This window comes from Streptomyces sp. NPDC001513 (genome assembly GCF_042894695.1).
Classification (GTDB): domain Bacteria; phylum Actinomycetota; class Actinomycetes; order Streptomycetales; family Streptomycetaceae; genus Streptomyces.
In genome coordinates this window covers 455,529-568,676 of record NZ_JBIAVU010000002.1, presented here as the reverse complement: position 1 = coordinate 568,676, position 113,148 = coordinate 455,529, and the positions used below count along the sequence as shown (strand labels likewise).

102 protein-coding genes, 2 tRNA genes and 1 riboswitch (2 of these 105 running past the window's edge) are annotated in these 113,148 nt (G+C 72.6%); of the genes, 71 read left to right on the top strand and 33 right to left on the bottom strand.

Features of this window, described 5'->3' with window-relative positions; genetic code table 11:
* The 6 genes from ACFYZ4_RS06170 to ACFYZ4_RS06145 form a co-directional block, all read right to left on the bottom strand.
* Positions 1-138 carry the beginning of a hypothetical protein gene (locus ACFYZ4_RS06170; protein ID WP_390783196.1) on the bottom strand. The gene continues 483 nt to the left of window position 1, outside the view, so only the first 138 of its 621 coding nucleotides appear in the window; it begins with the start codon at positions 136-138; the stop codon falls past the left edge of the window.
* On the bottom strand, positions 135-1,268 hold the full coding sequence (locus ACFYZ4_RS06165) for a hypothetical protein (RefSeq protein WP_390783195.1): 1,134 nt from the start codon (positions 1,266-1,268) through the stop codon (positions 135-137). Before ACFYZ4_RS06165 ends, ACFYZ4_RS06170 begins: the two co-directional genes overlap by 4 nt.
* Positions 1,261-1,563 (bottom strand): hypothetical protein, encoded by a 303-nt coding sequence (locus ACFYZ4_RS06160; protein WP_351291902.1) that lies wholly within the window; start codon positions 1,561-1,563, stop codon positions 1,261-1,263. The genes ACFYZ4_RS06165 and ACFYZ4_RS06160 overlap by 8 nt, the downstream gene beginning before the upstream one ends.
* Before the next feature lie 72 nt (positions 1,564-1,635).
* Complete coding sequence (locus tag ACFYZ4_RS06155; protein ID WP_351291900.1) at positions 1,636-2,607, bottom strand: acyl-ACP desaturase; 972 nt, start codon at positions 2,605-2,607, stop codon at positions 1,636-1,638.
* A 302-nt stretch (positions 2,608-2,909) separates the two neighbouring features.
* On the bottom strand, positions 2,910-4,550 hold the full coding sequence (locus ACFYZ4_RS06150; RefSeq protein WP_390783194.1) for an ABC-F family ATP-binding cassette domain-containing protein: 1,641 nt from the start codon (positions 4,548-4,550) through the stop codon (positions 2,910-2,912).
* Between the two features lie 205 nt (positions 4,551-4,755).
* Positions 4,756-5,172 carry an SsgA family sporulation/cell division regulator gene (locus tag ACFYZ4_RS06145; RefSeq protein ID WP_351291896.1) on the bottom strand — a complete coding sequence of 139 codons (417 nt, stop codon included), beginning with the start codon at positions 5,170-5,172 and terminating at the stop codon, positions 4,756-4,758.
* 363 nt (positions 5,173-5,535) lie between these two features.
* Here ACFYZ4_RS06145 and ACFYZ4_RS06140 point away from each other — a divergent pair, with 363 nt between their 5' ends.
* Positions 5,536-6,669: a WD40/YVTN/BNR-like repeat-containing protein gene (locus tag ACFYZ4_RS06140; RefSeq protein ID WP_390783193.1), complete on the top strand. Its 1,134-nt coding sequence runs from the start codon at positions 5,536-5,538 to the stop codon at positions 6,667-6,669.
* Positions 6,670-6,715: 46 nt separating this feature from the next.
* Here the strand turns inward: ACFYZ4_RS06140 and ACFYZ4_RS06135 are convergent, their stop codons facing one another.
* Positions 6,716-7,015 carry a YciI family protein gene (locus tag ACFYZ4_RS06135; protein WP_390783192.1) on the bottom strand — a complete coding sequence of 100 codons (300 nt, stop codon included), beginning with the start codon at positions 7,013-7,015 and terminating at the stop codon, positions 6,716-6,718.
* A gap of 26 nt (positions 7,016-7,041) precedes the next feature.
* Between ACFYZ4_RS06135 and ACFYZ4_RS06130 the strand changes: the two genes are divergently transcribed.
* Positions 7,042-7,722 carry an endonuclease V gene (locus tag ACFYZ4_RS06130; RefSeq protein WP_351598805.1) on the top strand — a complete coding sequence of 227 codons (681 nt, stop codon included), beginning with the start codon at positions 7,042-7,044 and terminating at the stop codon, positions 7,720-7,722.
* 44 nt (positions 7,723-7,766) lie between these two features.
* Here the strand turns inward: ACFYZ4_RS06130 and ACFYZ4_RS06125 are convergent, their stop codons facing one another.
* Together ACFYZ4_RS06125 and ACFYZ4_RS06120 are read right to left on the bottom strand one after the other, a co-directional pair.
* Complete coding sequence (locus ACFYZ4_RS06125) at positions 7,767-8,966, bottom strand: saccharopine dehydrogenase family protein (protein WP_390783191.1); 1,200 nt, start codon at positions 8,964-8,966, stop codon at positions 7,767-7,769.
* A gap of 192 nt (positions 8,967-9,158) precedes the next feature.
* Entirely contained in the window at positions 9,159-10,772 is a 1,614-nt protein-coding gene (locus ACFYZ4_RS06120; protein ID WP_390783190.1) for a PKD domain-containing protein, read from the bottom strand.
* Between the two features lie 326 nt (positions 10,773-11,098).
* Between ACFYZ4_RS06120 and ACFYZ4_RS06115 the strand changes: the two genes are divergently transcribed.
* The 5 genes from ACFYZ4_RS06115 to ACFYZ4_RS06095 are packed head-to-tail and all read left to right on the top strand — an operon-like array spanning position 11,099 to position 17,926.
* Entirely contained in the window at positions 11,099-12,250 is a 1,152-nt protein-coding gene (locus ACFYZ4_RS06115; RefSeq protein WP_390783189.1) for a CaiB/BaiF CoA transferase family protein, read from the top strand.
* Entirely contained in the window at positions 12,250-13,275 is a 1,026-nt protein-coding gene (locus ACFYZ4_RS06110; protein ID WP_390783188.1) for an LLM class F420-dependent oxidoreductase, read from the top strand. Before ACFYZ4_RS06115 ends, ACFYZ4_RS06110 begins: the two co-directional genes overlap by 1 nt.
* 11 nt (positions 13,276-13,286) lie before the next feature.
* Entirely contained in the window at positions 13,287-14,429 is a 1,143-nt protein-coding gene (locus ACFYZ4_RS06105) for an acyl-CoA dehydrogenase family protein (RefSeq protein ID WP_351592745.1), read from the top strand.
* A 57-nt stretch (positions 14,430-14,486) separates the two neighbouring features.
* On the top strand, positions 14,487-15,701 hold the full coding sequence (locus ACFYZ4_RS06100; RefSeq protein ID WP_384341774.1) for an acetyl-CoA C-acetyltransferase: 1,215 nt from the start codon (positions 14,487-14,489) through the stop codon (positions 15,699-15,701).
* Positions 15,702-15,754: 53 nt separating this feature from the next.
* Positions 15,755-17,926 (top strand): 3-hydroxyacyl-CoA dehydrogenase NAD-binding domain-containing protein, encoded by a 2,172-nt coding sequence (locus tag ACFYZ4_RS06095; protein ID WP_390783187.1) that lies wholly within the window; start codon positions 15,755-15,757, stop codon positions 17,924-17,926.
* Positions 17,927-17,982: 56 nt separating this feature from the next.
* Here the strand turns inward: ACFYZ4_RS06095 and ACFYZ4_RS06090 are convergent, their stop codons facing one another.
* A complete protein-coding gene (locus ACFYZ4_RS06090; protein ID WP_390783186.1) occupies positions 17,983-18,564 on the bottom strand; it encodes a 1,4-alpha-glucan branching protein in 582 nt (193 codons plus the stop codon).
* Between the two features lie 59 nt (positions 18,565-18,623).
* The gene (locus ACFYZ4_RS06085; RefSeq protein ID WP_351592755.1) at positions 18,624-19,349 is read right to left on the bottom strand and encodes a MerR family transcriptional regulator; all 726 of its coding nucleotides are present in this window, start codon (positions 19,347-19,349) and stop codon (positions 18,624-18,626) included.
* A gap of 85 nt (positions 19,350-19,434) precedes the next feature.
* Here ACFYZ4_RS06085 and ACFYZ4_RS06080 point away from each other — a divergent pair, with 85 nt between their 5' ends.
* The gene (locus ACFYZ4_RS06080; protein WP_390783185.1) at positions 19,435-21,276 is read left to right on the top strand and encodes an AMP-dependent synthetase/ligase; all 1,842 of its coding nucleotides are present in this window, start codon (positions 19,435-19,437) and stop codon (positions 21,274-21,276) included.
* Between the two features lie 56 nt (positions 21,277-21,332).
* Here ACFYZ4_RS06080 and sph read toward each other — a convergent pair whose 3' ends face one another.
* Positions 21,333-22,322: a sphingomyelin phosphodiesterase gene (gene sph / locus ACFYZ4_RS06075; RefSeq protein ID WP_390783184.1), complete on the bottom strand. Its 990-nt coding sequence runs from the start codon at positions 22,320-22,322 to the stop codon at positions 21,333-21,335.
* Between the two features lie 128 nt (positions 22,323-22,450).
* Here sph and ACFYZ4_RS06070 point away from each other — a divergent pair, with 128 nt between their 5' ends.
* On the top strand, positions 22,451-23,347 hold the full coding sequence (locus ACFYZ4_RS06070) for an oxygenase MpaB family protein (protein ID WP_390783183.1): 897 nt from the start codon (positions 22,451-22,453) through the stop codon (positions 23,345-23,347).
* Between the two features lie 6 nt (positions 23,348-23,353).
* Here ACFYZ4_RS06070 and ACFYZ4_RS06065 read toward each other — a convergent pair whose 3' ends face one another.
* On the bottom strand, positions 23,354-24,886 hold the full coding sequence (locus ACFYZ4_RS06065) for a M1 family metallopeptidase (protein ID WP_390783182.1): 1,533 nt from the start codon (positions 24,884-24,886) through the stop codon (positions 23,354-23,356).
* 411 nt (positions 24,887-25,297) lie between these two features.
* Positions 25,298-26,332 carry a helix-turn-helix domain-containing protein gene (locus ACFYZ4_RS06060; RefSeq protein ID WP_351287183.1) on the bottom strand — a complete coding sequence of 345 codons (1,035 nt, stop codon included), beginning with the start codon at positions 26,330-26,332 and terminating at the stop codon, positions 25,298-25,300.
* Between the two features lie 108 nt (positions 26,333-26,440).
* On the opposite strand from ACFYZ4_RS06060, the gene ACFYZ4_RS06055 reads away from it, so the two are divergent.
* The 7 genes from ACFYZ4_RS06055 to ACFYZ4_RS06025 all read left to right on the top strand — a co-directional run bounded on the left by ACFYZ4_RS06055 (position 26,441) and on the right by ACFYZ4_RS06025 (position 34,900).
* Complete coding sequence (locus ACFYZ4_RS06055; protein ID WP_390783181.1) at positions 26,441-27,337, top strand: alpha/beta hydrolase; 897 nt, start codon at positions 26,441-26,443, stop codon at positions 27,335-27,337.
* Between the two features lie 167 nt (positions 27,338-27,504).
* Positions 27,505-28,632, top strand: coding sequence for a serine hydrolase domain-containing protein (locus ACFYZ4_RS06050; protein ID WP_351287337.1), 1,128 nt, complete (start codon positions 27,505-27,507; stop codon positions 28,630-28,632).
* Positions 28,633-28,692: 60 nt separating this feature from the next.
* Entirely contained in the window at positions 28,693-29,556 is an 864-nt protein-coding gene (locus ACFYZ4_RS06045) for a hypothetical protein (protein WP_351287187.1), read from the top strand.
* A gap of 84 nt (positions 29,557-29,640) precedes the next feature.
* Positions 29,641-32,148 carry a Tex family protein gene (locus ACFYZ4_RS06040; protein ID WP_351287189.1) on the top strand — a complete coding sequence of 836 codons (2,508 nt, stop codon included), beginning with the start codon at positions 29,641-29,643 and terminating at the stop codon, positions 32,146-32,148.
* A 272-nt stretch (positions 32,149-32,420) separates the two neighbouring features.
* Entirely contained in the window at positions 32,421-32,921 is a 501-nt protein-coding gene (locus ACFYZ4_RS06035) for an ImmA/IrrE family metallo-endopeptidase (RefSeq protein WP_351592781.1), read from the top strand.
* A complete protein-coding gene (locus ACFYZ4_RS06030) occupies positions 32,911-34,101 on the top strand; it encodes an MAB_1171c family putative transporter (RefSeq protein ID WP_390783180.1) in 1,191 nt (396 codons plus the stop codon). The genes ACFYZ4_RS06035 and ACFYZ4_RS06030 overlap by 11 nt, the downstream gene beginning before the upstream one ends.
* A 7-nt stretch (positions 34,102-34,108) precedes the next feature.
* Positions 34,109-34,900, top strand: coding sequence for an SDR family oxidoreductase (locus ACFYZ4_RS06025; RefSeq protein ID WP_351287194.1), 792 nt, complete (start codon positions 34,109-34,111; stop codon positions 34,898-34,900).
* Between the two features lie 37 nt (positions 34,901-34,937).
* Here ACFYZ4_RS06025 and ACFYZ4_RS06020 read toward each other — a convergent pair whose 3' ends face one another.
* Positions 34,938-36,575 carry an ABC-F family ATP-binding cassette domain-containing protein gene (locus ACFYZ4_RS06020; protein WP_351287196.1) on the bottom strand — a complete coding sequence of 546 codons (1,638 nt, stop codon included), beginning with the start codon at positions 36,573-36,575 and terminating at the stop codon, positions 34,938-34,940.
* A gap of 101 nt (positions 36,576-36,676) precedes the next feature.
* Here ACFYZ4_RS06020 and ACFYZ4_RS06015 point away from each other — a divergent pair, with 101 nt between their 5' ends.
* Together ACFYZ4_RS06015 and ACFYZ4_RS06010 are read left to right on the top strand one after the other, a co-directional pair.
* Positions 36,677-37,645: a GlxA family transcriptional regulator gene (locus tag ACFYZ4_RS06015; RefSeq protein WP_390783179.1), complete on the top strand. Its 969-nt coding sequence runs from the start codon at positions 36,677-36,679 to the stop codon at positions 37,643-37,645.
* Between the two features lie 52 nt (positions 37,646-37,697).
* Entirely contained in the window at positions 37,698-38,327 is a 630-nt protein-coding gene (locus ACFYZ4_RS06010; RefSeq protein ID WP_390783178.1) for a DJ-1/PfpI family protein, read from the top strand.
* Positions 38,328-38,345: 18 nt separating this feature from the next.
* On the opposite strand, the gene ACFYZ4_RS06005 is transcribed toward ACFYZ4_RS06010, so the two are convergent.
* The gene (locus ACFYZ4_RS06005; RefSeq protein WP_390783177.1) at positions 38,346-39,098 is read right to left on the bottom strand and encodes an enoyl-CoA hydratase/isomerase family protein; all 753 of its coding nucleotides are present in this window, start codon (positions 39,096-39,098) and stop codon (positions 38,346-38,348) included.
* Between the two features lie 76 nt (positions 39,099-39,174).
* Here ACFYZ4_RS06005 and ACFYZ4_RS06000 point away from each other — a divergent pair, with 76 nt between their 5' ends.
* Positions 39,175-39,885: an HdeD family acid-resistance protein gene (locus ACFYZ4_RS06000; RefSeq protein ID WP_351287203.1), complete on the top strand. Its 711-nt coding sequence runs from the start codon at positions 39,175-39,177 to the stop codon at positions 39,883-39,885.
* A gap of 130 nt (positions 39,886-40,015) precedes the next feature.
* The gene (locus ACFYZ4_RS05995; RefSeq protein WP_351287339.1) at positions 40,016-40,510 is read left to right on the top strand and encodes an ATP-binding protein; all 495 of its coding nucleotides are present in this window, start codon (positions 40,016-40,018) and stop codon (positions 40,508-40,510) included.
* A gap of 61 nt (positions 40,511-40,571) precedes the next feature.
* On the opposite strand, the gene idi is transcribed toward ACFYZ4_RS05995, so the two are convergent.
* From idi to ACFYZ4_RS05980, 3 genes are all read right to left on the bottom strand, one after another.
* Complete coding sequence (gene idi / locus ACFYZ4_RS05990; protein ID WP_030712872.1) at positions 40,572-41,171, bottom strand: isopentenyl-diphosphate Delta-isomerase; 600 nt, start codon at positions 41,169-41,171, stop codon at positions 40,572-40,574.
* Between the two features lie 154 nt (positions 41,172-41,325).
* Positions 41,326-42,612, bottom strand: coding sequence for a GNAT family N-acetyltransferase (locus tag ACFYZ4_RS05985; protein WP_390783248.1), 1,287 nt, complete (start codon positions 42,610-42,612; stop codon positions 41,326-41,328).
* Between the two features lie 477 nt (positions 42,613-43,089).
* On the bottom strand, positions 43,090-43,233 hold the full coding sequence (locus tag ACFYZ4_RS05980) for a hypothetical protein (protein WP_351287205.1): 144 nt from the start codon (positions 43,231-43,233) through the stop codon (positions 43,090-43,092).
* Here ACFYZ4_RS05980 and ACFYZ4_RS05975 point away from each other — a divergent pair.
* From ACFYZ4_RS05975 to ACFYZ4_RS05905, 15 genes are all read left to right on the top strand, one after another.
* Entirely contained in the window at positions 43,228-44,847 is a 1,620-nt protein-coding gene (locus ACFYZ4_RS05975) for a DUF5941 domain-containing protein (protein WP_390783176.1), read from the top strand. The genes ACFYZ4_RS05980 and ACFYZ4_RS05975 overlap by 6 nt on opposite strands.
* Entirely contained in the window at positions 44,844-45,596 is a 753-nt protein-coding gene (locus tag ACFYZ4_RS05970) for a sugar phosphate nucleotidyltransferase (protein WP_390783175.1), read from the top strand. The genes ACFYZ4_RS05975 and ACFYZ4_RS05970 overlap by 4 nt, the downstream gene beginning before the upstream one ends.
* Complete coding sequence (locus ACFYZ4_RS05965) at positions 45,584-46,645, top strand: iron-containing alcohol dehydrogenase family protein (protein WP_351287210.1); 1,062 nt, start codon at positions 45,584-45,586, stop codon at positions 46,643-46,645. The genes ACFYZ4_RS05970 and ACFYZ4_RS05965 overlap by 13 nt, the downstream gene beginning before the upstream one ends.
* Positions 46,623-47,402, top strand: a complete 780-nt coding sequence (locus tag ACFYZ4_RS05960) for a CDP-alcohol phosphatidyltransferase family protein (protein ID WP_351287212.1) — start codon at positions 46,623-46,625, stop codon at positions 47,400-47,402. The genes ACFYZ4_RS05965 and ACFYZ4_RS05960 overlap by 23 nt, the downstream gene beginning before the upstream one ends.
* An 8-nt stretch (positions 47,403-47,410) precedes the next feature.
* Entirely contained in the window at positions 47,411-48,283 is an 873-nt protein-coding gene (locus ACFYZ4_RS05955; protein ID WP_351287342.1) for a glycosyltransferase, read from the top strand.
* 94 nt (positions 48,284-48,377) lie between these two features.
* Positions 48,378-49,307: an ABC transporter permease gene (locus ACFYZ4_RS05950; protein ID WP_351287214.1), complete on the top strand. Its 930-nt coding sequence runs from the start codon at positions 48,378-48,380 to the stop codon at positions 49,305-49,307.
* A 7-nt stretch (positions 49,308-49,314) separates the two neighbouring features.
* Complete coding sequence (locus ACFYZ4_RS05945; protein WP_351287344.1) at positions 49,315-50,082, top strand: ABC transporter ATP-binding protein; 768 nt, start codon at positions 49,315-49,317, stop codon at positions 50,080-50,082.
* A 364-nt stretch (positions 50,083-50,446) separates the two neighbouring features.
* Positions 50,447-51,376, top strand: coding sequence for a squalene synthase HpnC (gene hpnC, locus ACFYZ4_RS05940; protein WP_390783174.1), 930 nt, complete (start codon positions 50,447-50,449; stop codon positions 51,374-51,376).
* 44 nt (positions 51,377-51,420) lie between these two features.
* Positions 51,421-52,341 (top strand): presqualene diphosphate synthase HpnD, encoded by a 921-nt coding sequence (gene hpnD / locus ACFYZ4_RS05935; RefSeq protein ID WP_351287218.1) that lies wholly within the window; start codon positions 51,421-51,423, stop codon positions 52,339-52,341.
* A gap of 346 nt (positions 52,342-52,687) precedes the next feature.
* Positions 52,688-54,067, top strand: a complete 1,380-nt coding sequence (gene hpnE / locus ACFYZ4_RS05930; RefSeq protein ID WP_390783173.1) for a hydroxysqualene dehydroxylase HpnE — start codon at positions 52,688-52,690, stop codon at positions 54,065-54,067.
* The gene (locus ACFYZ4_RS05925; protein ID WP_351287221.1) at positions 54,064-55,239 is read left to right on the top strand and encodes a polyprenyl synthetase family protein; all 1,176 of its coding nucleotides are present in this window, start codon (positions 54,064-54,066) and stop codon (positions 55,237-55,239) included. Before hpnE ends, ACFYZ4_RS05925 begins: the two co-directional genes overlap by 4 nt.
* A gap of 120 nt (positions 55,240-55,359) precedes the next feature.
* A complete protein-coding gene (shc, locus tag ACFYZ4_RS05920; RefSeq protein ID WP_390783172.1) occupies positions 55,360-57,702 on the top strand; it encodes a squalene--hopene cyclase in 2,343 nt (780 codons plus the stop codon).
* Positions 57,702-58,397 carry a 1-hydroxy-2-methyl-2-butenyl 4-diphosphate reductase gene (locus ACFYZ4_RS05915; protein WP_351287225.1) on the top strand — a complete coding sequence of 232 codons (696 nt, stop codon included), beginning with the start codon at positions 57,702-57,704 and terminating at the stop codon, positions 58,395-58,397. Before shc ends, ACFYZ4_RS05915 begins: the two co-directional genes overlap by 1 nt.
* Before the next feature lie 5 nt (positions 58,398-58,402).
* On the top strand, positions 58,403-59,434 hold the full coding sequence (gene hpnH / locus ACFYZ4_RS05910; RefSeq protein ID WP_327412467.1) for an adenosyl-hopene transferase HpnH: 1,032 nt from the start codon (positions 58,403-58,405) through the stop codon (positions 59,432-59,434).
* Entirely contained in the window at positions 59,431-60,846 is a 1,416-nt protein-coding gene (locus ACFYZ4_RS05905) for an aspartate aminotransferase family protein (RefSeq protein ID WP_390783171.1), read from the top strand. The genes hpnH and ACFYZ4_RS05905 overlap by 4 nt, the downstream gene beginning before the upstream one ends.
* A gap of 18 nt (positions 60,847-60,864) precedes the next feature.
* Here ACFYZ4_RS05905 and ACFYZ4_RS05900 read toward each other — a convergent pair whose 3' ends face one another.
* On the bottom strand, positions 60,865-61,656 hold the full coding sequence (locus tag ACFYZ4_RS05900) for a tyrosine-protein phosphatase (protein WP_384344256.1): 792 nt from the start codon (positions 61,654-61,656) through the stop codon (positions 60,865-60,867).
* 282 nt (positions 61,657-61,938) lie between these two features.
* Positions 61,939-62,158, top strand: a riboswitch (cyclic di-AMP (ydaO/yuaA leader).
* Between the two features lie 3 nt (positions 62,159-62,161).
* Between ACFYZ4_RS05900 and ACFYZ4_RS05895 the strand changes: the two genes are divergently transcribed.
* The 10 genes from ACFYZ4_RS05895 to ACFYZ4_RS05850 all read left to right on the top strand — a co-directional run bounded on the left by ACFYZ4_RS05895 (position 62,162) and on the right by ACFYZ4_RS05850 (position 70,272).
* Positions 62,162-63,127 (top strand): LysM peptidoglycan-binding domain-containing M23 family metallopeptidase, encoded by a 966-nt coding sequence (locus ACFYZ4_RS05895; protein WP_390783170.1) that lies wholly within the window; start codon positions 62,162-62,164, stop codon positions 63,125-63,127.
* A gap of 163 nt (positions 63,128-63,290) precedes the next feature.
* On the top strand, positions 63,291-64,076 hold the full coding sequence (locus ACFYZ4_RS05890) for an SGNH/GDSL hydrolase family protein (protein WP_030712829.1): 786 nt from the start codon (positions 63,291-63,293) through the stop codon (positions 64,074-64,076).
* Positions 64,077-64,190: 114 nt separating this feature from the next.
* A complete protein-coding gene (locus ACFYZ4_RS05885; RefSeq protein WP_351287233.1) occupies positions 64,191-65,396 on the top strand; it encodes an MBL fold metallo-hydrolase in 1,206 nt (401 codons plus the stop codon).
* A 245-nt stretch (positions 65,397-65,641) separates the two neighbouring features.
* Positions 65,642-67,543 carry an ATP-binding protein gene (locus ACFYZ4_RS05880; RefSeq protein ID WP_390783169.1) on the top strand — a complete coding sequence of 634 codons (1,902 nt, stop codon included), beginning with the start codon at positions 65,642-65,644 and terminating at the stop codon, positions 67,541-67,543.
* A 53-nt stretch (positions 67,544-67,596) separates the two neighbouring features.
* Positions 67,597-68,031 carry a roadblock/LC7 domain-containing protein gene (locus ACFYZ4_RS05875; protein WP_351287346.1) on the top strand — a complete coding sequence of 145 codons (435 nt, stop codon included), beginning with the start codon at positions 67,597-67,599 and terminating at the stop codon, positions 68,029-68,031.
* Positions 68,028-68,447, top strand: a complete 420-nt coding sequence (locus ACFYZ4_RS05870) for a DUF742 domain-containing protein (protein ID WP_051837095.1) — start codon at positions 68,028-68,030, stop codon at positions 68,445-68,447. Before ACFYZ4_RS05875 ends, ACFYZ4_RS05870 begins: the two co-directional genes overlap by 4 nt.
* Positions 68,425-69,069: an ATP/GTP-binding protein gene (locus tag ACFYZ4_RS05865; protein ID WP_351287237.1), complete on the top strand. Its 645-nt coding sequence runs from the start codon at positions 68,425-68,427 to the stop codon at positions 69,067-69,069. The genes ACFYZ4_RS05870 and ACFYZ4_RS05865 overlap by 23 nt, the downstream gene beginning before the upstream one ends.
* Entirely contained in the window at positions 69,066-69,635 is a 570-nt protein-coding gene (locus tag ACFYZ4_RS05860; protein ID WP_351287238.1) for a GAF domain-containing protein, read from the top strand. The genes ACFYZ4_RS05865 and ACFYZ4_RS05860 overlap by 4 nt, the downstream gene beginning before the upstream one ends.
* Before the next feature lie 72 nt (positions 69,636-69,707).
* Positions 69,708-70,070 (top strand): MmcQ/YjbR family DNA-binding protein, encoded by a 363-nt coding sequence (locus tag ACFYZ4_RS05855; RefSeq protein WP_351287240.1) that lies wholly within the window; start codon positions 69,708-69,710, stop codon positions 70,068-70,070.
* Between the two features lie 128 nt (positions 70,071-70,198).
* A tRNA-Pro gene (locus ACFYZ4_RS05850) sits at positions 70,199-70,272 on the top strand.
* A gap of 164 nt (positions 70,273-70,436) precedes the next feature.
* Here the strand turns inward: ACFYZ4_RS05850 and ACFYZ4_RS05845 are convergent.
* Entirely contained in the window at positions 70,437-71,210 is a 774-nt protein-coding gene (locus ACFYZ4_RS05845) for an IclR family transcriptional regulator (RefSeq protein WP_390783168.1), read from the bottom strand.
* A 400-nt stretch (positions 71,211-71,610) separates the two neighbouring features.
* Between ACFYZ4_RS05845 and ACFYZ4_RS05840 the strand changes: the two genes are divergently transcribed.
* From ACFYZ4_RS05840 to ACFYZ4_RS05825, 4 genes are all read left to right on the top strand, one after another.
* The gene (locus ACFYZ4_RS05840) at positions 71,611-73,020 is read left to right on the top strand and encodes a phenylacetate--CoA ligase family protein (protein WP_390783167.1); all 1,410 of its coding nucleotides are present in this window, start codon (positions 71,611-71,613) and stop codon (positions 73,018-73,020) included.
* Positions 73,017-73,931 (top strand): hypothetical protein, encoded by a 915-nt coding sequence (locus tag ACFYZ4_RS05835; protein ID WP_390783166.1) that lies wholly within the window; start codon positions 73,017-73,019, stop codon positions 73,929-73,931. Before ACFYZ4_RS05840 ends, ACFYZ4_RS05835 begins: the two co-directional genes overlap by 4 nt.
* A 162-nt stretch (positions 73,932-74,093) precedes the next feature.
* The gene (locus ACFYZ4_RS05830; RefSeq protein WP_390783165.1) at positions 74,094-75,719 is read left to right on the top strand and encodes a phospholipase D family protein; all 1,626 of its coding nucleotides are present in this window, start codon (positions 74,094-74,096) and stop codon (positions 75,717-75,719) included.
* A gap of 132 nt (positions 75,720-75,851) precedes the next feature.
* Positions 75,852-77,297 carry a glyceraldehyde-3-phosphate dehydrogenase gene (locus tag ACFYZ4_RS05825; protein WP_351287267.1) on the top strand — a complete coding sequence of 482 codons (1,446 nt, stop codon included), beginning with the start codon at positions 75,852-75,854 and terminating at the stop codon, positions 77,295-77,297.
* 60 nt (positions 77,298-77,357) lie between these two features.
* On the opposite strand, the gene ACFYZ4_RS05820 is transcribed toward ACFYZ4_RS05825, so the two are convergent.
* From ACFYZ4_RS05820 to ACFYZ4_RS05810, 3 genes are all read right to left on the bottom strand, one after another.
* The gene (locus ACFYZ4_RS05820; RefSeq protein WP_351287269.1) at positions 77,358-78,563 is read right to left on the bottom strand and encodes an MFS transporter; all 1,206 of its coding nucleotides are present in this window, start codon (positions 78,561-78,563) and stop codon (positions 77,358-77,360) included.
* Positions 78,564-78,618: 55 nt separating this feature from the next.
* Positions 78,619-79,653, bottom strand: coding sequence for an NUDIX domain-containing protein (locus tag ACFYZ4_RS05815; protein ID WP_390783164.1), 1,035 nt, complete (start codon positions 79,651-79,653; stop codon positions 78,619-78,621).
* A gap of 137 nt (positions 79,654-79,790) precedes the next feature.
* Positions 79,791-80,414: a LysE/ArgO family amino acid transporter gene (locus tag ACFYZ4_RS05810; protein ID WP_351589407.1), complete on the bottom strand. Its 624-nt coding sequence runs from the start codon at positions 80,412-80,414 to the stop codon at positions 79,791-79,793.
* A 69-nt stretch (positions 80,415-80,483) separates the two neighbouring features.
* Here ACFYZ4_RS05810 and ACFYZ4_RS05805 point away from each other — a divergent pair, with 69 nt between their 5' ends.
* From ACFYZ4_RS05805 to ACFYZ4_RS05775, 7 genes are all read left to right on the top strand, one after another.
* Positions 80,484-81,401 (top strand): LysR family transcriptional regulator ArgP, encoded by a 918-nt coding sequence (locus tag ACFYZ4_RS05805; RefSeq protein ID WP_390783247.1) that lies wholly within the window; start codon positions 80,484-80,486, stop codon positions 81,399-81,401.
* Positions 81,402-81,411: 10 nt separating this feature from the next.
* Positions 81,412-81,804 (top strand): TOBE domain-containing protein, encoded by a 393-nt coding sequence (locus tag ACFYZ4_RS05800; protein WP_351287273.1) that lies wholly within the window; start codon positions 81,412-81,414, stop codon positions 81,802-81,804.
* Between the two features lie 73 nt (positions 81,805-81,877).
* Positions 81,878-82,960 (top strand): magnesium/cobalt transporter CorA, encoded by a 1,083-nt coding sequence (gene corA / locus ACFYZ4_RS05795; RefSeq protein WP_351287275.1) that lies wholly within the window; start codon positions 81,878-81,880, stop codon positions 82,958-82,960.
* Between the two features lie 86 nt (positions 82,961-83,046).
* Positions 83,047-83,700 (top strand): GNAT family N-acetyltransferase, encoded by a 654-nt coding sequence (locus ACFYZ4_RS05790; protein WP_390783163.1) that lies wholly within the window; start codon positions 83,047-83,049, stop codon positions 83,698-83,700.
* A 129-nt stretch (positions 83,701-83,829) separates the two neighbouring features.
* Positions 83,830-84,654 carry a chitosanase gene (locus ACFYZ4_RS05785; protein ID WP_390783246.1) on the top strand — a complete coding sequence of 275 codons (825 nt, stop codon included), beginning with the start codon at positions 83,830-83,832 and terminating at the stop codon, positions 84,652-84,654.
* Between the two features lie 312 nt (positions 84,655-84,966).
* Positions 84,967-85,320: a DUF805 domain-containing protein gene (locus tag ACFYZ4_RS05780; protein WP_390783162.1), complete on the top strand. Its 354-nt coding sequence runs from the start codon at positions 84,967-84,969 to the stop codon at positions 85,318-85,320.
* A gap of 211 nt (positions 85,321-85,531) precedes the next feature.
* Complete coding sequence (locus ACFYZ4_RS05775) at positions 85,532-87,751, top strand: NADP-dependent isocitrate dehydrogenase (protein WP_351287280.1); 2,220 nt, start codon at positions 85,532-85,534, stop codon at positions 87,749-87,751.
* A 106-nt stretch (positions 87,752-87,857) separates the two neighbouring features.
* On the opposite strand, the gene ACFYZ4_RS05770 is transcribed toward ACFYZ4_RS05775, so the two are convergent.
* The 3 genes from ACFYZ4_RS05770 to ACFYZ4_RS05760 form a co-directional block, all read right to left on the bottom strand.
* Entirely contained in the window at positions 87,858-88,307 is a 450-nt protein-coding gene (locus ACFYZ4_RS05770) for a hypothetical protein (RefSeq protein WP_351287282.1), read from the bottom strand.
* A gap of 189 nt (positions 88,308-88,496) precedes the next feature.
* Complete coding sequence (locus tag ACFYZ4_RS05765; RefSeq protein WP_351287283.1) at positions 88,497-90,791, bottom strand: germacradienol/geosmin synthase; 2,295 nt, start codon at positions 90,789-90,791, stop codon at positions 88,497-88,499.
* Positions 90,792-90,802: 11 nt separating this feature from the next.
* The gene (locus ACFYZ4_RS05760) at positions 90,803-92,212 is read right to left on the bottom strand and encodes a family 2B encapsulin nanocompartment shell protein (RefSeq protein WP_351287285.1); all 1,410 of its coding nucleotides are present in this window, start codon (positions 92,210-92,212) and stop codon (positions 90,803-90,805) included.
* Positions 92,213-92,529: 317 nt separating this feature from the next.
* On the opposite strand from ACFYZ4_RS05760, the gene ACFYZ4_RS05755 reads away from it, so the two are divergent.
* Entirely contained in the window at positions 92,530-93,945 is a 1,416-nt protein-coding gene (locus ACFYZ4_RS05755; RefSeq protein WP_351287286.1) for a hypothetical protein, read from the top strand.
* A gap of 59 nt (positions 93,946-94,004) precedes the next feature.
* On the top strand, positions 94,005-94,559 hold the full coding sequence (locus ACFYZ4_RS05750) for a hypothetical protein (protein ID WP_351287288.1): 555 nt from the start codon (positions 94,005-94,007) through the stop codon (positions 94,557-94,559).
* Here the strand turns inward: ACFYZ4_RS05750 and ACFYZ4_RS05745 are convergent.
* The 3 genes from ACFYZ4_RS05745 to ACFYZ4_RS05735 form a co-directional block, all read right to left on the bottom strand.
* Entirely contained in the window at positions 94,543-95,037 is a 495-nt protein-coding gene (locus tag ACFYZ4_RS05745; RefSeq protein ID WP_351287290.1) for an NUDIX domain-containing protein, read from the bottom strand. The two genes, ACFYZ4_RS05750 and ACFYZ4_RS05745, sit on opposite strands and share 17 nt — an antisense overlap.
* 94 nt (positions 95,038-95,131) lie before the next feature.
* Entirely contained in the window at positions 95,132-95,497 is a 366-nt protein-coding gene (locus ACFYZ4_RS05740; RefSeq protein WP_351287291.1) for a darcynin family protein, read from the bottom strand.
* A 29-nt stretch (positions 95,498-95,526) separates the two neighbouring features.
* Complete coding sequence (locus ACFYZ4_RS05735; protein WP_390783161.1) at positions 95,527-96,420, bottom strand: NAD(P)H-binding protein; 894 nt, start codon at positions 96,418-96,420, stop codon at positions 95,527-95,529.
* A gap of 103 nt (positions 96,421-96,523) precedes the next feature.
* Here ACFYZ4_RS05735 and ACFYZ4_RS05730 point away from each other — a divergent pair, with 103 nt between their 5' ends.
* On the top strand, positions 96,524-97,477 hold the full coding sequence (locus ACFYZ4_RS05730; protein WP_390783160.1) for a LysR family transcriptional regulator: 954 nt from the start codon (positions 96,524-96,526) through the stop codon (positions 97,475-97,477).
* Between the two features lie 45 nt (positions 97,478-97,522).
* Here the strand turns inward: ACFYZ4_RS05730 and ACFYZ4_RS05725 are convergent, their stop codons facing one another.
* Positions 97,523-98,707 carry a family 2 encapsulin nanocompartment cargo protein terpene cyclase gene (locus ACFYZ4_RS05725; protein ID WP_390783159.1) on the bottom strand — a complete coding sequence of 395 codons (1,185 nt, stop codon included), beginning with the start codon at positions 98,705-98,707 and terminating at the stop codon, positions 97,523-97,525.
* 281 nt (positions 98,708-98,988) lie between these two features.
* Between ACFYZ4_RS05725 and ACFYZ4_RS05720 the strand changes: the two genes are divergently transcribed.
* The 3 genes from ACFYZ4_RS05720 to ACFYZ4_RS05710 all read left to right on the top strand — a co-directional run bounded on the left by ACFYZ4_RS05720 (position 98,989) and on the right by ACFYZ4_RS05710 (position 103,717).
* Positions 98,989-100,407: a family 2B encapsulin nanocompartment shell protein gene (locus ACFYZ4_RS05720; RefSeq protein WP_384344162.1), complete on the top strand. Its 1,419-nt coding sequence runs from the start codon at positions 98,989-98,991 to the stop codon at positions 100,405-100,407.
* 276 nt (positions 100,408-100,683) lie between these two features.
* Positions 100,684-102,357, top strand: coding sequence for a glycoside hydrolase family 71 protein (locus ACFYZ4_RS05715; RefSeq protein ID WP_390783158.1), 1,674 nt, complete (start codon positions 100,684-100,686; stop codon positions 102,355-102,357).
* A gap of 175 nt (positions 102,358-102,532) precedes the next feature.
* Entirely contained in the window at positions 102,533-103,717 is a 1,185-nt protein-coding gene (locus ACFYZ4_RS05710; RefSeq protein ID WP_390783157.1) for an aminotransferase class V-fold PLP-dependent enzyme, read from the top strand.
* On the opposite strand, the gene cobF is transcribed toward ACFYZ4_RS05710, so the two are convergent.
* On the bottom strand, positions 103,704-104,456 hold the full coding sequence (gene cobF, locus ACFYZ4_RS05705; protein ID WP_390783156.1) for a precorrin-6A synthase (deacetylating): 753 nt from the start codon (positions 104,454-104,456) through the stop codon (positions 103,704-103,706). The genes ACFYZ4_RS05710 and cobF overlap by 14 nt on opposite strands.
* Before the next feature lie 18 nt (positions 104,457-104,474).
* On the opposite strand from cobF, the gene ACFYZ4_RS05700 reads away from it, so the two are divergent.
* Genes ACFYZ4_RS05700 through ACFYZ4_RS05685 form a run of 4 tightly spaced genes read left to right on the top strand, consistent with a single transcriptional unit; the run spans position 104,475 to position 107,785 of the window.
* Positions 104,475-105,230, top strand: a complete 756-nt coding sequence (locus tag ACFYZ4_RS05700; protein WP_351287306.1) for a (Fe-S)-binding protein — start codon at positions 104,475-104,477, stop codon at positions 105,228-105,230.
* Positions 105,227-106,711, top strand: a complete 1,485-nt coding sequence (locus ACFYZ4_RS05695) for a lactate utilization protein B (RefSeq protein WP_390783155.1) — start codon at positions 105,227-105,229, stop codon at positions 106,709-106,711. Before ACFYZ4_RS05700 ends, ACFYZ4_RS05695 begins: the two co-directional genes overlap by 4 nt.
* Positions 106,708-107,385, top strand: a complete 678-nt coding sequence (locus ACFYZ4_RS05690) for a lactate utilization protein C (RefSeq protein WP_390783154.1) — start codon at positions 106,708-106,710, stop codon at positions 107,383-107,385. The genes ACFYZ4_RS05695 and ACFYZ4_RS05690 overlap by 4 nt, the downstream gene beginning before the upstream one ends.
* A 4-nt stretch (positions 107,386-107,389) precedes the next feature.
* Positions 107,390-107,785, top strand: coding sequence for a VOC family protein (locus ACFYZ4_RS05685; protein ID WP_351287312.1), 396 nt, complete (start codon positions 107,390-107,392; stop codon positions 107,783-107,785).
* On the opposite strand, the gene ACFYZ4_RS05680 is transcribed toward ACFYZ4_RS05685, so the two are convergent.
* A complete protein-coding gene (locus tag ACFYZ4_RS05680; RefSeq protein ID WP_351287314.1) occupies positions 107,762-108,247 on the bottom strand; it encodes a DUF309 domain-containing protein in 486 nt (161 codons plus the stop codon). The genes ACFYZ4_RS05685 and ACFYZ4_RS05680 overlap by 24 nt on opposite strands.
* Before the next feature lie 107 nt (positions 108,248-108,354).
* Between ACFYZ4_RS05680 and ACFYZ4_RS05675 the strand changes: the two genes are divergently transcribed.
* The 5 genes from ACFYZ4_RS05675 to ACFYZ4_RS05655 all read left to right on the top strand — a co-directional run.
* Positions 108,355-108,428, top strand: a tRNA-Pro gene (locus ACFYZ4_RS05675).
* Positions 108,429-108,847: 419 nt separating this feature from the next.
* Complete coding sequence (locus ACFYZ4_RS05670) at positions 108,848-110,113, top strand: NAD(P)/FAD-dependent oxidoreductase (protein WP_390783153.1); 1,266 nt, start codon at positions 108,848-108,850, stop codon at positions 110,111-110,113.
* Between the two features lie 74 nt (positions 110,114-110,187).
* Positions 110,188-110,958, top strand: a complete 771-nt coding sequence (locus ACFYZ4_RS05665; protein WP_351287353.1) for a DUF1365 domain-containing protein — start codon at positions 110,188-110,190, stop codon at positions 110,956-110,958.
* The gene (locus ACFYZ4_RS05660) at positions 110,955-112,331 is read left to right on the top strand and encodes a cyclopropane-fatty-acyl-phospholipid synthase family protein (protein ID WP_351287318.1); all 1,377 of its coding nucleotides are present in this window, start codon (positions 110,955-110,957) and stop codon (positions 112,329-112,331) included. Before ACFYZ4_RS05665 ends, ACFYZ4_RS05660 begins: the two co-directional genes overlap by 4 nt.
* On the top strand, positions 112,328-113,148 hold the 5' portion of the coding sequence (locus ACFYZ4_RS05655; RefSeq protein ID WP_351287319.1) for a DUF1295 domain-containing protein. The gene runs 4 nt beyond the window's last position; the window shows 821 of its 825 coding nt (coding positions 1-821); its start codon is at positions 112,328-112,330; its stop codon lies beyond the right edge, outside the window. The genes ACFYZ4_RS05660 and ACFYZ4_RS05655 overlap by 4 nt, the downstream gene beginning before the upstream one ends.

Sequence of the window (113,148 nt, the reverse complement as noted above, 5' to 3'; positions counted from 1 at the left end):
GGACAGCTCCTGATGTGCATCAGGACTGCCCAGGGCCTCGGCGACGGCGAGCAAGGAGGCCCTGTCGTCGGGGCCGATGTCGTGGAAGCCCGGAGGCAGGCGAAACCAGACCGGCGGCATGTTGCGCTGATGTGTCACGGCCTCAGCCCCGACCAGACGCGCCCCGATTTCCTGATGGCTGAAGGAGCGTCGTCCAGCGCCCCTCGGGCACCGTCCACCGCCGTCGAGCCGTGTTCAAGCGTTTCGTTGTCCGGCGCGTAATCGAGTCCGGCAGTCGCAGCACCGGTACCGGCCACGGCCACACCCACCCGGTCTCGGGTGCCCTGAGTCGCCGACCGCATGGCCCATCCGGTGAGGGGACTCTCCACCTGCCGCAGCTCCTCGGCACTGGTCCATGCGCTCTGCCGGAACGCGGTGGCTCCGGGAGACAGTCCCGCCAGAGCACTGCCCTCGGGCGCGGCCGCCATCGCTGCGCGGGCAGCCGCGGTGCCGGCCTTGGCGCCCGAGGCGACCGCCGCCACGCCCGGGACCGTGCCTGCGAGGTCGCCGACCAGGGTCACGCTGCTCTTCCAGAAATCCGCGTCGAACTCGCCCTTCATGACGCCGTCCCCGAGGGACTTCCGGAATTTCGGGTCAGAGGTGTGCACCGCCAGGGCCGCCAATGACAGGCCGCTCCCGACGAGCATGATCGCGAGCCCGGCAGGGGGACAGGCGAGTGACACCAGGGCGCCGGCGAAGCCCAGCAAGGCCGACGCGTTCGACAGCGCGTCGCCCGGGTCTTCCGTGATCTTGTGCCAGATCGAGGACAGCAGGCCCGGTTCCTTCGGGGCCAGTCGGTCCGTCGCCGCGTTCAGGGTGCGGGCGACGCGGCTCGCCGCCGCCGCGTGTTCGGTGGCGAGTTCGCGGGCCAGGCGGCGGGTGTCGGAGAGGGCCTGCTCCGTCTTGGCCGCGGCGGCCTGGGACTCGTACCGGGCGGCCAGCGCGCGGTGCGCGACCAGGGTGTCGTGCCAGCCGGTGAGCCGACGGGCGGCCTCCGCGAGGGAGGTGTGGGCCGCGCCCAGGTAACGGGGGAGCTCCTGCGAGAGGGAGGCGCGGAAGGCGGTCGCGGCCTCGCCCTGCCACTGCGAGCTGTGGGAGACGAGGTCCTTCACGACGCGCGCGGCCTCCCCGAGGGACTGCGCCGACGCGCCGAGCTTCTTCGTCAGGGCCAGGACCGCGGCCGGATCGCCGGGCGCCGGGTCGAAGCCCAGCGCCGCGTGGTCAGCCATGCGCGGCCGCCACCCGGGCGAAGGCCGCGCGGACGGCCTCCTCCAGCTCCGCGTACTCCGCGGCGCTGCGGTCCACGCCCTCCCGCACGGTCTTGACCCGTTTGGTCAGCTCCCGCGTGCCGTGGGCCCAGCGTTCCTGGAAGCCGTCGCACGCCGCGTCGAGGTCGGCCGTGCCCAGCTGGTCGGCCCGTACGTGGTCCAGCGCGGCCCGTGCCTCCCGCAGGGAGACCAGCGAGGAGTCCAGGGCGCGCGTGAGACGGGTCAGCTGGTCGATGTCCACCTGGAGCGAGGTCATGACGCGAAACCCTGGCAGAGCACGGCTCTGCCAGGGCAATCGGCATCACTCGCCCGAGCGAGCGGAAATCGGTCAGCCCTGGCGGGCCGCGATGCGCGCCGCGCGGGCGGCCAGGCGCTCGTCGAACTTCCGGGCCTCGCTGTCCAGGCCGTTCATGAAGAGGCCGAGCTCCTCCTGGGCCTTCTGGCCCTCGGGGCCGAGGCCGTCGATGTCCATGATCTTCAGGAAGCGGATCACGGGGCTCAGCACGTCGTCGTGGTGGATCCGCAGGTTGTAGACCCCGCCGATCGCCATCTGGGCGGCCATCCGCTCGAAGCCGGGCATGCCGTGTCCGGGCATCCGGAAGCCGACGACGACGTCCCGTACGGCCTGCATCGTCAGGTCCGGGGCGATCTCGAAGGCCGCGCCCAGCAGGTTGCGGTAGAAGATCATGTGCAGGTTCTCGTCCTGCGCGATGCGCGCCAGCATCCGGTCGCAGACCGGGTCACCGGACTGGTGACCGGTGTTGCGGTGCGAGATGCGGGTGGCGAGCTCCTGGAAGGCCACGTACGCCACCGAGTGCAGCATGGAGTGGCGGTTGTCGGACTCGAACCCCTCCGACATGTGCTGCATGCGGAACGCTTCCAGCTTGTCCGGGTCCACGGCGCGCGAGGCCAGCAGGTAGTCGCGCATCACGATGCCGTGGCGGCCCTCCTCGGCCGTCCAGCGGTGCACCCAGGTGCCCCAGGCGCCGTTGCGCCCGAAGAGGCTGGCGATCTCGTGGTGGTAGCTGGGGAGGTTGTCCTCGGTCAGCAGGTTCACGACCAGCGCGATCTTGCCGATGTCGGTGACCTTGGACTGCTGCGGGTCCCAGGCCTCGCCGTCCTCGAAGAAGCCCGGGAAGTTCCGGCCGTCGCTCCACGGGACGTACTCGTGGGGCATCCAGTCCTTGGTGACCTTCAGATGGCGGTTGAGCTCCTTCTCGACCACCTCTTCCAGCGCGAACAGCAGCTTGGCGTCGGTCCACGCCTCCGAGCTGCCGAGGTGGGGAGAGGTGATCGTCACGGGTACTCCTGGGTGCAAAGCGAATTACCTACGGTTCCGTAGCCTACGGAGTCGTAGGTTAAGCGCGACATCAAGGCCAGCCAACCCCCGGGCAGGTGTATGTCCGGTTACATCCAGTTATCTATGCAGTTTACGGCGGGTGTGAGAGGCCCCTGAGGGGGCAAAATCACGCCGTCAGGTGGATCGAAACTTTTACGCTTGACGCCCGGAACGGATTCCGCTTCGCCGCCGCCCGCGGCGTCGGGCGTCCGCGGGCGGCAGCGAAGCGGCTGGCGAAGCAGGCGGCGGCGGAGCCGGCCCGCTCACTCGTGCCAGAGGGTCTCCCGGACCTCCTCGGCCGTGGTCGGCCGCAGCTCCCCGTCCAGCAGCAGCCACCGCGTGATGCCGATCGACTCCAGGAACGGCACGTCGTGGCTCGCCACCACCAGGGCGCCCTCGTAGGACTCCAGCGCCCCGGTCAGCTGCCGCACGCTCGCCAGGTCGAGATTGTTCGTCGGCTCGTCGAGCATGAGCAGCTGCGGGGCGGGCTCCGCCAGCAGCAGCGCCGCCAGCGCCGCCCGGAACCGCTCGCCGCCCGACAGGGTGCCGGCCGGCCGGTCCGCCCGGGCGCCCCGGAAGAGGAAGTGCGCGAGCCGGGCCCGGACCACGTTGTTGGTGGCCTGCGGGGCGAACCGCGCCACGTTCTCCACGACCGTCCGGCTCTCGTCGAGCACGTCCAGCCGCTGCGGCAGGAACCGCGTGGTCACGTGCGTCTCCGTCGCCCCGGACTCCGGTGCGAGCTGCCCGGCGACCGTGCGCAGCAGCGTGGTCTTCCCCGAGCCGTTGCGGCCCACCAGGGCGATCCGCTCCGGCCCCCGAAGCTCCCACTCGCCCCGTACGCGGGCCCCGTGGACCAGGCGTAGATCGCTCAGGGTCAGTACGCGCCGCCCCGGCGGGACCTGCGTGGCGGGCAGCTTGATCCGGATCTCGTCGTCGTCGCGCACCGCCTCCACCGCCTGGTCCAGCCGCTCCTTCGCCTGTGCCAGCTTCTCGGTGTGCATGATCCGGTGCTTGCCGGCCGACTCCTGCGCGGCCCGTTTGCGCGCGCCCATCACGATCTTCGGCTCGCGCTTGTTCTCGAACATCTTCTGGCCGTACCGCTTGCGGCGGGCCAATTTGACCTGTGCGTCGGCCAGTTCGCGCTTCTGCCGCTGTACGTCGCCCTCCGCGACCCGGACCATCCGCTCGGCCGCGTCCTGTTCGGCGGCGAGCATCTCCTCGTAGGCCGTGAAGTTCCCTCCGTACCAGCGGACTTCGCCGTCGCGCAGATCGGCGATCTGATCGACCCGCTCCAGCAGCTCCCGGTCGTGGCTGACCACGAGCATCACCCCGGACCAGGACTCGACCGCCGCGTACAGCCGGCCCCGGGCGCGCAGGTCCAGGTTGTTGGTGGGCTCGTCCAGCAGCAGGACGTCGGGACGCGCGAGCAGCAGGGCGGCCAGCCGCAGCAGCACGGATTCGCCGCCCGAGAGCTCGCCGACGGTGCGGTCCAGGCCGATCCCGGCGAGACCGAGCTGGTCGAGCGCGGCCAGGGCCCGCTCCTCCACGTCCCAGTCGTCACCGACGGCCGTGAAGTTCGACTCGGTGGCCTCGCCCGCCTCGATGGCGTGGAGGGCGGTGCGGACGGTGCGGATGCCGAGCGCCTCGTCGACGCGCAGCGCGGTGTCGAGGGTGACCGTCTGGGGGAGGTATCCGACCGAGCCGGAGACGGACGACTGGCCGCCGGACGGGGTCAGTTGACCGGCGATCAGCTTCAGCAGGGTGGACTTCCCGCAGCCGTTCAGGCCGATCAGACCGGTGCGGCCGGGGCCGACGGCGAGGTGGAAACCGTCGAAGACGGGAGTGCCGTCGGGCCAGTCGAAGGACAGGGCGGAGCAGGTGATGAAAGCAGGGGCGTGGCTCATGGAGGCCTCCAGGTTGCGTGAGTGGTGCGTGCAACGCGGGGAGACAGCCGACGCTCAGCCGGTGACGACGGGGGTCACGGTGGTCGGTGGTCGGTGTCTCGAACCTCAGACGAGCAATGTCCTGCTCCGTTTCGACGGCAATGGGCCGTCAACGACGCTACGGGCGGCCGGAGCCGCCCGCAATCGAATAACCGACGGGCCGGGTTCAGCAGGTGTCGCGCATCAGCTCGGCCAGGCTGTGGTCCATGTCGAGGTACAGGTGCTCCAGGCCCGGCGGCACCACGGCCGCCGCCCGCTCCAGGAACCGGTGCAGCTCGGCCGTCAGCATCAGCACGATCGCGACGCCCTCCGCCGCGTGGAACTCGATCGTCGTCCGGTCACCGTCGTACGGGCGCACCCGTACGTCGCCACGGCCCGACGGGCGGTCCAGCCCGGACTCCAGCAGCTCGCGCGAGAAGGTCCACGACACCTCGATCCCCTCCAGCGTCGCCGGAGCGGGGAAGGCCATCCGCACGGCGAACGGATCCGCACGGTCGTAGCAGAGGGTGACGGGAACGGTCTCGACCTTCGGCGCGGTGGCGACCAGACGGGCCTGTGCGGCCTGCTCGATGACAGTGATCAAGGCTCACTCCCTTGCGGCGGATCTGCTGCCGGGCTTTGGGGGGTGGAGTCCGGCAACCCGATAGACGCCGGAATCGGCAAATCCGTGCATGGGCAGTTGCGTGAGCTGTGTCACCGATTGGCCGGAACCCATCTGTGCGATCGCACAGAGTGACCGTGGGAGGGAAGTCGCCCGAAGGAGGGCCACCGGTTCCCTCAGGCCCCCGAGCGGCCACAGAAGGGCTGGTAACCGCTCACTCCACAGGCCCAAAGCCCGCCCGGGTCCCGCCGCGCACCGTCCCGTCCGCCGCGGTCCCGCCGGCTCCCCGCGCATCCGGGAAGGTACTCTGGACGGCGAAACCGGGGTGCGTTAGCTTCCGGCGCCATGAGACTTCTGGAAGTGGGAGCGGGCCTGTGCGCGGCGGCCCTGGTGGTGGGGGCGCTGGCCGCCCCCGCCCAGGCCGGGACGGCCCCGGGGAGCCCGGCCGGGCAACCGTCCGAACCGACCGCCGAGGCCCTGGTGGCGCAGGACTTACGGGGCGCGGGCTGGGGGCTGAAGGACACCGGGAAGACCGCACGCTTCCGGGGGCTCGCGGCGGTCAGCCGCAGCACGGCCTGGGTGGCCGGTTCCCAGGGGACCGTGCTGCGCACGATGGACGGCGGCCGCAGCTGGCAGGACGTCTCGCCGCCCGGAGCGGTCGCGGAGGGGCTGGAGCTGCGCGACATCGAGGCCTTCGACGCCCGCCGCGCGGTGGCCCTGTCCATCGGGGAGGGCGAGGCCTCCAGGGTGCTGCGCACCGAGGACGGCGGCGCCACCTGGACCGAGACCTTCCGCAACCCCGACCCGCGCGCCTTCTACGACTGCCTGACCTTCTTCGACGCCCGGCACGGACTGGCGATGAGCGATCCGGTGGACGGCAGGTTCCGCATCCTGTCCACGGACGACGGCGGGCGGAACTGGCGGGTCCTGCCCGCCTCCGGCATGCCCGAGGCGCTGCCCGGCGAGGCGGGCTTCGCCGCGAGCGGCCAGTGCCTGGTCAGCGCGGGCCCGCGCGACGTCTGGCTGGCCACCGGCGGCGGGGCGAGCGCGCGGGTCCTGCACTCCGCTGACCGCGGTCTGACCTGGCGGGTCGCCGAATCCACCGTCCCGGCGGGCGACCCGGCGCGCGGGGTCTTCGCCCTCGCCTTCCGCGACCGTACGAGGGGACTCGCGGTCGGCGGCGACTACCGCACCGGGCAGGCCTCCCCGCAGGCCGCGGCCGTCTCCTCCGACGGGGGACGCAGCTGGCGGCAGGCGGCGGCCCCGCCGCCGGCGTACCGCTCGGGCGCGGCCTGGTTCCCGTACAGCCGGGGGACGGCCCTCGCGGTGGGCCCGACGGGCACGGACGTGACCACGGACGGCGGCCGCAGCTGGCGGCCGCTGGAGCCGGGCTCCTTCGACACGGTCGACTGCGCGGCGGACACCGGGTGCTGGGCGGCGGGGGAGAAGGGCCGGGTGGCACGGCTGGAGCGGCGCTGACCGGCCCCGCCGTCCGCGCCGGCAGACGAGCCGGCCCGGACAGGACCTAGACCACCGGGTTCTCGCGCACCGTGGCCAGGTCCGCCGAGGTCTTCGTGGCGATGAACTCGGTGATGCGGTAGGCGCAGACGCCCGCCACGGTGAAGGGGTCCTCGGTCGCGATCTTCTCGATCTCGGCCCGGGACACCCCTCCGGCGAGGATCACGCCTCCGTCGCGCGGGACCTTGCGGCCCGAGGCGAGGAAGACCCCCGCGGCGTAGTGGCCGTCCAGCCAGGCGATGTGCGCGTCCATCTCCTCCTCGACGGCCTCGACGGGGGCGGTGTAGGTGAGCTCCATGACGAACATGATCGTCAGGCTACTCTCGCTCCATCATGACGAGTGTGAAGACCCCGGCCGACGAGGCCGAAGCCCGCGCGATACAGGACGAACTGCGCCATCAGGTCGTGCTCACCGAGCCCGGTCCCCCGCCCGGCCTCGGGCTGGTCACGGGCGTGGACGTGGCCTACGACGACGAGCGCGACCTGGTCGCCGCCGCGGCCGTGGTGCTCGACGCCGCCACCCTGGAGGTCGTCGAGGAGGCCACCGCCGTCGGGCACGTCAGCTTTCCGTACGTGCCCGGGTTGCTCGCCTTCCGCGAGCTGCCGACCGTACTGGCCGCCCTCGACGCCCTGACCACCGGGCCCGGCCTCGTCGTCTGCGACGGCTACGGCCTCGCCCACCCGCGCGGCTTCGGCCTCGCCTGCCACCTCGGCGTGGTCACGGGTCTCCCGACGATCGGCGTCGCGAAGAACCCGTTCACCTTCACCCACGAGGAGCCGGGCGCCCGGCGGGGCGACGCCGCCGCGCTGCTCGCCGCCGACGGGGCCGAGGTCGGGCGGGCGCTGCGGACGCAGGACGGGATCAAGCCGGTCTACGTCTCCGTCGGGCACCGGGTCTCGCTGGACAACGCCTGCGCGCACGCCCTGGCCCTGAGCCCCCGCTTCCGGATCCCCGAGACCACCCGGCACGCCGACTCCCTGTGCCGCCGCGCCCTGCGCGAGGCCACCGCCTAGGCCGCTTCCCCCGAATTCGCCCGGCCCAACCGGCCCCGGCGGCGTCAGCGGGCGTCGGCCACCCGGAAGGTGATCCCCGCCTTCTGCAGGCGGTCGACGAGGGCGTCGCCCATCGCCACGGCCGTCGTCAGCTGTCCGGCGGCCTCCGGCAGGGCGTCGTGGGCGAGGCACAGCGCCGACTCCGCCAGCATCTTCGCGGTCTCCGTGTAGCCCGGGTCGCCGCCCGACACCTCGGTGAACACGCGGCGACCGCCGCCCTCGCCCACGAACCGCAGGCTGAACCAGCTGCGCGCGCGGCGCTCCGCGTCCGGCCCCGCGCCCGGCTCCCAGCGGTTCATCAGCCACTGCCGGGCCTGCGGCACCTGCGCCAGGGCCACCGTCGCGCCCAGCGCCGCCGTACCGCCGACCGCGACCGGGAGGTGCTTGACGGAGGCGTAGTGCCGGTAGCGGAAGTCCGGGCCGTACCGCTCCAGGGCGGCCGCGGACCGGGCCACGATCCGCGGGTCCAGGGTGGGCAGGGGCATCGCCCAGGTGCCGGTCTCCCGGCTGAACCGCGGCGCGCCCGCCGGCCCGCGGGCCCGCCGCCCGAGCAGCCGGGGCTCGTGCAGCCGGCGCTCCCGGGCGGCGGCCAGGGTCTGGGGGCCGCGGGACAGCGCGGTCAGGGCGGAGGCCAGGGTCCCGCCGGAGAACAGGGCGTTGGACCGCACGAACCCGTCGACCGTCAGCGGTACGCCCTCCGGCAGCTGCCCGACCGTGAAGTACGCCCCGAGGTCGGCCGGGATCGAGTCGAAGCCGCAGGCGTGGACGAGGCGCGCACCGGTCTCCCGGGCGCGCGCGTCGTGCTCCACGTACATCCGGTCCACGAACTCCGGCTCGCCGGTGAGGTCCACGTAGTCGGTGCCCGCGCGGGCGCAGGCGGCCACGAGCTCGGCCCCGTACCAGACGTACGGCCCCACGGTCGTGGCCAGCACCCGCGTGGACGCGGCCAGCTCGCGCAGGGCCCCGGCGTCGGCGGCGTCCGCCCGCAGCAGCGGCAGCGCCGCGCACGCCGGATCGATCGCGGCCAGCCGCTCGCGCAGCCGCTCCAGCTTCGCGAGGTCCCGGCCGGCGAGGGCCCAGCGGCAGCCCGCGGGCGCGTGGGCGGCCAGGTACTCGGCGGTGAGCGCCCCCACGAAGCCGGTGGCGCCGAAGAGCACGACGTCGTAGGCCCGTTCCGGCCGGTCCTGCGGGACCCGTGCGTTCATGAGCGCTCCTCCCAGGGGGGTTGTCGGTGGTGTCGGTGGCCGAGGCTAGCGTGACGCCCGGCCGTCCGCGCGGGCAGGTGTGACCGGAACCGCTCCCTGAAGCGAACCCCGAGCAGACCCCGAAGAGAACAGCGCCCCGGGAACGGCCTTGAGGCCGCGCCCGGGGCGCTGCGTGAGTCACCTGCCGGTGGATCAGCCCTGCTGGTACAGGCCGAAGAGGTCGACGACGAGGTCGATGTCCTCCCAGCCCTGGTTCCAGAAGTCGACGATGCCGTTGCTCCCGGTGCTCGCCTGGACCAGGTTCGGGACGGTGTCGCCCTTCGTCCAGTTCAGGTTCGAGGAGTTGGGCGGCGTCGGCCAGCTCTCGGTGCCGTTGTCGTAGTCGTCCATCGAGTTCGGGTCCGGGGTGACCGTGAGGAACCCGTCGCCGTTCGTGTTGGTGACCGTGGAGTTCATCACGAAGCCCGTGATGCTCGGCGCGTTGTACGAGAGCGGCATGTAGACGTAGCTACGGGCGCCCAGCGGGCCCCAGGCCCAGCTCGCCGCGTCGCGGGTGTCGAGCAGACGCTCCGGCTCGAGCGGTATGAAGGCGCTCGTGCTGTCCTTGCTGTAGAAGCCCACGACGTCGACGACGACGTCGGTGCCGGCCCAGGCGCCGTTGAAGACGCTGATCTTGCCGTCCGCGCCGACGGGGACGATCACCGAGTTGGCGATCGTCTGGCCGGGGGTGAAGTTCAGGTTGGACGCGGTCGGGGTGGCGCCGCCGCCCGGGAAGACCGACAGGTGGCCGGCTTCCTTCGGGTTGGTGACGGTCACGTTGAGCGCCACGGCGGTGATGCCCTGGGGCACGCCGCGCAGGCCGCTGATCTGGGTGGAGAAGGTCTTCCGGCCGCCGAGCTGGCCCTTGACCGTGCCGAGGCCCTCGCGGGTGTCGACGAAGCGGGACGGGGTGATCGGGGTGTAGCCGCTGGACGCGGTGGAGCTGAAGTAGCCCGTGACGTCCGCGATCAGGTCGACCGACTGGCCGCCGCGGTTGGCCAGCTCGACGTAGCCGTTCTTGCCCACGGGCACGATGACCAGGTTCGGGACGGTCTGACCGGCCTTGAAGTTGACGTTCGACGTGGTCGGACGGTCGGTGCCCTCGGGGAACGCCGTGATGTGTCCGGCGGACGTGGTGTTGGTGACCGTGATGTTGAGGACCACGGCGGTGACCCCGGCGGGGATCGTGCCGTTGCCGCCGACCTTCACGCGGGTGGAGCCGTACGGGGCGACCTTGCCCTTGGCGGCGCCGGTCCCGTCGCGGGTGTCGAGGAGGCGGGTGGGCGCGTACGGGGTGAAGTCCGAGCCCTGGGTGACGAACACGACCTCGTTCACGGCCGACACGGCGTTGGCGGTGTCCTTGACGGTGACCTTGACCGTGTAGGAGCCGACCTCGGCGTAGGTGTGCGGGGTGGTGAGCGTGGTGTCGCCGGACGCGCTCAGCACGTCCGTCTTGCCGTCGCCCCAGTTGACGGTGACCTCGAGGGCGCTGGGGGCGCTCGTGATGACGGTGTCCAGCTCGACGCCGTGCGCCGTGGTGCCGTAGGCGTACACACCGACCGCGAGGTCGGGGTTGGCGGCGACGGACTGCGCCTGCGGGGCGGCGGCCGCCCCGGCCTTCCCGGCGGGCAGGGTCTTGCGGACCGAGCGCTCGGCGGGGCTGGTGAAGGTGTGACCCTTCGACTTGGAACCCTTGGTCTTGCCCAGGTCCAGGTCGGGAACGGTCGCACCGTGGGCGTCGGGGTGAGCCGGATCGGCCTGTGCCACGCCCGGGATGAGACCCACGCCTGCTGCGATTGCGGCAGCGGAAATTACAAGTCGGCGACTGCGCACCGGCCCCCCATATTTCTGGTTGAACGCTTGAACAAGTTCGAAAGCGTGTTCAGAGTACACAGCCGCACAGCGATTGATCAGGGGGGTGGCACTACATCTTGGCCTCGCTTTCGCCGATCCAAACATCAGGCGCCGACCGATACCGGCCCCACGCCGCCCGGGGGCTTGTGCTCGGTGGAACACGTTCCTAGCATCACTGGTGTTACATCAGTTGTGTCATACAGCAGCACACCTCGCACACCAGAGCCGCTGGGGGCCCGATGGCAGTGACAGGGAACGGGAACCGGGACGCGAGCGGGCCCGGCCCGCTCGCCGGATTGCGCGTCGTCGAGCTGGCGGGCATCGGCCCCGGACCGTTCGCCGCCATGCTCCTCGCCGACCTGGGCGCGGACGTCGTACGGGTGGACCGGCCCGGCGGCGGCGGGCTCGCCGTCAACCCCGCCTACGACGTCACCAACCGCAACAAGCGCTCCGTCCTGGTCGACCTGAAGTCCGCCGACGGGCCCGCCCGCGTCCTGGACCTGGTCGAGCGGGCCGACGTCCTCGTCGAGGGGTTCCGCCCCGGGGTCGCCGAACGGCTCGGCGTCGGCCCGGCCGACTGCCACGCCCGCAACCCGAAGCTCGTCTACGGGCGGATGACCGGCTGGGGCCAGGAGGGCCCGCTCGCGCAGAGCGCCGGGCACGACATCGCGTACATCGCCGTCACCGGCGCCCTCGGCATGATCGGAAACCCGGGGGAGCCGCCGGCCATCCCCGCCAACCTGGTCGGGGACTACGCGGGCGGCTCGCTCTACCTGGTGATCGGGGTCCTCGCCGCGCTCCAGCACGCCCGGACCACCGGCACCGGCCAGGTCGTCGACGCGGCCATCGTCGACGGCACCGCCCACCTCACCGCCATGATCCACGGGATGATGGCGGCCGGCGGCTGGCAGGACCGCCGCGGGGCCAACCTGCTCGACGGCGGCTGCCCCTTCTACGGCACCTACGAGACCTCCGACGGCGGGTACATGGCGGTCGGCGCGCTGGAGCAGCAGTTCTACGACACCTTCGTGGAACTCCTCGGCATCAAGGACGAGGCCCCGGCCCGCAAGGACCTGGCCCGCTGGGGCGAACTGCGCGAGGTGGTCGCCGCACGCTTCAGGACCCGTACGCGCGAGGAGTGGACGGCCGTCTTCGAGGGCACCGACGCCTGTGTGGCGCCCGTGCTCTCGCTGCGCGAGGCCCCGCACCACCCGCACCTGGCCGCCCGCGCCACCTTCACCGAGTTCGGCGGGATCACCCAGCCCGCACCGGCGCCCCGCTTCTCCGCGACCCCGGCCGCCGTCACCGGGGGCCCGGCCCAGCCGGGTGCGCACACCGAATCCGTGGCCGCCGACTGGGACGTACCGGCCCTGCTCCCGAAGGACGTCTGATGGAACTGTCGATGATGCTCGACTACGCCGGTGACCCGCGGCAGGCGGCGGACCGGGCGGCCGAGCTGGAGGCGGCCGGGCTCGACGCCGTGTGGGTGGCCGAGGCCTGGGGCTTCGACTCCCCGACGATCATGGGATACCTGGCCGCCCGCACCGAGCGCATGAAGATCGGCTCGGCCATCCTCAACGTCTACTCGCGCACCCCCGGCCTCATCGCCCAGACCGCCGCCGGCCTGGACGCGCTCTCCGGCGGCCGGGCCCTGCTCGGCCTCGGCGCCTCCGGCCCGCAGGTCGTCGAGGGCTGGCACGGGAAGCCGTACGACAAGCCGCTAGGCCGGACCCGCGAGACCGTCGAGCTGTGCCGCCGCATCTGGCGCCGCGAGACGATCGACCATCACGGCATCACCGACATGCCGCTGCCCCCGGAGCGGGGCAGCGGGCTGGGCAAGCCCCTGAAGATCCTCACCCGGCCCGTCCGCGACGCGATCCCCGTCTACATCGCCTCGCTCGGCCCGGCCAACGTGCGGATGACCGCCGAGATCGCCGACGGCTGGCTGCCGACCCTCTTCATCCCGGAGAAGGCCGGCGCGGTGTGGGGCGGGCCCCTCGCCGAGGGCGCGGCCAAGCGGGCGCCGGAGCTCGGCCCGCTGCAGACCGTCGCCGGGGGCCTGCTCGCCATCGGCGAGGACGCGGCCGCCGTACGGGACCTCGCGCGCCCGCAGATCGCCCTGTACGTCGGCGGCATGGGCGCGGTCGGCAAGAACTTCTACAACGACCTCGCCGTGGCCTACGGCTACGAGGAGGAGGCCCGCACGATCCAGGAGCTCTACCTCTCCGGCCGCAAGCGCGACGCGGCCGCCGCCGTGCCGGACGAGTTCTGCGAGCTGATGACCCTGTGCGGGCCCGAGGGCTACGTGCGCGAGCGCGTCGAGGCCTTCCGGGAGGCGGGCGTCACCATGCTCAACGTCACTCCCGTCGGGGCCGAGCCGGCCCGGCTGATCGAAACCGTCAAGAACTGGCTTTAGGGAGCCGACCGATGAAACGCCAGATCTTCGACGCCGACCACGAGGCGTTCCGCGAGACCGTGCGCACCTTCCTCACCAAGGAGGTGCTGCCGCACTACGACCAGTGGGAGAAGGACGGCATCGTCAGCCGCGAGGCCTGGCGGGCCGCGGGCCGGCAGGGGCTGCTGGGCCTCGCCGTCCCCGAGGAGTACGGCGGGGGCGGGAACACCGACTTCCGCTACGCCGCCGTGATCGCGGAGGAGTTCACCCGCGCGGGCGCCCCCGGGCTGGCCATCGGCCTGCACAACGACATCATCGGCCCGTACCTGACCTCGCTCGCCACCGAGGAGCAGAAGCGCCGCTGGCTGCCCGGATTCTGCTCCGGTGAGACCATCACCGCCATCGCGATGACCGAGCCCGGGGCGGGCTCCGACCTCCAGGGGATCCGGACCACCGCCGAGGACCGCGGCGACCACTGGGTGCTGAACGGCTCCAAGACCTTCATCTCCAACGGCATCCTCGCCGACCTGGTGATCGTGGTCGCCAAGACCACCCCCGAGGGCGGGGCGCACGGACTGTCGCTGCTGGTCGTCGAGCGCGGCGCGGAGGGCTTCGAGCGCGGCCGCAACCTCGACAAGATCGGCCAGAAGTCCCAGGACACCGCCGAGCTGTTCTTCACCGACGTACGCGTCCCGAAGGAGAACCTGCTCGGCGAGCCGAACGGGGCCTTCGTCCACCTGATGACGAATCTCGCGCAGGAGCGGATGGGCATCGCGATGGCCGGCATCGCCGCCGCCGAGCACCTGCTGGAGATCACCACGCAGTACGTGAAGGAGCGCGAGGCCTTCGGCCGTCCGCTCTCCAAGCTCCAGCACATCCGCTTCGAGATCGCGGAGATGGCCACCGAGGTCGCGGTCACCCGGACCTTCCTCGACCGGTGCATCACCGACCACTCGAACGGCGAACTGGACCACGTGCACGCCTCGATGGCCAAGTGGTGGGCCACCGAGCTGCAGAAGCGCGTCGCCGACCGCTGTCTGCAACTCCACGGCGGCTACGGATACATGACCGAATACCGGGTCGCGCGGGCCTTCACCGACGGCCGCATCCAGACCATCTACGGCGGCACGACCGAGATCATGAAAGAGATCATCGGCCGCTCCCTCCTCGGCTGAACCTCCCGGACCCTTCCCGGAACCCTTCCGCCCAGAACACTCCGAAAGGCTTGACCAGTGAGCACCGAAGCTTACGTATACGACGCGATCCGCACCCCGCGCGGCCGCGGCAAGGCCAATGGCTCCCTGCACGGCACCAAGCCGATCGATCTGGTCGTCGGACTCATCGACGCCCTGCGCGAGCGCAACCCCGGCCTGGACCCCGCCACCATCGACGACATCGTGCTCGGCGTCGTCGGCCCGGTCGGCGACCAGGGCTCCGACATCGCCCGGATCGCGGCCATCGCCGCGGGCCTCCCGGACACGGTGGCCGGCGTACAGGAGAACCGCTTCTGCGCCTCCGGCCTTGAGGCCGTCAACCTGGCCGCCGCCAAGGTCCGTTCCGGCTGGGAGGACCTGGTCCTCGCGGGCGGCGTGGAGTCCATGTCCCGCGTCCCGATGGCCTCGGACGGCGGCGCCTGGTTCAACGACCCGATGACGAACTGGGACGTCAACTTCGTCCCGCAGGGCATCGGCGCCGACCTGATCGCCACCATCGAGGGATTCTCCCGGCGCGACGTGGACGAGTACGCCGCCCTCTCGCAGGAGCGCGCCGCCGCCGCCATCAAGGAGGGCCGCTTCGCGAAGTCGGTCGTCCCGGTCACCGACCGCAACGGCCTGGTCGTCCTGGACCACGACGAGTTCGTCCGCCCCGGCACCACCGCCGACACCCTCGCCAAGCTGAAGCCCTCCTTCGCGGACATCGGCGAGCTCGGCGGCTTCGACGCGGTCGCGCTGCAGAAGTACCACTGGGTCGAGAAGATCGACCACGTCCACCACGCGGGCAACTCCTCCGGCATCGTCGACGGCGCCTCGCTCGTCGCCATCGGCTCCCGCGAGGCGGGCGAGCGCAACGGGCTGACCCCGCGCGCCCGGATCGTCTCCGCCGCCGTGTCCGGCTCCGAGCCCACCATCATGCTCACCGGCCCCGCCCCCGCCACCCGCAAGGCCCTCGCCAAGGCCGGCCTGACCATCGACGACATCGACCTGGTCGAGATCAACGAGGCGTTCGCCGGCGTCGTGCTGCGCTTCGTCAAGGACATGGGCCTGTCCCTGGACAAGGTCAACGTCAACGGCGGCGCCATCGCGCTCGGCCACCCGCTCGGCGCCACCGGCGCCATGATCCTCGGCACGATCGTCGACGAGCTGGAGCGCCAGGACAAGCGCTACGGCCTCGTCACCCTCTGCGTCGGCGGCGGCATGGGCGTCGCCACCATCGTCGAACGACTCTGAACCGTCCTGTCCCCAGACCCTCCTCCGCACGGACCGACACGAAAGCAGTGACCATGAGCGAGTCCACCACGATCCGCTGGGAACAGGACGAGACCGGCGTCGTCACCCTCGTCCTCGACGACCCCGACCAGTCCGCGAACACGATGAACCAGGCCTTCAAGGACTCCATCGCGGCGATCGCCGACCGCGCCGAGGCCGAGAAGGACTCCATCCGCGGCATCATCTACACCTCCGCCAAGAAGACCTTCTTCGCGGGCGGCGACCTCAAGGACATGATCCGGCTGCGCCCCGAGCACGCGCAGCTCGCCTTCGACACCGGCACCGAGATCAAGCGCTCGCTGCGCCGCATCGAGACCCTCGGCAAGCCCGTCGTCGCCGCGATCAACGGCGCGGCCCTCGGCGGCGGATACGAGATCTGCCTCGCCTCCCACCACCGCGTGGCCCTCGACGCCCCCGGCTCCAAGATCGGCCTGCCCGAGGTCACCCTCGGCCTGCTCCCGGCCGGCGGCGGCGTCACCCGCACCGTCCGCCTGATGGGCATCGCCGACGCGCTGCTCAAGGTGCTGCTCCAGGGCACCCAGTACAACCCGAAGCGCGCCCTGGAGAACGGCCTGGTCCACGAACTGGCCGAGACCCCCGAGGACATGCTCGCCAAGGCCCGCGCGTTCATCGACGCGAACCCCGAGTCGAAGCAGCCCTGGGACGTACCCGGCTACCGCATCCCGGGCGGCACGCCGTCGAACCCGAAGTTCGCCGCGAACCTCCCGGCCTTCCCGGCCAGCCTGAAGAAGCAGCTGAACGGGGCCCCGTACCCGGCCCCGCGCAACATCCTGGCCTGCGCCGTCGAGGGCGCCCAGGTGGACTTCGAGACCGCGCTGACCATCGAGGCCCGCTACTTCACCGAGCTGGTCACCGGGCAGACCGCGAAGAACATGATCCAGGCGTTCTTCTTCGACCTCCAGGCCGTCAACGCCGGCCGCAGCCGCCCGCAGGGCATCGCGCCCCGCAAGGTCACCAAGGTCGCCGTCCTCGGCGCCGGCATGATGGGCGCGGGCATCGCGTACTCCTGCGCCCGCGCGGGCATCGAGGTGGTGCTGAAGGACGTCAGCGCCGAGGCCGCCGCCAAGGGCAAGGCGTACTCCGAGAAGCTCCTCGACAAGGCCGTCTCCCGCGGCCGGAGCACCGAGGCCCAGCGCGCCGAGCTGCTCGCCCGGATCACTCCGACCGCGGACGCCGCCGACCTGGCGGGCTGCGACGCCGTCATCGAGGCCGTGTTCGAGGACACCTCCCTGAAGCACAAGGTGTTCCAGGAGATCCAGGACGTCATCGCACCCGACGCGCTGCTGTGCTCCAACACCTCCACCCTGCCGATCTCCGGCCTCGCGGAGGGCGTGAAGCGGCCCGCCGACTTCATCGGGCTGCACTTCTTCTCGCCCGTCGACAAGATGCCGCTCGTCGAGATCATCAAGGGGGAGCAGACCGGCGACGAGGCCATCGCCCGCGCCTTCGACCTGGTCCGCCAGATCAACAAGACCCCGATCGTGGTCAACGACTCGCGCGGCTTCTTCACCTCGCGCGTCATCGGCCAGTTCATCAACGAGGGTGTGGCCATGGTCGGCGAGGGCATCGAGCCCGCCTCGATCGAGCAGGCCGCCGCCCAGGCCGGCTACCCGGCCAAGGTGCTCTCGCTGATGGACGAGCTCACCCTCACCCTGCCGCGCAAGATCCGCAACGAGACCCGCAAGGCCTTCGAGGCCGAGGGCCGGACCTGGACCGAGCACCCCGCCGACACCGTCATCGACCGGATGGTCGACGAGTTCGGCCGCCCGGGCCGCAGCGGCGGCGCCGGCTTCTACGCGTACGACGAGGCGGGCAAGCGCGCCGGCATCTGGCCGGGCCTGCGCGAGCACTTCGCCAAGCCGGACGCCGAGATCCCCTTCCGGGACATGAAGGAGCGGATGCTCTTCTCCGAGGCCGTGGACACCGTCCGCTGCCTCGACGAGGGCGTCCTCACCTCCATCGCCGACGCCAACATCGGCTCCATCATGGGCATCGGCTTCCCGGCCTGGACCGGCGGCGTCATCCAGTACATCAACGGCTACGAGGGCGGTCTGCCGGGCTTCGTCGCCCGCGCCCGCGAGCTCGCCGAGAAGTACGGCGAGCGCTTCACCCCGCCCGCCTCCCTCGTGGAGAAGGCCGAGCGCGGCGAGACGTACGCCGACTGAGCGCACGGCGCCCTACCGCGGTCCCGGGGGCGGTTGCCGCCCCCGGGACCGCGGGGTCAGTGCGCGGCGAGGGACGCGAACACGCCCCGGTGCGCGGTCCCGTCCGGGCCGGTCCAGCCCGCGGTGACCTCGCCGAGGGGCGCGGCCGCCGGGGCCGCGTCCCCGAGCACGCGCGTCACGGTGAGCGCGTCGGCGCCCGCCGGCTCCGGTCCGTCGTACCGCGCGGTGACGGTGGGGTCCGGGGTGTCGCTCAGGCTCTGCGCCTGCGGCTCGGCACGGCCCTGGAACAGTGCGAGCAGCTGCGCCGCCAGCACCGGGTCGTGCGGCCCGTCGTACACCCAGCGGCGTCCGAGGACGCCGTGCTCGGTGGTGCCGACCAGGGCCGCCTCGGCGCCCGCCAGCGGCGCGGCGCGGTAGGTGAGCGGCACGTGGTACGCCGTCGGCTCCTCGCCGGAGGCGTCGGTGACCACCATGAACTCGATGCCCACCTCGCCCTCCGGGTCGTCGAGCCGGAAACCGCCCGCGCGGGCCAGGACCGGCGGCCGGCCGGTGGGCAGGTACCAGGGCTGGGCCGGCAGCCACGCGGCAAGCAGCTCCAGCTTGCCGGGGCTCATCGTGGTCTTGTGGATGATCGCCATGACGGCGAACCTATCCGGTGGGGCGCCCTGTTGGGCGACCCGGGTGAGGCTGCGGGGCGTCACGCCTCCGGGGCGAACGCCGCCTTCAGCTCCTCCTTCAGCGACCGCTGGAAGGCGGTGACCAGAGCCTGGACCACCATCGGCTGCATGTGCGCCGACAGCGCCTTCATCGACTCCACCCGCTCCGGATCGCTCTCGTCCCGCGTGAACGGGCCCCACACCTCGTCCCGGAACAGCGCCGTCAGCTCGTGCGCGGCCGATCGGGTGTGCTCCACCAGCACCCTGCGCGCCGCCAGGATCGTCTCGTGCGCGATCGGCACGTCGAGCAGGGCGACCCCCAGCCGCAGCAGCCCCACGTCCACCCGGAACCCGTCGCCCGAGGCGGCCAGCACGTTCATCGCCGTCAGCCGCCGCACGTCGGTGTCCGACAGGCCCCGACCGGCCCGCTTCTCCAGCTCCTCGCGCGAGACCTCCCGGGCCGCGTCCGGGGCCCAACTGGCCACCATCGCCCGGTGGATCGCCAGGTCGTGGGCGCTCAGGTCGTCGGGCAGCGCGTCCAGATAGCGCTCGATGGCGGACAGCGTCATGCCCTGGTGCTGCAGTTCCTCGATCAGGGCCAGCCGGGACAGGTGCTCCGGCCCGTAGTGGCCCACCCGACGAGGGCCGATCACGGGAGGGGGCAAAAGCCCGCGGGTGCTGTAGAACCGTACGGTGCGCACGGTGACACCCGCCCTGGCCGCCAGCTCGTCGACGGTGAGCATCGGCTCGGTTGCCTGGTCGGCCATCGTCTGCGCCTCGCTCTCTGCTCCACAGCTTGGGTTCAACAGTATTGCTGTCGCACCAACGATGTGAAACGGCCAGGAGCTGCCCATGACCACGAACCTGCGACTGCCCGGACGACCCGAAGAGATCACCCTCCCCGCCCTGCTGGCCCGCAACGCCGCCGAGCACGGGGACCTCCCCGCCCTCTCGTGGCGCGCCGGCCCCGGCTCCGCCGACTGGGCGACCCTCACCTGGAGCGAGGTCCGCCGAAATGTGGCCGTCCTCGCCTCCGGCTACGCCGCCCTCGGGGTCGAGCGCGGCGAGCACGTCCTGCTGATGATGGGCAACCGTCCCGAGCACTGGCTCAGCGACCTCGCCCTCGTGCACCTCGGCGCCGTGCCCGTCACCGTGTACGGGACCTCCGCGCCCGAGCAGATCGCCCACATCGCCCGCCACAGCCGGGCCCGGGTCGCCGTCGTCGAGGGCGCCCGTGAACTGCGGCGGTGGGAGCCGCTGCTGGCCGACGCGACCGTTCCGCTGGAGCGCCTCGTCGTGGCCGAGGCGGCCGACGCGGGCGGGCACTCCACCTACGGCTCCCTGCACGCGAGCGGGGCCCGGCTGCACCGCGCCGACGCCTTCGAGAAGGCCTGGCAGGAGACGCGCCCCGAGGACCCGCTGACCGTCGTCTACACCTCCGGGACCACCGGCGACCCCAAGGGCGTGCGGCTGACCCACCGCAACCTCATGCTCCAGGCGATCCGCCTCGACCGGCACGTCGACCTGCCCGAGCACGCCGAGCACCTCTGCTACCTGCCGTTCGCGCACATCGCCGAGCGCGTCCTCGGCATCTACCTGCCCCTGCTGCGGGCCGCGCACGTACGGCTGTGCGCCGACCCCACCGCCGTGGCGGGGGCGGTCCGCGAACTGCACCCGGTGCAGTTCTTCGGCGTGCCCCGCGTGTGGGAGAAGCTCGCCGCCTCGGTCCGCGCGGTCCTCGCGCAGCTGCCCGAGGCGCAGCGCACGGCCATCGAGGCCGCGAACGACCTGGCCCGCGCCCGGGCCGGCCACCGGGAGCGGGGCGAGGACGTGCCGGCCGCGCTCGAAGCCTCGTACAGCGGGGCGAAGGAGCAGGTGCTGGACCCGCTGCTGCGGCTGGCCGGGCTGGACCGGCTGGTCTGGACGGCCAGTGCCACCGCGCCGATGCCGATCGACGTGGTCCGCTTCTGGGCCGGCTGGGGCATCACGATCATGGACGCCTGGGGGCTCACCGAGACGGCGGGCGTGTGCACGGTCAACAGCCCGGACCGCTTCCGGCTCGGCTCGGTGGGCCGCCCGATCGAGGGGCTGGAGCTGAGGCTCGCCGAGGACGGGGAGATCCTCACCCGCGGTGCGACGGTCTTCGGCGGCTATCTGCGGCCGGACGGCACGGTGGAGAGCGCGTCCGACGACGAGGGCTGGTTCCCCACCGGGGACGTGGGCCGGCTCGACGAGGACGGGTTCCTCTGGCTGACCGACCGCAAGAAGGAACTGATCATCACCTCGAACGGCAAGAACGTCTCGCCGGCGCTGGTGGAGAACACGGTCAAGGAGCACCCCCTGATCGGCCAGGCCCTGGTCCACGGCGACGGCCGGTCCTACCTCGTCGCCCTGCTGGTCCTGGACCCCGAACTGGCCCCGGTCTGGGCCGCCGCCCGGGGCATCGAGGCCACCTCCCCGGCCGAGCTCGCCGCGCACCCGGCGGTCCGGGAGGAGATCGCCCGCGCGGTCGAGGCGGCGAACGCCCGGCTCAACCGGACCGAGCAGATCAAGCGGTACCGCCTGCTGACCGGGGAGTGGGGTCCCGACAGCGGGGAGCTCACGCCCTCGCTCAAGCTCCGCCGCCGCGTGATCCGCGACAAGTACGGCGCACTGATCGACGGACTGTACGAGGAGCCGTACGAGGCTCCGTGACCGGCTGAGCCGGCGCACCGCACCCGGGGGGACGGACCGGGTGCGGTGCGCGGCCGCTAGCGGCCGATCAGCGGGTAGTGGTCGGAGAGGTTGGTGTAGGTGTAGGAGGTGCCCCAGCTGGAGACCGTCCAGGGCGCCGACTGCTCCTTGACCACGTTGTTCTCCCAGCCCGCGGGGCGGGCGTTGCCCTTGCGGTAGAGGACGTAGTCCAGGTCCTCGCGCGGGTCGGTCGGGTAGCGGTAGTTCGCTATCGAGTTCAGCGCGGTGTCGAAGGAGTACGGGTGGCCCGTGCGCGTGTCGGTGCCCGCCAGGTCGGCGTTGGCGAGCAGGGCGGCGTACTCGGGCGTGCGCGAGTCGACGTTCAGGTCGCCCGCCACGATGACCTGCTCGTTCGCCGGGATGTTCTTCCCGTCGAGGAACGCGTCGATCGCGCGGAACTGGCGGGCGCGCATGTCCGCCGCCTCGCCCGCGCCGCAGCCCGGGTCGGTGGACTGGGCGTGCGTGCCGACCACGTGCACCTTCGCGCCGTTCACGTTCAGCACCACGTAGGCGAAGCCCTTGTTGGACCACCAGTCGGCGCCGCAGGCGTCCTTGTAGACCACCTGCTCCTTGCGGACGATCGGCCACTTGCTCAGGATCGTGACGCCGCCGTCCTCCGGGGTGGTGGAGGAGTAGGCGCCGCCCGTGGCGTCCCAGCCGCTCTTGCTGCGGCCGACGACCGGGGTCTGGTACGGGTACTGCGCGGCCGAGTTGGCCTTCAGCGCGTCCGACGTGCCGTTGTCGAAGGCCTCCTGGAGCACGACCACGTCGTGGCCCTGGTAGAAGGAGGCCTTGGGGATCTCCGCGGCCCGGTGGTCCTGACCCCAGTTCGGGTAGAGGTTCTTGCTCATCAGGAACACGTTGTACGACAGCACGCTGAGCCGCGGGGCGGCGGCGCCCTCCGCGGCCGTGGCGGCGGGCGCGGAGGTGGCGGCCAGGGCGCCGGCGGCGACCGCCGCTACGGCCGCTGCGGCGGCACGGTGGCGGCGGGGGGAGTTCTGCGGCATGGGGGACTCCATCATTCCTGCGGGAAGATCGGCTCCGTCATCCAAGCAGCCACGGTTACCTCTGGGTAACACCTGTGCAGCGACTTTCTGTCCGGCTCGGGGCCATCTGGCTCTCGCATACTGGTGACATGGAAAGAACGGCAGCCCACGCCTCCGAAAGCCGCCCCGCGCGCCCCCGCACCGACCCCGAGCCGCCGCCCCCGGGCGGGGTGCTGTGGACCATCGCCGGCGACATACGGGCCCTGCTGATGCTGCCCGCCGCCTTCACCCTGCAGGTCGCCCACCCCGCGATCGGAGCCGGCGTCGACCAGTACTCCGTCTTCCGCACCGACCCCTGGGGCCGCGGCGAGCGCTCGCTGCGCTCGGTCCAGCTGTGGGTGTACGGCGGGGAGGAAGCCGCCGAGGAGGGCCGCCGGGTCCGCCGCCTGCACAAGGAGATCCAGGGCACCGACACCCGCGGCCGGCCCTACCACTCCCTCGACCCCGCCTGCTACTCCTGGGTGCACGCCACCGGCTTCCCCGTCTACCTGTACGCGGGGCGCTACCTGCTGCGCCGCTTCACCCCCGCCCAGGAGCGGCAGCTCTACCGGGAGTGGCTGATGGTGGGCCGGATCCTCGGCATCCACGACCGGGACATGCCGCAGAGCATCGAGGAGTACTGGACGTACTGGGGCCGGATGCTCGCCGAGGAGACAGAGCCCACCAAGGTCGCCCGCGAGCTGATCGCCACCGATGTGCCGCTGCCGCGGCCCGAGTCCGGATCCCTCGCCGTACGCCTGGTGCTGCGGCTCACCTGGCCCGTCCTGCGGACGGCGTTCCTGCACCTGCGGGCCTTCGTCACCGTCGGGTACATGCCGCCCGAGGCACGGGCCGCCCTCGGACTGGAGTGGAGCCCGGCCCAGGAGCGCAGGCTCCGCCGGTTCAGCACGGCCCTGCGGCTCCTCGTACCGCTGCTGCCGGAGCGGCTGCGGTACCTGCCCATCGCGCGGGCGGCGCGAGCCCGGTGGCGCGCCGCCGCCCGCTGACGGGGCTCAGTGCTCGTCGTGCGTGTGGATCGTGTTCGTCTCCGCGATCTTCTTCCAGGACTTCGGCTCCGCGGCGGGCTTCGCCGGCTTGGCGGGAGCGGCCTGCTGTGAGCGGGCCGCGGGCTTGCCGGCCGCCGGGTTCAGGGCCGAGGCCTCCGGCTTGCCCGGGGTGTAGAGCCAGGTCTCGAAGAGCTGCGCGAGGGGCTTCTTCGAGACCTTCTCGGCGTACCGGACGAAGTCCCCGACCTTGGCGTTGCCGTAGGCGCGCTCGGTCGGCCAGCCCTTGAGGATCTCGAAGAACTTCTCGTCGCCGATCTCGTTGCGCAGCGCCTGCAGGGCGATGGCCCCGCGGTCGTAGACGGCCCCGTGGAACTGGTTCTCCGGACCCGGGTCACCCGGCTTGACCTGCCAGAACGCGTCCTCGGCCGGGCGCAGGGCGTAGGCCCAGTCGGCGAGCTCCTGCGCGGTGCCCTCGCCCTCCTTCTCCGACCACAGCCACTGGCTGTAGCGGGCGAAGCCCTCGTTGATCCAGATGTCCTTCCAGCCCTCGACGGACACGCTGTCGCCGTACCACTGGTGGGCCAGCTCGTGCACGACCACCGAGACGTTGGCGCCGTTGCGGAACTGGCCGGGGCCGTAGAACGGCCGCGTCTGGGTCTCCAGCGCGAAGCCGGCGGTCACGTTCGGCACGTAGCCGCCCAGCGCGTTGAAGGGGTACGGGCCGAAGACCCCCTCCAGCCACTCGGTGACCTCGCCGGTGCGCTCCACGCTCGCGCGCGCCGCGCCCGCGTTGTCGCCGAGGTCCTTGCTGTAGGCATTGATGATCGGCAGCCCGCTCGCCGTCTTGTCGGTGGTGATGTCGAACTTGCCGACGGCGAGGGTGGCGAGGTAGGTGGCCTGCGGCTTGTTGGAGCGCCAGTTGTACCGGGTCCAGCCGAGCCGCGAGGTCTGCGACTGGAGCACGCCGTTGCTGATCGCCTGGGTGCCGTCGGGGACGTTGACGGACACGTCGAAGGTGGCCTTGTCCGTGGGGTGGTCGTTGCTCGGGAACCACCAGACCGCCGAGTCGGGCTCCTGCGCCGCCACACCGCCGTCGGGCGTGCGCTGCCAGGCCGACCAGCCGTCCACCTTGAACTCGGAGGGCTTCCCGGCGTACTTGACGACGACGGTCAGCGGGGTGTTGCGGGTCAGCGGCTTCGCCGGGGTGACCTCCAGCTCGTGGGAGCCGGACGTGGCGAACTTCGCCTTGGCGCCGTTGACGCGGATCTCGCTGACCTTGAGGCCGAAGTCGAGGTTGAAGCGGGACAGGTCCTGCTTGGCGGTGGCGAGGAGGGTGGCGGTGCCTTCGAGCAGGTCCGTCTTGGGCTGGTACTGCAGGCGGAGGTCGTAGTGGGACACGTCGTATCCGCCGTTGCCGCTGGCCGGGTAATAGGGGTCGCCGATACCCGGGGCACCCGGACCGGCGCTCGCCGCCGACGCCGGGATCACCAGCAGCAGGGAAGCGGCGAGCACGCTCGGGGCGATGACTTTGCGGTGCACGAATGACTCCAAGTGGTAGGGGAGGCAGGTCGGTTCCAGGTCTTGTCGCTCGACCGTATTCACCCGTGATCGCTCACGTCATGTCCATGGCCCCTGCTGTCACACGATCGCCATTCGGCCGTCACGGTATGGCGGACAGGGCGGGGCGCGCGCCGGGGTCGCCGCGCGCCGGGCGCACCCCGCCGACACCCCGGCGCGTCCCGCCCGGTACCCGTGGCCTGCGGCGCAGCCGCCGTACCGCGCCCCCGCCGGGGTGCGGGCCGCCGAGGCCGGGCCGCGCGCCGAGGCCGGAGAACGGCCCGGCCGGGCCCGGCCCCGGGCCCGCCGGATCGGCCGAATCGGGCCTGACGAACGGGTCCTGACGCCTCAGAGGAAGGCATTCACCTCCTCCGGAAGCGGAGCGGGGGTGGTTCAGTCGTCGAGGAGGCGCCAGGTGGTGAGGGCGAGGGTGGCTCGCAGGAGGGCGGTGGGGTCGGTGAGGTCGAGGCCCAGGGTCTTCCCGATCTGGTCGATCCGGCGGGCGACGCTGCTGTGGTGCAGGTGGAGGAGGTCGGCGGCCCGGCGCAGGGAGCCGGTGGCGCAGTAGGCGTCGAGCGTCGCGAGGTCCTCCGGGTGGGCGGCCACGCGGGCGACCGCGGCCACGTCGGTGTTCTCGCGCGCGGCGGCCCGGGGTACGTCGGCCAGCAGCGCCAGCGCGCCCAGGTCGTCGTGGCGGACGACGGGTTCGCGCGCGGTGGTGAAGCGCAGGGCGGTGCGGGCCTGCCGCCAGGAGCGGTCGGGGCCGCCGGCGGCGCCGATGCCCGCGCGGACGCCCGCCGGGAACCGGGCCGGGTCGACGGCGGAGGCCAGGACGACGCCCACGTCGCCGACCGTCGCCGCCTTCACCGGGCGCGCCGGGCACACCAGGGCGCCGATCCGGTCGAGCGGCAGCCGCGACCGCACGGCGACGACACGGACCGGCCGGCCGGCGGCGAAACCCAGCAGCCGGAGCGCCCGGGTCCGGCCCGCCTCGTCGCCGTCGGCGCTGATCGCCAGCTCGACGAGCGCGGGGTCGGCCATGGTGGTGCGGGCCGGACCGTACCGTTCGACGACGGCCGCGGCGGCGAGGGCGAGCCGGTCCAGGAGCACGTCGTCGAGCGGGTTCGGCGGGCCGGGGCGCTCCAGCCACACCGCGCCGATCTCCTCCTCGTCCAGGGTGATCGGCGCCGTGGAGGACGCGGCGGGCGGCGGGCCGGACACCGGTCCGCCGTCGGGCGCGACCCGGACCACCCGCCCCGTGCCGTGGAGCCGGAACCCCGCCACGCATTCGGCGAGGCCCGCCGAAGCCCGGGCGAGCGCCGGGAGGTCCACGCGCCGGCGCATCAGCGTGTCGTAGAACGCGACGACGCGGATCGCACCCTCGGCGTACGAATCAAGTCCCGACAGCCGTACGGCCAGTGCCTCCATGGCGCAAGGATAGGCAGCGGCCGGTGCGCCGTTCGGCGCGCGATCGGGGCCGGACGCGCGACGGACGGCGGACGACCCGCCCGGGTGCGGGCCGTGAGGATGGGCGTCATGGATCCCGAACTCGAAGCATTCGTCCCGTTGCTCGCCCCGCTGGACCTGAGCGACCCGGTCAGCGCACGCAAGGACTTCGCCGAGCGCGCCGCCGCGGTGCCGGCGCCGGACACCTCGGACCTGGAGGTAGAGGACCGTACGGTGTCCGCCGACCCGGACGTGCCGGTGCGGGTCTACCGCCCGCACCGGGCCCAGGGCGCCGTCATATGGCTGCACGGCGGCGGCGGGGTCTTCGGCGACCTGGACACCGAGCATCCCTGGGCCGCCCGGATCGCCGGCCTCTCCGGGGCGGTGGTGATCTCGGTGGGCTACCGCCTGGCGCCCGAGCACCCGTTCCCGGCCGCCCTGGACGACGCCTACGCCGTACTGGACTGGGCGGCCGGGAACGCGGACGCACTCGGCATCGACCCGGCGCGGATCGCGGTCGGCGGACACAGCGCCGGTGCGAACATCGCGGCCGCGACGGCGCTGCGGGCCCGTGACGAGCAGGGGCCCGCGATCCGCTTCCAGCTGCTCAACCAGCCGGGACTGGACGACCGTCAGGAGACCTGGTCGGCGCGGAACTTCACCGACACGCCCTGGTTCAACCGCGATCAGATCGCCGTGGCCTGGCGGCACTACCTGGGCTCCCGGCCCGCCACCCCGTACGCCGCCCCGGCACGGGCCGCAGACCTCTCCGGGCTGCCCCCCGCCTACATCGCCACCGCCGAGTTCGACCCGAACCGCGACGAGGACATCGACTACGCGCGGCGCCTCCTGCAGGCGGGCGTGTCCGTGGAACTCCACCAGTGGCCCGGCACCTTCCACGGCTCCCAGGCGATCCTGTCCGCCGAGGTCTCACAGCGGCAGAACGCCGAGCTCGCCGCAGCCCTGCGGCGCGCCCTCGCCGCATGAGCCGCGGGCATCCACTCACCCCTCACGAAAGGACGGACGTGTTGAAGATCCGACTGGCGGTATGCGCGGGCGTGGCCGCGCTGAGCGTCTGCGCGGGCACGGCGGCGGCGGCTCCCGCGAGCCCGTCGACCGCTTCCGATCCCGCTTCCGATACCGATCCCGCGGAGCTGAAGTCCGCCCTGGACGCCGTCCACCACGCGGGAATCCCCGGGGTGTTCGCCGAGGTGCGCGATGCCGGCCGGGTGTGGCGCGGGGCCTCCGGGGTCGCCGATGTCGGCACCGGCCGCCCCGTCACGCCCGACATGCGCCAGCGCGTCGGCAGCATCACCAAGACCTTCACCGCCGCCGCGATCATGCAGCAGGTCGAGCAGGGCCGGATCCGGCTCGACGCGCCGATCGGCGACCATCTGCCGCAGCTGGTACCGGGGGAACGCGGCAGGAAGATCACGGTCCGGATGCTGCTGAATCACACCAGCGGCCTCCCCGACTACATCCGCTACGCGTTCCCTTCGCTCCAGGACATGTCGCCCAAGAGCCTGGACGACAACCGGTTCAGGCGGTTCCGCCCGGCCGAGCTCATCGGAATGGGCGTCAACGCGCCTCCCGCGAGCGAGCCCGGAGCCACTCCCGGGGCGTACTCCAACACCAACTACCTGCTCCTCGGCCAACTCCTGGAGCAGGTGACCGGCACCACGGCCGAGGAGTACATCACCCGGAACGTCATCGAGCGCGCCGGCCTCCGGCACACCGGGTTTCCCACCGGGCCGCGCATCGAGGGACCGCACGCGCGGATGTACGAGTCCCTGTGGGGCCTGATCGACCCGCCGCGCGACTACAGCGTCTACGACCCGTCCTGGACGGGGACAGGGGCGGCCCTCGTGTCGACCATGGAGGATCTCAACCGTTTCTACGGCAGGCTGCTCGACGGGAAGATCGTCAACCGGTCCTCGCTGGCACAGATGCAGCGCACGGTCCCGGTCATCGCCCTGGACGGATCGACGATCGAATACGGCCTCGGTCTGCACAAGGTCGTCGTCCGGGACTGCGGCACCTTCTGGGGGCACGACGGCACGGTCTGGGGCGCCGGCACGATCTCCCTGACCCGGGCCGACGGCAGGCGACAGATGTCCGTCGCGGTCAACCTCCAGAGGTGGAACGGGCCGGGCTCCTCGGGCGAGCCGCGGCACCACCCCGTCGACGACGCGCTGAACGCCCTGTACGGGCAGGCGATGTGCGGTGACGCGGACGCCGGGGTCGGGCCGGGCGAGGGCGCGGGGGAGGCGTCCACGGGGTGAGACGCGCACCACCGGCCGGCGCCCTACCCGGCGTACCGAACAGTCGGTAGCGTGCGGCGCATGACCTTTCCCTTGCTCGCCGCCCGTCGCTGCTGGCACGCCGCGATCAACCCGCTGCACGCCACCGTGTACTTCTCGCCGGAGATCGCCAAGGAATTCGCCGCCCTCGGCGTCACCGACCCGGTGGCCGTCAACCTGGCCCACCGGTCGGCGGCGATGGGCGCCGTAGGGGCGGGCGCGGTCACCGCCACCTTCTACAACTACCGCCACGACCTCGTCGCCCGGCACCTGCCCGGCGTCTGGGACACCACCACCCCCGAGGAGGCCCTCGCCGCCCGGCTGCGGGCCGCCGACGGCTGCCTGCGCCGGCTCCTCGGCGCCGAGACCATCACCTCGCCCGAACTCGCCGAGGCCGCCGACCTGGCGATGCGCGCCACCGAGGCCTGCACCCGGCACGCCCGCACCCTGTACGCGGCCCACGCCGACCTCCCCGTACCGCAGGAGCCCCACCTGCGCCTGTGGCACGCCACCACCCTGCTGCGCGAGCACCGCGGCGACGGCCACCTCGCCGCCCTGCTCCTGGCGGGCCTGGACCCGGTCGAGGCACTCGTCAGCCACACCGCCACCGGCAAGGGCATGACCCCGAAGTGGCTCAAGGCCCAGCGCGGCTGGGTGCAGGCCGACCTGGACGCCGCGGCCGACCGGCTGCGCGGGCGCGACGTCCTCGACGCCGCCGGCGAGCTGACCGAGAAGGGAGTCGCCCTGCGCGATCAGCTGGAGCACGACACCGACCGGCTCGACGCCGCCCCCTACGAGCACCTCGGCGAGGCCGGCCTGGCCCGCCTGACCGAGCTCGGCGGCGCCCTCGTGGTCAAGGCCGTGACCGCCGGGGCCTTCCCGAGGGACCTCATGGGCAGGGCCTGACGGGCAGGGCTCCCGCCGTCCGTCACGACCACCTGCCACAATTGGCAGCCTTCCAGTGCAAACGAAGGCAGGCGGGACCCGATCGTGACGATGTCCATCGAAGGCAGGATCGCCGAGGAGCTCGGCGTACGGGAACGGCAGGTCAAGTCCGCCGTCGAGCTGCTCGACGGCGGCTCCACCGTGCCGTTCATCGCGCGCTACCGCAAGGAAGCGACCGAGATGCTCGACGACGCCCAGCTGCGCACCCTCGAGGAGCGGCTGCGGTATCTGCGCGAGCTGGAGGACCGGCGCGCGGCGATCCTCGACTCCGTACGGGAGCAGGGCAAGCTCGACGCCGAGCTGGAGGCCCGGATCAACGCGGCCGACACCAAGGCCCGGCTGGAGGACATCTACCTGCCCTTCAAGCCCAAGCGGCGCACCAAGGCGCAGATCGCCCGCGAGGCCGGCCTGGAGCCGCTCGCCGAGGGCCTGCTGGCCGACCCGTCCGTGGAACCGGCCGCCGCGGCGGCCGCGTTCGTCGACGCCGACAAGGGGGTCGCCGACCCGGCAGCCGCCCTCGAAGGCGCCCGCGCCATCCTCACCGAGCGGTTCGGCGAGGACGCCGACCTGATCGGCGAACTGCGCGAGCGCATGTGGGGCCGGGGCCGGCTCGCCGCGAAGGTCCGCGAGGGCAAGGAGGAGGCGGGCGCCAAGTTCGCCGACTACTTCGACTTCGCCGAGCCGTTCACCGCGCTGCCCTCGCACCGCGTCCTCGCCATGCTGCGCGGCGAGAAGGAGGACGTCCTCGACCTCAACCTGGAACCCGAGGCCCTCGAAGACACAGCGGAGCCCGGCCCGTCCACGTACGAGGGCATGATCGCCCGCCGCTTCGGCGTCAACGACCGAGGCCGCCCCGGCGACAAGTGGCTGGGCGACACGGTCCGCTGGGCGTGGCGCACGAAGATCCAGGTGCACCTCGGCATCGACCTGCGGATGCGGCTGCGCCAGGCCGCCGAGGACGAGGCCGTACGGGTCTTCGCGTCCAACCTGCGCGACCTGCTGCTCGCGGCGCCCGCCGGCACCCGGGCCACGCTCGGCCTGGACCCGGGCTTCCGTACCGGTGTGAAGGTCGCCGTCGTGGACGCCACCGGCAAGGTCGTGGCCACGGACGTGATCTACCCGCACGTGCCCGCCAACAAGTGGGACGAGTCCCTCGCCAAGCTGGCCCGCCTCGCGAAGGAGCACGCGGTCGACCTGGTCGCCATCGGCAACGGCACGGCCTCCCGCGAGACCGACAAGCTCGCCGGGGACCTCATCACGCGCCACCCCGAACTGGGGCTCACCAAGGTGATGGTCTCGGAGGCGGGCGCCTCCGTGTACTCGGCCTCGGCCTTCGCCTCGCAGGAACTCCCCGGTATGGACGTGTCGCTGCGCGGCGCCGTCTCCATCGCCCGCCGCCTCCAGGACCCGCTCGCCGAGCTGGTCAAGATCGACCCGAAGTCGATCGGCGTCGGCCAGTACCAGCACGACCTGTCCGAGGTGAAGCTCTCGCGCTCGCTCGACGCGGTCGTCGAGGACTGCGTGAACGGCGTCGGCGTGGACGTCAACACCGCCTCCGCGCCCCTGCTCTCGCGCGTGTCGGGCATCAGCGGCGGCCTCGCCGAGAACATCGTGGCCCACCGCGACGCCAACGGCCCCTTCCGCAGCCGCAAGGGGCTCAAGGACGTGGCCCGCCTCGGCCCGAAGGCGTACGAGCAGTGCGCGGGCTTCCTGCGGATCCGCGGCGGGGACGACCCGCTGGACGGCTCGGCCGTGCACCCCGAGGCCTACCCGGTGGTGCGGGCCATGGGCAAGACGGCGGGCGGCGAGGTGGCGGCCCTGATCGGCAACTCCTCCGTCCTGCGCTCCCTGCGCCCCGAGCAGTTCGTCACCGAGGCCTTCGGCCTGCCCACGGTCACCGACATCCTGCGCGAGCTGGAGAAGCCGGGCCGTGACCCGCGTCCCGCCTTCAAGACGGCCACCTTCAAGGAGGGCGTGGAGAAGATCGGCGACCTGGCCCCCGGGATGATCCTGGAGGGAGTGGTCACCAATGTGGCCGCCTTCGGCGCCTTCATCGACATCGGTGTCCACCAGGACGGTCTGGCCCACGTCTCGGCGCTGTCGAAGAACTTCGTCAAGGACCCGCGGGACGTGGTCAAGCCGGGCGACATCGTCCGCGTGAAGGTCATGGACGTGGACATCCCGCGCAAGCGGATCTCGCTCACCCTGCGACTGGAGGACGAGGCCGGGGCCGAGCGCGGCGCGGGCGCCCCCGGGCAGCGCGAGGACCGGCGGGGCGGCGGCTCCGGCGGCGGCCGTCCGCCGCAGCAGCGCGGTGGCGGCGGTGCCCGCGAGGGCGGCCGGAACCAGGGCGAACGCGGCCAGGGCGGCCAGGGCGGCGAGGGCCGGCGCCAGGGTCAAGGAGGCCAGGGCGGTCAGGGCGGTCAGGGCCAGGGCGGTCAGGGCCGACGCCAGGGCGGCGGCGGGGGTGCTCCCGCTCCCGCGAACAGCGCGATGGCGGACGCGCTGCGCCGCGCGGGCCTCACCGCACCCGAGGAGCGCCGCAAGCGGTAGGCACCGTCAAGGGCGGCTTGCAGCCACCCGGCGCGTCAGGGTCCTCGTACGCCATGGCCGAATAGGTTCCCCACCTGGGGACTTGTCTTGCCAACTCGCGTACAAGATCTGTAGGCATGGTGGAACGCCCGTTCGTCATCAGGCGGACGGGCTTCCGTGTTCCTCCCCTCAGGACCGTATTCCCCGAGGCCGCCTTGAAGGCACAGGACGTCATGCCCATGCCCATTCACGCCTACCGACGCTGCCCCGGAAAGGGTCCGAAGAGGGATCACATGCCCCACCGGCAACTCAGCCTTCGCAAACGGTGCGAGAACATTCTCGGCCATCTGGATCTGACCCACCCCTTCTCCCTCGACGTCCTGTGCAACCGGATAGCCGAGCAGCGGGGCCGCCCCATCCGGCTCCACCCGCTCCCGAAGGAGGCCGCGGAGTCCGGGATCTGCGGACTGTGGGTGGGCACGGTCAGCGTCGACTACGTCTTCTACGAGGCGCAGACCACCCCGCTGCACCGCGAGCACATCGTCCTCCACGAGCTCGGCCACATCCTCTTCGGGCACAACTCGCTGGAGAGCGAGGAGACCGACGGCGAGGTTCCCACCGTGCTCGGGCGCACCAACTACACCACCCGCCAGGAGCAGGAGGCGGAGATGCTCGCCAGCATGATCCGCATCCGCACGGCGAACGCCGGCCCGCGCCCGGCCCACCGGGACCGCGGCACCCTGGCCCGGCTGGAGTCGGCCATGGGCTACGAGTGGGGCAACGATGGCAGCTGACCTCACCGCCTTCGGCAACTGGCTCGCCGTCCCCAGCGTGGTGTGCCTGTGGGCCGCCGTCCTGCTCCGCGCCCCCGGCGCCCTCCGCTCCCCCCGGCAACGCGGCCTGTGGCTGGCCGTCGCCACCGCCGCCGCCGCGATGACGCTGAACCTCCCGGACCTGGTGAGCTACGCGATGAGCCGCGGCGCCGGCTACGCCCACACCATCGGCCTCGTCCGCAACCTCATCGGCGTGCTCTCGGCGGGCGCCGTGCTCTACTTCGTCGCCGCAGCCACCCGCGGCCGCAGGCTGCAACTCGCCTCCTGGATCGCCACGCTGGGCTGGCTGGGCGCACTCCTGGCCCTGGACGCGACCGCCCCCGGCCACGGCACGCACACCATGCCGCCGGTCGGCGACCCCGTGCCCTCCCTCGCGTACTGGCTGGTGCTGATCTCCGCGCACGTCATCGCCAACACCGTCTGCGTGGCCCTGTGCTGGCGCTACAGCCGGCGCACCGAGAGCCGGGGCCTCGCCGCCGGACTGCGCCTCTTCGGCCTCGGCACCGCGCTCGCCGGACTGTTCTGGCTGGCGTACCTGCTCAAGGCCCTGTTCGGCAGCACCTGGGCGATGCCCGCCCTCCCGCTGCTGATGAACCTGCACGGCCTGCTGCGCGCCGCCGCGATCCTCGTGCCCACCCTGTTCACCCTCCGCCGCACCGCCGCCGACACCGCCACCGCCTGGCGGCTGTGGCCGCTCTGGCGCGACCTGGTCGAAGCCGTCCCGCACGTGGCCCTCAACAAGCCGCGCGCCGGCCGGATGGTGGAGCTGCTGTGGCCGCCGGTCCCGCGCAACCTGCTGGTGTACCGCAAGGTCATCGAGACGCGCGACGCGATCCTGATCCTGGGGGAGTACGCGGCCCCGGGCGCCCTGGAGCGGGCCCGCGGCGAGGCCGCCGGACGGGGGGTCCCCGAGCAGCGGCGCGCCGCGGCCGCGCTGGCCCGCGTACTGAAGGAGGCGCGGCAGGCGAAGCTCGACGGGCTGCCCGGGCAGCCGGGCGAGGCCGCCGCGCTGGAGCTGCCCGCCTCGATCCACACCTCGCAGGAGGGCGGGGACCTGGCGGACGAGGCCCGGTTCCTCGTCGACGTGGCCCAGGCCTACGTCTCGCCCGCCGGCACCACGTCTGTCAGCACAAGGAAGTGAACCCCTCTTGACGACCGCAGCAACCACCGTACTGATCACCGGGGCCAGCGCCGGACTGGGCGCGGCCTTCGCCCGCGGCTTCGCGGCCAAGGGCTGCGACCTGGTCCTCGTCGCCCGCGACAAGGACCGGCTCGAAGCCGTCGCCGCGCAACTGGGCCGCGAGTACGGCACCGTGTGCGAGGTGCTGCCCGCCGACCTGCTCGACGCGGGGGACTGCGCGGCGGTCGCAGAGCGGCTCGCCGACCGGTCCCGGCCCGTGGACATGCTGGTCAACAACGCGGGCTTCGGCCTGCCCGCGCCCTTCCCGTACAGCCCGGTCGAGGACGAGGAGCGGATGCTCGACCTGCTCGTGAAGGTCCCGCTCCGGCTCACCCACGCCGTCCTGCCGGGCCTGCGCGAACGCCGCCGCGGCGCCGTCCTCAACGTCTCCTCGGTGGCGGGACTCCTGCCGACCGGCACATACGGGGCCGCCAAGGCCTGGATCACCGCGTTCAGCGAGTCGCTCCGGGTGGACATGGAGCCGTACGGGGTCCGGGTCCTGGCCGTGGTCCCCGGCTTCACCCGCACCGAGTTCCAGGAGCGCGCCGGCATGGACGTCAGCGCGCTGCGCGAAGCGGTCTGGCTGGAACCGGAGGCCGTGGTCGCCCAGGCCCTGAAGGACCTGGCCCTGCGCCGCCCGGTCAGCATCACCGGCCGCCGCTACCAGGCGTACGCCCTGGCGGCCCGGCACCTCCCGCGCGCCTTCGTGGCCCGGAAGATGGCCCGCAAGCGCCGCCCGCCGGCCGACCTGGAGGCGTGACCCGCCCGCGGGCGAGCACGGATCCGAAAGAGACGGCCTAGAGCTCGGTGACCTTGCCGTCCTCGACCCGGAGGCGGCGGGTCACCGAGACCGCGTCGAGCATGCGGCGGTCGTGGGTGACCAGCAGGAGGGTGCCCTCGTAGGCGTCGAGGGCGGACTCCAGCTGCTCGATCGCCGGGAGGTCGAGGTGGTTGGTGGGCTCGTCCAGGACCAGCAGGTTCACCCCGCGGCCCTGGAGCAGCGCCAGCGCGGCACGGGTGCGCTCGCCGGGGGAGAGGGTGGCCGCCGGGCGCAGTACGTGGGCCGCCTTGAGGCCGAACTTGGCCAGCAGGGTGCGCACTTCGGCCGGCTCGGTCTCCGGGACCGCCGCACAGAAGGCCTCCAGCAGCGGCTCGTCGCCGAGGAACAGGCCGCGGGCCTGGTCCACCTCGCCGACGAGGACACCGGAGCCGAGGGTGGCGGAGCCCGAGTCCGGGGACAGCCGGCCCAGCAGGACCGCGAGGAGGGTGGACTTGCCGGCGCCGTTCGCCCCGGTGATCGCCACCCGGTCCGCCCAGTCGATCTGCAGGCTGGCCGGGCCGAAGGCGAAGTCGCCCCGCTTGACGGCCGCTTCGCGCAGAGTGGCCACCACCGAGCCGGAGCGCGGGGCCGCCGCGATCTCCATCCGCAGCTCCCACTCCTTGCGGGGCTCGTCCACGACATCCAGCCGCTCGATGGCCCGCTGCGTCTGGCGGGCCTTGGCGGCCTGCTTCTCGCTGGACTCGCCGCGCAGGTTCTTGCCGATCTTGTCGTTGTCGGAGGCCTTGCGGCGAGCGTTGCGCACGCCCTTGTCCATCCAGTTGCGCTGCATCTGGGCGCGGCCCTCCAGGGCCGACTTCTTGCCCGCGTACTCCTCGAACTCCTCGCGGGCGTGGTCGCGGGCGCGCTCGCGCTCCTCCAGGTACGCGTCGTAGCCGCCGCCGTAGAGGTTGATCTGCTGCTGGGCCAGATCGAGTTCGAGGACCTTGGTGACGGTCCGGGTCAGGAACTCGCGGTCGTGGCTGATGACGACCGTGCCCGCGCGCAGCCCCTTCACGAACCGCTCCAGCCGCTCCAGACCGTCCAGGTCGAGGTCGTTGGTGGGCTCGTCGAGGAGGAAGACGTCGTAGCGGGACAGCAGCAGCGAGGCGAGACCCGCGCGGGCCGCCTGACCGCCCGAGAGCGCCGTCATGGGCAGGTCCAGACCCACCATGAGGCCGAGCTCGGCCGCGACCTCCTCGGCCCGCTCGTCGAGATCGGCGCCGCCGAGGTCCAGCCACCGGTCCAGCGCCGTCGCGTACGCGTCGTCCGCTCCCGGCGTCCCGTCCACCAGGCCCTGAGTCGCCGCGTCCAGCTCGGCCTGCGCGGCGGCCACACCCGTACGGCGGGCCAGGAAGTCCCGGACCGACTCGGCGGGCCGGCGCTCCGGCTCCTGCGGGAGGTGGCCTACGGCGGCGGTCGGCGGGGAGAGCCGCAGCTCCCCGGTCTCGGGGGTGTCCAGCCCGGCGAGCAGGCGCAGCAGGGTGGACTTCCCGGCGCCGTTCACGCCGACGAGGCCGATGACGTCGCCGGGGGCGACGACGAGGTCGAGATCGGCGAAGAGCGTGCGCTCACCGTGCGCGGCGGTGAGCTTCTTGGCGACGAGGGTTGCAGTCATGATGTGCCGATCCTATCCGGGCGGACGGCCTCCCCCGGATGGCCGAATAGGTGGGAAGCACGTCATTGCGGCCATCGGGGCCCGCATCACACCATGGGGTCATGTCGTCGCGAAACGTGCTCGTCGTCCTCTACGACGGGGTGCAGAGCCTGGACGTGACCGGGCCCGTGGAGGTGTTCGCCGCCGTGGCCCGGTTCCCCGGACTGGCCGGGTACCGGATCGCCACGGCGTCCCCGGGAGGTGCGCCGGTCCGTACGAGCAGCGGCCTGACGCTGGTGCCGGACGGGGACCTGGAGAGCGCCCGCCCGGGGGCCGGGACCACGCTGCTCGTGCCCGGGGGCCGGTACACGGCCGACTTCGAGCCGCGGCTCACCGACTGGCTGCGCGCCCACGGGGGCGGGGCGGAGCGGCTGGTGTCCGTCTGCACGGGCGGGCTGCTGCTCGCCGAGGCCGGGCTGCTGGACGGGCGGCGGGCGACGACGCACTGGTACGCGTGCGAGCAGATGGCGCGCGACTACCCGGCCGTGGCGGTGGACCCCGACCCCATCTACGTACGGGACGGACCGGTGGCCACCTCGGCCGGGGTCACGGCCGGGATCGACCTCGCGCTCGCGCTGGTGGAGGAGGACCACGGCAAGGACGTCGCCCTGGCGATCGCCCGGCACCTGGTGGTGTTCCTGCACCGGCCCGGCAACCAGGCGCAGTTCAGCGCGCAGCTGGCGGCCCAGACCGCCCGGCGGGAGCCGCTGCGGGACGTGCAGCAGTGGATAACCGAGCACCCGGACGGCGACCTCAGCGTCGAGGCGCTCGCCGCGCGCGCCCGCCTCTCGCCGCGCCACTTCGCGCGGGCCTTCCAGACGGAGACGGGGGTGACCCCGGGGCGGTACGTGGAGCGGGTGCGGGTGGAGCACGCCCGGCGCCTGCTGGAGGAGGGCTCCTCGGGCATCGCCCAGGTCGCCCGCGCCTGCGGGTACGGCACACCCGAGGCACTGCGCCGCGCCTTCGTGAAGACGCTCGGCCAGCCCCCGACCGAATACCGCCGCCGCTTCGGCCCGTCCCGGGCCCGCTAGGGCCGACCCGACAGCCGAGAACCCACCACACGTCGACCGCTCCGGAGGAGCCATGCAGATCGCCGTACTGCTCTACGACCGTTTCACCGCCCTCGACGCCATCGGGCCCTTCGACACCCTCGGGCGGCTGCCCGACGCCGAGGTCGTGTTCGTCTCCGAGCGGCCCGGGCCCGTGCGGACCGACAGCGGGGCGCTCGCGCTCGTCGCCGACAAGGGGCTCGACGAGGTCACCCGGCCCGACATCGTCATCGTGCCCGGCGGGCCGCACCCCGAGGTGGAGATGGAGAACCCCGCCGTACTGGAGTGGCTGCGGGCCGTCGACACCACCACCACGTGGACCACGTCCGTGTGCACCGGATCCCTGCTGCTGGCCGCCGCCGGGCTGCTCGACGGCCGGCGGGCCACCAGCCACTGGCTGTACCTGGACCGGCTGTCGAAGCTCGGGGTCGAGCCCACCGGCGAGCGCGTGGTCTTCGACGGCAAGTACGTCACCGCGGCCGGGGTGTCCTCCGGGATCGACATGGGCCTCACCCTGCTCGGCAGGATCGCGGGGGACGAGGTCGCCCAGACCGTCCAGCTGATGACCGAGTACGACCCGCAGCCGCCCTACGACGCCGGTTCGCCGGACAAGGCGCCCGCCGAGCTCGTCGCCCGGCTGCGGGCGCACAGCCCCCTGGCGTAGCCCGGGGGCGTCACCGCCTCACGGGGACCAGGTGAAGCGGGGCGCCCGGCGCTCCAGGAACGCGGCGACGCCCTCCGCGGCGTCGTCGCTCGCCGCCGCCTCGGCGCCCCAGTGCCCGTCCCGGTCCGTCCGGCCGTCCGCGAACTCCTTGGCGGCCGCCTGCGTCAGCTGCGAGCGCGAGGCCAGGATCCGGGTGAACTCGGCGACCCGCTTGTCCAGCTGCCCGGCCGGCAGCAGCTCGTTCAGGAACCCGGCGCGCAGCGCCTGGTCCGCGCCGATCAACTCCGCGGAGAAGAGGAGGTACTTGGCCCAGGCCGGGCCGACCAGGGAGGCGAGCCTGCGGGTGGAGGAGGCCGGGTAGACGATGCCCAGCTTCGCCGGGGTCACCCCGAACGACGCCCCCTCCTCCGCGAAGCGCAGATCGCAGGCCGCCGCCAGCTGGCTCCCGCCGCCCACGCAGAACCCGCGGATCGCCGCCAGCGTCGGCTTCGGGAAGGCGGCCAGGGCCTCCTCCGCCGTCACGGCGAGGGCCCGCGGGTCCTCGTCCCCGGTCAGCGAGGAGATGTCGGCGCCCGCGCAGAAGGTCGGTCCGGCACCGGTCAGGACGAGCGCCCGCACCGCGGGGTCGCCCGCCAGGCCCGTCAGCAGTTCCGGGAGCGCCCGCCACATGGAGGCGGTCATGGCGTTGCGCTTGGCGGGGTGCGAGATGACGACGGTGGCGACCCCGTCGGCGACCGTGTGCAGGAGGGTGGCGTCGAGGTCTGCGTCCATGCGCCGGATGCTATCCCGGGCGGTCATACCTATGATCAAGGGAGTCCGTCCGGGGGTGCGAGGAGGTGGCGCGTCCATGGGCACAGACCGAGCAGACCGTACCGGGGCCGGAGCCGGTGCCGGGGCCGGGGCCACGGGCCGGGAACCGCAGCGGGAGAAGAAGAAGCTCCACCGCAGTTACGGGCTGCTGGCGCTGCTCGGGGTGATCCTCGTGCTGGCCGGTCTGGTCGGCCTCGTCTACACCGGCCTCGCCACGCTCACCTCGATGTTCCTCTTCGGCTGGCTGCTCCTGATCGGCGGTGCGGTGGGCCTGCTGCAGGCCGTGCAGTCGCGCAAGAGCAACTACTTCTGGCTCGCCGTCGTCGTCGCCGCGATCAACCTCGCGGCCGGCTTCGTGATCCTGCGCCGCCCCGAGGCGAGCGCCGAGGCGCTGACCATGTTCGCCGCGCTGCTCTTCCTGACGGGCGGCCTGTTCCGGCTGGTCGGAGCGCTGGTGGTGCGCGGTTCGCACTTCGGGCTCGCGCTCATCCAGGGGGCCTTCGGGGTCCTGCTGGGGGTCCTGATCCTCTCCAACTGGCCCGGCAACAGTCTGTACGTGATCGGAACCTTCTTCTCCCTCGCCCTCCTGTTCGACGGCCTGAGCCTGATCGCCCTGGGCATGGGAGCCCGCCGCATCCTGGGCTTGGTCAGGGAAGACGAGGAGCCGCGGGAGACGGCCGCGGCGGACGGGGCCCGCGAGGCGGCCGCGAAGCGTCCGGCAGAAGATCAGGAACAGTCGAACAACTGACTCTGTCATACGCCAGTGGTCAGAATGTGTCCGATTGACGCTGACTTCTGGTCAGCAGTCCGGTCCGGACCAGCCCGTTCCCCACTCTTGACGCGTGGAGACGATCGAGCGTGAAGACGGGGGACGGAAGATGGATGTCAGCGGGAGTGTCCCGCCAGCCAAGGAGGGGGAGCCGGAGGCTCCGGCCGACCCCCTCGCGTACGAGGGCGTGTGGAGGTTCACGGCGCCCGCGGTAGAAGAATCCGTTCCGCAGGCCCGCCGGGCGGTCCGGGACCTGCTCGGGCGCCAAGGGGTACCGGCCCATCAGGACCTCGTGTACTCCCTGCTCCTGATCGTCTCCGAACTGGTGACGAACTCGGTCCGGCACGCCGCCCTGCTCTCGCCGGAGGTCGCGGTCGAGGTCGCGATCGGCCGCGAGTGGGTACGGGTGGCGGTCGAGGACAACCACCCGTACCGGCCCAAGGCGCTGGAGGCCGACTTCGGCCAGACCGGCGGCCGGGGTCTGCTCCTCGTACGGGAGGTGACGCTGGAGGCCGGCGGGGTCTGCGACGTCGAGCACACCTCGACCGGCGGCAAGGTCATCTGGGCGGCCCTGCCGCTCGCCACCCCGCCGACCGCCGGCTGAGCGGCGGACGGGCGGGACGGCGTACGGCGAACACACGGCGTACGGCGGAACGGCGTCCGGACTACCAGCCCGCCGCGTCGCCGGTCAGCTCGCGGATCGCGGGCCGCGCCGCGTCCAGCACGGTCATGAACCACGCCGAGAACGGCACTTCGGCGTGCCGCTTGGCCAGCTCCTCGGCGGTGACGAAGGCAGTGGCCTCGACTTCCTCCGGATCCGGCCGCACGGCGGTCTGCGCGAGTCCCACGAACAGGTGATTGAACTCCTGCTCCACCAGACCCGAAGCGGGGTCCGGGTGGTTGTAGCGCACCGTCCCCGCCTGCGCGAGCAGCGAGGGCGACAGCCCCAGCTCCTCGTGGGTCCGCCGGGCCGCGGCCGCGAACGGCGACTCCCCGGGGTAGGGGTGACCGCAACAGGTGTTCGACCAGACGCCGGGGGAGTGGTACTTCCCGAGGGCCCGCTGCTGGAGCAGCAGACGGCCCTGCTCGTCGAAGAGGAACACCGAGAACGCCCGGTGCAACTGCCCTGGCGCCTGGTGGGCGGAGAGCTTCTCCGCCGTGCCGATGGTGTTCCCGGACTCGTCGACCAGTTCGAGCATGATCGGTTCTTGAGTACCGGTGCCGTTGGACGCGCTGTTCGCGGCGGTGGCTGGTGTGGTCGGCATACCCATCCTTCGCTTCGGACTTCGGCCTTCAGTCTGCCGTACAAAAGAGGCTTGTCCCCACTTCGGACATCCGTGCATGTCCGCCCCCCGCCGCGTGCTAGGCGACGAGGGGCGGATCACTTCACGTACGACATCACCCGATGTCGCGCAGGCGTCAGACCCCGAACGGGGCCGGGTACCCGATCGTTCCCGACGGCACCGGAACGGAATCGTCCAGCACCAGCGCCATCATCGCCTCGTCCGGTACCTCGAAGGGCGCCCGGATCCCGAAGCGCGACGCCGGTGTGAAACCGAAGCGCGGGTAGTACTCCGGGTGCCCGAGCACGAGGACCAGTGACTCCCCGCGCTCCCGGGCCGCCGCGAGCAGGGCCCGTACGACCGCGCTGCCCGCGCCCGAGCGCTGGAACGCCGGAGCGACGGCCATCGGGGCGAGCGCGAGCGCCCGTACCCCGTCGACCTCGCACGCGGTGAGCAGCGCGTGCGCCGCCACCGACCCGTCCGGGGCCTCGGCCACGTACGACAGCCCGGGCAGCCAGGCGCCGTCCGTGCGCAGCGCGTCCACGAGGTCCGCCTCCAGCGGAGTCTCGAAGGCGGCCAGGTTGACCTCCCGTACGGCGGCCACGTCGGCCGCGGTCTCGGGGCGGGTGGGCCAGGCGTCGCCGTCCCCGGCCGTCACCGGGCGCAGGACGTAGCCCGTGTACCCGTACTCGTCTCCGTGCCGGGCCCGTACGTCGAGCTCCTCGCGGGTCGCGGCCAGGGCCGCGGCCATGGCGGGAGCCGCGGCGCCGGCCCCCGAGAGGGTACGGACCCGCTCGGCGAGCGGACCGTAGTACTCGGCCCAGTCCGAGTCGGGCAGGTGGTGCACGCCGAGCACCCGGTACCCGGCGGCCTGGGCGGCCGCGAGGTTGCGGGCGGTGGTGCGCAGCGCGTAGTGCGGGTCCCAGAAGGCGCGGGCGCCCGCGGACGGCTCGGGCACCGTCCACTGGCACTCGGTCAGGACGAGGGTGCCGCCGGGGGCGAGCAGCCGCTTCCACCGCGCGAGCGCGGCGTCGAAGCCGAGGATGTAGGCGGAGCCCTCCGCCCAGACGAGGTCGAAGGAACCGTCCGCGAAGTCCTCGCCCGTGAGCGCGCCCATGTCCGCCTCGACGGTGCGGACGCTGCCGGCGAGCCCGCGGGCCGCGGCGGCCGTGCGGAGCTCTTCGAGGAAGGGGGCGTACAGGTCTACGGCGGTCACCTCGGCGCCGGAGGCACCGCCCGCCTCGGCGGCGAGCAGCAGGGCGCTGCGGCCCGGACCGCAGCCCAGGTCGAGGATGCGCGGCCGCTCGGGCAGCGGTCCGCACAGGGACAGCAGCCGGCGGGTGCTCGCGTCGGAGCCCGGAGCCTGTCGGGGCAGGCCGCGGTGCACGGCGAAGAAGGCCTCGGTGGAGGCGTCGCCGTTAATGGTGTCGCCGGTAAAGGTGTCGCCGTCGGTGAATACGCCGTCGGCGGAGGTGTTGTTGTCGGTCAACGTGAACCCTTGGAACGGGGGCTCCGGCCGACGAGGCCCAGCAGTGTGATCAGGCCCGGCCGGATGCCCGGATGAAGGAAATGGGGATGCACCGGAGTTCGCTGCGCATGGCCGCGACCACTACGACGGTCATCAACCCACCTCTTTCCACTCGACTCGTTCAGGGGCGTGTCCACCGTAACATCCGGGCCGTTTGTGGTACCGCGCCGTGATCACCGATGATGATCGCGACCCGGCCCGGGGCCGGAATATTCGGCTTATCGGGGCGTAAACGGGTGATGAACCCCTGCTTCCATTCATCCGATAGCCTCTGCCGACGTGCCGCCGCCCTTTAGGCGACCGTCCGGAATCCGTTACAAGGAGTGAGTTCGTCTGCCGACCGTCATCCTCACCGGCCTGCCGGTCCCCGGATCACCGCTCACGGACGAGCTGCGCTCCCTCGGCTTCGAGGTCCGCCCCGCCACCGGTCCCGAGGACGCCGCCGCCGCACTGGCCGCCGTACCCGCCGACGAGCGGGTGGCCGTCGTGGACAGCGCCTTCGTCGGGCACGTGCACGCACTGCGCCTCGCGCTGACCGATCCGCGCTTCGACGCCTGCGCCGTCACCGGCGCCCTCGCCGTCCTGCCCGGCGCCCGTGACGCCCTCGACAAGGCCGCCGCTCTCGCGACCGGCGCCGGAGCCGACGGCGCCGGCCCGTACGCGGACCGGCTCGCCGCCTCGGTCGAGGCCGCCGGGACCGCCGTACAGCGCCCCGAGCTGGGCACCCTCGTCGCCGCGGTCCCCGTCGGCCCGGCGGACCGGGACGCGGCGACGGCCGCCGTCGCCGCCGTCGACGACGAGGCGGTCCGCCTGCGGACCGCCGTGAAGTCCCGCGACGGCTTCTTCACCACCTTCTTCATCAGCCCGTACTCGCGCTACGTCGCCCGCTGGTGCGCGCGCCGCGGTTTCACCCCGAACCAGGTCACCACCGCCTCGCTGATCACCGCGCTGGTCGCGGCCGGCTGCGCGGCCACGGGCGAGCGCTGGGGTTACGTGGCGGCCGGCCTGCTGCTGCTCATCTCCTTCGTGCTGGACTGCACCGACGGGCAGCTCGCCCGTTACTCGCTCCAGTACTCGACGATGGGCGCCTGGCTCGACGCCACCTTCGACCGCGCGAAGGAGTACTCCTTCTACGCGGGCCTCGCGCTCGGCGCCGCCAGGAACGGCGACGACGTCTGGGCCCTCGCGGTCGGCGCGATGATCCTCATGACCTGCCGGCACGTCGTGGACTTCTCCTTCAACGAGGCCAACCACGACGCCACCGCCAACACCAGTCCCACGGCGGCGCTCTCCGACAAGCTCGACAGCGTCGGCTGGACCGTGTGGGTCCGGCGGATGATCATCCTGCCGATCGGCGAGCGCTGGGCGATGATCGCGGTGCTGACCGCCCTCACCACCCCCCGGATCGTCTTCTACGCCCTCCTCGTCGGCTGCGCCTTCGGCGCGCTCTACACCACCGCCGGCCGGGTCCTGCGCTCCCTGACCCGCAAGGCCACCCGCACCGACCGTGCGGCCCAGGCCCTCGCCGACCTCGCCGACTCCGGCCCGCTCGCCGAGGTCCAGGCCCGGCTGCTGCGCGGCCGCGCCGGTTCCTTCGGGTCCGTGTACGTGGCGGCCCTGGGCGCGGTGCTGATGATCGGGTCGGCCCTCGCCCTGCCGTTCGGCGACCCGAGGCTGATCGCCGTCGCCGTGATCTACGTCATCGCCTCCGGGCTGGCCGTCGCCGCGCCGCTCAAGGGCGCCCTGGACTGGCTGATCCCGCCGCTGTTCCGGGCCGCCGAGTACGTCACGGTCCTCGTGCTCGCCGCCAAGGCGGACGTCCCCGGAGCCCTTCCGGCGGCATTCGGCCTGATCGCGGCGGTCGCCTACCATCACTACGACACGGTGTACCGCATCCGCGGCGGCACCGGCGCGCCCCCGCACTGGCTGGTGCGGACGATCGGCGGCCACGAAGGCCGGGTCCTGCTGCTCACGGTCCTGGCGGCCGTCCTCGCCTCGCGCGAAGCGGACTTCCCCGTCGCGCTCACGGCCGCGGCCGTGTTCGTGGCACTCGTGGTGCTCGTCGAGAGCATCCGATTCTGGGTCTCCTCCGGAGCACCCGCCGTACATGACGAAGGAGAACCAGCATGATCGGCCTTGTACTCGCTGCCGGTGCCGGACGCCGTCTGCGTCCCTACACCGACACCCTGCCCAAGGCGCTCGTGCCGGTCGGCCCCGAGGGTGACGAGGAGAGCATCACGGTCCTCGACCTGACGCTCGGCAACTTCGCCGAGGTCGGTCTCACCGAGGTCGCGATCGTCGTCGGCTACCGCAAGGAAGCCGTGTACGCCCGCCGGGAGGCCCTGGAGGCCAAGTACGGCGTCAAGATCACGCTGATCGACAACGACAAGGCCGAGGAGTGGAACAACGCCTACTCCCTGTGGTGCGCGCGTGACGTCCTCAAGCAGGGCGTGATCCTCGCCAACGGCGACACCGTCCACCCGGTCTCCGTCGAGAAGACCCTGCTCGCCGCCCGCGGCAACGGCCAGAAGATCATCCTCGCCCTCGACACGGTCAAGAGCCTGGCCGACGAGGAGATGAAGGTCGTCACGGCTGAGGGGAAGGGCGTCCGGAAGATCACCAAGCTGATGGACCCCGCCGACGCCACCGGCGAGTACATCGGTGTCACCCTCATCGAGCCCGAGGCCGCCGAGCAGCTCGCCGAGGCCCTGAAGACCACCTTCGAGCGCGACCCCGACCTCTACTACGAGGACGGCTACCAGCAGCTCGTCAACGACGGCTTCACCATCGACGTGGCCCCCATCGGCGACGTCAAGTGGGTCGAGATCGACAACCACGACGACCTCGCCAAGGGCCGGACGATCGCATGCCAGTACTGACGAGGCTCATCCCCTCGCCCGTCGTCGTCGACATCAGTCGCGGGGCGATGGACGACCTGGCCGGCCTCCTGGCCGACCAGCGGATCTCCGCCTCCGGCAAGCTGGCCATCGCGATCAGCGGAGGCTCCGGCGTGGCGCTGCGCGCCAAGCTGGAGCCCGTGCTGCCGCACGCCGACTGGTACGCGGTCGTCGACGGCACCATCGACTCCGCGGTCAAGCTGGCCGATGACATAAAGGGCCGCCGCTACGACGCCGTCGTGGGCCTGGGCGGCGGCAAGATCATCGACGTGGCGAAGTACGCCGCGGCGCGGGTCGGCCTGCCCATGGTGGCCGTCGCCACCAACCTCTCGCACGACGGCATCTGCTCGCCGGTGTCCATCCTGGACAACGACAACGGCCGCGGTTCCTACGGCGTCCCCACCCCCATCGCCATGGTCATCGACCTCGATGTGATCAAGGACGCCCCGGTGCGGTTCATCCGCGCCGGCATCGGCGACGCCATCTCCAACATCTCGGCCATCGCCGACTGGGAGCTCTCGCACCGGATCACCGGCGAGCCCGTCGACGGCCTGGCCGCCGCCATGGCCCGTACCGCCGGCGAGTCCGTGCTGCGCCACCCCGGCGGCTGCGGCGACGACGAGTTCCTCACCGTGCTCTCCGAGGCCCTGGTCCTCTCCGGCATCGCCATGTCGATCAGCGGGGACTCCCGCCCGTCGTCCGGCGCCTGCCACGAGATCAGCCACGCCTTCGACCTGCTCTACCCGGGGCGCTCCGCGCTCCACGGCGAGCAGGTCGGCATCGGCGCCGCTTTCGCGATGCACCTGCGCGGGGCCGCCGAGCAGTCCGGCCTCTTCACCGAGGTGCTGCGCCGGCACGGTCTGCCGGTGGCGCCCGAGGAGATCGGTTTCAGCGTCGACGAGTTCGTCACGGCCGTCGAGTACGCCCCCCAGACCCGTCCGGGACGTTTCACGATCCTGGAGCACCTCAACCTGTCCGCCGCCGAGATCAGGGACGCTTACGCCGACTATGCCAAGACCATCCGTAGCTGAACTCCGGCCCGTCGTGCACCCGGCGGGCGTCAAGGACCGGGTCAGCGGCGAGCACTGGGGCGGGCGCCTCTACATGCGCGAGATCTCCCTGCGCATCACCCGCCTCCTGGTCACCACCAAGGTCACGCCGAACCAGCTGACCTACGTGATGACCCTCGCCGGCGTCCTCGCCCTTCCGGCCCTGCTGGTGCCGGGCATCCTGGGCGCCGTCCTCGGTGTGGTCGCGGTCCAGCTCTACCTGCTGCTCGACTGCGTCGACGGAGAGGTCGCGCGCTGGAAGAAGCAGTTCTCGCTCTCCGGGGTGTACCTGGACCGGGTCGGCGCCTACCTGTGCGACGCGGCCGTCCTCGTGGGCTTCGGCCTGCGCGCCTCCGACCTGTGGGGCACCGGGCGGATCGACTGGCTCTGGGCCTTCCTGGGCACCCTCGCGGCGCTCGGCGCGATCCTGATCAAGGCCGAGACCGACCTGGTCGGCGTCGCCCGCCACCAGGCCGGCAAGCCGGTGGTCAAGGACGCGGCGGCCGAGCCGCGCTCGTCCGGCATGGCGCTCGCCCGCCGGGCCGCCGCCGCGCTCAAGTTCCACCGCCTGGTCCTCGGCATCGAGGCCTCGCTGCTCATCCTGGTGCTGGCCGTCCTGGACCAGATGCGCGGCGACCTGTACTGGTCCCGCGTCGGTGTGGCCGTCCTGGCCGGCATCGCGGTGCTGCAGACCGTGCTGCACCTGGTGTCGATCCTGGCCTCCAGCAGGCTCAAGTGACCGCCCCGATGCGGCTGGGCGCCGTGATCATCACCATGGGCAACCGGCCCGACGAGCTCAAGGCGCTCCTCGACTCGGTGGCCCGCCAGGAAGGCGACCCCGTCGAGGTGGTCGTCGTCGGCCAGGGCGTCGAGGTCTCCGGCCTGCCCGAGGGTGTGCGCAGCGTCACGCTGCCCGAGAACCTGGGCATCCCCGGCGGCCGCAACGTCGGCATCGAGGCCTTCGGCCCCGGCGGCGGCGAGATGGACGCGCTCCTCTTCCTGGACGACGACGGGCTGCTGGAGCGCACCGACACCGCCGAGCTGTGCCGGCAGGCCTTCGCCGAGGACCCCGGACTCGGGATCGTCAGCTTCCGGATCGCGGATCCGGACACCGGTGAGACCCAGCGCCGGCACGTGCCGCGGCTGCGCGCCTCGGATCCGCTGCGCTCCTCCCGCGTGACCACCTTCCTGGGCGGCGCCAACGCCGTCCGCACGAAGGTGTTCGAGCAGGTCGGAGCGTTGCCGGGAGAGTTCTTCTACGCGCACGAGGAGACCGATCTGGCCTGGCGGGCGCTCGACGCCGGGTGGCTGATCGACTACCGGGCGGACATGGTCCTGCTGCATCCGACCACTGCCCCCTCCCGGCACGCGGTCTACCACCGTATGGTGGCTCGTAACCGGGTGTGGCTCGCCCGCCGCAACCTGCCCGCTCCGCTGGTCCCGGTCTACCTGGGCGTCTGGCTCCTGCTGACGCTCGTACGCAGGCCCTCGGCACCGGCGCTCAAGGCCTGGTTCGGCGGATTCCGTGAGGGATGGACCACTCCCTGCGGACCCCGCCGCCCCATGAGATGGCGTACGGTCTGGCGGTTGACCCGCCTGGGCCGACCACCTGTCATCTGACCAGCCCGCGTCTGGGAACATGGCGCGATCACGGGCCTCGCGCCACCAGCCTGATGCCCACCTGGCCGCATCTTGAAGACGAAAGTTTCAACTTGTGAGTGACACAACCCACGACGGCGCCCTCGCCACGAGCAGGCCGCCGTCCGACGACGCGGGGCTCAGCTCCGCGGAGCTCGCCAGGAAGTACGGCCTCTCCGTCAGCGGTGCCCGGCCCGGCCTGGGCGAGTACGTGCGCCAGCTCTGGGGACGGCGCCACTTCATCATGGCCTTCTCCCGGGCCAAGCTGGTCGCGCAGTACAGCCAGGCGAAGCTCGGCCAGGTCTGGCAGGTGGCGACCCCGCTGCTGAACGCGCTGGTCTACTGGCTGATCTTCGCGCTGATCCTGAATGCGGACCGGGGCATGCCGAAGGGGGTCTACATCCCCTTCCTGGTGATCGGGATCTTCGTCTTCACCTTCACCCAGAGCTCGCTGATGGCGGGTGTCCGGGCGATCCCCGGGAACCTCGGCCTGGTCCGCGCGCTGCACTTCCCGCGCGCCTCCCTGCCGATCTCCTTCTCGATGCAGCAGCTCCAGCAGCTGCTGTACTCGATGATCGTCGTGTTCGTGATCGTCATCTGCTTCGGCAACTTCCCGCAGCTGTCCTGGCTGCTGGTCCTCCCGGTGCTGGTGCTGCAGTTCGTCTTCAACACCGGCCTCGCCATGATCTTCGCGCGGGCGGGCTCCAAGACGCCCGACCTCGCGCAGCTGATGCCGTTCGTCACGCGTACGTGGATGTACGCCTCCGGCGTCATGTTCTCGATCAGCGAGATGCTCAAGGACAAGCCCGCGTGGATCGCGGACGTGCTCCAGTGGAACCCGGCGGCCATCTACATGGACCTCATCCGGTTCGCGCTGATCGACGGCTACGGCTCGGAGAACCTGCCGCCGCACGTCTGGGCGTTCGCGGTCGGCTGGGCCGTCCTGATCGGCCTCGGGGGATTCGTGTACTTCTGGAAGGCTGAGGAGCGTTACGGCCGTGGCTGAGAACTCCATGGGGCGCGTCCCCACCGTCATCGCCGACGACGTCCACATCGTCTACCGGGTCAACACCGGCAGCTCCGGCAGGGGCAGCGCCACCGCGGCGCTGAGCAAGATAATCCGCCGGGGCAAGGGCGACGCCCCGGGCGTCCGCCGGGTCCACGCCGTGCGCGGGGTCTCCTTCACGGCGTACCGCGGCGAGGCGATCGGCCTGATCGGTTCCAACGGTTCCGGCAAGTCGACCCTGCTGCGCGCCATCGCGGGCCTGCTGCCCTGCGAGGCCGGCAAGGTCTACACCGACGGCCAGCCCTCGCTGCTGGGTGTCAACGCGGCGCTGATGAACGACCTCACCGGTGAGCGCAACATCGTCCTCGGCGGTCTCGCGATGGGCATGAGCCGCGAGCAGATCAAGGAGCGCTACCAGGGCATCGTCGACTTCTCGGGCATCAACGAGAAGGGCGACTTCATCTCCCTGCCGATGCGCACCTACTCCTCCGGCATGGCGGCGCGACTGCGCTTCTCCATCGCGGCGGCCAAGGACCACGACGTCCTGATGATCGACGAGGCCCTGGCCACCGGTGACCGCAGCTTCCAGGTGCGTTCGGAGAACCGCATCCGCGAACTGCGGGAGAAGGCCGGCACGGTCTTCCTGGTGAGCCACAACAACAAGTCCATCCGCGACACCTGTGACCGGGTGCTGTGGCTGGAAAAGGGCGAGCTCCTGATGGACGGGCCCACCGAGGAGGTCGTCTCGGCCTACGAGAAGGCCTCCAACGGCTGACCTGCGGGTCGCAGGGCGCCCCGCGGGGCGCTCGTCCGTTCCTTCCGAAGGCCCCCGCTGCCGTGCGCGGCGGGGGCCTTCGGCGTGCTTTTGCATTTCGCCGCGACATTCGACGCCGGAGCGAATACCCGAGAGGCCTCCGCGGCGTTCTACAGCGTAAGCTGAAGCGGTCCTGAATCGCGGCAAGAGGGGACGATTCCCCGCAGGTGAACGGCCCTGGGGCAGCCCCGGGGAAACCCCCGGCGGCGTGTCCGAAATAGGATGTATTGGGTCGGCAGTGTAGAACGGGAGATGTGACGGCAATGGCTACGGGAATTCTCCGGCCCCCAGGCACGACGGCCGTCCCCGCCCCAGGCGGCGGGCGGTGACCGCGGCGCACGGCATCCGGCCCCTGTCCGACACGGTCCACGTGAGCGCCACCCTCGACAAGGCTTCGGCGGAGAACTTCCCCGTCGCCCCCGCCTTCCTCCCGCGCGCCTGGCGCGACGGGCTGACGGCCGTCTACGGGTACGCCCGCCTCGTCGACGACATCGGCGACGGCGACCTCGCACCCGGCGGACGCGACGCCGCACTCCTCGGCCTCGACCCGGCCGCGACCGACGACCGGCTCGCCATGCTCGACGCCTTCGAGGCCGACCTGCGGCGCGTGTTCGGCGGCACGGACGGCCCCCCGCGGCACCCGCTGCTGCTCGCCCTCCAGCCCGTGGTCCGCGCCCACGACCTCACCCCCGAGCCCTTCCTCGGGCTCATCGAGGCCAACCGCCAGGACCAGCGGGTCACCCGCTACGAGACCTACGCGGACCTGGTCGGCTACTGCGAGCTGTCCGCGAACCCGGTGGGGCGCCTCGTGCTCTCCCTCACCGGAACCGGCACCCCCGAGCGCATCCGCCGCTCCGACGCCGTCTGCACCGCCCTGCAGATCGTCGAACACATCCAGGACGTCGCCGAGGACCTCGGCAACGACCGGATCTACCTGCCCGCCGAGGACATGCGGCGCTTCCACGTGAGCGAGGCCGACCTGGCGGCCCCGTCCGCCGGCGCGTCCGTACGCTCCCTGGTCGCATTCGAAACTGAGCGCGCACGCGAGCTGCTGAATGAAGGCACCCCCCTCGTGGGTAGCGTGCACGGCAGACTCCGGCTGCTGCTCGCGGGTTTCGTGGGAGGAGGGCGCGCAGCCCTGCGAGCCGTCACGGCCGCCGGCTTCGACGTACTCCCCGGCCCGCCCAAGCCCACCAAGAGCGGCCTGCTCCGCGAGGTTGCCGCCGTCCTGCGCACAGCGCCGAGAAAGGGGTGAGCCCGACCGTGGAGGGCCCCACACACGCGTCCGCACCGGCTGCGATGTCCGCACCGATTTCCGCGGCCTACAGCTACTGCGAGGCCGTCACCGGTTCACAGGCGCGCAATTTCGCGTACGGCATCCGGCTGCTGCCCACCGACAAGCGGCAGGCGATGTCGGCGCTGTACGCCTTCTCGCGGCGCGTCGACGACATCGGCGACGGCACGCTCGCGCCCGAGGCCAAGCTGGCCCGGCTGGAGGAGACCCGCGCCCTGCTCGGGCGGATCCTGGCCGAGGAGGTCGACGAGGACGACACCGACCCGGTCGCCGTCGCCCTCGCGCACGCCGCCCGCCGCTTCCCGATCCCGCTCGGCGGCCTCGACGAACTCATCGACGGCGTCCTGATGGACGTCCGCGGCGAGACCTACGAGACCTGGGACGACCTCAAGGTCTACTGCCGCTGCGTGGCCGGGGCCATCGGCCGGCTCTCGCTCGGCGTCTTCGGCACCACGGCGGGCGCGGCCGACTCCGGGCGCGCCGCCGAGTACGCCGACACGCTCGGCCTCGCCCTGCAACTCACCAACATCCTCCGCGACGTTCGCGAGGACGCCGGCAACGGACGCACCTACCTGCCCGCCGAGGACCTCGCCAAGTTCGGCTGCTCGGAAGGCTTCCACAGCGACCGGGCGCCCGCCGGCGCCGACTTCGCCGGGCTCGTCCACCACGAAGTCCGGCGCGCCCGCGCCCTGTTCGTCGAGGGCTACCGGCTGCTGCCGATGCTCGACCGGCGCAGCGGCGCCTGCGTGGCCGCCATGGCCGGCATCTACCGCCGCCTCCTCGACCGCATCGAGCGGGAGCCGGAGGCGGTGCTGCGGGGCCGCGTCTCGCTGCCGCCGCACGAGAAGGCGTACGTCGCCGTGCGCGGCCTGTCCGGCCTCGACGCGCGGACCATCTCCCGCCAGAGCACCCGGAGGCGGCCCTGATGGCTGCGACCACCCGGACCCCGGCGACGGCGCCGGGCGCACTCCCGGCATGCGCGCCCGCGCCGCACCGGGCCGCGCGGGCCGACCGCACGGGGGCGTCCGTCACCGCGCGCCGCGCCGCCGGGACCGCGGGCACGTCCGGCGCCCCGGCGTGCGCCGCCGCGCCGCGACCGCGCCCGGCGGGCCGTCCCGGCCGGGACGGCGCCCGGGCAACCACCGCGACGGCGGGCGCGTCTCTTTCCGCGGGCTCCGGCTGTGCCGGGCGGCCCGCCGCACGCGCGGCGGCCTCGTCCGCGCAGGTCCGACCGGCCGGCCCGGAGGGCGGCCGCACCACGGGGGAGGGCGCATGACCGGCACCGAGCACCACGCCGTCGTCGTCGGCGGCGGCCTCGCCGGGGTCACCACCGCCCTCGAACTCGCCGACGCCGGGCTCCGCGTCACCCTGCTCGAAGGCCGCCCCCGACTCGGCGGGCTCGCCTTCTCCTTCAAGCGCGGCGACCTCAACGTCGACAACGGCCAGCACGTCTACCTGCGGTGCTGCACCGCCTACCGGTGGTTCCTCGACCGCGTCGAAGGCGCCGCCCTCGCCCCGCTGCAGGACCGGCTCGACGTACCCGTCCTCGACGTGGCCCACCCCGGCGGCCCGCGCCTGGGACGGCTGCGCCGCAGCGCCCTGCCCGTGCCCCTGCACCTGGCCGGATCGCTGGCCCGCTACCCGCACCTGTCCCTCGCCGAGCGGGCGGGCGTCGGCCGCGCCGCCCTCGCGCTGCGCCGCCTCGACCCGACCGACCCGGCCCTGGACGGCCTGGACTTCGCCACCTGGCTCGGCCGCTACGGGCAGAGCCCGCGCGCCATCGAGGCCCTGTGGGACCTCGTCGGCATCGCCACCCTCAACGCCACCGCCGACCAGTCCTCGCTGGGCCTGGCCGCCATGGTCTTCAAGACCGGCCTGCTCTCCGAGAACGGCGCCGCCGACATCGGCTGGGCCCACGTCCCGCTGGGCGACCTGCACGACGGTCTCGCCCGCAAGGCCCTCGACGCGGCCGGCGTCCGCACCGAGCTGCGCACCCGGGTCACCGGCATCTCCCGTACCGCCGACGGGAACTGGCGGGTCGACACCGAGGACGAATCCCTCGACGCCGGCACCGTCGTCCTCGCCGTCCCGCAGCGCGAGGCGCACGGACTGCTGCCGGCCGGCGCCCTCGCCGACCCCGACAAGCTCCTCGACATCGCCAACGCGCCCATCCTCAACGTCCACGTCGTCTACGAGCGCAAGGTGCTCAAGCAGCCCTTCTTCGCCGCACTCGGCTCCCCGGTGCAGTGGGTCTTCGACCGCACCGACTCCTCCGGACTCCCCGACGGCGGCCAGTACCTGGCCCTCTCCCAGTCCGCGGCCCAGGACGACATCGACGAGCCCGTCTCGGTCCTGCGCGCCAAGTACCTGCCCGAGCTGGAGCGGCTGCTCCCGGCCGCGCGGGGCGCCAAGGTACGGGACTTCTTCGTCACCCGGGAGCGGACGGCCACCTTCGCCCCCACCCCCGGGATCGGCCGGCTGCGCCCCGGGACGCGCACCGACACGCCGGGGCTTTACCTGGCCGGTGCGTGGACTGCCACCGGTTGGCCCGCGACCATGGAGGGCGCCGTCCGGAGCGGAATGAGCGCGGCGCACGCCGCACTCGCCGCGCTCGGCCGCCACCGCGACCACCCTCTGCAGGAGGCGGCATGACGAGCACCACGAGCACGACGAGCACCACCAGCAACACCGGCACAGCAGGTACAGGAACAAGAGGAGAGCCAGTGAACCCGGGGAATCCGGCCGTCGAGAACACGGATGCCAGTGTGGGCACGGCCGGGAGGGGCGTGGAGAAGGCGGACACGATCGCCCTCCTGGAGCGCGGCCGCACACTGTCGACCCCCGTGCTCCGCGCCGCCGTGGACCGGCTCGCCGCGCCCATGGACACCGTCGCCGCCTACCACTTCGGCTGGATCGACGCCGCGGGCAACCGGGCGGACGGCGACGGCGGCAAGGCCGTGCGCCCCGCCCTCGCGCTGCTCTCCGCCGAGGCCGCGGGCGCCGCGGCCGAAGTCGGCATCCCGGGCGCCGTCGCCGTCGAGCTCGTGCACAACTTCTCGCTGCTGCACGACGACCTGATGGACGGCGACGAGCAGCGCCGCCACCGCGACACGGTGTGGAAGGTGCACGGACCCGCCCTCGCGATCCTCGTCGGCGACGCCCTCTTCGCCCTCGCCAACGAGGTGCTGCTGGAGCTCGGCACCGTCGAGGCCGGCCGGGCGACCCGCCGCCTGACCACAGCCAGCCGCAAGCTCATCGACGGCCAGGCGCAGGACATCTCCTACGAGCACCGCGAGCGCGTCAGCGTCGAGGAATGCCTGGAGATGGAGGGCAACAAGACCGGCGCCCTGCTCGCCTGCGCGGTCTCCATCGGCGCGGTGCTCGGCGGCGCCGACGACCGTACGGCCGACAAGCTGGAGGAGTACGGCTACCACCTGGGCCTCGCCTTCCAGGCCGTCGACGACCTGCTCGGCATCTGGGGCGACCCGGAGGCCACCGGCAAGCAGACCTGGAGCGACCTGCGCCAGCGCAAGAAGTCCCTGCCGGTGGTCGCCGCCCTCGCGGCCGGCGGCCCGGCCTCCGAGCAGCTCGCCGAACTGCTCGCCGCGGACGCCAAGGCCAGCGACTTCGAGAACTTCTCGGAGGAGGAGTTCGCGGCCCGCGCGGCGCTCATCGAGGAGGCCGGCGGCCGCCAGTGGACCGCCGACGAGGCACGCCGCCAGCACGCCATCGCGATCCGCGCCCTCGACGACGTCGACATGCCGCAGCGCGTGCGCGAGCAGCTCGTGGACCTCGCCGACTTCGTCGTCGTGCGCAAGAGGTGATCGCCACCCGACAGCGGATATGAATCGCGAGTCGCCGGCCGGCGCCGCCACCTGAGCGTGGCGCGCACCGGCCGACGGCAGACCCCAGCACAGCAGAGGACACTGTTCTAAGGGGAAGCCATGACAGCGACGACCGACGGCAGCGCCGAGGGCGCTGCTGCTGGCAGCGAATCGACCCCGGGCCTCCCGGCGGCCCCCGGCGTGGGGCACGCCCGCGGCCCGGCCGCCGAAGCGGGGCCTCCGGCCCCGCCCCACGCGGCCCGGCCCGGCCCGCGCGCCGAGTACGGCGACGCGTCCGGCGCCGCCGGCCCGCGCGCCGACTACGGCCCGCCGGGTCCGCCCGGAGCGGACGGCGGCCGGATGCGCGTGGGCACGGCCGGAGACCGGCCGGGCACGACCCGGGCACAGGGCGCCGCGCCGCCCGGCTTCGGCCCGGAGGCCGGTCCACCGGACGGGCCCGGAGGCCGCGTGCGCGTGAGGGTGCTCGCGGACGCCCCCGCCGGCCCGGGACCGGAGCGGGCGGGCACGGCCCGGACCGCCGCGGACCTGCCCGAGCCGCCCGACGGTGTCCCGCCGGGGGTGTACGAGGCCGCCGCGCGCGCCACCCGGAACCTGCTGGACCGCCAGGACCCCGAGGGCTGGTGGAAGGGCGACCTGGAGACCAACGTCACCATGGACGCCGAGGACCTGCTGCTGCGGCAGTTCCTCGGCATCCGCGACGAGGCCACCACCCAGGCCGCCGCCCTCTTCATCCGCGGCGAGCAGCGGGAGGACGGCACCTGGGCCACCTTCCACGACGGCCCGCCCGAACTGTCCGCCACCATCGAGGCCTACGTCGCGCTGCGCCTCGCCGGAGACGCCCCGGACGCCCCGCACATGGCCCGCGCCTCGGCCTGGATCCGCGCCCACGGCGGGATCGCCGCCGCCCGCGTCTTCACCCGGATCTGGCTGGCCCTCTTCGGCTGGTGGAACTGGGACCACCTGCCCGAACTCCCGCCCGAGCTGGTGTTCCTGCCGTCCTGGGTCCCCCTGAACATCTACGACTTCGGCTGCTGGGCCCGCCAGACCATCGTCCCGCTCACCGTGGTCTCCGCGCTGCGCCCCGTCCGCCCGGCCCCCTTCGCCCTCGACGAGCTGCACGCCGACGCGCGGACGCCGAACCCCGCCAGGCGCCCCGCCCCGCTGACCAGTTGGGAGGGGGCCTTCCAGCGGATGGACAAGGCCCTGCACGTCTACCGGCGGTTCGCCCCGCGCCGGCTGCGCAAGGCCGCGATGACCACCGCCGGCCGCTGGATCGTCGAGCGGCAGGAGAACGACGGCTGCTGGGGCGGGATCCAGCCGCCCGCCGTGTACTCCGTCATCGCCCTGCACCTGCTCGGCTACGACCTCGGGCACCCGGTGATGCGCGCCGGACTGGAGTCCCTCGACCGCTTCGCGGTGTGGCGCGAGGACGGCGCCCGGATGATCGAGGCCTGCCAGTCCCCCGTCTGGGACACCTGCCTGGCCGCGATCGCCCTCGCCGACGCGGGCCTGCACCCCGGCCACCCGGCGCTGGTCCAGGCCGCCGACTGGATGCTCGGCGAGGAGATCACCCGTACCGGGGACTGGGCCGTGCGGCGGCCGGGGCTGGCCCCCGGCGGCTGGGCGTTCGAGTTCCACAACGACACCTACCCCGACATCGACGACACCGCCGAGGTCGTCCTCGCACTGCGCCGCATCCAGCACCCGGACCCGGCCCGCGTCGAGGGGGCCATCGCCCGCGGGGTGTCCTGGAACCTCGGCATGCAGTCGAAGGACGGCGGCTGGGGCGCCTTCGACGCCGACAACACCAGCCCCTTCCCCAACCGGCTGCCGTTCTGCGACTTCGGCGAGGTCATCGACCCGCCCTCGGCCGACGTCACCGCCCACGTCGTGGAGATGCTCGCCTTCGAGGGCCGCTCCGGCGACGCCCGGACCCGGCGCGGCATCGCCTGGCTGCTCGCCGAACAGGAGACGAACGGCGCCTGGTTCGGCCGCTGGGGCACCAACTTCGTCTACGGCACCGGTTCGGTGGTCCCGGCGCTCATCGCGGCCGGCATCTCCCCGGGGCATCCCGCCGTACGCAGGGCCGTGCGCTGGCTGGAGACCGTACAGAACGAGGACGGCGGGTGGGGCGAGGACCAGCGCTCCTACAAGGACCTGTCCTGGGCCGGGAAGGGGGCCTCCACCGCCTCGCAGACCGCGTGGGCGCTGATGGCCCTGCTGTCGGCCGGCGAGCGGGACGGCAAGGCCGTCGAACGGGGCATCGGCCACCTGGTGCAGACGCAGCGGGAGGACGGCTCCTGGGACGAGCCGCACTTCACCGGCACCGGCTTCCCGTGGGACTTCTCCATCAACTACCACCTGTACCGGCAGGTGTTCCCGCTCACCGCCCTCGGCCGCTACCTGTACGGGGAACCGTTCGCCCCCGGCGGAGCCGTCTGATGTCCGCCGCACCACAGCGGAACAGCGGGGACCGGGCCGGCAACCCCGACCCGCTGCTGGTCGCCTGCGCGCTGCGCATCGAGCAGGCGGCGCTGCGCAGCGCCGGGCCCGGAGCGGCGGCCCGCGGCCCCGCCGGGAGCTACTCCCTGCTGCGCACCGGGATGGGCCCGCGCGCGGCCGAGCGGGCCGTCGCCCGGGCACTGGACCGGCCCGGGATGGACCGGGCCGCCGTCCTCGCAACCGGGTTCTGCGCCGGGCTGGTCCCCGGCATGCACCCCGGCGACCTGGTGGTCGCCGAGGAGACCCGGGGCCCGCAGGGGGCCGTCACCTGCACCGGCACCGCCCTGCTCGCCGAGGCACTGGCCCGGGCCGCACCGGGCCGGACCGTGCACACCGGCGCACTGACCGGATCCGACCACGTCGTCCGCGGCCAGGAGCGCGCGCAGCTGCGCGCCACCGGCGCCATCGCGGTCGACATGGAATCCGCGGCCACCCTCTGGACCGCCACCCGTGGCGGGTCCTGCCCGGAAGGCGGCCGCCCGGTTGCGGCCGTCCGGGTGATCGTGGACGCTCCGGAGCATGAGCTCGTCCGCATTGGCACGGTTCGCGGGGGAATATCGGCCTTCCGCGTTCTGCGTGCCGTACTGCCCGCGTTTTACGAATGGCACCGTTCTTTGCTGCTCCCCAGGAGGTGAGCCAGATGGCCATGCCGCTGCGCCAGTCCATCAGGGTCGGGACCTATCTTCTCGAACAGAAGCTCCGCAAGCGTGAGAAGTTCCCGCTGATCGTCGAGCTGGAACCGCTCTACGCCTGCAACCTGGCCTGTGAGGGGTGCGGGAAGATCCAGCATCCGGCCGGGGTGCTCAAGCAGCGCATGCCGGTCGCCCAGGCGGTCGGCGCCGTGCTGGAATCCGGCGCGCCCATGGTGTCCATCGCGGGTGGCGAGCCCTTGATGCACCCGCAGATCCACGAGATCGTCCGGCAGTTGGTGGCGAGGCGGAAGTACGTCTTCCTCTGCACCAACGCGATGCTCCTGCGCAAGAAGATCGAGAAGTTCACCCCTTCCCCCTATTTCGCCTTCGCCGTGCACATCGACGGCCTGCGCGAGCGCCACGACGAGTCCGTGGCCAAGGAAGGCGTCTTCGACGAGGCGGTCGCGGCCATCAAGGAGGCGAAGAAGCGCGGGTTCCGGGTGACCACCAACTCCACCTTCTTCAACACGGACACCCCGCAGACGATCATCGAGGTGCTCAACTACCTCAATGACGACCTCCAGGTCGACGAGATGATGATCTCCCCGGCCTACGCCTACGAAAAGGCCCCCGACCAGGAACACTTCCTCGGCGTCGAACAGACGAGGGAACTGTTCAGGAAGGCCTTCGCGGGCGGCAACCGGCGGCGCTGGCGGCTCAATCACTCACCGCTCTTCCTGGACTTCCTGGAAGGGAAAGCCGATTTCCCCTGCACGGCCTGGGCCATTCCCAATTACTCCCTCTTCGGCTGGCAGCGCCCCTGCTATCTGATGAGCGACGGCTACGTGCCGACGTACCGGGAGCTGATCAACGACACCGACTGGAGCAAGTACGGCCGCGGGAAGGACCCGCGCTGCGCGAACTGCATGGCGCACTGCGGCTACGAGCCCACCGCCGTCCTCGCCACCATGGGCTCCCTCAAGGAATCCCTGCGGGCGGCCCGGGAGACGATCGGCGGCAACCGGGACGCGTCGGCATGACCCCGGCGGAGGAAGGAGCGGGCGCCCGGGGCAAGGGCTTCGACCTCGGCGCCCTGCTGGCCGCGCGCGGCGGGGAGCGGTACGAGCTGCACGCCCGCCACCTCAACCACCAACTGCCCCGGATGCTCCACACCATCGGCTTCGACAAGGTCTACGAGCGGGCCGAGGGCGCCCATTTCTGGGACGCCGAGGGCAATGACTACCTCGACATGCTGGCCGGCTTCGGGGTCATGGGCCTGGGCCGCCACCACCCGGTGGTCCGCCGGGCCCTGCACGACGTACTGGACGCGCAGCTCGCCGACCTCACCCGCTTCGACTGCCCGCCGCTGCCCGGGCTGCTGGCCGAGAAGCTGCTCTCGTACAGCCCGCACCTGGACCGGGTCTTCTTCGGCAACAGCGGCACCGAGGCGGTGGAGACGGCCCTGAAGTTCGCCCGGTTCGCCACCGGGCGGCCCAGGATCCTCTACTGCGACCACGCCTTCCACGGGCTGACCACCGGCTCCCTGTCGGTGAACGGGGAGGGCGGGTTCCGCGACGGCTTCGCCCCCCTCCTCCCCGATACGAAGATCGCCCTGGGGGACCTGGGCGCCCTGGAGCGGGAGCTCCGCAAGGGCGACGTCGCCGCCTTCGTCGTCGAGCCGATCCAGGGCAAGGGCGTCCTGGAAGCCCCGCCCGGGTTCCTGCTCGCCGCGCAGGAACTGCTGCACCGGCACAAGGCGCTGCTGATCGCGGACGAGGTGCAGACCGGCCTCGGACGGACCGGTGACTTCTACGCCTACCAGCACGAGCCGGGCGTGGAACCGGACCTGGTGTGCGTGGCCAAGGCGCTGTCGGGCGGCTACGTGCCGGTCGGCGCCACCCTGGGCAAGGACTGGATCTTCAAGAAGGTCTACTCGTCCATGGACCGGGTGCTCGTGCACTCCGCGAGCTTCGGGTCCAACGCGCAGGCGATGGCGGCCGGGCTGGCGGTGCTGTCGGTCATGGAGGACGAGGAGCTCGTCGCGCACGCCCGGGCGACGGGGGACCTGCTGCGCGGGCGGCTCGCGGCCATGGTCGACGAGTACGAGCTGCTGCACGAGGTGCGCGGGCGCGGGCTGATGATCGGCATCGAGTTCGGCCGGCCGTCCTCGCTGGGGCTGCGCAGCCGGTGGACGATGCTGCAGGCGGCCCGCAAGGGGCTCTTCGCGCAGATGGTCGTGGTGCCGCTGCTCCAGAAGCACCGGATCCTCACCCAGGTCTCCGGCGACCACCTGGAGGTCATCAAGCTCATTCCGCCGCTGGTCGTGGACGAGCGGGACGTCGACCGGTTCGTCGGCGCCTTCCGCGCGGTCATGGACGAGGCGCACGGCGGGTCCGGGCTGATGTGGGACTTCGGCAGGACGCTGGTGAAGCAGGCCGTCGCCCAGCGCTGACGGCCCGCTCCGGGCGCGCTATTCGAGCAGCCGGTCACGCAGCCGGCCGAGGGTCTCGGGCTTCAGCCCGAGGCCCTCCGCCAGGTAGGGGTCCACCCCGCCCCAGGTCTCGTCGATGGTCTCGAAGGCGGCGACCAGGTACTCGGCGCGGGCGTCGAAGAGCGGCGCCAGCAGCTCCATCACCTCGGGGGAGCGGGCCTCGTCGGACGCGCTGCTGCGGCGCACCCGGTAGCGGCGGTGCGGGGCGTTCGACTCCAGGTAGTCCGCCACGATCGCCTCGCGCTCGACGCCCAGCGCGAGCAGGGTGACGGCGATCGACAGGCCGGCCCGGTCCTTGCCGGCCGCGCAGTGCAGGAGGGCGGGGACGCTGTCCTCGGCGAGCGCGTGCACGACCCGGCTGTGCTCGGCGGTGCGCTGCTCGATGATCCGGCGGTACGAGTTGGTCATCCGGGCGGCGGCCTTGCCGTCGCCCAGGATCGTGCGCAGCTGGTCGAGGTCGCCCTCGCGCACCAGCCGCCAGAACTCCCGGCCGTCGGCCGGATCCGAGAGGGGGATGTTCACGTTCCGTACGCCTGCCAGTTCCACGTCCGGCCCCTCCAGCGCGTGGTCGGCGCCGTTGCGGAAGTCGAAGATGGTGTGGAGGCCGAGCGAGGCGAGGAACTCTGCATCGGTTTCGGTGGCATGTGCGAGATGTCCGCTTCGGAACAGTCGTCCCGCGCTGACCCTTCGACCATCAGAAGTCGGCAATCCGCCTACATCGCGGAAATTGCGCACTCCGGTCAGGTCCGGCTCCTGTATCTGCTGGGTCACGGGAACTCCTCCGCTTCATGGTGGGATTTCTGTCCGAATTGAGCTGTTTGGCGCCAACTTGCCATATCCGGAGGCGAGATCGGGCACGTCCCCGTGAGCCAGATCATACGGTGACCGTGAGTGCCTGATCGCGAATGCCGAATGGCCCCGTCGGAGCGGTTGTTGACGGCTGTTAATGGACGCAGGGTGACCGGAATTCCGCCGGTTCCTCATTCCTGTGATTCCGTCAGGAAATTCGTGGCTTGTTCCCCGCCGTCGCAAGGGTTTACCTTCGCGATCGATCCGGGTGGATCGCCGAATCCTGCCGCCGCCCGGAAACCGCACCCGACTATTCGCGCGGCAGGAGCGGGGGAACCAGGTAAGCCGCTGTCCCGGAGATCTTTTCGGAGATCTTTTCGCCGGGACGGCTCGGGGTGAAGACGTACATGTCCCGTACATGTACGGCCGGACATCTCCAGTCCGAACCCGACAGCTCACCTCGCAGGCGCCGGAGAGGAAATTCGCCATGCCTGCAAAGGGTAAGCACCGCCGTCCCAAGTCCCTTTCGATATCGCGCGGTTTCGCCGTCGCAGGCACCGGTGGCGCGGCCCTCGCGCTGCCGCTGATGGGCGCCGCGGGCGCCCACGCGGCCGGCGCCCCGGCCGCGGCGACCGCGGTGGCCCCCGCTGTGGCCCCGCAGGTCCCCGCCGCGCTGCAGGCCGCGCCCGCCGCCGCCGTGCAGGGCGCCCCGAGCGTCTACACGGTCGTGCCGGGCGACTACCTCTCCAAGATCGCCGCCGAGCGCCACCTCTCCGGCGGCTGGGAGCAGCTGTACGCCGACAACCGCGAGGCGGTCGGCGCCAACCCGTCGCTGATCCACCCCGGCCTGAAGCTGCACCTCGGCGGTCCGGCCGAGGCGGACCCGGTGGACGCCGCCCCCGCCCCCGAGGCCGCCCCCGAGGCCGAGGCGGCTCCGGAGTCCGCCCCCGAGGCGGCCCCGAAGCCGGCCCCGAAGCCGGCCGCGAAGGCCGCCCCCGCGCAGCAGGACTCCGAGGCCGGGGCGCCCGCCGCGCAGAAGTCCGCCTCCGGCTTCGTCTCCCCGCTCGGCAACACCGGCGTCTCCACCCAGTACAAGGTCGCGGGCAGCATGTGGTCCTCCGGCTACCACACCGGCGTGGACTTCATCGCGAGCTCCGGCACCACCGTCAGGGCCGTCGGCGCGGGCACCGTGGTCTCCGCCGCCTGGGGCGGCTCGTACGGCAACGAGGTCGTCATCCGGCACGCGGACGGCAAGTACTCCCAGTACGCCCACCTCTCCCAGCTGTCCGTCTCCTCCGGCCAGAGCGTCACCGCCGGCCAGACTCTCGGCCTCTCCGGCTCCACGGGCAACTCCACCGGCCCGCACCTCCACTTCGAGATCCGTACGGGCCCCTCGTACGGCTCCGACATCGACCCGCTGGCCTACCTCCGCTCGAAGGGCGTGAGCATCTGACGGCACCCGCCGTCGGCGCGGGAACACGTGTGAGGCCGGGACCCGAGGGGGGTCCCGGCCTCACGTGTACTTATTCCTTATCCCCCACGTGGTACAGATCACGGTCCGTCAACCCCTCATTACGTTGGCGTAGGTTGGTTACGGGAGTGAAGGATGGTGTCCCGTGGCAGCGACGACGACGAAACTCAAGACCATCGGCTCGTACGCGGCGATCGGGGACAGCTTCACCGAAGGCGTGGGGGACCCGGGACCCGGGGATTCGCATCTCGGCTGGGCGGACCGGCTCGCCGTACTCCTGGCCGATCAGCGCGACGAGCACGACTTCCGCTATGCGAATCTGGCGGTGCGCGGAAAGCTCCTCGACCAGATCGTGGCCGACCAGCTTCCCAGGGCCAAGGCCCTCGCGCCCGACCTGGTCAGCTTCTGCGCGGGCGGCAACGACATCATCCGGCCCGGCAGCGACCCGGACGACGTGGCGGAGCGGTTCGAGGCGGCCGTGGCAGACCTCGCCGGCGCGGTCGGCCAGGTCATGATCACGACCGGCTTCGACACCCGGGGCGTGCCGGTCCTCAAGCACCTCCGGGGCAAGGTGGCGACGTACAGCGCGCACGTGCGCGCCATCGCCGACCGCTACGACTGCCCGGTCCTCGACCTGTGGTCGCTGAAGTCCGTACAGGACCGGCGGGCGTGGGACACGGACCGGCTGCACCTCTCACCCGAGGGGCACACGCGGGTCGCGCTGCGCGCGGCGCAGGTGCTCGGGCTGGACGTGCCGACCGACCCCGACCAGCCGTGGCCGCCGCAGCGGCCGCGCGGCTCGGTGGACGTGACCCGCGACAACATCCAGTGGGCGCGCGACCACCTCGTGCCGTGGATCGGCCGGCGGCTGCGCGGCGAGTCCTCCGGGGACCACGTGGAGGCGAAGCGGCCCGACCTGCTGCCGCTGTAGCCGTACGGATACGGGCGGGGACGGGGGCGGCAAGCGGAATCCTTCGGGGCCGGTGTGCGTTGGGATGGTCGTAGAGAGACGACCACCCCTTACTCCATCCTCCCTGGAGGCGCTTTGACCGGCTCCCGTCCCCTGCGTCCCCGGCTGCGCGCCCTGCGGCCCGAAGCCTTCGGCGCGGACCCGTCCGGTGCCCGGCTGGAGCGCATCCGCCGATCGCCGAACTTCGCCGACGGCGTCTTCCAGAACCCGGTCGGTGCCCGGAACAGGCCCTCGGGCTCGATGGCGGAGTTCGCCAAGATCTACTTCCACCGCGAGCAGCGGGTGCGGCGCAGTCCCGCCGCGCCCATTCCCGTGTACCCGACCACCCTCGCGGAGCTGGCGAAACCGCCGGCGAGCGGTCTGCGGCTGACCTGGATGGGCCACTCCAGCGTGCTCGCGGAGATCGACGGCCGTCGCGTGCTGTTCGACCCGGTGTGGGGCGAGCGCTGTTCCCCCTTCCCCTTCGCCGGCCCGAAGCGGCTCCACCCCGTGCCCGTCCCGCTGGCCTCGCTGGGCGACGTCGACGTCGTGGTCATCTCGCACGACCACTACGACCACCTCGACCTGCCCACCATCAAGGCCCTGGCCGGTACGGACACGGTCTTCGCCGTCCCGCTCGGCGTCGGCGCGCACCTGGAGCGCTGGGGCGTACCGGCCGACCGGCTGCGCGAGCTGGACTGGAACGAGAGCACCAAGATCGCCGGGCTCTCCCTGACGGCCACCCCCGCCCGGCACTTCTGCGGTCGCGGCCTGCGCAACCAGCAGCACACCCTGTGGGCCTCCTGGGTCGTCGCGGGCGACGAGCACCGGATCTACCACAGCGGGGACACCGGCTACTTCCCCGGCTTCGAGGAGATCGGCGCCGCGCACGGGCCCTTCGACGCCACGATGATCCAGATCGGGGCGTATTCGGAGTACTGGCCCGACATCCACATGACCCCCGAGGAGGGCATGCGCGCCCACCTCGACCTCCAGGGCGGCGCCCCGCACGGCACGATGCTGCCGATCCACTGGGGCACCTTCAACCTGGCCCTGCACCCGTGGGACGAGCCGGGCGAGGGCACGCTGGCCGCCGCCGAGGGGGCCGGAGCGGCCATCGCGCTGCCGATCCCGGGCCAGCCGTTCGAGCCGGGCGCCGACGGGGCTCCGGCGCAGCCCTGGTGGCGGCCGTTCGTCGCGGGCGGCGCGGCCACCGCCCCGGCCGCGGCACCGGGCCCGGTCACCGCGCGGGAGCGGCCGCAGGCCGTGACCCGCGAGGAATCCGAGGCCGTCGGGTCCTGACGTACCGCCGCCGCCCGTCCTCGCCTCGCCTCCTCGCCCCCTCGGCGCAGGCGGCCGGGCGGCCGGGCGGCGCATTCGGGCGGTTGTACGAGCGCTCCACCTGGAGCGGGAAGCACCCCCTCGAAGTTCCCCAACTGGCGTTCTCGGGCGGGACGACGGGGTCTAGCGTGGGTATCCGGTGATCAACACCGGGCCCCGGAACGCTGGGGGCCGGGCCCCACGTACCGAACGTACCGAGGACGCCGATGTCCGGACTCCGCGCCGCCCGCCACGCCCCGTCGAGACACGCCGTCACCGGTCCCGCCCGGCAGATACGTCCCCAGCTGGTGCGCGCCGCCGTCCTGCCCACGCTCGCCGCCGGACTCAGCGGCGCCGCCGCGGTGATCTTCACCCTCCAGCTCGGCGGAGGCGCCGGCGAGCGCGACGCCCGGCTGTGGCCGGTGCTCACGGGCTGCGCCCTGCTCGTGGTCGGGGCCCTCGCGGCAGCCCTGCTCGGGGCCCAGCGCGGGGCCAAGGCCGTACGGGACCGGTGCGAGGCGCTGCGCCGCTCCAGCGTGCGCGGCCGCCAGGAGCTGCGTACCGCCGCCGACCTGCTGGAACGGGGCGAGACCCCGCCCCGCCCGGTGCGGGGCGGACCGACCGGCCCGCTCGTCGGGGGAGACCCGGCCGGCGTGGACGAGTTCTGGCTGCTCGCCCAGGAGCTGCGCGGCGCCCGGGAACAGGCGCACGCGACCCTCGTACGGCTGGCCGGACCGGCCACCCCGTCCGACAGCGAGCGCAAGGTCGAGGTCTTCGTCAACCTCGCGCGTCGCCTGCAATCCCTCGTGCACCGGGAGATCGCGCTCCTCGACGACCTGGAGGACACGGTCGAGGACCCGGACCTGCTCAAGGAGCTCTTCCACGTCGACCACCTCGCCACCCGGATCCGCCGGCACGCCGAGAACCTCGCCGTGCTGGGCGGGGCCGCCTCCCGCCGCCAGTGGACCCGGCCGATCGACCTGAGCGAGGTGCTCCGCTCGTCGGTCGCGGAGGTCGAGCAGTACACGCGGGTCAAGGTCGTGCCCCCGGCCGGCGGCAGCGTCCGCGGGCACGCCGTCGCGGACGTGGTGCACCTGCTGGCCGAACTGGTCGAGAACGCCACGGTGTTCTCCGCCCCCGACACCGATGTGGTGCTGCGCGCCGAGCGGGTCACCGCGGGGATCGCGGTCGAGGTGGAGGACCGGGGGCTGGGCATGCCGGTGGAGGAACAGCACCGGATGAACGCCCTGCTCGGGGACCCCGACCAGATCAGCGTCCGGCACCTGCTCGCGGACGGGCGGATCGGCCTGTTCGTCGTCTCGGCGCTGGCCCGCCGGCACGGGATCGCCGTCGAGCTCAAGTCGAACATCTACGGCGGCGTGCTGGCCGTGCTGGTGCTGCCGCAGGAGCTGCTGGGCGCGGAGGCGCCGAGCGCGGCCGACGCGGCGGGTGGCTCCCGGCCCACCTCGTGGGTCCCGGGCGAGCCCCCGTCGGCCCCCCACCTGGAACCGGTCCCCGCACCGCTGCCCTGGCACCCGACCCCGGCTCCGGGGGTTCCCGCACCGCGGTCGGGCCCACCGACCCCCGCCACCCCGTCGGTCCCGACCCCGCGCGCCGCCGAACCCGACGCGGCGGCCGAGGCCGAGGCCTGGGCGGGGCCCGCGCGGCTTCCCGCTCCGAAGGCCGAACCGTGGAACGAGCCCCCGGCCGCGCTCGTGCCTGCCGACGGAACGACCCCGGGCGCTGTGGACTCGGCTCCCGCCGAGCCGTGGGCGAGCTCCCCGGCCCCCACCCTGCCGGGGCCGGAAGCCGAGCCCTGGCCCGGATCTCCCTCGGCGTGGGCGACGGCCGTGCCCGCGCCGCCGGCCGCGCCGGCGGGGGAACCGGCTTCGGAGGCGGGCGAGGGCGGGGCCGGGTTGCTGCCCCAGCAGCGGGTCGGCGAGCCCGAGGAGGGGGAGGACCGGCCCGCCTTGCCCCGGCGGCGGGCCCAGGAGCACCTGGCGCCGCAGCTGCGCGAGGCACCCGTACCGCGGCCGCCCGCGGACGCCGAACCGCCGCTGCACGATCCGGGCCTGATGGCCGCCTTCCAACGGGGCTTCGGCCTCGCCCAAACGGAGAACCAGCCATGAGCCTGACCCCGACCCCGACCCCGACGACTCACCTCAGCAAGGAGCACACCCCCATGGGCGGCGAAGTGGCGACGAAGACCGGCACCCGGCTCTCGGACCTCGACTGGCTGCTCAGCGGCCTCGTGCAGCGCGTGCCGTACACGCGCAGCGCCGTACTCCTCACCGCCGACGGACTCGTCACCTGCGTGCACGGCCTGGACGCCGACAGCGCCGACCACCTGGCGGCCCTCGCCTCCGGGCTGTACTCGCTGGGCCGCAGCGCCGGCTCCCGGTTCGGCGCCGGCTCGGAGGTACGGCAGGTCGTCGTCGAGCTCGACACCGCGCTCGTCTTCGTCTCCGCGGCCGGATCCGGGACCTGTCTGGCCGTCCTCGCCGACCGCGAGGCCGACGCCGGGGTGCTCGGCTACGAGATGGCGATGCTGGTCAAGAGCGTGCGTCCGTACCTGGCGGCCCCGCCCCGGCGGCCCACCGCCGACCCGGGGCGATGAGGGTCCGCGCCACGGGGGCGTACGCGAAGGGGCGGGACACACCGTGGCTCGACGACTCGGCGGGCCGGGTGATGCGCCCGTACACCGCCAGCGGCGGGCGGACCCGGCCCGGCGTCGCGCTCGACCTGCTCTCGCTGGTGACCGCGACCGGCGTACGCCCGCGCATCCCGCTCGGGGCCGAGCACACCCTCGTGCTACGCCTTTGCGCCGGCGCGGCCGCGGTCACCGTCGCCGAGGTGGCCGGGCAGCTGCGGCTGCCGGCCGCGGTGGTGAAGGTGCTGCTGTCCGACCTGATGGAACACGGGGCCGTCATGGCACAGGCGCCGCGGTTCCCCGGCATCGGCGGCGACGGGTTCGCCGCCACCGACCAGTCACTCCTGAGGGCGGTACTCGATGGCCTGCGAAAACGCCTGTGAAGTCCCCGCTGCCGCCCCCGCGACCCTGAAGATCCTGGTCGCGGGCGGTTTCGGCGCGGGCAAGACCACCTTCGTGGGCGCGGTCAGCGAGATCGAGCCGCTGAGCACCGAGGAACTGCTCAGCGACCTCGGCTCGGCCGCCGACCCGACGCACGGCGTCGAGGCGAAGACCACCACGACCGTCGCCCTCGACTTCGGCCGGATCACCCTCGACGAGCGCCACGTGCTCTACCTCTTCGGCACGCCGGGCCAGCACCGCTTCTGGTTCCTGTGGGAGGAGCTGTGCGCGGGCGCGCTCGGGGCGGTGGTGCTCGCCGACACGCGCCGCCTCGCGGACTGCTTCCCCGCCGTGGACTTCTTCGAGCGGCGCGGGATCGGCTTCATCGTGGCCGTCAACGAGTTCGACGACGGCCACCGCTACGCGCCCGAGGAGGTCCGCGAAGCGGTGGGGCTCGGGCCCGAGGTGCCCGTCGTACGGTGCGACGCGCGCCTGACCAGTTCGGGGACGGGCGCACTGGCCGCCCTGGTCCGCCACCTCCTCTGCATGTCCACAACCACAACCACAGCCACGGCCACGGCCACAGTCAGCTCTTCGTCTTCGGAGTCGGGGGAACCGCCATGACGTACTACGAATCGACCGGACACCTGCTGCTCACACCGGTGGACCGGGAGGCACCTGCGCGCGTCGTCCGGCTGCGCGAGCTGGGTCTGGGGGAGCGGACGGACGCCGAACTGGACGCCTTCGCGCGGCGCGTCGCCGACGTGCTCGAAGCCCCGCACTCCGGGGTCAACTTCATCGGCGAGGAACGGCAGTTCTTCGCCGGGCTGCACCACGCGGCCGAGTCCCCGGCCGGCGGGTACCCGGCGCGGGTCCTGGCCCGCGACCACGGCTACTGCCCGTACGTGGTGGTCCGGCGGCGGGCACTGGTACTGGAGGACGTACGGGACTTCGCGCGCTTCGCGGGCAACGCGGTCGTGGACGAGAGCGGGGTGCGCTCGTACGTGGGCGCGCCCCTCACGGACCGGCGCGGGATCGTCCTCGGCACGGTGTGCGCGGTGGACGTGGTGCCGCGGCGGTGGGGGACGGCCGGGCTCGCCACCGTCAAGGCGCTGGCCGCGGAGCTGGTGGCGCTGCTGCACGCACGCGAGGACCGGACGCAGGCCCGTGCGGCGGACCGGAGGGGGTGAGCGCGATTGTCGGTGGCGGGGGCTACGGTCGTCGGACGAGGGTTCACCGGTGGCTGGAGAGGAGTCTCGGGGATGGCCACGACCGCGCAGGACGTCCGCCTGATCGCACTGTCGCTCCCGGACAGCAGCGAGAAGCTCGCCTGGGGCATGCCGACCTTCCGGGTGGGCGGGAAGATCTTCGTCGCCCTGGCCGACGACGACACCTCGATCGGGGTGAAGTGTCCCAAGGAGGACCGGGCCGAGCTGATCGCGGCGGAGCCGGAGAAGTTCTTCGTGCGCCCGGGACACGACGACAACTACGCCTGGATCCGGGTCCGCCTGAAGGCCCTGGCGGACGCGACCGAGCTGCGCTCCATCCTGACCGACTCCTGGCTCCAGGCAGCCCCGAAACGGCTGATCGCGGCCCATCCGGAGCTCACCGGCACGGCGGACTGAGAACCGGCCCGCCGCCCGGCGCGGTACCCGTGGAACCGGTAGCGGAAAAGGTGCGCGCGACCACCCGCTGAAATGCGGTATCGTTCTCATGCGCGTTCGGCCAGGGGAAACCCCAGGTCAGCGGGTATCGGGACGTGGCGCAGCTTGGTAGCGCACTTGACTGGGGGTCAAGGGGTCGCAGGTTCAAATCCTGTCGTCCCGACTGTGCGGAAACGCAGGTCGGAGGCCGTTCTCTCATCCACGAGAGGGCGGCCTTTCGTGTGTCCGCCTGGCTGGCGGTGGCACGAGGCGCCGGCCGGCCTTCGGCGTCCGGTGACACCGTGCCCGACCTCTTCCGGGGCGGGCACGGTGTCCTCGTTTTCCCGCCTAGTGCGGCCGCACCAGCACCGGCTGCCGGGGCTGGGTGCCCGGGGTGGGGGCGGCCGTGGTGGCGGGCAGTTTGGTCAGGTTGGCGCTGATCATCGCTGCCGCGCGGCCCACGGCCTCGCCGAGCGGGGCTATCTGTTTGCCGTCCAGGGCGGTGGCCGCGACGGCTGCCACCACCTGGCCCGACGTGGAGAACACCGGCGCCGCCACGCACGACAGCGTGCTCACGCACTGTCCGTACTCGAAGGCCAGGCCCCGCTCCTGGGCCCGTCTGACCTCGCGGGTCCACGTCGGCTTCGTCCAGCCCTTGGGCAGCTCGGCCGCCGGGCTGGACGCCGCGAGGATCAGCTCCGCGGCGCTCCCGGGCGGCAGGACGATGCCGGAGCGCAGCGGGAAGACCTCGTCCACCTCGCCGCGCATGCCCCCGACGACGATCGTGTGTCCCGCCTCCGGCACCGACAGGCTGAGGCTCAGCCCGCCGCTCACGGCCGCGAGCTCGCGCAGCGGCCGGGCCGAGGCCGCGCGCAGCAGGCGCGCGGGGTGCCAGGCCTGTCCCAGCCGGAACGTCCGCGGCCCGAGGCGGTAGCGGCCGGCGCGGCTCTGCACCGCGCCGAGTGCGACCAGCTGCCCCAGTAGCCGGTGGGCCGTGGCCTTCGGCAGTTCGGCGTCGGTGGCCAGGCGGGTCAGGCCGACCTCCTCGCCGTGTGCGAGCACCTCCATGAGGGCGAACGCCCCCTCCAGTACACCTCGCCCCTCTGTGCCGGATCTGGCCATGAGAGGTACCCCCCTTTCGCACGGAACCCATCGGTCGGATGGGCCCGTAACTCCCCGTTCGTCCCGGCTCATCAGCAAGAACGGAGTTGCCGCCCTCCACTTCCGCCGGTCCGTTGAACGGACCCGATCATTGCCCGTGTGTTGCGAACGCGCCAGTGTGTTGTTGCCCGGGGACGCAACGTTTCGGTGTCACACAGGCAACCGGATGTTCGTCCCGCAGCAACGAAACAAGGAGGATCCCGATGAGCGCGATCAAGACCAGCGCCAAGCAGTTCAAGTACGTCATGGGTGCCATGACCGCCGTCTTCTTCGGCAACTGCTCTGCCAGCTGACGCTGTTTCGGGGGTGGGGGCGGCATGTCGCCCCCACCCCTTTTTCTTTACGCCTTAGGGAGGCACGAGTGCTGGAAACCGGTGTCCGGCAGGTCCGGGTGGCGATGGCCATGGTGTTCGGCCGGCGGCTGAACGTCCGGGCCGTCGAGCGGCTGGTCGCCGACGCCCTCGCCACGCTGGAGGAGTTCGGCTCGCTCGGCGACGACGTCGACGAACTGGCCGACGGACCGTTCGCCGACCCGGACGAGCGCCGCGACCTGCAGAACCGCGCACTCCAGCGGACCGTCGACAGGCTCGCCAAGCGCTCCCCCTTCTACCGGGAACGGCTCGCCGGCATGGACCTCACCGGGGTGACCACCGAGACGCTCACCCGGCTCCCGGTGACCCGCAAGGCCGACCTGATCGAGCGCCCCGCCGACTTCCTGTGCAGCACCCCCTACCTGGCCACCCAGACGACCGGAACCACCGGCCACCCCGTGCAGATGTGGCTCTCCCGCTACGAGATGGAACTCTGGCCCGCGCTCATCGCCCTGTCCGTGGTGCTGCGCGGCGACATCCGCCCCGGCGACCGGATGCAGATCAACCTCAGCTCCCGGGCAACGGCCGCCGTCCAGGAGGACGTCGAGGTGTGCCGGATGGTCAACGCCTCGTGCCACGTGGTGGGCCAGGTCCCGCCCGAGGAGTCCGTCGAGCACCTGCTCGGCCGCAACGGCACCCGGCCCACCCTGCTCACCGGCAACCCCAGCTACCTGGCGCGGATGCTCACCGCCGCACGCCAACGCGGTTACGGACCGGACGACTTCGGCCTGCGGGCGATCTACGCAGGCGGGGAGATCGTGTCCCCGGCCTTCGCCGAGGCCCTGCGCGAGACCTTCGGGGCCGAGACCATCGGCGACAACTTCGGCATGACCGAACTGCTGCCCGTCGGCGGTCGCACCTGCAGCCGGCGCCACCTCCACATCGACCCCAACATGGGGTACACCGAGGTGCTCGACCCGGAGACGGGCGAGCCCGCCGGACCCGGACAGCTCGGCGAGCTGACCGTGACCCCGTACTACCCCTACCGGGAGTGCATGCCGGTCCTGCGGTACAACACCGGCGACGTCGTCCGCACCCTCGTCGGCGAACCGGACTGCGAACTCGCGGCCGTGCCCGCCGTCTCCCAGATCCTCGGCAAGGCGGGCACGCTGCTGCGCACCGCCGACGCCGTCGTGACGCCGCGCGAGATCGTGGAGGCCCTGGACGGCAGCCCCGGAATGCCCTGGCCCCTGCGCTACCGGGCCGAGGTCGCCGACGGCCGGCTCCACGTGGAGGTCGCCTCCCGCGACGCCGGCACGGCCGAGGTGACCGAGCGGCTGCTGGCCCGGGGCATCGACGCGCGCGTCACGGTCCTGCCGCTGGACGACGACGAGGCCGCCCGCCGCTTCCCCCTCCGCTGTGACCTGTTGGAGCACACCTTCACCCGGAGCCACGCATGACGGTCTTCTTCCAGATCGCGGCCACCGCCGTCCTTGCACTCGCGGTCGTCGTCGGCACGATCGCCTACTTCCGCGCCGTACGCGCCGCGAGGCCGCCCGTCGGCGTCTTCAACGGCAGGGACATCTTCATGATGATGGGCTTCGTCCTGGCCCTGCCGTACGTCTACCTCGCCCTCCCCGGCGCCGTCCTCCCGGCCGTGCTCGCCCTCGTCTTCGCGGGCGGACTGTCCGTCGGCTACCAGCCCCTCATCGGCAACGGCCGGCTGCGCTGGGCGCTGATCGCCGTACTGATCGCGAGCGTGCTCGTCACCCACCTGGCGTTCGGCGAGACCGCGGCGCCCTACTGGGTGGCGAACAGCTGCGTCGTCGGACTGGTCGTGGTCTCCGCCACCAACCTCAACGTCCAGGGCGGCATGCGCCTGAAGAACGTCGTGTGGTTCCTGCTCGCCCTCGCCGTCTACGACGCCTTCTTCGCCTGGGTCGTACCGCTGACCCAGGAGCTCGCCGCAGCCGTCCAGGGGTATCCGTACGCCCCGGCCGCCGGCCTGCGCCTCGGTGACGACCTCGGCGCCGTCGTCGGCATGGGTGACCTGCTGGCCTACTCCCTCTTCACCACCGCCGCCTACAAGGCGTACGCGAAGCCGGGCCTGCGCACCGGGATCGCCCTGGTGGTGCTCTTCGGGGCCGTGGCGCCCGTCGCCGCCCTGCACCTGATCGCCGCCGCCACCGGCGACGCCCCCGGCCTCATCCCCGCCCAGGTGTTCTTCGGCCCGGCCGCCTTCGTCGGCTACCTCTTCCTGCGCCGGCTCGGCCCCGAGCGGCGCATGGTCGACGTCCCGTTCCGCGGGAACCGCCGGACGGCCGTGCGGCAGGCCCCGGTGCGCACCGCCGAAGCCCACCCCGTCGGCTGAACCGGCCCCCACGACCGCCCGGGCCCCGCGGGAGCACGACCTCGCGCGGAGCCCGGGCAACCACACCGGACGGCCGCCCGCCCGGGCGGCCGTTAGCCTGGGATTACGGTACGCACGCACGCACGATCGGAGCAGTGCGGTGGATCCTGGGACGGGCCGGCCGTGAGACCGGCGGACGCCGTCACCCCCGGCGGCGCCGACTGGCTGCTGGCCTCCGGCGAACGGGGCAATCCGGCGACGCGCCTGGACCGGCGCCGCCCGGACGGCGCGGCCTGGTCGCGGGGCAACCACGTACGGCCCCTGGTCCACGGGGCCACGTACTTCGCGGAGCTGCTGGCGGACATCCGCGCGCTGCGCGCGGGCGACCTGCTGCTGTTCACCGACTGGCGCGGCGATCCCGACGAGCGCCTCGACGGGCCCGGCACCGAGATCGGCACGGTCCTGGGCCGGGCGGCCGAGCGCGGGGTCGTCGTCAAGGGACTGCTCTGGCGCTCCCACCTGGACAGCCTGCAGTTCAGCGAGGCGGAGAACCGCCACCTCGGCGAGGAGATCGAGGAGGCCGGCGGCGAGTGCCTGCTCGACATGAGGGTGCGGCCCGGCGGCTCCCACCACCAGAAAATGGTGGTGCTGCGCCACCCCGGCCGGCCCGCTCTGGACGTCGCCTACGTCGGCGGCATCGACCTCTGCCACAACCGCAACGACGACGCCGCGCACCGCGGCGACCGCCAGTCGGTGCCGCTGGCCCCCGCCTACGGGCCGCACCCGCCGTGGCACGACATCCAGCTCGCCCTGCGCGGGCCGGCCGTCGGCGACGTCGAGGCGGTCTTCCGCGAGCGCTGGGAGGATCCGGCACCGCTCAGCCGCAGCCCGCTCACCCGCCTGCGGGCACTGGCACACCGCGAGGACACCAGCGCGGACCGGTTGCCCCCGCAGACCGCCGATCCGGCGCCCTGCGGCACGCACACCGTCCAGGTGCTGCGGACCTACCCGAACCGGCTGCTGAGCGGCTACCCCTTCGCCCCCGACGGCGAGCGCAGCATCGCCCGCGCCTACGACAAGGCGCTCCGGCGGGCCCGGGCGCTGATCTACCTGGAGGACCAGTACCTGTGGTCCCCGCGCGTGGCGGCCTTCTTCGCCCGGGCGCTGCGCCGGCATCCGGGGCTGCGGCTGATCGGCGTCATTCCCACGGTCCCGGAGCAGGACGGTCGTCTCACCGGGCCGATGAACCTGATCGGGCGGATCGACGCCCTGGCGGAACTGCGCCGCGCCGGCGGCGGCCGCGTCGCGCTGTACGGCCTGGAGAACCATGCCGGGACCCCGGTCTACGTGCACGGCAAGGTGTGCGTGATCGACGACGTGTGGGCCTCCGTCGGCTCCGACAACATCAACCTCCGCTCGTGGACGCACGACTCCGAACTCGGCTGCGCCGTGTACGACGAGACCCCGGACCCGCGGCCGCCGCGCGACCCGGCCGGCCTCGGCGACGGCGCGCGCGCCTTCGCCCGCGGACTGCGCCTGGAGCTCATGCGCGAGCACCTGGACGCGCCGGCCCCGTCGGACGCGCTGTGCGATCCGGTGGCCGCCTTCGAAGCCTTCGCGGCTGCGGCCGCCGCGCTGGACGCCTGGCACGCCGGCGGCCGCCGCGGTCCCCGGCCGCCCGGCCGGCTGCGCCGCTACGTCCCGCCGGACCTCGGCGCCGCGCAGCGGCTGCTCGCGGCTCCGCTGAACCGCCTCCTGGTCGACCCGGACGGCCGCCCGATGGGGATGCGGCGGCGCAACACCTTCTGAGGCCAAACCACCTCAACCAGGGACACCTTTACGCCACATAACGCACGTTCCCGGCCCCGGTGGGTGCCGCCGGAGGGGCCGGAGCGGCGTCGGGTTAGCATATGAGCACCGCCTAGCTCGAAAGATAATCCTGTGACTGTCAATGAGGACTCGTTCACCAGCTGGAAGAACCGCGAGGAGATCGCGGAGTCGATGATCCCGATCATCGGGAAGCTGCACCGGGAGCGGGACGTCACGGTCCTGGTCCACAGCCGCTCCCTGGTGAACAAGTCGGTGGTCAGCATTCTCAAGACCCACCGGTTCGCCCGCCAGATCGCCGGTGAGGAGCTCTCGGTCACCGAGACGCTGCCGTTCCTGCAGGCGCTCACCACCCTCGACCTCGGCCCGTCGCAGATCGACATCGCCCTGCTCGCCGAGGCGTACAAGAGCGACGACCGCGGCCTGTCGGTGGAGGAGTTCACCGCCTCGGCCGTCGTCGGTGCCACCGGTGAGAACAAGATCGAGCGCGGCGACGGCCGCGACGTCGTCCTCTATGGCTTCGGCCGCATCGGCCGCCTCGTCGCCCGCCTGCTCATCGAGAAGGCCGGCTCCGGCAACGGTCTGCGCCTGCGTGCCATCGTCGTCCGCGGCGGCGGCGAGCAGGACCTGGTCAAGCGCGCCTCCCTGCTGCGCCGCGACTCCATCCACGGCCAGTTCCAGGGCACCATCACCGTGGACGAGGCGACGAGCACGATCATCGCCAACGGCAACAGCATCAAGGTGATCTACGCCAACGACCCCTCCGAGGTCGACTACACGGCGTACGGCATCAAGGACGCCATCCTCATCGACAACACGGGCAAGTGGCGGGACCGCGAGGGCCTGTCGAACCACCTGCGCCCCGGCATCGACAAGGTCGTCCTGACCGCCCCGGGCAAGGGCGACGTCCCGAACATCGTCCACGGCGTCAACCACGACACCATCAAGCCGGACGAGCAGATCCTGTCCTGCGCCTCCTGCACCACCAACGCGATCGTCCCGCCGCTGAAGGCCATGGACGACGAGTACGGTGTCCTGCGCGGTCACGTGGAGACCGTCCACTCGTTCACGAACGACCAGAACCTGCTGGACAACTACCACAAGGCCGACCGCCGCGGCCGTTCGGCGCCGCTGAACATGGTGATCACCGAGACCGGTGCCGCCTCCGCCGTCGCCAAGGCGCTGCCGCACCTCAAGGCGCCGATCAGCGGCAGCTCGATCCGCGTCCCCGTCCCGGACGTCTCGATCGCCATCCTCAGCCTGCGCCTGGGCCGCGAGACCACCCGCGAGGAAGTCCTCGACTACCTCCGCGACGTCTCCCTGCACTCGCCGCTCAAGCGCCAGATCGACTTCACCACGGCCCCCGACGCGGTCTCCATGGACTTCGTAGGCTCGCGCCACGCGTCGATCGTGGACGCCGGTGCCACCAAGGTCGACGGCGACAACGCCATCCTCTACCTCTGGTACGACAACGAGTTCGGCTACTCCTGCCAGGTCATCCGCGTGGTCCAGCACGTGTCCGGCGTGGAGTACCCGACCTACCCGGTCCCGGCGGTCTGATCCCGGCACACCGCTCCACCCGCTACACCGTTCCACCCGCTTTCGCGTCAGGCCCGGCCGTCAGGCCGGGCCTGACGTGCTTCCCACCCGTACGGGCCGGCGCAGCAGGTAGGCCGCCGCGCCCGAGACGAGCACGGCCATGCAGGCGATGAAGACCAGTCCGGCGCCCTCCAGGCCGAGCGGGTCGGCCAGCAGCCCCACGCCGATCACCGGCACCGAGATGCCCGCGTACGCCACCACGAACAGCGTCGAGATCACCGCCGCGCGCCGGTCCGGCGGCGAGGCCGCGGCCACCGCGGACAGCGCCCCGCGGAACGCCAGACCCTGCCCGGCGCCGCCGACGAGCGCGCTCGCCACCACCAGTGCCAGTTGGTCCCACACCAGCGCGCCCGCGAGCAGGGCCAGCCCGGCGAGGAGCCCGGCGCAGCCCAGCGGCAGTGAGCGCCCCACCCCGACCTTGCCGACCGCCAGCTGTCCGGCGGTCGAGGCGAAGAAGGCCAGGGCGACGACCGCCCCGCTCACGGCACGGTTGTGCACGTCCAGGGACTGGGCGAGGAACGCCGGGCTGACCGAGGTGAACACCCCGAACAGGGCGAAGCCCACGAACGCGGCGGTCGCCGCGGGCGCGAACACCGCCCGCACCTGCGGGGGCAGGCCGGGCCGCTGCGGTCGTACGGTGCGCAGCGGCCGCAGCTCCGTCACGGTCTCCGGAAGCCCCAGCAGCACGCCGGCCGAGGCCGCCACCAGGACGAGGTGCACGGCGAAGGTCAGGTAGAGGGGCCAGGGGGCGTACTGCGAGAGCACCCCGGCGAGCAGCGGACCGCAGCCCAGCCCGCCCATGTTGGCGGCCGTCGCCACGAGCGTGGCCCGGGAGGCGCCGCCGCGGGGTGCCAGCTCCATCACGTACACCGTCGCCGCGCCGGTGAACAGCCCGGCGGACAGCCCCGACAGCAGCCGCCCGGCGTACAGCCACCCCATGCCGGTGGCGCACAGGAAGCAGACGGCGCTGGCCGCGGCGAAACCCAGGCCGGCCAGCAGCACCGGCCGCCGGCCGACGGCGTCGGAGGCGTTGCCCGCCAGCAGCAGTACACCGATCACCCCGAAGGCGTACACGGCGTACACCACGGTCACCATCAGCTCGGAGAACCCGAACTTCTCCTGGTAGAGGCCGTAGAGGGGGGTCGGCAGGGTGGTGCCGGCCATGCACACGGCGAAGACCGCCCCGCCGAGCAAGCACTGGCGCCACGTTCGGCGATCACCGTCCATGCCGCCGACGGTAACCCGGCGGCCGTGGCCCGGCGCGCCGGGCGGGACCCGCCCGTCAGGGCCGGCCGGCGTGGAGTTCCAGGGGGCCGGTGCCCGTTGCGCGGGCGGTCAGGCAGGCGGTGATCTGGCGCCGCAGCGCCGGTTTGACCAGGCCCGACAGTTCCGCGGGGGCCACGGTGCGCCACTGGAGGAGTTCCGTGGGGTCGAGGCGGATCCGGGCGAGGACGGCGGTGTCGAGGACGCCGCCGTCGTAGAGGAAGCGGATGCGCGCCGGCCGGCCGGGCTTGTGCGCCCAGTTCACGGCGAGCAGCCGGCCCGGGGCGAGGTCGAGGCCCAGTTCCTCGTGGACCTCCCGCCGGGCGGCGGCGCGCGGGGTCTCGCCGAGGTCGCTGTCGATGCCGCCGCCGGGCAGGTTCCAGCGGTCGCGGCGGCCGTACGCGGGCTGGACCAGCAGGACCCGCCCGTCGGCGGCGGTGAACAGCACGCTCGCGGCGGTCACGGCCTTGGGCCGGCTGGCCCGGTGGCTGGCCGCGTCGAGGGCGCCGGAGTGTTCGAGGGCGAGCCGGCGGGCCGGGTCCAGACCGGCCGGGGAGCCCGGCTGCGGCACGCCGTCGACGAGGTGGGCGAAGGAGCCGGTGTGCAGGGCGGCGAGGCCGGCGCGCAGCCGGGGTGCGACGCGGGCCGGCAGGGCCTCGCAGGCCTCGTCCGGCCGGAGCCAGCGCGCCCCGGTGGCCCCGCCGTCGCGGAAGGAGAGCGCCGCGGCCTCCTCCGGGGTCAGCGGCCCGACCAGGTGGACGTGTACGACCAGGGCGCGGCCGAGGGCCCCGGGCTGCCGGGAGTCCACCGCCAGCAGCCGGCCGACGGGCACATGGAGGTCGAGCTCCTCCCGCAGCTCGCGGGCCAGCCCGCGCTCCGGGGTCTCGGCGGCCTCGGCCGTGCCGCCCGGAAGCTCCGGATCCGCCTGGTCCGGGGTGGTCAGTACGAGGACCCGCCCGCGGGTGTCGAGCACGATCCCGGTGACGGCCACGAGCGGGGCCGGCCGGGCGGCGTGGTGCGCGCGCACGGCGTCGAGGGAGGGGCGGTCGGGCACGGAGGGCTCCTGGGCGTCGGGTCATCGGGCTGTCGGGTCGTCGGGTCGTCTGGTCGTCTGGTTGTCGTGACGACGGCGACGGGGCGTCGGCAGCACTATGCCGGGCGCCCGCCGACGACCCGACGCCGACATGCGGCTCAGGCGCGGGCCAGCAGCAGGCCGCCCATGGTGACCATGGTCGCCGCGACGAGCCCGTCCATGATCCGCCAGGCCGAGGGCCGGGCGAGCAGGCCGCTCAGCAGCCGGGCCCCGTACCCCAGGCTGGTGAACCAGGTCAGGCTGGCGAGGACGGCCCCGATGCCGAAGGCCCAGCGCAGGTCGCCGCGGTCGGCGGCGAGCGAGCCGACGAGCAGCACGGTGTCGAGGTACACGTGCGGGTTGAGCCAGGTCATGGCCAGGCAGGTCAGCACGGCCCCGCGGGCGGATCCGGCGGCGGCCCCCTCCGCGGTGAGGGCGGCGCCCGGGGCGGGGCGCAGCACCCGGCGGGCGGCCAGCACCCCATAGCAGACCAGGAAGGCGCCCCCGGCCAGGCCGACCGCGGTCAGGGCGGCCGGCCAGGCGGTGACGAAGGCGCCGACGCCGGCGACGCCGAGGGCGATGAGGGCCGCGTCGGAGAGGGCGCAGATGGCGACCACGGCGAGGACCGCGTGGCGGCGCGCGCCCTGGCGCAGGACGAAGGCGTTCTGCGCGCCGATGGCGACGATGAGGGAGAAGCCGGTGCCGAAGCCGGCCAGGGCCGCGGTCAGGGTGCCGTGTGTCATGTCGTCGACCGTAGGCAGCGCAGACCGTTCAGTACAGCTAATGATTTTTACGTACCATTAACGCTCGTGATGGATGAGCTCCCGCTGGACCAGGTACGCACGCTGCTCGCCGTCGTGGACGAGGGCACCTTCGACGCGGCCGCCGCCGCCCTGCACGTGACCCCCTCCGCGGTCAGCCAGCGCGTGAAGGCGCTGGAGCAGCGGACCGGACGGGTCCTGCTGATGCGGACGAAACCGGTGCGGGCGACGGAATCGGGGGAGGTGGTGGTCCGCTTCGCCCGGCAGCTGGCCCGGCTGGAGCGGGACGCGCGCTCCGAGCTGGGCATGGCCGACGGGACCGGCCCGGTGCGGCTGCCGATCGCGGTGAACGCGGACTCCCTCGCCACCTGGTTCCTGCCGGCGCTGACCCGGCTGCCGCAGGACCCGCCGGTCTGCATCGAACTGCACCGCGAGGACGAGTCCCACACGACGGCACTGCTGCGGGAAGGGCAGGTGATGGCGGCGGTGACCTCCTCGCCGGACCCGGTGGCGGGGTGCAGCGTACGGCTGCTGGGCCTGGCCCGGTACCTGCCGACGGCGAGCCCCCGGTTCGCGGCCCGGTACCTGACGGGGGCACCGGAGCGGGACCTGCGGGAGGCGCCGACCATCGTGTTCGACCGGAAGGACGACCTCCAGGACGCCTTCGTCCGGTCGCTGACGGGGGACGCGGCGGCCGGAGCGGGGACGGTACGGCACCACATCCCGACCTCCGAGGGGTTCCGGGACGCGGTGGTCGCGGGACTGGGGTGGGGACTGGTGCCGGAGCAACAGGCGGGTCCGCTGGTGCGGTCGGGGGAGCTGGTGCTGCTGGAGCCCCTGCGGCCGATGGACGTACCGCTGTACTGGCAGCAGTGGAAGCTGGACTCGCCGGCCCTGTCCACGGTGGCCGAGGTGATCGCGGCGGCGGCCCGGGAGGCCCTGCGCAGCCCCTCCCACCGAGGGCTCTAAGCTGCGGACCATGGAGTCCTACACGATCGGACAGGCAGCCCGGCTGCTCGGCGTCAGCGTCGACACGGCCCGCCGCTGGGCGGATGCGGACCGGTTCCCCACCCGCCGGGAGGGCACGCGGCGGATGGTGGACGGCCCGGACCTGGCCGCCTTCTGCGTCGAGGTCGCGCAGGAGTCAGGCGAGGGCGAGGACGCCCCGTACACCTCGGCGCGCAACGCCTTCCCGGGGATCGTGACCGGGGTGAAGCTGGGCACCGTCGACGCGCAGGTGGAGATCCAGGCGGGGCCGCACCGCATCGTCTCGCTGCTGACGCGTGAGGCGGTGGAGGAGCTCGGCCTGGAGGTGGGCGCGCGGGCCACGGCGCGGGTGAAGTCGACGAGCGTGTTCATCGACCGGGCCTGAGCCCTGGCGGGGACGCGCCGACGGCGATGGCAGACTGGCCGGTGATCCGCCGAAGGGGAGTACGTCCTTGTCCATGTTCAGCAACCTGCGCCGGGCCGTGCGCCGCAGCTACCGGCGTGCCGTCGACCTGAGCCACCCGGCCCGCTCCCCGCTCGGCAGCGCGGTGGTCAACTGCCTCTTCTACCGCGACGGCGTGCGCCAGGAGGACTGCGCCGAGGTCGAGGAGGCGCTGCGCCGGGTCCGCAAGGCGGGCGACGGCTTCGTCTGGATCGGCCTGCACGAGCCCTCGCAGTCCGAGCTCGCCGGGCTCGCCGAGCTCTTCGGCCTGCACCCCCTCGCGGTCGAGGACGCCGTGAACGCGCACCAGCGCCCGAAGGTGGAGCGGTACGACGACACGCTGTTCTCCGTCTTCAAGACCGTGCGGTACGTGGAGCACGAGGAGCTGACCGCGACCAGTGAGGTGGTGGACACCGGCGAACTGATGGCCTTCACCGGCCAGGACTTCGTCATCACCATCCGGCACGGCGGCCGCGGCACCCTCGGCCCGGTCCGCGAGGAGCTGGAGGCCTCCCCGGAGCAGCTGGCCAAGGGGCCCGCGGCGGTCCTGCACGCCATGGCCGACCACGTGGTCGACGACTACGTGGCCGTGACGGACGCCGTGCAGAACGACATAGACGCCGTCGAGACGGCGGTGTTCAGCGAGAGCGGCGGCCGCGGCGACGCCGGCCGGATCTACCAGCTCAAGCGCGAACTCCTGGAACTGCGGCGGGCGGTGGCGCCGCTGAGCCGTCCCCTGGAGCAGCTGGCCACGCAGCCGATACCGGTCATCCCGCCGGAGATCCGGGCGTACTTCCGGGACGTGGCCGACCACCTGACCCGCGCCACCGAGCAGATCGGCGCCTACGACAACCTGCTCGACTCGATCCTCCAGGCCCACCTCGCGCAGGTGACCGTCGGCCAGAACGAGGACATGCGCAAGATCACGGCGTGGGCGGCCATCGTCGCCGTCCCGACCATGGTCTGCGGGGTCTACGGCATGAACTTCGACCACATGCCCGAACTGCACTGGACCTACGGCTATCCGCTCGTCCTCGGTGTCATGGCCCTGGCCTGCTTCGTCATCCACCGCGGCTTCCGGCGCAACGGCTGGCTCTGACCCGGGAAAACCCTGAGGGGACGGGCTCGGGCGCCGAGTAGGGTCCGCCTGTCACCGATCATCAACAGGGAACGGGCGGGTCGCACATGGAACGGGCGGCGGCGGAACGGGACGGCGGGATGGCCCCGGGCGGGGCGGCGGGCGGAGTGGCGGGCGGGGTGGCCGAAGGGCTCGCCGGCGAGCGGATCCGGCTGGAGCCGCTCGCCCACCGGCACCACGACGGACTCTGCGAGGCGATCCGAGACGGCAGGCTGTGGGAGCTGCCGGTGACGACCGTCCCACACCCGGACGAGGTGCGCGGGTTCATCGACGACGCCTTGGCGGAGCGGGCGCGGGGCACGCAGATCGCGTACGCGACGGTGGACCTCGCGACGGGCCGGGTCGCCGGCTCGACCCGGCTCATGGCCATCGACACGGCGTACCGGCGGCTGGAGATCGGCTTCACCTTCCTCGGCGGGTCCTGGCAGGGGACGGGCGCGAACACCGAGGCCAAGCTGCTCATGCTCACGCACGCCTTCGAGGCGATGGGCATGAACCGCGTCGAGTTCCTCACCGACGTGCGCAACAGCAGGTCGCGGGCGGCGATTTCCGGGCTCGGCGCGACGCTCGAAGGGGTCCTGCGCCACCACATGGTGATGCGCGACGGATGGATCCGCGACAGCGCGGTCTACAGCGTCACCCGCCCCGAATGGCCGGACGCCAAGCGGGAACTGACGGCCCGTCTCGCGCGCCGGAGCTGAGACAGCGGGGCGATCGTCGTGTGGCGCACGGGTCTTGAGCTGCCGTCAGCTCTGGTAGTAAAGTTTCCTAACGAAGCCGGGACGCCTCAACTACCCCACGGAGGCCTTGTGTTCACCCCCCACCGCAAGATGCTCGCGATCGGCTCACTGCTCGGCAGCGCGCTGCTCGCCGTCCCCGTCACCGCCCACGCCACCGCGACCACCACGGCCGCCGCCCCCACGGCGGAGACCGCGGCGGCAGCGGCCGCAGGGCTCGACGATCCGGCGAAGAAGGAGATCGCCATGAAGATCGTCTCCAGCGCGGAGAACTCCTCGCTGGACTGGAAGGCGCAGTACAAGTACATCGAGGACATAGACGACGGCCGCGGCTACACGGCCGGCATCATCGGCTTCTGCTCCGGCACCGGCGACATGCTCGATCTCGTGGAGTACTACACGCAGGTCAAGCCGGGCAACGTCCTCGCCAGGTACCTGCCCGCCCTGCGCAGGGTCGACGGCACGGACTCGCACGCCGGCCTCGACCCCGACTTCACCAAGGACTGGGCGAAGGCCGCCCAGGACGCCGAGTTCAAGAAGGCCCAGGACCACGAGCGCGACCGGGTCTACTTCAACCCGTCCGTGCAGCAGGGCAAGTCCGACGGGATCGGTGTGCTGGGCCAGTTCATCTACTACGACGCCATCGTCATGCACGGTGACGGCACCGACTCCACCAGCTTCCGCAACATCCGCAAGCGCGCCCTGTCCAAGGCCAAGCCCCCGTCGCAGGGCGGCAACGAGACCGCGTACCTCAACGCCTTCCTCGACGCCCGGGTCTGGGCCATGAAACAGGAGGAGGCGCACAGCGACACCAGCCGGGTCGACACCGCCCAGCGGGTCTTCCTCAAGAAGGGCAACCTCAACCTCAACACCCCGCTCGACTGGAAGGTCTACGGGGACTCCTTCCACATTGGCTGACGCCCGCCGCGGCCCGGGGCCGGACCCTCCTCCCGGCGGTCCGGGCCGTGGTGTCGCGGTGCGGTAACGATGTGGCTAACGATCGAGGTGGCTGCCGGTGTGTCAAGTAGGCGCACGGCGGGGACTTTTCGGACTTACGCGGACATGAGGTCACTCCTGTACTCAGCAGCCGCATCATCAGTGCCGGAAATCGTCCGGTCCAGCCGATTTGGCTTCGCGTCAACTGGCTTGACCGGGAGGTAAGGGGGGCATAAGTTCTGCCCCGGCTTGCTCCAGCAGGACGGGCCGACCAACCGTCCTCTGGGGGGACCCATGAACTACTACGTAGACGTTCTGAAGAAGTACGTCGTCTTCTCGGGCCGCGCCCGTCGCCAGGAATTCTGGATGTTCTTCCTGTGCAACCTGGCCGTCTCGATCGTCGTCGGGATCATCGACACCGTCATCGGCGCCAACAGCATCCTCTCCGGCCTCTACAGCCTGGCGATCCTGCTGCCGACCCTCGGTCTCGCCGTCCGTCGTCTGCACGACACGGACAAGTCCGCCTGGTGGCTCCTGCTCTACCTCATCCCCTTCCTCGGCTGGATCGCCCTGATCGTCATCTGGGCCCTCGAGGGCAACGCGCAGCCGAACAAGTACGGCCCGAACCCGAAGGTCCTCGCGGCCTGACCTGGCCCGTAGGCCCGTAGGCCTGAACGCCTGAGCGCCGCCCCGGCTGGGAACAGCCGGGACGGCGCTTTCGCCGTTCCAGGGGGCCGGGGCGTGACACGCGTCTCCCGGACTGGCGGCAGGGGGCTGTCCAGACCGGCCCGATCACGAGATATCTTGATGTCGAGCAATGTTGCAGACGAGAGACGCAGACTGTGGAGCGGAGCATCCGGTGACTGACTCGACCATCATCTACACGCACACTGACGAGGCCCCGGCCCTCGCGACGTATTCCTTCCTGCCTGTGATCCAGGCGTACGCGTCGACGGCCGGTGTGAATGTCGAGACCCGTGACATCTCCCTGGCCGGTCGGATCATCGCCAGCTTCCCCGAGCACCTGGAGGAGAGCCAGCGGATCGCCGACGCCCTCCACGAGCTCGGTGAGCTGGCGAAGACCCCCGAGGCCAACATCATCAAGCTGCCCAACATCTCGGCGTCGATCCCGCAGCTCAAGGCCGCGGTCGCCGAGCTCCAGGGCCAGGGCTACGCCCTCCCGGACTACCCGGACGACCCGAAGACCGACGAGGAGCGCGAGACCCGCGCCCGCTACGACAAGGTCAAGGGCAGCGCCGTCAACCCGGTCCTGCGCGAGGGCAACTCCGACCGCCGCGCCCCCGCCTCGGTGAAGAACTACGCCAAGGCCCACCCGCACCGCATGGGCGCCTGGACCCCCGAGTCGAAGACGAACGTCGCCACCATGGGCGCGAACGACTTCCGCTCCACCGAGAAGTCCTCCGTGATCGCCGAGGCCGGCACGCTCCGCATCGAGCACGTCGCCGCCGACGGCGCCACCACCGTGCTGCGCGACTCCGTACCGGTCCTCGCCGGTGAGGTCGTGGACGCGTCCGTCCTGCACGTCGACGCCCTGCGCACCTTCCTGAACGACCAGATCGAGCGTGCCAAGGCCGAGGGCGTGCTGTTCTCCGTGCACCTCAAGGCCACGATGATGAAGGTCTCCGACCCGATCGTCTTCGGCCACGTGGTCCGCGCCTTCCTCCCGAAGACCTTCGCCCGCTACGGCGAGACCCTCGCCGCCGCCGGCCTGTCGCCCAACGACGGCCTCGGCGCCATCCTGAACGGCCTGGGCGCGCTGCCCGACGGCGACGCGATCAAGGCGTCCGTCGACGCCGAGATCGCCGAGGGCCCGGCCCTGGCGATGGTCGACTCCGACAAGGGCATCACCAACCTGCACGTGCCGTCCGACGTCATCGTCGACGCCTCCATGCCGGCCATGATCCGCACCTCCGGCCACATGTGGGGCCCGGACGGCGCCGAGGCCGACACCCTCGCCGTCCTCCCGGACAGCAGCTACGCCGGCGTCTACCAGGTCGTCGTCGACGACTGCCGCGCCCACGGCGCCTTCGACCCGGCCACGATGGGCTCGGTGCCGAACGTCGGCCTCATGGCCCAGAAGGCCGAGGAGTACGGCAGCCACGACAAGACCTTCGAGATCGCCACCGCGGGCACCGTCCGCCTGGTCGACGCCGCGGGCAACACGGTCCTGGAGCAGGAGGTCGCCGCCGGCGACATCTTCCGCGCCTGCCAGACCAAGGACGCGCCGATCCAGGACTGGGTCAAGCTCGCCGTCACCCGCGCCCGCGCCACCGGCGTCCCGGCCGTCTTCTGGCTGGACGAGGACCGCGCGCACGACGCGCAGCTGATCGCCAAGGTCAAGACGTACCTCGCCGAGCACGACACCGAGGGTCTGACCATCGAGATCCTCTCCCCGGTCAAGGCGACCGCGTACTCCCTGGAGCGCATCCGCCGCGGCGAGGACACCATCTCGGTGACCGGCAACGTGCTGCGCGACTACCTGACCGACCTGTTCCCGATCCTGGAGCTGGGCACCAGCGCCAAGATGCTGTCGGTCGTCCCGCTGATGAACGGCGGCGGCCTCTTCGAGACGGGCGCCGGCGGCTCCGCCCCGAAGCACGTCCAGCAGCTCGTCAAGGAGAACTACCTGCGCTGGGACTCCCTCGGTGAGTTCCTCGCGCTGGCCGTCTCCTTCGAGCACCTCGCGACCACCACCGGCAACGCCCGCGCCCAGGTGCTGGCCGACACGCTGGACCGGGCGACGGGCTCCTTCCTCAACGAGGACAAGTCGCCGAGCCGCAAGCTGGGCGGCATCGACAACCGCGGCAGCCACTTCTACCTCGCCCTGTACTGGGCGCAGGAGCTGGCGCGCCAGATCGACGACCCGAAGCTGGCGGCGGCCTTCGACCCGCTGGCCAAGACGCTGGCCGAGTCCGAGGAGAAGATCGTCGGAGAGCTGATCGCGGTGCAGGGTTCCCCGGCCGACATCGGCGGCTACTACCAGCCCGACGCCGAGAAGGCCGCGGCGATCATGCGCCCGTCGGCGACCTTCAACCAGGCGATCGCGACCCTGGGCTGACCCCGGCCCCAGGCAGTCGTACGTGTTCCGCCCCGGCCGGCATCGCGCCCGGCCGGGGCGGACCCGTATCCGGGCCCGGTGAGCACGCCGGAGCCCGCGGAGCCGGTCAGAGGTGGTGGATCCGTTCCTGGTCGAACGCCAGGGGGGACCGGCCGGCGGCCAGGATCCGCAGCCCCGGGGCCACCGACAGCAGGTTCCGTAACCAGGCCAGGGCGTCCGGGCCGAGCTGTTCCGCGCCGTCCAGGACGAGCAGCATGTCCCGTTCGGCCAGCCACGAGGCGGCGTTCGCCGTTCCGCGGGGCAGGGCGGGCAGGCCGGGTAAGCAGCCCGGCTCGGTCCTCGGCTCGGTCCTCGGCCCGGCCGTCAGCTCGGCCGTGAGCTCGCGGAGGCCGTAGCCGCCGTGGTGCGGGTCCATGGCGACGAGGGCCACCCCGTCGTAGAAGTTGGACGCGAGGCGCCGCGCGATCTCCCGTACCAGCAGGCTCCGCGGCTCGCGCAGGCCTCCCGCCACGGTGAGCACCCGCCCCCGCCGGACGGCGGTGAGCAGGCGGGACATTTCGGCGGAGGTCGCCGGAAGCGTTCCGTTCGGCCGGGATTCCCTCATCGGCACGATGCCCCCCATTGCATGCGTGACCAAGTGCGGCAAGAGGGTTCATTCGAGCCGCGTGACGACGATTATGCGCCACTTGCGCCGTAAGACCAGGGGAATGTCGCATTCCGGCGAGGGGGTCTTCAGCCCCGCAGGTCAGGCCCATGTGGGGCGGTGCGGAGCCGGCGGCAGCAGCCGGCCCCGGACCGGCGGATGGGGCGTCACGGCGCCCGCCGCCACGGCCGGGCGGTGCGCGTGGTGGCGCTTCAGATCCTCCTCCCGGTAGCGCCGCGTCCGCGCGTGCCAGAAGGCGATCCCCGCGATCCACTGCTTCAGCTCGTCCACGTGGCGGTCGAGGGCCGCGCGGGCCGCCGCGTCCAGCCCGTGGTCCGCGTACATGACGGGCAGTTCGTTGGCCACCACGTGCTCGAACTGCTTCATCCGCGCGGTCATCAGGTCGTTCACCACCCGCAGCGCCGTCGGGTAGTCGCAGTCGAAGAAGTTCTCCACGACGATCAGCAGGTTGTGCAGCTCGCCCTCGTACTCCGCCTCCTTCTGGTACGAGTACACGTCGTTCATGACGGCCGCGTAGTCGAAGGCCGCCGCCTGCAGGGACTGCAGGACCGAACTCCCGTAGACCTCCTCCGGAACCACGTCCATGTGCGCCATCCGGGCGAGCGAGATCGTCATCGGCGACCCGAAGGTCACCCGGCGCATCTCCAGGTAGTCCACCGGGTCCGGGACCCGGTTGGCCGCCTGGTTGTCGAGCTCCCACAGCCAGCCGTCCAGCACCTGGTCCATGGCCGAGCGGAACATCTCCCGGCCGCGCGCCCCCATCGGCCCCGCCGTGCGCCGCCACAGGTCGGCCAGCCCCCGCTCCATCGCGTTGACCGCGGCCGGCGGCGCGGACACGTCGAGCGGCATGCAGGCGCGCAGCCGCCGCGTCTGCGCCCGGGCGGCGGCCGGGGACCGGGTGGTGCCGAAGACCAGCGGATAGCTGTCGTCGGCGTACGTGCCCCAGCTCAGCCAGCCCGCACTGATGTCCAGCGCCGGCGCCGAGCACGTCGGGTCGATGCCCGCCGAGCACAGCGCGAAGTCGTACCCGCGCGCCTTCTCCTCCCACCAGATGCCCTCGTCCAGCATGCCCATCGCCCGGTTCCACCCGATGAGCCGCTCCCGGGCGCCCGCCAGGTGCGGGTTGAGCACGTTCCGGTACGGCAGGTGGAACTCCGGGATCACCGAAGGACCCACCGGATGCGGGACGTTGGAGTGCCGGCGCACCCGCCGCGCGCCGCCGGTCAGTCCCAGCAGCGCCTTGACGTTGGCGCCGGTGGTGCCCAGCCCGGAGGGGCCGGGCAGCCACCCGGGCAGCCCCGCGTCCGCGCGGTCCGGCCGGCTCTTCGTGTACCGGCTGGAGCGCAGGTGCCACTCGTGGCCGCCGGACTGCCAGTCCTGGAGCCCGCGCGCGTAGGTGAGGACCGCGAGGATCCCGTCCGGGCCGAGGCCCTTCTCGGCGAAGAGCACGGGCAGTTCGGTGAAGAAGGTGCTCTCGAACTGCTGGAGCCGTGAGGTGATCATGTTGTTCAGCTGGTCGGCGGCCTCCTGGGTGGTGCAGCCGAAGAACCGTTCCAGGACCAGCACCCCGTTGCTCAGCTCCCCCTCCTTCCCGATCTCCCGCTCGTACGAGAACAGGTCGTTGCGGAAGTGGACCGAGTCGGCGAAGCAGTCGCGCAGCACGCGCAGCGCCCGCTCCCCGGAGACGGACGCGGGCACCTCCACGCCCACCGCGTGCTCGACGAGCCCCGCCGACCAGGGCGCGCCGCCCACCTTGCGGCGCTGCTCGACGTACTCCACCGGGTTCGACACCCTGCCGATGTTGATGTTGTCGAGCTCCCACAGCGACTCGTGGAGCAGATCGCGGGTGCTGAGGGTGAAGCGCGCGATCCAGTCGGCCGAGTGGCCCGGTACCGTACGCCGCCACAGGTCGGCGAGGCCCGCCTCGACAGGATGGGCGGGCTCGGGCATCGCGGCGCGCGGATCGGCGGGCATGAACGGGGTGAGCCGCTCCAGGGCGGCCCGTCCCGCGGCCCGGTCACCGGTGCGCTTGAACCGCTCCAGGAACCAGTCGTCGAAGAAGAACACCCACACGTACCAGTCGGTGACGAGCGAGAGCATCGGGCCGTCGCACTCGGGGTGGGTGTAGGCGCACAGCAGCGCGTAGTCGTGCGCCTCCAGATCGGCCGGGCCCCACACGCCCGAGCCTTCCAGCATCCCCCGCTCCGCGGCCCACGCGCGGGTGTGCGTCCGGGCCTCCTCCAGATGGGGGTTGAGGCGGGCGGGGTGCGGGAGGTAGAACTCGGGCAGCTCGAAGGGCTGCCCCGAAGCGCCCTCCTGCGGGTCGCCCTCCTGCCGGGCGTTCCCCTGCGGGTCGCTCTTCTGCCGAGCGGTCATGACGAGGCCCCTCAGTCGTCGAATCGGGAGATCTCCACGTTCTCCAGCACCCCGACGGCATCGGGCACCAGGATCGCCGCGGAGTAGTAGGCGGTGACCAGGTAGGAGATGATCGCCTGCTCGTTGATGTTCATGAACCGCACGGACAGGCCCGGCTGGTACTCGTCGGGCAGGGCCACCGGGTGCAGCCCGATGACGCCCTCGTTGTCCTCTCCGGTGCGCAGGACGAGGACCGAACTGGTCCGCTCCGGCGTCACCGGGATCTTGTTGCAGGGCAGCATCGGCACCCCCCGCCAGGACGGGACCCGGTGGCCCTGGAAGTCCACGCTGTCCGGGTACAGGCCGCGCCGGCTGCACTCGCGGCCGAAGGCGGCGATCGTGCGCGGGTGGGCGAGGAAGTACTGGGACCCGCGGCGCCGGCTGAGGAGTTCGTCCATGTCGTCGGGTGTGGGCGGGCCGGTACGGGCGTACACGCGCTGCTCGTAGTCGGCGTTGTGCAGCAGCCCGAACTCGGCGTTGTTGATCAGTTCGCTCTCCTGACGCTCCCTCAAGGCCTCTACCGTCAGGCGCAGTTGCTGCTCCGACTGGTTCATCGGCTTGTTGTAGAGGTCGGCGACCCTGGAGTGCACCCGCAGCACGGTCTGCGCGACGCTCAGCTCGTACTCGCGCGGGTCCAGGTCGTAGTCCACGTACGTGCCGGGCAGCATCACCTCACCCGTGTGACCGGCGGACAGGTCCACGGCGTCACTGCCCCGGCGGCCGACGCGCTCGGCCTCCAGGTAGGCCTCGGCGTGCCGGCGCAGCGCGGCGGAACCGTTCAGCGCCGCGTCCCAGTCGCCCCGGTTGAAGGTCATCGTCACCACGTCCGTCTGCGCCCGGGCGGTGAACTCCCAGCGGGCGTCGGGCAGCGGGTGGTGGCCGAAGTGGTCGCCGTCGCTCAGCACGTCCAGGCTCGCCTCGTCCCCGTAGGCGCCGGTGCCGAGCCGTTCGATCCGCCCGTGGGCGATGAGGAAGATCTTGTCGACGGGCTCGCCGCGCCGCACGATGACGTCACCCTTGCGGAACTCCTCCTTCACGAACCGGTCGGCGATGACCTTGACCACCTGGTCGTCGGGGAAGTTCCGGAGCATGCCGAGCTCGCGCAGCATCGGCGGGATGACGCGGAGTTCGGTCCCGGTCTTCACGAAGGTGATGCGCCCGTCGCCGAGGGTGTAGCTCACGGTGCGGTTGACCCGGTACGTGCCGCCGCCGGCCTGCACCCACGGCAGGATCCTCAGCAGCCAGCGCGAGCTGATCCCCTGCATCTGCGGCGCGGACTTGGTCGTGGTGGCCAGATTCCGGGCGGCCTCGGTGCTCAGGCTCTGCCGGGCGGCGGCGGTCAGGTGCTCGGCGCTCGCTTCGGTGCCGGGGTCGACGGACATGGCGGGCCTTCCTCTCGGTCGGTCTTCCTGGGAGTGGCGCGGGTGCCGTGCGCGACGGTGGGGTGTTCTGCCGGTCCGTGCTCCCTCCGGGCCGAGCGGGGGGTGGTGTACGGGAGTGACCGGAAGGGGCGGTCCCGCTCCGTGCGATCTGCTGTGCTCCCGTACGCCAGGGCCACACGGTGTGACCGTGTGCCACCCGGCGCACACGTCTAGTTAGGGGCAGGACGGCTTCACCCGGTACATCCGTCCCGGCCCCGCCGTGTTGAATGTCCGACCGCGTTGAATGGATGGACACGTGTACGAGCTGGGCGGTTCTGATGGCCAAGCGTGAACCCAACGGACGACTCCGCACCCTCCTCACCGACGCGCGCTGGAGCGGGCAGGACTTCGCACGCGCCGTCAACGGCGTCGCCGCCGAGGCCGGCCTCACCCTGCGTTACGACCGCACCTCCATCTCCCACTGGCTGGCCGGCACCCGGCCTCCCGCGCACGTCGTCGCCCTCGCCGCCGAGGCACTCAGCCGGCGCACCGGACGGCGCGTCAGCCCGGCCGACACCGGACTCGCGCGGCCGGCCGGCGCCGCCCGGACGCGCGAGCACAGCCGCCCCGGCCCGTACGGCGCGGACGTCCTCGCGCCGGACCTCGCGCCGGGCCTGTCGGCGGATCTCGCGGCGGACCTCTCGGCCGTGGCCGCCGGGGTCCGCGAGGGCGCCCCGGCTGCCGGGGGCGGCGTCGGCCTCGAAGCGGTGGCCCTGCTGGGCGAGATCCCGGTCTACTCCTCCGCCTGGCGGCCCCCCGGCTGGCCGCCACCGGAACCGCCCGGGGCGCGCGCCCGGCCGGCCGGACGGATCGGGCCGCACCACGTGGAGGCCGCCGAGGCCGTCCTGCCGGTCTTCCGCAACGCCGACATGATGTTCGGCAGCGGCCTGGCCCGCCCCGCCCTGACCCGCTACCTCGCCACCACCGTGGCGCCCTGGCTGCGCGCCGACGCCGCGCCCGCGGTACGGCACCGGCTGCTGGGCTGCGCCGCGCGGCTCGCGTACACCGCCGGTTTCCTGTGCTTCGACGGCAACCAGCAGGGCGTGGCCCAGGCCTACTACCGGGCGGGGCTACGGCTCGGCCAGGAGGCGGGGGACCCGCAGTGCTGGGCGCCCGTCCTGCGGGCCATGAGCGTCCAGGCCCACCACCTGGGCCACCGCAAGCAGGCCTGGGAGCTGGCGGAGGCGGCGGCCCGGGAGGCCGGGCGGCTGCCCACCCTGCAGGCCGCCTTCGTCACCGGGCAGTTGGCGGTCGCCGAGGCCGGCTGCGGCGACCGGCGGGCGGCGGTGGCCCGGCTGGCCGAGGCGGAACGGCTGCTGGAGCGCTCGGCCGGGCAGCGGGCCGCCATCGGCGACTACCATCACGCGGCGCTCGCCCACCAGCAGGCCGAGGCGCTGGCGGCCCTCGGGGACGCGCGCGGTGCGATCGCCGCGCTCGGCACCTCCCTGCGGCACCGGCCCCCCGGCGAGCGCCGCGCACGGGCCATCACCCTGGCGCGGCTCGCCGAACTCCACCTGAACCAGGGCCATCTGGAACGGGCCTGCGCCACCTGGCACGAGATGCTGGACGCGGTGCCCCAGCTGGACTCGGCGCGGGTGGACGACGCCGTGGGCCGGCTGCGCGGCCGCCTCCAGACCGTCGGCGGCAACCGCACCGCGCGGGCGCTGCTGGCCCGGGTCCGCGGGCTCGGCTGATCACGCTCCGGCTCAGTAGGGTCGGGTCTCGACCGCACCGAGCGAAGGGGGAGGGGCCCGTGGGGACCTATCGGCAGACCGTGGTGGACCTGGACGCCTCGCCGGAGGAGGCGGCCGCCCGAGGCGAGCACGGCAAGCGGTGGCTGGAGGCGGAGGGGTTCATCCGCCCGGTGCCGTGGCGGGGCGAGGTGGTGTACCTGGCCGGTCCACGCTGGCGGGAGGCCGTCGACCTGGTCCACTGGGACTGGCGCGCCCGGATCCAGGGGCTGGAGGAGGAGCCCGGCGACGAGGTGTGCGTCGTCGTGGGCCGTACGGTCTTCTACGCGGGCCAGGGCGCCGACCCTGCCGCGCTCTGCCCCCACTGCCGAAGTGCCGCCCCCGACTGGCCCCACGAGGCCCTCGACGCCTGGTACACCACGGGAGCCGCCGAACTCGACTGCCCGGCCTGCGCCCGCCGCGCTCCGCTCGCCGACTGGAACTGGACCGACGATTACTTCGCCTTCGGCCACCTCGGCTTCCAGTTCGACGACTGGCCGCCCCTGCGCCCGCGCTTCACCGCGGCCCTCGGCCGGGAGCTGGGCCACCGGATCCGGGTGGTCAGCGGAAAGATCTGAGCGCGTACTTCGTGAAGGCTTCCCGGCAGTCGGGGACGAACGGCCACTGCCGCAGAGCCTCCCGGAGAGCGGATTCGGACAGCCACTCGTGCCAGGCGATCTCCGACGGATCCGGTGCCACGCTCTCGTCGATGACGGCTTCGTGCACGCCGAGCCAGTACGGGCCGATCGCCCCGTCGCAGCGGAACGTGAAGGCGAGCCGCACCGGAGCGCGGACGCCGAGCTCTTCCGTCAGTTCCCGCGCGGCGGCCACTTCGTAGGTCTCGCCCGCGTGCACCGCGCCGCCGAGCAGCCAGTTGTACCGGCCCGGGAACCGCGAGACGTTCTCCGGCCGCCGGTGCACCAGGATCCGGCCCGCCGGGTCGCGGCACACGATGGCCGCCACCCGGTGCAGCCACTTCCTGCGGATGGCCTCGCTCCGGTCGACGATCCCCAGTATCCGGTCCTGCTCGTCCACACGTTCCACCGGCTCACTCATGACGCCCACCATGTCAGGATCCCGGTCCGACGCCCTCCGGCCGGTCGTGGGCGGAGGGCATCGGGCCGGTCGCCCGCGGGGTGGGCGGTGCGTGTCAGGTGGTGATGGTGGCCACGGGGGTGAGGCCGTAGGTGCGGGCGTAGCCGTTCTCGGTGCCGACGAGGAGGTCGACGACCTCGAAGTAGCGGTCCCAGAACGGGGTTTCGCGCAGGGCGTCGATGAGGAGCTGGTAGGCGTGGTGGTCCTCGGCTTCCCACACCCAGACGTCGGTGACGCGCGCGGAGTAGAACTCCGTGTCGTAGAAACGTGACCGGACGCCGCTGGTCCTGGCCTCGATCACGGGCAGGACCCGGGTGGTGAAGGCCTCCACACGCTCCCGGACGGTCAGGGCGAGCCATTCGGGCGTGGTCTTGACGAGCATGAACGCCGTGACCGGCGGTTCGGTTGTCTCCGTGGGCATCGGGGCGCCTCCAAAGCGGCAGATGGTGGTCAGGCGAGGACGGCGGGCTTGAGGGTCCGGGCGCACCACTGCGCGAATCCGGTGGGGGAAGCGGTGTCCGGGGTGCGGGCGACGCCGGCGTCCAGGCCCTCGTCCTTGGCCCGCTTCATGTCGACGATGCCCTGGACGAACGCCTCGTTCAGGCCGTAGCCGACGAGGGTGGTGAACAGCTCGTCGAGCGGCCGGCGTTCGTAGCGGACGGGGCGGCCGAGCTGCGCGGTCATGATGCGGGCCAGGTCGTTGGGGGACAGGTCCTCCGGCCCGAGGACCGGGACGTCGCCGATGCCGGTCCACGAGCGGTCCAGCAGCAGGCCGGCGGCGACGGCCGCGATGTCGGCGGTGGCGACCAGGGGGGCCTTGCGGTCGGCGTCGACGACGTCGGTGAAGACGCCCTGGTCGCGGATCGAGTCGGACTCCTCCAGGAGGTTCTCGAAGAAGGACGGGTTGGCCAGGGCCCGGTAGGCGACGCCGCTGCCGGCGATGAGGTCGTCCACGGCGAGGGAGGCGGTCACGAGACCGGCGCGGTCGGCGAGCGGGGTGCCGCGACCGAGCGCCGAGACCCCGACGACATGGCCGACGCCGTGGGCGGCGAGCGCCTTCACGGCGGGGTGGGTGAAACCGCTGAAGCCGTCGTACGGGGCCAGGGAGGCGTCCGGGGGGACCAGCCAGAAGACGGCGTCCGCACCCGCGAAGGCCCGGTCGAGGACCTCGGCGTCCCCGTGCGAACCGGTGACCACCTCGACGCGCCCGCGCGCCGCGTCCGGCAGCCGGGCGGGGTCGCGCACGATCACGCGCAGTTCCTCGCCCGCGGCGGGGGCGGACTCCAGGAGCCGGGAGAGCAGCGGACGGCCGATGTTCCCGGTGGGAGCGGTAATGACGATCATGAAAACCTCGCAGGTCGTGCCGGTTCGGTACATCCCCATCCTGCGAACGGCCGCGGTGTTGCCACAATGGGAACTTCGGCACGGAATCATTGACGGAAATGGAATGATGCTGGTGAACAGCCCAGAGCCGGTCCTCGACGCCAATCTCGCCCTCGCCCTGGACGCCCTGCTGGCCGAGCACAGCGTCACCCGGGCCGCCGCCCGCCTGCACACCTCGCCCGCCGCCATGAGCCGCACGCTCGCCCGCCTGCGCCGCACCCTGCAGGATCCGCTGCTGGTCCGCGCCGGGCAGACCATGGTCCCCACCCCGCGCGCCCAGGCCCTGCGCGAGGAAGCCGCAGCCGTGGTGCAGCGCCTCGGCGCCCTGCTCAGCCCCGACACCGGCGTCGACCCCGCCACCCTGCGCAGCACCTTCACCCTCCAGACCGCCGACCTGGTCGGCGCGGCCCTGGCGCCCGGACTGCTGCGGCTGGCCGAGCAGGAGGCGCCGGGGGTCTCGTTCCGGCTCCGGGCCGAGGAGTTGGAGGCCGGCCCGGCCCTGCGCGACGGCCGGATCGACCTGGAGGTCGGGTCCATCGACCACGTGGACCCCGAGACCAGGGTCGAGGAACTGGTCAGCCTCCGCATGATGGCGGCCGTCCGGCCCGGCCATCCACTGACCGAAGGACCGCTGACCCCGGCCCGGTTCGCCGCCGCCCACCACGTCGTGGTCAGCCGCCGCGGCCGGTTCACCGGCCCCCTCGACACCGCCTTGGCCGAGCTGGACCTCCACCGGCGGGTCGCCATCGTCCTCCCCGGCCACCTGGCCGCCATGGCCCTCGCCGCGCGCAGCGACATCGTCTGCCTCGTCCCCGCCGCACTCCCCGGAGCCGCCCCCTCACCCCTCACCGAGGACGCGATCGCCCTCGGACTGCACCTCCTGGAGATCCCCCTGGCGATGCCGCCCCTGACCGTCGGCATGGCCTGGCACCCCCGCCACGCCGCCGACCGGGCCCACCACTGGCTGCGCAACGCCGTCCGCCGGACCCTCCGCGCACCCGGGAGCCCCACCGCGTGATCCGACCGGGGTGCCGGGACCGAGGCGCCGGGACCCAGGGGGCTGCTACGCCGTCCCGCCGCTCGCGGGGCCGTGGTAGCGGGGGCTCGTCGCGTGCCACTCCTTCGCCCCGCCCATCCAGTTCCAGATCCCCTCCAGGAAACGGCCCAGCGCGGGCGAGCCGAGGGCGGCCAGCGCGGCCGACTCCGCCTCGACGGCGTGCATCACCTCGTCGTGGACCGCGGCCGTCCGGTTCACCGCCTCCTGGAGCGAGCAGTGCTCCTCGGCCGCGATCAGGCGGGGGAGGCCGGTGTCGCCCGGATCCTCCCGGGCCATCGAGTACAGGTCGTTGAGCAGGCAGGTGGCGACCCCCGCGTACATGTACGTGCGCCGCACCCGGGCGTCCGCGAACTCGTGCGCGGGGACCTCGTACCCGCCGACCGGATCGGTGAGGACCATGCAGGGGAAGAAGCCGTTCTCGTACCGGTGCAGCAGGTACTCCCAGACCGGCGGCCGGCGGGCGGACGTCCGCCACTCGGCCTCGTGGTTGTACCCGACGAACATCACCGCCAACTGGTAGCGCAGCCGCGTCACCTGGGTGGGCGAGGCGAACTCGGCGAGGTGGTCCAGTGCGGAGCGGAAGGCGCGCAGCACGGGCTCGGCGGCCACCTGGTCCTCGAACTGCCTCTCGTAGCACGGCGGCAGCCGCACCGGGTCGACCACGGCGTGCGCGAGCGCCGTGCGCAGGCCGATCAGCCGCGGGTCGGCGTCCTCCCCGTCGTCGGCCCAGTGGTCGTCGACGGCCCACTCGGAGAGTGCGCACCGGGCTGCCGCGAGCAGCCGGTCGGGGTCGTCGCAGTCCGGGTGCGCGAGCATCATCAGCCGGCCGAACCGGCACGCGCGCAGCATGTCGAGGCGCCCGGCGTAGATCCCGATGTCGTCGGCCCACCGGACGAGTTCCTCGTTCACCACGTCGGCCAGCGCCGGGTCGTCCCGCACGGCGTCGGGGCAGTACAGCGGGGGGATGACGATCCCCGAGCCGGTACGGGTCCCCTCGGTCCGAGTGTCGCCCGTACGAGTTCCCGTACGCGTCCGCGTACCCGTACGGCCGGGAAGGGCGCGCGGGGGAGCGGCCCCGAGCCCGCTCCGGCCGCCGAGCAGCCGGCTCAGGACCTCCGCCGGATCGGCGGGCGCGGCGCCGGGTCGGCCCGGGGCGTGAGCGGGGGCGCGGTCCATGGCTCCTCCTGTCATGGCTCCTCCTGCGGGTCGGCACACCCACCCATGGAGCGGGGGCGGCCCCAGGCCCCGGTAGGTCCGGCGCCCCCTGCGCCCGTTGAAGATCCGGCGGCGTTGAAAACCTGCACGCCTGTACGCACGCCCGGCGCCCGGGAGTTCGCACAGGCGTGCAGGCCTTCAACCGCCGGGGATTTTCAACAGCCCCCGGGCCGGGGCCGCTACCGCGCCCGGCGCCCCGCGCCCCACGGTGAGCGTGCAGCACGCTCCGCGTGGACCGACGCAGGGAGGAACCCCGCATGACCGCAGAGGCGCAGCCACTCCTGGACCCCGCAGACGAACGGCAGCTGAGCCTGAGCACCGCCGCGGCCCGCAATCTCGCGACGACCACCAAGTCCGTCCCCCAGATGCAGGGCATCAGCTCGCGCTGGCTGCTGCGCATGCTGCCCTGGGTGGACCTGGGCGCCGGCACCTACCGCGTCAACCGCCGGCTGACCCACGCCGTCGGGCGCGGCCGGGTCGCCTTCGTCCAGGCCGGCGCGGACGACGTACGCATCCTCGCCCCCACCCTCACCGAGCTGCCCGTCCTCAAGGGCTACGCCGACTCCGCCGTACTGGAGGAGCTGGCCCGGCGCTTCGTCACCCGCGACCTGCGCGCCGGAGACGTCCTCGTCGACGCGGGCGCCCCCGTCGCCGAGGTGTTCGTCATCGCCCACGGCCGCGTCGAGAAGCGGGCGTCGGGCAAGTACGGCGGCAGCGAACTCCTCGGCGTGGTCGCCGACGGGGACCAGCTCGGCGACGACGCCCTCGGCCAGGCCGACCCGCGCTGGGCGTACTCCGTCCGGGCCGCCACCGCGGGCACCGTCATGGTGCTGCGGTGGAGCGCCTTCCAGGAGGTACTGGGCCGCGCGGACAGCCTGCGGACCCACCTGGAGCAGTACGTCGAGAACGGCAGGCGGCCCGTCAACCGGCGCGGCGAGGCCGACATCGAGCTCGCCTCCGGCCACGCAGGTGAGGCCCTGCTGCCCGCCACCTTCGCGGACTACGAGCTGCAGCCGCGCGAGTACGGGCTGAGCCTCGCCCAGACCGTGCTGCGGATCCACACCCGGGTAGCCGACCTCTACAACGAGCCGATGAACCAGTTCGAGCAGCAACTGCGCCTGACCGTGCAGGCGCTGCGCGAACGCGAGGAGTCCGAACTGCTCAACAACCGGGAGTTCGGCCTCCTCCACAACGCCGACTACGGACAGCGCATCAGCACCTGGTCCGGCCCGCCCACCCCCGACGACATGGACGACCTGCTCAGCATGCGCCGGGGGACCGCCTTCCTCCTCGCGCACCCCAAGGCCGTCGCCGCCTTCCTCCGCGAGTGCAACAAGCGCGGCCTCGCCCTCGACACCGTGGAGGTCCACGGCAAACAGGTGCCCGCCTGGCGCGGGGTCCCGCTGCTGCCCTGCGGGAAGATCCCGGTCGTGGGCGGCCACACCAGCTCGATCCTGGCCCTGCGCACGGGGGAGGACAACGGAGGGGTCATCGGCCTGCGTCCGGCCGCGATCCCCGAGCAGATCGAACCGGGCCTCAACGTCCGCTGCATGGGCATCGACCAGAAGTCGGTCATGTCCTACCTGGTCAGCTCCTACCACTCGGTGGCGATCCTGGTGCCGGACGCCATCGGGATCCTGGAGAACGCCGACATCGCCGCCCCCCGCTCCGACTGACCCGGCCGCTCCGCATCGGCGCGGCGGCGTAGTTCCGGTGGTCCGGGTGACGTAGGTGCCCGGGCCCGGGCACCTGGGAACGGTTGTCCGCACGCCGGTAATGGGCTCTACTGCTGTGCAGCCCCCGATCGGGGCATATGCGCGGGAGGGACCAGCATGACAGCGGACCGGCGAACGGAGCACGGGACGGGGCACGGGAGGGCTCGCGGGCGGCGGCGCCCGACCCGCGCGTCCGGCGCGGCCGGTGTCCCCGGCGAGTCCGGCGTGCCCCGGCCCGTGTCGCACCGCCGTCGGCCGGCCTTCCGCGGCCGAAGACCGCTGCTCGCCCTGCTGCTGTCCGCCTTCTTCCTGGTCGGCGTCTGCGCGGCCACCGGCATCGCCTGGGACCCCTTCGCCGGGACGTCCGTACAAGGCGGTTCGCTCCCGCCCGACGACGTACCCGAGGCCATCGGGCCCGCCGGCGGCGCCACGGCCGGCGCCACCGGCCCGGCCACCCCGTCACCGGCCGGGACCCCGGCGCCCACCAAGGGCGCGGCGGCCAAGGGCAACCCCCAGGGCGCCGTGGACACCGGGGCCGAACGCCCCACCGGCGCCCTGCCCTTCGACATGCCCCAGCCGGCCGCCCTGCGCTCCGGCGAAGCGGGCAAGAAGCTGGTGTTCGCCCACTACTTCACCCCGTACCCGCTCTCCCTCGACAACGCGAGCGCGGACAACGACTACTACACCCGCAACTACCTCGACCCCGACGGCGAGAGCGGGAAGCACGGCAAGTACGGCGGCCTGCTGCGCGACCGGCCGCTGCCCGTGGCGCCCAAGAGCGGCGACTGGGAGTACGCCAACCTCCAGCAGGAGGTGCGCACGGCCCGCGCGGCGGGCATCGACGGTTTCACCCTCGACCTGCTCTCCCTCTCCGGCAAGAACTGGGACCGCTCCAACCTGCTGATGGCCGCGGCCCGTTCGGTGGACCCGGCCTTCAAGATCATGCTGATGCCGGACATGACCTCGCTGAAGACCGACGATCCCCGCGAGCTCGCGAAGGCCATCGCCACGCTCGCCGACGCCCCCGCCGCGCACCGGCTCCCCGACGGCCGGCTCGTCGTCTCCCCCTTCAAGGCGGAGGCGAAGGGCGTGGCCTGGTGGACCGAGGTGATCGCCGCCCTCAAGTCCGAACACGGCATCCGTACCGCCTTCGTCCCGCTCTTCCTCGACTTCGGCGCCCACAGCGGCGAGTTCGCCCCGATCAGCCACGGGTTCTCCGAATGGGGCAGCCGCAGCTACGTCGGCCAGGAGAGCTCCACGCGCGACGTGCAGCGGGCCCACGGCATGGGCAAGATCTGGATGCAGCCCGTGTCCGTCCAGGACGCCCGCCCCAACCAGGGCATCTACGACGAGGCCGGCAACACCGCGACCCTCCGCTCCACCTGGACGCACGCCATCGAGGACGGCGCGGACTGGGTGCAGCTCACCACCTGGAACGACTACTCGGAGGGCAGCCAGTTCGCACCCTCGCTGCACAACGGGTACGCCTACCTGGACCTGAGCTCGTACTACCTCACCCGGTTCAAGACGGGCAGCTGGCCGAAGATCGTCCGGGACACCCTGTACCTCACCGCGCGCACCCAGTTCGCGAACGCCGACCCGACGGGCGACCAGTCGCTGCTGATGTCGCTGCGCAAGGGGAGCGCCCCGCCCCGGGACACGGTGGAGGTGCTCAGCTTCCTCTCGGGGCCCGCCGTCGTCCGTACGACCGTCGGCTCCGTGAAGGGCAGCCACGAGGCCCCCGCCGGGATCCACTCGCGGCTGCTGCCGCTGAAGGCGGGCACCAGCTCGGCGCAGACCGTCCGCGACGGCAAGTCCACGGCCAAGGTCGACCTCCCGTACCGGGCGGACCCCACGGTGGAGGTCCAGGACCTCCAGTACTACGCGGCCACGAGCGGCCGCGAACCGTAGCCCGTTCCGGGGGCTCCGCCCCCGAACCTCCAGCGCCTCAAACGCCGACGGGGCTGTATTTCAGCCCCTCCGGCGTTTGAGGAGCGGGGTTTGGGGCGGAGCCCCAGGTACCTGGACGGAGCCCGGCCTCCGGGAGATGATCCGGGCGACACCCGCGCCGCACCCCGGAGGTCGCATGCCCGAGCCGACACGCTCAGCCCCATCCCCCGCCGAGCCACCCGCAGGGTTCCCCGGCGGGCCCGCCCTGTTCCGCCTCGACCCCCGCGTCGCCCACCTGAACCACGGCTCCTTCGGAGCCGTCCCCGTCCCCGTCCAGGAGACCCAGGCCGCGCTCCGCGCCGAGGCCCACGCCGATCCCGACGCCTTCTTCCTCTCCGTCCCGGACCGCCTCGCCGCGGCCCGCGCCCGGATCGCCGCGCACCTGGCCGCCGACCCCGACGGGCTCGCCTTCGTCTCGAACGCCACCGAAGGCGCCAATCTCGCCCTCGACGCCGTCCCGCTCGCCGACGGCGACGAGATCCTGGTGACCGACCACGGCTACGGCACCGTCGTCGCGGCCGCCGCCCGCCGCGCCCCGGTCACCACCGTCGCCCTCGATCCGCACCTGCCCGACGAGGACGCCGTACGCGAGACCGTGCTGGCCGCGCTGACGCCCCGTACGCGGGTGGCCGTGCTCGACCACGTCAGCTCGCCCACCGCCCGGATCATCGCCTCCCCCCGGCTCCTCGCCGACCTGCGGGAACGCGGGGTCACCACCGTCGTCGACGGGGCGCACGCCCCCGGCATGCTCGCCGACCCCCTCGCCGGCGGCGCGGACTTCTGGTTCGGCAACCTCCACAAGTGGGGCTACGCGCCCTCCGGCACCGCGATCCTCGCCGTCGCCCCGCAGCACCGCCCCCGCGTCCGCGCGCTCGTACCGTCCTGGGAGGACCACCACGGCTTCCCGCGCTCCGTCGAGAACCGTGCCACCGCCGACTACACCGGCTGGCTCGCCGCCCCCGACGGACTGGACCTGATCGAACGCCTCGACGCGGCCAAGGTCCGGGCCCACAACAGCGCCCTCGCCGCCCACGGCGCGGCGCTGCTCGCCGAACTCCCCGGGCTCACGCCCCTCCCGCACACCGACGGCCTCGCCATGCGCACCCTGCGGCTGCCGCCCGGCGTCGCCGAGACCCCGGACCGCGCCCGCGCCCTGCGCGAGGAGCTCGCGGCACGGCTGCGCGTCCGCGTGCTGATCTGGCCCTGGCCGGGCGGCGGCGGCATCCGCGTCTGCGGGCAGATCTACAACCGGCCCGGGGAGTACGCCCGGCTCGCCGCCGCCCTGCCCGAGTACCTCGCCCGGGCCGTCAGCCGCGCCTGAGCAGGTACGTGTCCATGATCCAGCCCTTGCGGGCGCGGGCCTCGGTGCGCAGCTCCTCGATGCGCCCGGCGACCTCCGCCAGCTTCCCCGAGACCAGGATCTCGTCCGGGGTGCCGACGTAGGCGCCCCAGTAGATGTAGAGGTCCTGGTCCAGGTGGGCGGTGAACGCGTGCCGCGCGTCCAGCATCACCACCACGTCGTCCACGTCCTCCGGCCAGCCCTCGGCGAGCCGGCGCCCGGTGGTGATCTGGACGGGGCGGCCGACCCGGTTCAGGTTGGTCCGGTGCCGCGCCAGCAGCGCGGAGATGCTGCTGATGCCCGGCACGACCTCGTGCTCGAAGGCGACCCGGCCGTGCTCCAGCACCTCGTCGAGGATCGCGAGCGTGGAGTCGTACAGGGAGGGATCGCCCCACACCAGGAACGCCCCCGTCTCGCCGTCCGCGAGGTCCTCCGCGATGAACCGCTCGAAGATCTCGGCGCGTGCGCTGCGCCAGCCGTCCACCGTCGGCGTGTAGTCGGCGGGGGTCCGGTTCCGGTCCGGGTCGCGGCCCTCGACCAGCCGGTGGCCGGGCCGGGCGTGCGCGTCGAGCATCGCGCGCCGCAGCCCGGTCAGATCCGCCTTCTCCTCGCCCTTCTCCAGAATGAGGAATGCGTCCGCCGCGCCGATCGCCCTGACCGCCTGGAGGGTCAGATGGTCCGGCTCGCCCGCGCCTATGCCGATCACTGAGAACTTCTTCACCCGGCTATTCTGCCCGTCATGCGCGTCGCCCTGTTCGTCACCTGCGTCAACGACGCGCTGTACCCGCGGACCGGCGTCGCCGTCGTACGTCTGCTGGAGCGCCTCGGCGTCGACGTGGACTTCCCGGCGGGCCAGAGCTGCTGCGGGCAGCCGCAGTACAACACCGGCTACCGGCACGAGACCGAACCACTCGTCCGGCGTACCGCGGAGGCCTTCGCCGGCTACCCGTACGTGGTCACCCCCTCCGGCTCCTGCGCCGCGATGATCCGCGAGCACTACCCGCGCATCGGCCGGAAGGCGGCGGCGGAGGGCCGCGGCACCGCGCTGTCGGAGGCGGCGCGCTCCCTGGCGCCGCGGGTGTACGAGCTGACCGAGTTCCTGGTCGACGTGCTCGGGGTGACCGACGTGGGCGCGTACTTCCCGCACACCGTCACCTATCACCCCTCTTGTCACGGTTTGCGCGCTCTTGGCCTCGGGGACCGGCCGCGCCGGCTGCTGGCCGCCGTCAGGGGACTGGAACTGGTCGAGCTGCCGGGCGCCGAGGAGTGCTGCGGATTCGGCGGCACCTTCGCCGTCAAGAACCCGGACGTGTCCACTGCGATGGGCACCGACAAGATCGCGGCCGCGGCGGCCACCGGCGCCCGGGTGCTGTGCGGGGCCGACAACTCCTGCCTCGCCCACCTCGACGGGCTGCTGCGCCGCGCGGACGCCCCGCTGCGGGCCGTGCACCTCGCGGAGATCCTGGCCGCGACCGAGGAGGAACCGCTGTCGTGACCGGAACCCACCTCGGCATGCCGTCCTTCCCCGGCGCGGCCCGCGAGGCCGTACGGGACGAGGTGCTGCGCGCGAACCTCCGGCACGCCACCCACACCATCCGCGACAAGAGGGCCCGGGCCGTCGCCGAACTGGCCGACTGGGACCGGCTGCGCGCCGCGGGCAAGGCCGTCAAGGACCACACGCTGCGCCATCTCGAACGCTACCTGCTGCAGTTGGAGGCGGCGGTGACGGCCGCCGGCGGCACCGTCCACTGGGCCGCCGACGCGGACGAGGCCAACCGGATCGTCACGAACCTCGTCCGGGCCACCGGGGAGCGGGAGGTGGTCAAGGTCAAGTCGATGGCCACCCAGGAGATCGGGCTCAACGAGGCCCTGGAGGCCGCCGGGATCGCCGCGTACGAGACCGACCTCGCCGAACTCATCGTGCAGCTCGGCCACGACCGCCCCTCCCACATCCTGGTCCCGGCCATCCACCGCAACCGGGCCGAGATCCGCGACATCTTCCGCGCCGAGATGGGCCGTTGGGGCCGTCCGGCGCCCGAACCGCTCGGCGACGACCCGCGGGAACTCGCCGAGGCGGCGCGGCTGCACCTGCGCGAGAAGTTCCTGCGCGCCAAGGTCGCCGTCTCCGGCGCCAACTTCATGGTCGCCGAGACGGGCACGATGGTCGTCTTCGAGTCCGAGGGCAACGGCCGGATGTGCCTGACCCTGCCCGAAACCCTGATCTCCGTCGTGGGCATCGAAAAGGTCGTCCCGACCTTCCGGGACCTGGAGATCTTCCTCCAGACCCTGCCGCGCTCCTCCACGGCCGAGCGGATGAACCCGTACACGACGATGTGGACCGGGCTGGGCCCTTCCCAAGGGGCGGACGGCGACGGGCCCTCCGCCTTCCACCTCGTCCTCCTCGACAACGGCCGCACCGACACCCTCGCCGACGAGACCGGCCGGCAGGCCCTGCGCTGCATCCGCTGCTCCGCCTGCCTCAACGTCTGCCCGGTCTACGAACGCGCCGGCGGCCACGCCTACGGATCCGTCTACCCGGGCCCCATCGGCGCCATCCTCAGCCCCCAACTCCGCGGCACCGGCAGTGAGATCGACGCCTCGCTGCCCTACGCCTCCACCCTGTGCGGGGCCTGCTACGAGGTCTGCCCGGTCGCCATCGACATCCCCGAGGTCCTCGTCCACCTGCGTGAACGGGTGGCCCAGGGCGGCCCCGTGACCCGGGACGGCATCCGCGTACGGATCCGCCCCGCCCACGGCCACACCGCCGAACGGGCCGCCATGCGCGCCGCCCGGCTGCTCCTGGACCACCCGGGGGCCCTGCGGGCGGGGGAGCGGCTGCTGGCCCGCGCCCGCCGGCTGGCGCCCCGCCGGCTCCCCGGACCGGGGCGGGCCTGGACCGACAGCCGCGCGCTGCCCTCCGTACCCGCCGAATCCTTCCGTGACTGGTGGACCCGAGAACGGGGGAACCCGCAGTGAGCAGCAAGGACCGCATCCTGGCCCGCATCCGCCGGGCACTGCCGGAGCCGGATGCGCCCCGGCGCGCATCCGGGGCGGAACCCGCCGGGGACATCGCGGACACCGCGGACATCCCGCGCGACTACCTCCACGTGCACGGTGACCGCACCCCGGCCGAGAGCGCCGACCTGCTGGCCGCGCACCTGTCCGAGTACCGCGCGAAGGTCCACCGCACCGACGCGGCCGGCCTCCCGGCGCTCCTCGCCCGGCTCCTCGCCGCGCGCGGCGCCCGGACCGTCCTCGTCCCGCCGGCCCTGCCCGCGCACTGGCTCGCGGCCGCCGACGCGGCCCTCGTCCGGGACCGCGCCGAGTCCACCCCGTACGAACTGGACGCCGTCGACAGCGTGGTGACCGGCTGCGCCCTGGCCGTCGCCGAGACCGGCACGATCGTCCTGGACGGCGGCCCGGACCAGGGCAGGCGCCGCATCACCCTGATCCCCGACCACCACGTCTGCGTGGTCCGCGTCCCCGACCAGCTGGTCGACTCCGTTCCGCAGGCCCTCGCACGCCTCGACCCCACCCGCCCGCTGACCTGGATCTCCGGCCCCTCGGCGACCAGCGACATCGAACTGGACCGGGTGGAGGGCGTCCACGGCCCCCGCACCCTGGAGGTCGTCCTCCTCGGCGCACAATAGGGTCATGCCCTCCCACATCGCCCTCACCGCCCTGGTCGTCAACGACTACGACGAGGCCATCGACTTCTACACCCGCGCCCTCGGCTTCGACCTCGCCGAGGACACCGCGCGCCCGGACGGCTCCCGCTGGGTCGTGGTCCGCCCGCCCGGCGCCACCGAAACCGCCCTGCTGCTGGCCCGCGCCAAGGACGAGGCCCAGCGCTCCCGGGTCGGCGACCAGACCGGCGGCCGCGTCGGCTTCTTCCTCTACACCGACGACTTCGCGCGCGACCACGCCCGGATGACCGCCGAGGGCGTCCGCTTCCTGGAGGAGCCGCGCCACGAGGCGTACGGCTCCGTCGCCGTCTTCGAGGACCTGTACGGCAACCGCTGGGACCTACTCCAGCCCGCCGCCGGCTAGCCGCGGCGCTTCCCGTACGGGATCGACCGCGGGCCCGCCGCCCTCCACCCGCCCGGCCAGCTCCCGCGCCCACCGCACCAGCCCCGGCACGTCGATCCCGTACGGCCCCGCGTCCAGCCCCGCGAGCCCGGCGGCGCCGCGCCGCAGCAGCCGCGCCCCGCCGACCGCGTTCCCGCGCGCGGCGTGCGTCAGCCCGACCGCCAGCTGCGCGAGCCCCCGCCAGAGCGGGGCGTCACCCGCGGGCCCCGACTTCCAGGCGTCCTCGAACACCTCGTGCGCGTGGAACGGCATGCCCGCGTCCAGCAGCCGCTGCGCCTCCCGCACGGTCTCCCCGGGCGAGCGCACCACCCCCTCGGGCTGCCGCTCCACCCCGGCCTCGCCGTAGGGCAACGGCCGGCCCAGCCCATCCCGGGGCCGCGCACTGCGCGCCCGCCCTTCAACGTCCCGATCCCGTGTGTTCACCTTGCCATCCTCCCCTCCGGGGGTTACCCGTGCATGCACACCCCTCAGCGTGGGGTAATGTTCTGCATGTGCCACCGAGCAGGGGAAACCCCAGGTCGCAGGCACATCGGGACGTGGCGCAGCTTGGTAGCGCACTTGACTGGGGGTCAAGGGGTCGCAGGTTCAAATCCTGTCGTCCCGACTCGTGAGAGTCGCAGATCAGGGGCCGTTTCGGAGAAATCCGAAACGGCCCCTTGATCATTTTCGGGGTGCGGCGGGTGGCTGTGCCGCCAGCCACCCGCAGTCGACCCGCCGACCCGCGCAGGTCACCGGTCCGCGCCACCCCGTTCCCCCGCGTCGGCGGCCGCCACCGACGCACCACCCTTGACCACGGCGCCGACCGCCGCGGTTTCGATGCGGAAACAATGCGAGTTGATTCGACGGCTCCGATCCGTGGAGCCTGAACGCATCGCACGGTCACCCGCCGCAGGACAGCGGACGCGCTGACCGCGCGGACCCGGCGCCTGAATCCGCACCCATCCGGCTCGGGCGCGGCACCGAATAGACCCACGAAAGCCAAGGCCTTGGAAGAGCGTTTCCCGGGCTCCCAGCAATCAGGGGGTGGACAGGTTGGACCGGTCAAGCATCGCGGTGGTGGGGGCAGGAGTGTCCGGACTCACGGCCGCGCACATTCTGTCGCGCGCCCACGACGTGGTCCTCTACGAGGCCGACGAGCGTCTCGGCGGCCACGCGCACACACATGACGTGCCGACAACCGGCGGCGGAACGGTCAGTGTTGACACGGGGTTCATCGTCCACAACGAGCGCACCTACCCCAACCTCCTGCGCCTCTTCCGTGAACTCGGCGTGACGACGCAGGACTCCGAGATGAGCATGTCGGTCCGATGCGACGGCTGCGGCCTGGAGTACGCCGGCGCCCGTGGCCCGCGCGGCCTCCTGGCCGGCGGCAACCCGCTCCGCGGGCGCTACCTGCTGATGCTCGCCGACGTCCCCAGATTTCACCGCGCCGCCAGACGGCTTCTCGCCGCTGAGGACACCGCCCTCACCCTGGGCGCGTTCCTGCGCCACCACCGCTTCTCGGCCTACTTCGTCAGCCACTTCGCCCTCCCCCTGGTCGCCGCCGTCTGGTCCTGCGGACCGGAGACCGCCCTCCAGTACCCGGCCGCGTACCTCTTCCGCTTCCTCGACCATCACGGACTGCTGTCGGTCACCGGATCCCCGCAGTGGAAGACCGTCACCGGAGGATCCGCGGCCTACGTCGAACGGGCCGCCAAGGCCCTCGCCTCCGTCCGGACTTCGACCCCCGTGCGCACGGTCGTACGCGGAGCCGACCACGTACGCCTCGTCACCGAGGACGGCGAGTCGGCCGAACACGCCGCCGTCGTCATCGCCGTACACCCTCACCAGGCGCTGCGCCTTCTGGCCGACCCCACGGAGCGGGAGCGTCGTGTCCTCGGCGCCTTCACCTACTCCCGCAATCCGACGGTCCTGCACCGTGACACCGCCTTCCTTCCTCGGGGCGGGCATGCCCGAGCGTCCTGGAACTACTGGCTCCCTTCGTGCTCGGCCCGTCCCGGGTCCGTACAGGTCAGCTACGACATGAACCGGCTGCAGCGGCTGCCGGGAGACGAGCCGCACATCGTCACGCTCAATCCCGGTGACCGGCTCGACGAGGCCACCGTCCTGGCCCGGATGACCTATGAACACCCGGTCTACACGGCTGAGTCGGTGGCGGCGCAGCGCCTGTTGCCCACTCTGAACGGCCGCGTCACCGCCTACGCGGGTGCCTATCACGGGTGGGGATTCCACGAGGACGGCTGCCGCTCGGGAGCCGGGGCGGCCCGATCGATCGGGGTGGACTGGTGACTTCGGCTTCCGCTTCCGGTTCCGCCCGCGCGGCGTCACCGGTCACACCAGGGACGGCGCCCCGTGTTCCCGCCCTGTACGCGACCGAGGTGAGGCACGTCCGGCTCACGCCCGTCAGGCACGGCCTGCGGCACCGAACGTACATGTGGCTGGTCGATGTGGATGACCTTCCGGTCCTGCCGCGCATCCTGCGGCCGCTCGCCCGCTTCGATGCCCGGGACCACTTCGCGGGCGATGCCCCCACCCTGCGCGCCGGCCTCGACGCCTACCTCGCGGGCCGGGGCGTGGACAACGCCGACGGGCACGTTCTGATGCTCGCCCACGCGCGCGTGCTGGGGCACGTCTTCAACCCCCTGACCCTGTACTGGTGCCACGACAGGTTCGGCCACCTCGTCTGCGTCGTGGCCGAGGTCCACAACACCTACGGCGAGCGCCACTGTTATCTCCTGCACCCCGACGGCCAAGGCCGTGACGAGGTGCCCAAGGACTTCTACGTCTCTCCGTTCCTCGGCGTCGAGGGCACCTACCGGATGAGACTCCCGCTGCCCGGTGACCGCCTCGACCTCACCATCCAGCTCTGCCACGGCGACGGTTCACGTCCCCTGACCGCCACCGTCCGCGGCACCCACCGCCCCGCCGGAACCCGCGCTCTGCTCGCCGCCGTACTCCACAACCCGTGGTCGACCGCCGGGGTGTCGCTCGGCATCCGCCGCCACGGAATCCGCCTCTACCTCAAAGGCCTCCCCGTCAGACCGCGGCCCACCCGCCCTACCTACCCGACTCGCCCCACCTGCCCCAGCCACCCCTCCCGCCCCGCCCATCCCGTCCAGGAAGAGGTGCTGTGACTCTCACCCTCCCTCCCGCCCCCCACGGCGAAGCCGGCGCCGGCCGAGAGTCGGTCGACGCCACCCTCTGGCCGGACATCGCCCGTGTGCCCCCGACCTCGGCCCTGCGCGCCGCCGTTGCCCGCCGGATCCTGGAACGCGCCTTCGCCCGCCTGCCGTTGCGGGTACGGATCACCAGCCGTCGGGCACGCATCCCCGAACAGGCCCGGGACGGAAGCGGAAGCCTGCCGACCCTGACCCTGCACGACCCGGACACCTTCTACCGGCGGATCGGAGCCGACGGCCTGATCGGTTTCGGCGAGTCCTACATGGCAGGCGAATGGGACAGCGATGACCTCGTCGGCGCCCTGACCGTCCTCGCCCGCCACGTCGACGAACTCGTCCCCCGGACGCTGCGCCGCCTGCGCGGCGCCTGGGTCCACCGCAGGCCCACCTCGGACCTGAACACCATCGACGGGGCCCGCGAGAACATCCACCGCCACTACGACCTGTCCAACGACCTCTTCGCCACCTTCCTGGACCCCACCCTCAGCTACTCGTCGGCCGTCTTCACCTCCTTGCCCGCCACGAGCGCGCAGCTGCCCGCCGCACAACACCGCAAGATCGACAGGCTCCTCGACCTCGCCGGTACCGGACCCGGCACCCACCTCCTGGAGATCGGCACCGGATGGGGCGAGCTCGCCATCCGGGCCGCCACGCGCGGCGCCCACGTCCGTACCGTCACCCTCTCGCAGGAGCAGCGTGAGCTCGCACTGAGGCGCATCGCGGATGCCGGAGTCGCCGACCGGGTCACCGTCGAACTGTGCGACTACCGACGCGTCGAAGGCAGGTACGACGCCGTCGTGAGCGTCGAGATGGTCGAAGCCGTGGGCGTCGCGTACTGGCCCGCCTACTTCGGCGCCCTGCGCCGGCTGCTGGCCCCTGGCGGTCGTGTCGCCCTCCAGGCCATCACCATGCCGCATGAGCAGATGCTGAACACCGCCCGCACCCACACCTGGATCAGCAAGTACGTCTTCCCCGGAGGCCTCATCCCCTCCCGGGAAGCCATCGCCCGGGAAACCAAGGACGCCGGACTGCACCTCGTCCACGACACCGGCTACGGCGACCACTACGCGGAAACCCTGCGGCTGTGGCGGGAGAAGTTCCTCCAGGGGTCCGCCGAGGTGACCGCCCTCGGCTTCGACCGTGCCTTCCGCCGGATGTGGGAGTTCTACCTCGCCTACTCCGAGGCCGGCTTCCGAGCTCACTACCTCGACGTACGCCAGCTCGTGCTCACCGACGCCGAGCGCCCCGGCCGGGCGGCAGCCGACCGTGGCGAAGCGGCGGTGCCCCGCACCCCGGCACACCGGTACGGGAACGGGCCGCTCGCATGACCGCCGTCGACGCCGGAGCCTTCGCCACCCTCCTCGCCGCATCAGCGGGTACGGCGCTCACGGTCATGCTGCTGACCTTCGCCGTCGCCCTGGTCAAAGGCGTGCACCGGATCGTCGACGTCGCCTGGGGTCTGGCCTTCGCGGCCGTTGCCGTCGTCGCCTGGTTCCTCTCGGCCGGATACGGCGACCCGGCCCGGCGGACCGCGGTGGCCCTCGCCACCGTCGTGTGGGGGCTCCGCCTCGCCGTACACATCGCACGGCGCGGACGCGGACACGGGGAGGACCCGCGGTACGCCCGCATGCTCGCCCGGGCATCGGGCAGCCCGGCGCTCTATGCGCTGCGCAGCGTCTACCTGCTCCAGGGCGCCCTGGTCTGGCTGGTCTCCCTCCCCGTCCAAGCCGCCGTGCTGCTGCCGGAGCCCCTGGACGCCACAGCCGCGCTCGGACTCCTGCTGTGGGCTGCCGGCCTGTTCTTCGAAGCGCTGGGAGATCACCAGCTCGCCCGGTTCAAGGCCGATCCCGCGAACAAGGGACGCATCATGGACCGCGGACTGTGGGCGTGGACCCGCCACCCCAACTACTTCGGCGACTTCCTCGTCTGGTGGGGCCTCTACCTCACGGCCTGCGCCACCTGGCAGACCGCGGCCGTCACCGTCATCTCCCCGCTCGTCATGAGCGCCCTGCTCATCAAGGGCAGCGGCAAACGTCTGCTGGAGGCCCACATGGCCAACCGCCCGGGGTACGCCGCCTACCAGGCACGCACCAGCGGATTCCTCCCCCGACCACCACGTTCGACACGACCCGGGAGCCGGACACG

Excerpts from the sequence above, each read along its gene's own strand:
- ACFYZ4_RS06105 (WP_351592745.1), top strand. The coding sequence starts at position 13,287 with ATGAAACGCCAGATCTTCGACGCCGACCACGAGGCGTTCCGCGAGACC.
- ACFYZ4_RS06090 (WP_390783186.1), bottom strand. The coding sequence starts at position 18,564 with ATGGCGATCATCCACAAGACCACGATGAGCCCCGGCAAGCTGGAGCTG.
- ACFYZ4_RS06045 (WP_351287187.1), top strand. The coding sequence starts at position 28,693 with ATGACCTTTCCCTTGCTCGCCGCCCGTCGCTGCTGGCACGCCGCGATC.
- ACFYZ4_RS06095 (WP_390783187.1), top strand. The coding sequence starts at position 15,755 with ATGAGCGAGTCCACCACGATCCGCTGGGAACAGGACGAGACCGGCGTC.
- ACFYZ4_RS05995 (WP_351287339.1), top strand. The coding sequence starts at position 40,016 with ATGGATGTCAGCGGGAGTGTCCCGCCAGCCAAGGAGGGGGAGCCGGAG.
- sph (WP_390783184.1), bottom strand. The coding sequence starts at position 22,322 with ATGCCGCAGAACTCCCCCCGCCGCCACCGTGCCGCCGCAGCGGCCGTA.
- ACFYZ4_RS05685 (WP_351287312.1), top strand. The coding sequence starts at position 107,390 with ATGCCCTCCCACATCGCCCTCACCGCCCTGGTCGTCAACGACTACGAC.
- ACFYZ4_RS06035 (WP_351592781.1), top strand. The coding sequence starts at position 32,421 with ATGCCCCACCGGCAACTCAGCCTTCGCAAACGGTGCGAGAACATTCTC.
- ACFYZ4_RS06110 (WP_390783188.1), top strand. The coding sequence starts at position 12,250 with ATGGAACTGTCGATGATGCTCGACTACGCCGGTGACCCGCGGCAGGCG.
- ACFYZ4_RS06070 (WP_390783183.1), top strand. The coding sequence starts at position 22,451 with ATGGAAAGAACGGCAGCCCACGCCTCCGAAAGCCGCCCCGCGCGCCCC.
- ACFYZ4_RS05965 (WP_351287210.1), top strand. The coding sequence starts at position 45,584 with ATGCCAGTACTGACGAGGCTCATCCCCTCGCCCGTCGTCGTCGACATC.
- ACFYZ4_RS06115 (WP_390783189.1), top strand. The coding sequence starts at position 11,099 with ATGGCAGTGACAGGGAACGGGAACCGGGACGCGAGCGGGCCCGGCCCG.
- ACFYZ4_RS05870 (WP_051837095.1), top strand. The coding sequence starts at position 68,028 with ATGAGGGTCCGCGCCACGGGGGCGTACGCGAAGGGGCGGGACACACCG.
- ACFYZ4_RS06020 (WP_351287196.1), bottom strand. The coding sequence starts at position 36,575 with ATGACTGCAACCCTCGTCGCCAAGAAGCTCACCGCCGCGCACGGTGAG.
- ACFYZ4_RS05835 (WP_390783166.1), top strand. The coding sequence starts at position 73,017 with ATGACGGTCTTCTTCCAGATCGCGGCCACCGCCGTCCTTGCACTCGCG.
- ACFYZ4_RS06140 (WP_390783193.1), top strand. The coding sequence starts at position 5,536 with ATGAGACTTCTGGAAGTGGGAGCGGGCCTGTGCGCGGCGGCCCTGGTG.
- ACFYZ4_RS05800 (WP_351287273.1), top strand. The coding sequence starts at position 81,412 with ATGGAGTCCTACACGATCGGACAGGCAGCCCGGCTGCTCGGCGTCAGC.
- ACFYZ4_RS05710 (WP_390783157.1), top strand. The coding sequence starts at position 102,533 with ATGCCCGAGCCGACACGCTCAGCCCCATCCCCCGCCGAGCCACCCGCA.
- ACFYZ4_RS05855 (WP_351287240.1), top strand. The coding sequence starts at position 69,708 with ATGGCCACGACCGCGCAGGACGTCCGCCTGATCGCACTGTCGCTCCCG.
- ACFYZ4_RS05735 (WP_390783161.1), bottom strand. The coding sequence starts at position 96,420 with ATGATCGTCATTACCGCTCCCACCGGGAACATCGGCCGTCCGCTGCTC.
- ACFYZ4_RS05765 (WP_351287283.1), bottom strand. The coding sequence starts at position 90,791 with ATGACCGCTCGGCAGAAGAGCGACCCGCAGGGGAACGCCCGGCAGGAG.
- ACFYZ4_RS06005 (WP_390783177.1), bottom strand. The coding sequence starts at position 39,098 with ATGGACGCAGACCTCGACGCCACCCTCCTGCACACGGTCGCCGACGGG.
- ACFYZ4_RS05770 (WP_351287282.1), bottom strand. The coding sequence starts at position 88,307 with ATGTCCCGCCTGCTCACCGCCGTCCGGCGGGGGCGGGTGCTCACCGTG.
- ACFYZ4_RS05960 (WP_351287212.1), top strand. The coding sequence starts at position 46,623 with ATGCCAAGACCATCCGTAGCTGAACTCCGGCCCGTCGTGCACCCGGCG.
- ACFYZ4_RS05845 (WP_390783168.1), bottom strand. The coding sequence starts at position 71,210 with ATGGCCAGATCCGGCACAGAGGGGCGAGGTGTACTGGAGGGGGCGTTC.
- ACFYZ4_RS05785 (WP_390783246.1), top strand. The coding sequence starts at position 83,830 with ATGCTCGCGATCGGCTCACTGCTCGGCAGCGCGCTGCTCGCCGTCCCC.
- ACFYZ4_RS05820 (WP_351287269.1), bottom strand. The coding sequence starts at position 78,563 with ATGGACGGTGATCGCCGAACGTGGCGCCAGTGCTTGCTCGGCGGGGCG.
- ACFYZ4_RS05740 (WP_351287291.1), bottom strand. The coding sequence starts at position 95,497 with ATGCCCACGGAGACAACCGAACCGCCGGTCACGGCGTTCATGCTCGTC.
- ACFYZ4_RS05745 (WP_351287290.1), bottom strand. The coding sequence starts at position 95,037 with ATGAGTGAGCCGGTGGAACGTGTGGACGAGCAGGACCGGATACTGGGG.
- ACFYZ4_RS05915 (WP_351287225.1), top strand. The coding sequence starts at position 57,702 with ATGTCCGCCGCACCACAGCGGAACAGCGGGGACCGGGCCGGCAACCCC.
- ACFYZ4_RS05810 (WP_351589407.1), bottom strand. The coding sequence starts at position 80,414 with ATGACACACGGCACCCTGACCGCGGCCCTGGCCGGCTTCGGCACCGGC.
- ACFYZ4_RS06010 (WP_390783178.1), top strand. The coding sequence starts at position 37,698 with ATGCAGATCGCCGTACTGCTCTACGACCGTTTCACCGCCCTCGACGCC.
- ACFYZ4_RS06000 (WP_351287203.1), top strand. The coding sequence starts at position 39,175 with ATGGGCACAGACCGAGCAGACCGTACCGGGGCCGGAGCCGGTGCCGGG.
- ACFYZ4_RS05725 (WP_390783159.1), bottom strand. The coding sequence starts at position 98,707 with ATGACAGGAGGAGCCATGGACCGCGCCCCCGCTCACGCCCCGGGCCGA.
- ACFYZ4_RS06080 (WP_390783185.1), top strand. The coding sequence starts at position 19,435 with ATGACCACGAACCTGCGACTGCCCGGACGACCCGAAGAGATCACCCTC.
- ACFYZ4_RS05905 (WP_390783171.1), top strand. The coding sequence starts at position 59,431 with ATGACCCCGGCGGAGGAAGGAGCGGGCGCCCGGGGCAAGGGCTTCGAC.
- ACFYZ4_RS05895 (WP_390783170.1), top strand. The coding sequence starts at position 62,162 with ATGCCTGCAAAGGGTAAGCACCGCCGTCCCAAGTCCCTTTCGATATCG.
- hpnD (WP_351287218.1), top strand. The coding sequence starts at position 51,421 with ATGTCCGCACCGATTTCCGCGGCCTACAGCTACTGCGAGGCCGTCACC.
- ACFYZ4_RS05955 (WP_351287342.1), top strand. The coding sequence starts at position 47,411 with ATGCGGCTGGGCGCCGTGATCATCACCATGGGCAACCGGCCCGACGAG.
- ACFYZ4_RS05760 (WP_351287285.1), bottom strand. The coding sequence starts at position 92,212 with ATGTCCGTCGACCCCGGCACCGAAGCGAGCGCCGAGCACCTGACCGCC.
- ACFYZ4_RS05755 (WP_351287286.1), top strand. The coding sequence starts at position 92,530 with ATGGCCAAGCGTGAACCCAACGGACGACTCCGCACCCTCCTCACCGAC.
- corA (WP_351287275.1), top strand. The coding sequence starts at position 81,878 with ATGTTCAGCAACCTGCGCCGGGCCGTGCGCCGCAGCTACCGGCGTGCC.
- ACFYZ4_RS06015 (WP_390783179.1), top strand. The coding sequence starts at position 36,677 with ATGTCGTCGCGAAACGTGCTCGTCGTCCTCTACGACGGGGTGCAGAGC.
- shc (WP_390783172.1), top strand. The coding sequence starts at position 55,360 with ATGACAGCGACGACCGACGGCAGCGCCGAGGGCGCTGCTGCTGGCAGC.
- ACFYZ4_RS06055 (WP_390783181.1), top strand. The coding sequence starts at position 26,441 with ATGGATCCCGAACTCGAAGCATTCGTCCCGTTGCTCGCCCCGCTGGAC.
- ACFYZ4_RS06135 (WP_390783192.1), bottom strand. The coding sequence starts at position 7,015 with ATGTTCGTCATGGAGCTCACCTACACCGCCCCCGTCGAGGCCGTCGAG.
- ACFYZ4_RS05780 (WP_390783162.1), top strand. The coding sequence starts at position 84,967 with ATGAACTACTACGTAGACGTTCTGAAGAAGTACGTCGTCTTCTCGGGC.
- idi (WP_030712872.1), bottom strand. The coding sequence starts at position 41,171 with ATGCCGACCACACCAGCCACCGCCGCGAACAGCGCGTCCAACGGCACC.
- ACFYZ4_RS05805 (WP_390783247.1), top strand. The coding sequence starts at position 80,484 with ATGGATGAGCTCCCGCTGGACCAGGTACGCACGCTGCTCGCCGTCGTG.
- ACFYZ4_RS06060 (WP_351287183.1), bottom strand. The coding sequence starts at position 26,332 with ATGGAGGCACTGGCCGTACGGCTGTCGGGACTTGATTCGTACGCCGAG.
- ACFYZ4_RS06030 (WP_390783180.1), top strand. The coding sequence starts at position 32,911 with ATGGCAGCTGACCTCACCGCCTTCGGCAACTGGCTCGCCGTCCCCAGC.
- hpnE (WP_390783173.1), top strand. The coding sequence starts at position 52,688 with ATGACCGGCACCGAGCACCACGCCGTCGTCGTCGGCGGCGGCCTCGCC.
- ACFYZ4_RS05945 (WP_351287344.1), top strand. The coding sequence starts at position 49,315 with ATGGGGCGCGTCCCCACCGTCATCGCCGACGACGTCCACATCGTCTAC.
- ACFYZ4_RS05865 (WP_351287237.1), top strand. The coding sequence starts at position 68,425 with ATGGCCTGCGAAAACGCCTGTGAAGTCCCCGCTGCCGCCCCCGCGACC.
- ACFYZ4_RS06130 (WP_351598805.1), top strand. The coding sequence starts at position 7,042 with ATGACGAGTGTGAAGACCCCGGCCGACGAGGCCGAAGCCCGCGCGATA.
- ACFYZ4_RS06125 (WP_390783191.1), bottom strand. The coding sequence starts at position 8,966 with ATGAACGCACGGGTCCCGCAGGACCGGCCGGAACGGGCCTACGACGTC.
- hpnH (WP_327412467.1), top strand. The coding sequence starts at position 58,403 with ATGGCCATGCCGCTGCGCCAGTCCATCAGGGTCGGGACCTATCTTCTC.
- ACFYZ4_RS06160 (WP_351291902.1), bottom strand. The coding sequence starts at position 1,563 with ATGACCTCGCTCCAGGTGGACATCGACCAGCTGACCCGTCTCACGCGC.
- ACFYZ4_RS05880 (WP_390783169.1), top strand. The coding sequence starts at position 65,642 with ATGTCCGGACTCCGCGCCGCCCGCCACGCCCCGTCGAGACACGCCGTC.
- ACFYZ4_RS05970 (WP_390783175.1), top strand. The coding sequence starts at position 44,844 with ATGATCGGCCTTGTACTCGCTGCCGGTGCCGGACGCCGTCTGCGTCCC.
- ACFYZ4_RS06085 (WP_351592755.1), bottom strand. The coding sequence starts at position 19,349 with ATGGCCGACCAGGCAACCGAGCCGATGCTCACCGTCGACGAGCTGGCG.
- ACFYZ4_RS05875 (WP_351287346.1), top strand. The coding sequence starts at position 67,597 with ATGGGCGGCGAAGTGGCGACGAAGACCGGCACCCGGCTCTCGGACCTC.
- ACFYZ4_RS06150 (WP_390783194.1), bottom strand. The coding sequence starts at position 4,550 with ATGAGCCACGCCCCTGCTTTCATCACCTGCTCCGCCCTGTCCTTCGAC.
- ACFYZ4_RS05925 (WP_351287221.1), top strand. The coding sequence starts at position 54,064 with ATGACGAGCACCACGAGCACGACGAGCACCACCAGCAACACCGGCACA.
- ACFYZ4_RS06165 (WP_390783195.1), bottom strand. The coding sequence starts at position 1,268 with ATGGCTGACCACGCGGCGCTGGGCTTCGACCCGGCGCCCGGCGATCCG.
- ACFYZ4_RS05790 (WP_390783163.1), top strand. The coding sequence starts at position 83,047 with ATGGAACGGGCGGCGGCGGAACGGGACGGCGGGATGGCCCCGGGCGGG.
- ACFYZ4_RS05860 (WP_351287238.1), top strand. The coding sequence starts at position 69,066 with ATGACGTACTACGAATCGACCGGACACCTGCTGCTCACACCGGTGGAC.
- ACFYZ4_RS05700 (WP_351287306.1), top strand. The coding sequence starts at position 104,475 with ATGCGCGTCGCCCTGTTCGTCACCTGCGTCAACGACGCGCTGTACCCG.
- ACFYZ4_RS05730 (WP_390783160.1), top strand. The coding sequence starts at position 96,524 with ATGATGCTGGTGAACAGCCCAGAGCCGGTCCTCGACGCCAATCTCGCC.
- ACFYZ4_RS05720 (WP_384344162.1), top strand. The coding sequence starts at position 98,989 with ATGACCGCAGAGGCGCAGCCACTCCTGGACCCCGCAGACGAACGGCAG.